Raw genomic sequence first — 115,343 nt, 5'->3', positions numbered from 1 at the left:
ATACGGAGTTTGGCCGTATTCGATTGAATTGCTTACAATTTACGATTGCTCAGCCAGTTGCTTTACAACGTCAAGCGCCTTCGGGAACATGCTTTCAAAATAGGTTTTGTGCTCTTCGGTTCCGAACAGTTCAACTTCCAATGATGTCACTCCGTCGGCTTCTTTTAGAAAATAGCTTTCAGTAGCGCCTTCCCATTCCATTGATTTTGCATCAGAAGGTTTTTCTACGCCTTTGGACATTTCACCCAAATGCTTGAAAACCATGGTATTGTTTTCGTCAAGCGTTTCGATCTTGCTGACCAAGCCGTCGCCTTTGCCGTCCAAAAACAGAACTTTGCTGCCTTCTTTCCAATCCGATTCTGCGCGCGAACCTTCGGTAAATACGGCCGTCCATTGGGGATAGGTAGTGTCGTTCCAAAGCACATTCCATACTTTTTGTTTGGAGGCGTTAATGTCGATGTTAAATTCTAATCTTTCCATTGTCAGTAGGTTTAAACGGTTTTCATTTGCTGTCTATATTGACATTACAAATTTACAACCTCCCGGGTGCTTCATCACTGTGTAAAAACGACAAAATAGCAGGTGGTTTGCGACAGGTAAGAAGGTAACCGGAAAACCGCAAAATGATAAATGTAAAAATTGTTGCGTACCTACGGCACGCGTTTTATCGGCATTTCTACAAATAGGTAGTCCCTACGGGACATTTTCCTACAAAAGCTTGCACATCATTAATAGCCTCCAGTAGGGACTACCTATTTGTAGCAAAAAAATATGATTGTACACATCTGAAAATGTCCCGTAGGGACTACCTGTTTGTAGCAGAAAAACATGATTGGACATAGTTGAGAATGTCCCGTAGGGACTACCTATTTGTAGCAAAAAAATATGATTGTACACCTCTGAAAATGTCCCGTAGGGACTACCTATTTGTAGAAACATCAATAGAGGAAACCCTAAAACAGCGTGCCGTAGGTACGCAACTGATAGCTGAAAAACCGCAAAATGATAAATGTAAAATGAAAAAATTGGGTGAATGCTTTGACTGTTTTATCACTATTCCAACAAATCAAGTAAGTCATTTTTTGAAAGTGATTTCATGATGGATTCGTCGGATTTCAGGAGATTACCTACCAATTTGGTTTTTGTTTCCTGCAATTTTACCACTTTTTCTTCAATGGTATTGGGACAGATCAATCGTACAGCGATCACATTTTTGGTTTGCCCGATGCGATAGCTGCGGTCAATGGCTTGATTTTCAACGGCAGGGTTCCACCAAGGATCAATGAGATAGACATAATCCGCTTCGGTCAAATTCAGCCCTGTACCGCCCGCTTTTAAGCTGATGAGAAACACGCGGACGTTGTCGTTGTTTTGGAATTCATTCACTTTGGAAGCCCGATTTTTGGTCTTGCCCGTGAGGTATTCAAAAGGAATATTTCTAACTTCCAACTCTTTTTTGATGACATCAAGCATAATCACAAATTGAGAAAAGACCAAGATCTTGTGTTGAGAAGATTTGTTCTCGATTTGTTCCATCAGCACCTCCACTTTCGACGAAAAATCGCCTTGGTATGCTTCTTCTTTCAGAAGTGCCGGCGAATTGCATATCTGTCGTAGTTTGGTAAGTCCTGTGAGTACGTGCATGCCACTCCGTTTAATATCATCTTCCGATTTTCCCAATATAAAATCCCGCAATTCTTTTTCGTAGATCGTGTATATTTTGCGTTGTTCCTCGCCCATTTCGCAATAAATGATCATTTCTATTTTGTCGGGAAGTTCGGAGGCTACTTGCTTTTTGGTTCTTCGCAGAATAAAAGGCTGAATCTTTTTCTGTAATTCAACCGATCTTTTACTGTCTTCAAACTTATCGATGGGCGTTGAATAGATAGCTTTAAAGAATTGTTTGTTGCCCAACAATCCCGGACAGGCAAAAGAAAGTTGACCGTAAATATCAAAAGTGTTGTTTTCGATCGGCGTACCCGTCAAGACCACTTTGTTCCTGGATTGTAATAATTTAACGGCTTTATAACGCTGCGATTCAGGGTTTTTGATGGCTTGTGATTCATCCAGAAAAATGTAATTAAATCGGTATGTTTTCAGAAAATAAATATCCGAAAGAATCATGCCGTAAGTGGTCAGGATCACTTCGAAGCCGTCAAATTCGTTAGCAGTTTTCAGGCGGTTTGGTCCATAATGCGTGAACAGCTTAACAGACGGCGCAAATTTTGCCATTTCATCCTGCCAATTAAAAAGCAGTGAAGTAGGCACCACGATCAGATTGGTGGTGTTGGGGTATTTGGCGCGTTGCAAAAGAATGAAGGCAATGATCTGAATGGTTTTTCCTAAGCCCATGTCATCGGCCAGACAAGCGCCGAAATTGTGTTCATCCAAAAAATTCAGCCAATTAAGTCCCTGCCGTTGATAATCGCGCAGGGCACCGTTCAGCTCTTTCGGAACAGGTACTTCGCGGAGATTTCCGATGGAGGCGAATTTGGAATGATAAAAGGCCACTTCATCCTTAACTTCCTGACTTAGCAATTCATCTTCAAACAGTTGATCTATGTCCGTAAAGTTGCTTTTGGGAATCTTCAGTACCTCTTCGTTTACTTCTCCCGCCTGAAAAAAAGCGGTGATTTTCTGCATCCATTCAGCGGGTAAAATGCCCATCGTGCCGTCGTCCAATTGCACAAATTTGCTTTTGTTTCGAATGGATTTATGCAATTGTTTCAGGGTTGCTTTTTGCTTGCCGTACTTGATCTCCACCGACGTATCAAACCAATCTGTGCCGCTGCTGACGCTGATGGAAACGCGTGCTTTGTTGGCATTCAATCGGTTATTGGTTAATTCGTTGAAACCCAAGATGGTAATGTTGTCGTTTTTCCAAATTTCAAAGGCAACCAAAAACCAATCTTCGTTCAGAAACCGATCTTTGTGGAGATAAAAATAATTCATCTCTTGAAGCTGTTCCTCAAAATCAGGATGCTGCTGAACCACAAGCGACGTAAATCGAACTTCCAATTCTTCGTCGCGCTCTACCTCAAAGATGTTGCCGTTTTGGTCGGTATCGTAAAGCCGTTTTTTGGATGAAACGGGCACTTCGATGGTGCCGTATTTTACCACAGGCGTGAGAACTACATAATTATTTTGGTCTGATAAATAGATGATCTTCTCAATGGCCCGATCCGCTTCAATGGTATATTCAACCGGTTGCTTTTTCGTTGCGGGTCGGAGATACGCGTAGCGAATGGTGATTTGATGCTCCAGTTCGGCAAGAATGGTTTGGCGAAACTCATCGTATTTTGAGGCGTGAATAAGCAGGATCGGATTGCTCTTCCTGAAAAAGTGAATCACACGCAGCATGTCCGGATTGGTTATCAAATGCAGCGTGTTGCCTATATGAATAAAATAATCATACTTGATATTCAGCGTTTTCAACGGGTAAGTTTTATCGTTCAAAATCAATTCGCCGGTGATCTCGTAGAACTGTTTTCGTTGGTCAACCGATAATTTTATGTCAATCGGTGTTCGGTGGAGTTTGACCGATAGAATGGAACTTGCCGTGATATTTTCTGATAGGTTGGCGTCGTGATAGTACGCGTCCAGATGCAACGGATTTCTTACAATGATCTTTAAGGCTTCCAACGCCGACTCGGTTTTGCCGGTCGAAAAGTGTTGTTGGAATTTGGAAACGGCAGTGTAAAATTTCGCTTCTTCGAGTTGTTCGGTTTTCCAGATAAGATTCAATGGGTCGACAACGGTCAAAGGGTTTTTAAGTTTCCCGTCTCTGCTTACCTGACCTTCAACAAGTTCCACCCCAAATCGGTCGTAATATTTATGTTTGCGGAACACAATTGCCATTTTGCCGGTGGGCGATTCATTGGCGGTTGCGGGAAGGTAAATCTCCTTTTTGGGCAATAAATGTTCTCTGAAATAGTCGTTGGTAACTTTGTTTAGAGGAAAAAGATTTTTGAGTTTCGGTTTTATTTCGAAGGATTTGTTGGTGTATTCTACGTAAAAAAAATCGTCTAAATCGGTTTCTTCTTCCAATCCATAGTCTTTGGCGGCTTCCTGCATTTTGATGTGGCGAAAGATAGAATCAAAGAAAATTCGTAGGTAAGGGCGGTCAATAATGTTGTAAAGTACCTGCGCCTGATGCTCACACAGTTTCTTTTTGGGCGCTTTGCAAGGGCAGGAAAGAATGACGGAATGGTCTAATTGTGAAACAGATACGCCGGGAAAAGCAAGTGCCGTGGAAGGATGGATAAATACGCCGACGTTGATATCAATGGATTGGGGCTGAATATCAAAAAAAGTTCTTGCGCCGGCATCAATAAAATCAGAGCTGTGTTTTAATAAGTCAGAATAACTAAATGCTGAAAGGTTGGTATTCTCAAGAATGTATTCGTAGGGATGTTCTCTCATGAATTGGATTACGGCTTTTTGGAAAAAAATGTTGTTGGTGTTTATCACCAACGATTGTGCTAAAATACTTGATTATTGATTTTGCCGATAATAATCAACGTCCAAAATGGCGTAACTGTATGCATCTTTCCATTCTCCACGGATGGGCAATATCTGCCGTTTCATTCCTTCTTTGGTCATTCCTGCTTTTTCGAGCACTTTGCTCGAAGCCGTATTTTCAACGGCGCAACCTGCTTCGATCCGGTGAAGTTTCAGTTCATTGAATCCGAATGCCAACACTGCCGCCAACGCCTCGGAAGTGTATCCTTTTCGCCAATGGTTCACGTGGGTTTTGTACCAAACTTCCGCGTTTTTGAACGCCGGTTTACCGATCATTAACGCCATAAGTCCGATAAGCTGTTTGGTGTCAACACTTTCCATGCAAAATATATAAGATGTTTGCGGCGCAGTATTTTGTGCTTTCAACCATTCCTTGACAATTTGCTCGGTGGTTTGGATCGTTTCGGGAATGCCTAACGTATTGTACCGGTCGGTTTCGGGCAATGAATGTAATTCGTGAATGGTCTCAATGTCATCTAATACTATTTCTCTGAGTAGCAGTCGGTTTGTTTGTAGTTGCATGATTAAATATCTCACTATTCTTTTTTCATTTGAAACAAAGAGCCCACTATTTCATACGGGCCTTTTACTTCGCCCCAACCCCATTCCGGAATATGGTCTTGGTCAGTAGTGGGATTTTCTTCAAGCTGTGAATTCAGTAAAGCTACCCGCGTGCCCCATTCCAAGTGTCCAACGAATGTAGAGCGAAATTCCGGATCATCGGGCAGCCCTATTTCATCAGCACTCATCAATAGCAATTCGACCCATCTTTTCCGCTGTTCTTCTTTCAATCTCTTGCCAATATGTTTGCCAACCATGTGTTTTAAGGCATCCGTGCCGTACTCCTCGCTATAAAACTTAGGCCCTTTCAGCACCTCTGCCAAAAAATGCGCTACATGTTTGGAGTGTTCGGGTGACATGTGCCGAAATACCGGTTCTAAAACTTCATCTTTTAAAACTTTGTCATAAAATACCTCGGTTAGTTTTTCAAACTTACCCACGCCGCCGGCCCATTCATAGGGAGTTGGAATTGCGTTCTTATTTTCCATTGTTTTTGACTTTTTTATATAAGTTTATCAAGTAGACGTTGCTTTTTTATCATTTCCAATGTTTAGTACGGGCGACCTAAAATACCGACATTTTGTTTCATTCCTTGGATTATTGGCAGATTGTTGCTGAGTTTACCCGGAAAAGGATGTTATATTCTGTAATAATAACAAAAAAAAAGGCGACCGTCCCGGTAAAATTTACCGAACCGGTTGCCTTTGAGCGAAAAATGAACGGTTAAGATTGTTCTCTTAAACTTACTTGGCTTTGCCCTCTTTTTCTGTAAATGTATTTAACGCTGAAATAAATGATTAACGCGGAAAGTACTCCCGTCAGAAAGTCAGTCACCGGAACCATCACGGCGGTATACACCATCATGGCAAATTCAAATTTGCCGGCGTGCTTAATTTCCTTTATCTCAGAAGGTTTTATCATGTTGCTTGCTACCCAAACCAAAATACCGCCGATGCAGGCCATCGGGATCAATTCCAAATAGTGGGCAAGAAAATAGGCCATGCTTAATTTTATGATGGCTTTAAAATAACCCGCCAAAGGTGTTTGAGCACCTGCTTTGATGCTGGTGGCCGTACGCGCCAATGCACCCGTACACGGAAATCCCTGTACCAACGGCGTTAAAATTTGAACCATTCCCTGACCGAAAAACTCCTTATCCGGGTTGAAAGGAGTCTTTTGATTATTGGCTAATTTATCGGCCATCGACGAACACAAAATACTTTCAACGCCCGATACAAAAACAATGGCCCCCACAAAATAGAAGATATCAACGATCACGCCTGTGGTTAGGATCGGGAGAGAAGGCCGGGTTAGCACGAAGAAATTATTGGGGATAGAACCATAAATATCTTTTACGAGAATGATGCCTTTGTCGGCCAAAAGGGTAGAGGACAAGACCGTAGCTAACCCCATAGCAATGACCGGACCGGGAATAAATATTGATATACGCAGCAATCCTTTTGTGACGGCGAAGGTCAGCACTCCTAAGAAGATGGACCAAAGATTGATCTTGTCTAAATTCCGGAAGACAGCACTCAAATTATGAAAGAGCCCGCCTTTGATGTCTTCATCCTGCCCCAATAGATCCGCAAAAGACTCAATGCCAAGGATATCCTCCATATTGGTTAGGGCAATGGCTACCGCAATACCGACCGTAAATCCAACGATGATGGAGTTGGGAACCAACTTGGCATAGCGTCCAAATCCAAAGATGCCCATCACGATGAGGATAACACCCGAAATGATGGAAACGAATATCAGAAAACCATGAGCGGTTTCGAACGCGCCGCCGTTGGCCGGGCCATATTTGGCAAACAGCGCCGCAATGACCGGAATAAAAGCAGCGGTGGGTCCATACACTTGATATTTGGAACCGCCAAATGTACGACCGATCACGCACGCCAACGCTCCTGCAATGATTCCATTCTCCGGGCGCATTCCCATTGCCATCGCAAAGCCCATTGCCATCGGAATGGCCGTCATGGCTACGATCAGACCGGCGCTGAAGTCGCGGTAAACAGTTGTTACCCAATTGGCTTTGGTCAGATCTTCCCAGCGCGAATCAAAGAGCGTAAAAAAAAGCTTGATTCTTCCCAACGGCGTGGTCGGGAAATGTTGTCTGTTCATAGAGTGTCTAGGTAAAAAGTGTGATTAATTGCTCATATTCCGTCGTGCTTCTGTCAATTTTCCATCCTACTTCGATGAAAGGAATGTCCGACCTTCGAATCAGAGCCGTTGGGTCAAACGCTTTTTTGGCAGGTAGGAGTTGGTAGCTTTTCGGAATAAATACCCGGTCAATGCCGTTGCCTTTTGCGAAATGACTGAAAGCGGCGGAGGTGTTCCCATGAAATAAAAGAATGTTGACATCGCCCCACAACGTAGCCTCAAAACGATTTTTAATTACTTCCAGAGCCTCTTTAAATTCGTTGGAAGTCAGGCTTTTAATTATCTTATCCGAATCGTAAAACAGTAATTCTGTAATGGAATCATCCAACATTTCGGAATACATCAACATAACTTTTACCCGAGTATCTCCGTACGATTCCAAGGCGAGTTTTAAGGTGTTGAGTGATGCAACACGGAAGTCTATCGGTATTAATATTGTTTGTGCCATAAAACGGACGTTAGTTTATGGCACAAAGCTCCCACGGCCGTATTAGCGGTCTCTAAGAGTCAGATTAGAAAATGATTAGAATGCGAATTAAAATTGGAACAGGGGAAGTTTGATCTGTACGGTAGTGCCGACGTTGACGACGGAACTGACCAAAAGCTGACCTTTATGGAGATTGACCACGTTTCTGGCCAAAGGCAATCCTATGCCATACCCTTCAAAAAGTTTGGTATTTGAGGCCCTAAAGAAAGGATCGTAGATGTAGGGCAGTTCTGATTCAGGAATGCCGATTCCCTCATCTTTGATGGTTATAATTACATGGGTGTCGCTGGAAGCGATATAAATGGCGACAGGACTGTTGTTTGAATATTTGCAGGCATTCATTAAGAGATTGGAAAAGGCAAGTTGCAACAATTGTCGGTTGCCTTTTACTTTCAGCTTTTTAGGGTCTTCGGGCAGCAGGCTTAGATCTGCAAATACTTTATTGGCAGGGTTGAGCTTGTCGATCAGTCTTTTGGTTTCCCAAATGATCTCGTCCATTCGGATCATTTCAAAAACAATGGCCTTGCCCTTGTAGCCGGTCTGAGCCAGAAACAGCAATGATTTTGTGATCTGGTCCAATCGTTCGGCCTGTTGCAGAATATTCTGCAACGATTGTTGATAGTCTTCCGGCGTTCTTATTTTCAGCAATGAAACGTCGGCCTCGCCAATGATGGATGTCAGTGGCGTGCTCAACTCGTGCGAGGCATTACTGATAAAATTCTTTTGGGTTTCAAAGGCCGTTTCAATTCGGTTCAGAAGATCATTAAAGGTGTTGGTAAGTTCAATGATCTCGTTGTTGTTATTGTAAGCTCTGGTGTCCAAACGAAGGTGGATGTTCTCGGTGCTGATCTGTTTTACTCGATCCGTAATTTCTTTGATCGGGACAAAAATATGCTTTGAAAAATAGACCGAAAGCGAAATGATCACCAACATGATCAGGACGACGCTTCCGATAAGCAGATTTCTTAAAAAATGGAGGTGATGAGATACGTAATAGTTCTCCGCCGATACGATCACGAGGTATTGTCGGTTTCCTTTTTTGTATTTTGACCCCACAAAAAAAGTACTTCCCTGTTTTTCGCTTGCTTTACCTGCTTTCAATAATGTTTGGATAAACTCCTTGGGCAGACCATATTTTTGAAAAATGGAATCAAGGTTCAGGCTTGGCGTTATTTCTATTAAATATTCCTGCTCACGTTCAAGTTTTTCAAGGTGCCGGTTTCGAAGGATTCGCAGGTTTTCTGCATTCAAATCATTAGGTTCCAGATTGTATTTGGCAGAAATGCTGACGCGCGCTTCCAGCCTTTTATAGAAATCAATGTAGGAATACGTATTTAAGAAGTAATAAACAGCACTGCCAAACAGAATGACGATGATGATGCCTGCCACGCCTACGATGAGTGCTATTTTTGTTTTGGTTTTCATTTTTCTTTCAATACATAACCCATGCCCACGATGGTATGAATAAGCTTAATGTCGGTGTCGGCATCAATTTTTTTGCGCAAATAGTTGATATAGACATCAACCACATTGGTGCCTAAATTGAAATTGATATCCCATGCACTTTCCAACAGATCAAGTCTTGACATTACTTTTCCTTTGTTTCGAATCAAGGTCAGAAGCAAACGGTATTCGGTAGCGGTAAGGGATATGGCGACGTTGTTTCTCATGACCGTCTTAGCATCATCATTTACGACCAGATCGGCCATGAAATACATGTTTTTAGTCGGTTCAAAGTGCGGCTCTTCGATGGGAGATGCTCTTCTGAGCAAAGCGTTGATTCGGGCATACAACTCAATGAATTTGAACGGTTTTACCAGATAATCATCTCCTCCCATGTTCAATCCAATGGCGATGTTTTCGGAGGTTCCCAACGCGGTCAGAAAAAGAATCGGGTTTTTTATATTGCGTGCCCTCAATTCGCTGCAAATTTCAAAACCATTGGTATCGGGCAGCATAATGTCTAAAATGAACAGATCGAAGGATGATTCCAACGCCATTTTCATGGCCATTGCGCCGTTAAAAGCCACAGAGACGTCGTAATTTTCTTCCGTTAATCCTTTTTTGATAAATTCGACAACACTTGCCTCATCTTCAACCAGAAGTATTTTTTTCATTCAGAGAATTATGTTATTATCGTCGTGTTTGAAGTAAGTAAGTTATAAGAACCGGGCGGTCGGCCGCTGCCGTCAAACAGCCTGCTTTTTATTTGTTCTGCCCATAGGCACATCTATCTTCTACGACGAGGGGTTGCTATGCACCAAGTTTGGTGCTTATTGCTTCAATATGACTGAGCGTTACGGCAGTAGCATTGCGCAACGTATTTTGAATTTCGGCAACGGTGTCGGTGTATTTTAATAACTCTATGATTTCGCTTTCAGAAGCGTCGGCTTCGACTTTGGCATTGTAGGCTATGTTGCTTGCCGGTTCGCCTTCCTTGCCGAAATCGCCTTCTACCGTAACCTCCACGCCGGTTATGGTAATGCTCCGTTTGGCGGCTTCGCGGTAAATATCATTGCAATAACAGGTCGCCAATGCTAAAAACAGCAATTCGCCACCGTTGGCACTTGAACCTAATCCTGTTGATTTGGCAGGAATGGTGATAGAATGCAGGTTATCGTTGGTTTGGAGCGTTACTTCATGTTTGCCTTGGCTGTTTTGTACGTTCGCGCTGATTTTCATACCTATTGCTTTTACTTCTTTCTATTTATTTCAGGTGTGCTTATTTAAAAGTAACAGGAATGCCTTTACGAAGCAAAACTTCGTTCAATACGTATAACTTCAAAAATGCATTCAACGGCGGGATTATTTCTTCTTTTTGCCCGCTCTTTCCAGATTCTGCTGTACTCGGAATTTTACCATTCGGCTGATCAGATCCAAAGGCATGGGTTTGTCGATTGGAAATTGAAGCGATCCTTTGCCTGATTTGTAACCGGAAAGTTCTTTTTCAAATGCTTCATTGCCGGCGGGCGTTGCGTAAAACCCAATATGGTTTTTGAAAGCGGCAAAGTGAACCAAATTTCCTTTATAGACGAAGGTCGGCATGACATATTTGATGGCTTCTTCGGCTTCCGGTGCAGCAGCCTTCACGGTTGCCCGTACTTGTTCCAGTATATTTTGGATGTCTTGCGGAAAGCCGGCGATGTATTCGTCAATGTCTTTGGGAGCGGCAGTTGTCATGGTTATGAGATTGTTTAGGCTGATCTGACGTAAAGTGGTGAAATGAGCTGTTTTACTCTGATATTAGCAGGTGAAAAATTACGCCTTTATCTTTTCACCGATCTCGAATTCTGCGACTTTGCCGTCTCTGAGGCGAAATAAATGATACACAAACTCATCGGCCAAAAGGTTACCCGCCAAGTCATGAACCACCTGATGAACGTTTATTTTTACAACATCATCTTCTATTTCAATTTGTAGCGGAGTTACGTTTGAACTTACGACCGCAAACTGTCTTGTCCAATAATCTGTCACGCCTTCGTGTCCATATACATAACCACCCTCCATGCCATTGGCCCATTTTACGTTTTTGGTCATTTGAGCAACGACCAAGGCTATTTGTCGTGCGTTAAAATTTTGATACAGTTCCTGAAAAAAACGAGTAAGTGCGTCCATTGTATTATAGAATTTTATCGGGTAAATAATCGGTAACCTAAAATAAGGATTGCGATGAAAACGATGGTTGTATAAATCAATTTGTTGTATTTGGCCAACCAATTAGGCAAATAAATATCAAAATTGTCTTTCTCCGAATTTGAATACTTTCGGGCGATCAGAGTGATTGGACAAACGTTTTTGAAAACAAGTAGCGTAAGTCCTTCCAAAGCGATCAGGCCAATGCAGATCCAAACCCATTGGTCAATCTTGCCAATGATAACAGCAACTAACAAATAAAATATAACTGCATTGAAAAACAACCAAACTGCGGTGTGAATGCTTTTGACAAGTATAAGTTTTGAATTTTTGCTCATGCCAATTTGATAATTTATCAGCATTTATTAATGCGTTCTATAATAAATGAGGCAGGTGTGAAGGTTATGAAATACTAAAAAAATAACTGAAACGGTAAGAAAGATCCAACGTTTATAAGGCAAGCTGAAATAGAACGAATTTCCCATAAGCCCGATTCCTGTCAGCCACAACAAAGGCGTATAAGCGGGTGCAGAAAATCCTATGATGCTGTTGCTCCATGCGCTGCTTGGAAAAAAAATCAACAAAAGCCACGAAATGAAGTAGATTAAAAGCCCTGATACATAGATTAAAAGCCCTTTTCGCTGGGTAGGTGTCACAATATGCAGAGGCATAAACAGCGTCAATATAAATACAACTGTTCTTGCGGTATTTTCTCCGTAAGCTAAAAAAAGCGGAATGGTATTCCAAAATATTTCGGGCTGAAAAGTTTTGGGAAGGCTGTTTGTCAGCGCAAGGTTCCAGATTAAAATGGGCAGCGTTAAAAGAAAACAATTGTAGAAATACTTCCGGATGAGGCTTGATTTTGCCATTTATATGCAAAGCGAATTTACGTTTTATTTTAGCTAAATCCCTGTTTAAAATTAGATTGTTTGACCCCGGATGGGGTCAAACAATCTAATGCAAAATAGTTCTTATAGTCCGTCCATAAATAAACGGTCCAGATCACGGTGATCACAAACACCACAAGCACCGGAATGAAATATGTAATAAAAAAATCGTGGAAATAAGCGCCAAGCAGGAGATAGGCCGCCGCGATGCATAACTTTAATGGAATAAATTCTGCATTTGACCAAGTTGTTTTGATTTTGAAGAAGTTCATAGCGATACGTTTTAAGGTTAAATATTCATAACCTTAAAATACTTCCAACTGATTTTGGTCACTTTATTTAAGTGACGGTTATCACTGTATAAGTACATTTGCTAAAATAGTTTGATGTATTTCGCAGTTGTTTGACGGCAGCGGCCGGCCGCCCCATCCGGGACGGTCGGCCGCTGCCGTCAAACAAATAATGCAAAGTATACTTAATTGGAGAAGGAGTTAAATTAAAATTTGTTTTTAAACAGCGCTAAAATAGTACATCCAAAGGCAAGAATTGCCGCAACGGTTCTAATGAAGTGGTACTGATTCCACGCATTTTCGAAAACACTCCTCATGGTTGCAAGGTCATTTTGAGAAGCTTTTGAAATATCAAACGTAGCTAATTGATTGTTCAACGGAACATTGCCAAAAACGGTTATCCCAAAAACACCAATGAGATACAGTGCGGTTGCCGTGAGCATTAAATAAAAAGAGGTTGCGGGAGGTTGGGTGTATAAACCCCGGGATGCAATCGGATATAACAGAACCAAACCGAGAAAGCAACTGAAAAAATAAGGATTTTGGATGGCAATATTGATGGATTGCATCGCTCTTAAATAGGCTTCGTCAGGCAATGCTTTTAACCCATTATTGACCGAATACGAATAACTATACATCAATCCGGCAATTAAGCCTGAGAATAAAGTCGTTATAAACAGCGATATGTTCTGAAATGAAAGCATAACGTTAGGGATGAAGGTTAAAAAAAGAATGGCCTTTCAATAACACCAAAATAGGTGAATTTGTAAAGCAAATTGAAACGACAGCCCTTTTTTTACAAACTCTGCATCAAATCTTTGCGCTTCTGCGTGACATCTATACAGTAACGATAACAGCGTAAATAGACCCTTTTTGGTAAAGAGAAGGGCGCTCGCCCAACTTGCGAATAGTGGTGTAGCCAAGCTTTTCCAACAGGCTTTTCAGGGTTTTAAAACTCGTTGGGTACGGAACCCACGGATTAGGGGTATCCGTGTCGTATTCAACGATCAACAGGCGGCCGGTGACTTTAACAGATTGTTGGAGTTTGTTCAGAAAAGAAACTTTATCGCGGACAAAATGCAGAGAATTGGCCATCAAAACACCGTCTAATTTCGCAAAGTCAAGTGATTCATTCACAAAATCCAATTGCTTTTTCTGAATGGTAATTTTATTGGGATTGGGTTGATTGTCAAGCGATATGGGGCTTTTGTCCACTGCATAGATCAAACTTTCAGATGGAAGCAAGTTGGCCAGTGCATACGTAAACAGCCCCGAACCGCAGCCCAGATCTGCCCAGATTTCAGGAGCTATACTTTTTCCTAATCCATCGATGAGTTTAATGGCATCTTTTAATTCCATATGTTATATCAAAATTGCACTTAGACTTGGCAAGTTTTGGGAACTTGCCAAGTCTGAATGAATGCCTTTACATCAAAATATTATTTACGGCCTGAATGGCGGGCGGCAGATCGGTTTCGTCCAACATTTCCCGCAGGTCTATTTCAATCGTGCGACTCATCGACGTAATGGGGACATCATTCGCTCCGCCCTCAAAGGGATTTTCGGTACTTTCTCCCACTTTTTCCATGCTTGAAAATACCCACGAGACCAATACGCTGAACGGAATGGTCAGCCAAACCATGTGCTCGCCAAGTTTTTCAAATTCTTTCAACATTCCGAACGGAACCATAAATACAAAAAGCCGCACAAAAAATAAGTTGATGGAAGCAAACTGACGGGGATACGGAAAGTTTTTGATGCGCTCACATTTACCCTGTTGTTCATAAAAATTTACCAACAGATTTTCCAGCTCAATATAACTCAGCGATTCAATGTATTGCTGTTGTTTGAGTTCGCGCAAGTGCTTCGATTGCAGGCTGATGATGTGCGTAGCGCGATTTTTCTTGCTGAGCACGTAGGCTAATTCGTCGGCGGAAAGGAATTTTTTGAGTTCTTCATCAAGCTTTTGTACTTTTTCGGCAACGGTAAAGAATTGACTGTATTCTTTATTATAACTCTTATTCATATTTTCCCACGCTCGTGATTCCCTCAACTGAAACCGCAGTGCCGTCAGCCAGGCAATATGGCGGTAGATCAACTGCCGATGAATGACTTTGGCATCAGCCGCCGCATCCGGGGCAATCACCCCATCTTTGACCATGATTCCCCACGCCCGGCTGCCGTTGACTATGGCTCCCCAGATTTGTCGCGCTTCCCAGAGACGATTGTAGGTTTGAGTATTTTTAAACCCCACAATAAACGCTGCCGCCGTACCGACCAACGTAATGGGCACCCACGGAACTGCCAGCCAATGCCAACCCAAATAGTGATACAGAACGGTAGGAACGATGGCTAAAACCAGTAAAATATAAATTTCGCGACGGGTCCAAAGTAAAAATTCTTTGATAGTGTAATGACTTCCTGCGTGCATTATGATTAGAGGCGATTTAGGGTTGAATTAAAATGTCGCTTACTGCTTCAATAGGTTGTATTCGCTGACCGGCAGTGGCATTGGAGTGTGCAACATCACTTCGAAAGCGGATTGAAACTTGGAAACCAAAAAGTAATAAACTGAAAAATGTAAAAGTGTTAAGGGTGTTTATGTCAAACATGTTCCTTAAATAAACATAAACCTGTGATTTTGGCAAATTTTCACAGGTTTATGTTTAAAAGGAGTTTCTCAAATGAAAATTCTTACAGAAACATCCCGCCCGAAGCTTCGATGCGTTGAGCGTTGATCCAGCGGGCATCCTCGGTACATAAAAAGGCGATTACCCCGCCGATATCGTCAGCAACGCCTACTCTTCCCAAAGCAGTTGCCGAAGCCAAAAAGGTATTCAGAGATGCATTATCGCGCACGGCACCGCCGCCGAAATCGGTTTCAATGGCTCCGGGCGCAACCACGTTGGCCTTTATTCCCCGTGCACCCAACTCTTTTGCAAGGTATTTGGTAAAGGTTTCGATGGCACCTTTCATGGAAGCATAAGCGGCATAGCCGGGCGTGGCAAAACGCGCCAAGCCGGTAGAAAGATTAATGATACCTCCCTGATCGGCCAAAAGCGGCAGCAGTTTTTGGGTTAGGAAAAAGACGCCTTTAAAATGAATGTTGTAAAGCGTATCAAACTGCTCTTCCGTCGTTTGGACAAAAGAAGCGTAAATACCGATTCCTGCGTTGTTCACCAAAAAATCAAAGGATTCTCTGTTCCATTTATCTTTGAGCGCATTCTGTACCGATTGAGCAAAGGCGTCGAATGTGTTTACGGTGGAGGTATCCAACGGCAACGCAACGGCTCTGCCCCCGATCTGCTCAATGGCGGCTACGGTAGCTTCGGCTTCTTCTTTTTGGGTGCGGTACGTCAAAATAACGTCGATTCCTTTGCGGGCAATGCTCAGTGCTGCGTTTTTGCCGAGTCCTCGGCTACCGCCGGTTACGAGGGCGATCTTTGAATTTGTTTGCATGATTTGTTCATTAAAATTGACAATGCAAACAAAGACAACATTGGGCTGAAAAAATGGTGAGAGTTTCCTATTTAATGGTGAGAATTTCAGTATTTATGAATTGGTTACGGTATTCACGGGGTGTAATGCCCTGAAATGTTTTAAAAAACTTCGTAAAATTGGTCGGTTGCTGAAAGGTAAGGGCATAGCAAATATCGGCAATGGGCATCGCTGTTTCGCTGAGCATTCTCCGTGCTTCCTCCATGAGTCGTTCTTCCACAAAATCGCAGGGCGATTTTCCCGTGGTCAACTTGATGGTATTGCTGAAATGGGTAGGATGAATGTGCAGTAATTCGGCAAAATCTTTGATATGGTACGTATCATCCAGTTTTCCGTCCAGAATATCACGTATGTGGTTGTCTAAAAGCCGAAAAAAATTAGCGGTAATTTCGTCTTTACGGGTAAGTATTCTTTGTGGAATAGCCATATAGCTCGTTGTGTTTATTCCAACACTTCATAGATCATCAACGGATTGGCCTTGTTTTTAAGGGTTACTTCTCCGATGGGCTGACAATTAAACGATTCTTTCACTTTCTTATACGCATTTTCACCGATCACGATCTGGCCGGGTTTGGCCACTGACTGAAAGCGCTGCGCTACGTTGACCGTGTCGCCGATAACCGTATAATCCAAGCGCCGCAGCGAAGCCGAACCGATATTGCCTGAGATCATTTCGCCCGTATTGATACCAATGGCCACGCGCGGCATATAAGTAGTGTGGTCAAAAAGGTTTTCTTCAATGGCAGCAATGTGGCTGCGCACCGCTAAAGCCGCTTCGATGGCGTGGTCGGTGTGAAATTCCTGCCGAAAAACAGCCATGACGGCATCGCCCATGAATTTATCAACGTGGCCACCCTGCGCAATGATCTCTTTGACCATGACGTCAAAATACTTATTGATGAGACGCACAACGGTATCAGGATCAGCGTTTTCGGTAATGGCCGTGAAGCCGCATATGTCCATAAAAACCACCGTGGCTTCCACGGTCTCGTTGGCCATCAATGCCGATTCAAATTCCCGGCGACTCATAAAACTCAGCACATTTTCGTCCACATACATCCGCAGAATGTTGTTTTCTTTAATGGCCTGAAGGGTATCGCGCAGTTGTTGAACGTGCGTAAGTGTTTTTTGAACCGTCAGCTCAAGGTCTTCAAAATTAACGGGTTTTACCACAAAATCGAACGCGCCCCGGTTCATGGCCGTACGAATATTCTCCATATCGCCGTAGGCCGAAACCATGATCACTTTAATGAGTGGACTCAGTTCACTTACTTTACTCAGGAGCGTCAGCCCATCCATCATGGGCATGTTGATGTCGCTCAATACCAGATCTATATCGGGAATTTCCTGAAGGAGTCGGAATGCTTCGACGCCGTTGGGTGCAAAGACAAATTGGTATAAACCCTCGCGGATCTGTCGTCGAAATTTTTGTTTAATAAGCAATTCCAAATCGCTTTCGTCATCTACGACGAGCATTTTGGCTTTATTCATAATGAGTGGGTTAGTTTCTGTTTCAAATTGGCGAAGTCAATAGGTTTGGTCAGAAAATCATCCGCGCCGTATTTTTTTGCCTGATTAAAGTTTTCATCGTCGTTGTAAGCTGTGATCATCATAACGGTGGGCGGCGCGCTGGGGCGAGCCGTTCTGATACGTTTTAAAAGTTCTATACCGCTCATCCCCGGCATATTGATGTCTGAAAGGATCAATACGATTTCAGAAAAATGATCGTCCAAATACGTAAGTGCTTCTTCTCCCGAGTGCGCAAAGTCAAAAATCAGTTCACCGCTTCTGATTTCGCGCCGAAAGCGTTGTTCGAATAATGTTTTAATATCGTGTTCGTCGTCAACAACCAAAATTTTCATGAGAAAAAAGCTAAAAGGGATGTTTTGGAAGTGTAATAATACGAAAAATGTTGGAAACTAAAGAGGTGATTGCTTAGTTAGACAAACTAAACCGCGTCTCAAAAAATTTCAACTCATGAATAATTTTCAATACCACAATCCCGTCCGAATCATTTTTGGAAAAGGACAAATTGCGCAGTTGTCCAAACAAATTCCCGCAGAAGCTAAAGTAATGATTACCTACGGCGGTGGCAGTATTTTCAAGAACGGAGTATATGACCAAGTAAAATCATCTTTAGCAAAACATCAAATTATTGAATTTGGCGGAATCGAAGCCAATCCGACCTATGAAACGCTCATGAAAGCCGTAGAATTAGGGCGATCCGAAAACGTTGATTTTCTGTTGGCCGTAGGCGGTGGCTCGGTGTTGGATGGTACAAAATTCATTGCGGCGGCTATTCCATTCCAAGGGGAAGATGCGTGGCAATTGGTGGGCAATCGCGCCAAAATTACGGCAGCATTGCCGCTTGGGGCCGTTTTGACACTTCCGGCTACCGGCTCAGAAATGAATTATTATGCTGTCATCAGTCGTAAAGAAACGCAGGAGAAAAAGGGATTGGGGCATCCGCTTGTTTACCCAAAATTCTCTATTCTTGACCCCGAAACCACGTTTTCGTTGCCGCCGCGCCAAATTGCCAACGGCATTGCGGATGCCTTCACGCACGTGATGGAACAATACATGACCTATCCTGTTCGCGCCGAAATGCAGGATCGATTGGCAGAAGCCGTTTTACTGACGTTGATCGAAGAGGGACCCAAAATGATGGCCAACCCGACCGATTATGATTCGGCCGCCAATGTCATGTGGGCCGCAACGATGGCGCTCAACGGCCTTTTGGCGGCGGGTGTACCGACGGATTGGGCCACGCACCAGATCGGTCATGAACTTACAGCGCTGCACGGCATCGACCACGCACGTACATTGGCGGTGGTGTTGCCGCATTTGTTGGAAATTAAAAAAGATACCAAACGGGAAAAACTTATTCAATATGCCAAAAGAGTATGGCAGTTGAGCGGTACCGATGATGAATTAGTCGCGGGAGCCATTCAAAAAACGGCGGATTTTTATGAATCACTAGGTATTCCGACCAAAGCGAATGCGTACCCGATCAATGCAGAAACTGTCCGGGAAATCGTAAAACGCTTTTCAGAAAGAGGAATGAATTTTGGCGAACGCGCCGATATTACGCCCGAGGTGGTTGGAGAAATTTTGGAATTGAGTTTGAGCTGAGTTTTGGCAGTAGTCTATTTTTAATCATCCGGGTGAAACTGTTCGGAAAAGTAAAATAAGCCCGGCATATTTGCAGAAAAAAATACGACAATGCCCAACTGGATCACGGCTAAAGAATATACCGATATTACGTATAAAAAATGCGACGGTGTGGCGCGGATTGCGTTTAACCGCCCGGAAGTACGAAACGCATTTCGTCCCAAAACCACCTTTGAACTGCTCGACGCCTTTACAGACGCAACGCACGATCCGAAGATCGGCGTAGTGCTGTTGTCGGGAGAAGGCCCCTCGCCAAAAGATGGCATATGGGCTTTTTGCTCAGGAGGCGACCAAAAGGCTCGTCAGAAAGGCGGCTACCGCGCCGAGGATGGCCGCGACCGCCTGAATATCCTGGAAGTACAGCGCCAGATCCGTTTCATGACCAAGCCTGTCATCGCCGTTGTGCCCGGTTGGGCAGTAGGAGGGGGGCACAGCTTACATGTGGTATGCGATCTGTCGTTAGCCAGTAAAGAACATGCGATCTTCAAACAAACCGATGCCGATGTGGCCAGTTATGATGCGGGTTATGGTTCGGCGTATTTGGCCCGCATGATCGGCCAAAAACGGGCTCGTGAAATTTTCTTTTTGGGGCGCAACTATTCGGCGCAGGAAGCTTTTGAAATGGGCATGGTCAACGCAGTAGTGCCCCACGATGAATTGGAAGATACCGCTTTTCAATGGGCGCAGGAAATACTCGGAAAAAGCCCGATGGCAATTCGGATGCTGAAATTTGCCTTCAACCTCGTGGACGATGGCTTGGTGGGGCAGCAGTTGTTTGCGGGCGAAGCCACGCGATTGGGCTACATGACCGAAGAAGCACAGGAAGGGCGCGACGCATTCCTCGAAAAACGCAAACCCAACTGGGATAAGTTTGAACGGTTTTCGTAGAGTGACTAACGGGCGTCATTTTTCGCTTTTTGATAGTATAGTTGAAGACCTGCCGGGATGTTTTACCGGCAAGCCTTCTTTTTAACTCTTTATTTTGGCCCATGAATTGGATGAGACCGCTACTGATTACTTTTCTCTTTTGTATCAACCAATTATATGCACAGAAGTATGTTGTAAAGGAAACGCAGGGAGCGATCCTGCGCATGGATACAACGCAGAAAAAAATCTACCTGACATTTACCGGGCATGAGTTTGGCGAAGGTGGTACGGAAATTCTCAATACCCTCAAGGGCCATCATGTGAAGGCCTCTTTTTTTTTAACGGGCGATTTTCTGCGTAATCCTGCTTTTCAAAAAAATATTCGTCGCATTATTCAGGAGGGTCATTATCTTGGAATGCATTCCGATAAACATTTATTGTATTGTGATTGGGGAAAACGAGATTCGTTGTTGGTAACAAAAGACCAATTTGAAAAAGACATCAAAGCTAATCTGGCAGAACTCATAAAGCTGGGGTTACGTCCGAAACAGGCGATATTTTTTATGCCGCCGTATGAATGGTACAACGCTTCTGTTAACAATTGGGTGCAGGGAATGGGTTTGGCGTTAGTCAATTTTACGCCTCAAACAGGAACTAATGCCGATTATACGTGGCCGGCTCTTTCCAATTACCGTACAAGTGAACAATTGTACAACCGACTGATGCAGTTCGAGAAAAATACCCAAAATAGCTTAAACGGAGCGATTATACTCATCCATGCCGGCACAGATCCGCAACGAACGGATAAATTTTACAAAAAATTGCCTCAAATAATTACAGAGTTAAAAGCCAAGGGATATAGTTTCGGAAAATTTTGATCTAAAGAGTCCGGTTGAATTGCGTACCTTATTTCTCGGCAGTGACAATAAAATGATATACAAAGCCCCTCTTCTTTTGGGAGAGGGGCTTTGTACTATATTAAAAAAACTTATTTTTTCGGATTAGAGAACACTAGGCCGAACAGCAAAATCACCGTATAGCAAACAATTGGAAGCAGGTATGACTGCGCCACATTGATGTCTGCCACTTTTCCCATAATGGGAGGAAATACTGCGCCGCCTACAACGCCCATTACGATGAATGACGAAGCGCGCTGTTTGTGCTCGCCTAAGTTGCGCAATCCCAAACCAAAGATGGTCGGGAACATGATACTCATAAAGAAATTGAGCATCATTAACGCGATGAACGATACCCATCCCCATGTTTGAGAGATGATCAGACACATCACAATATTGGCACCCGCAAAAATGGCCAACAACACATTGGGTTTAATGAAACGCATCAAAAACGTACCAACAGCACGGCCGGCCAATAAAAGTACCATACTGAAAGAAAAATAGTACCCCGCTTTTTCGTCGGTCATCTCAGGAATGTATTTGATGGCATAATTAATGAAAAATGCCCAGGTAGCTCCCTGAGCCGCCACGTTGAAGAACTGCGCAATGGCTGCCCAGATAAAATGACGATGTTCAAATAACCCTTTTTTAGAACCGACACCGCTTCCCACTTCATCCTCTGACGATTCGGAGGTAAGCGGTGGAACTTTGATAAAGGAAAAGGAAACAGCTACTGCCGCCACTACCAGACCAATGGCAATGTAGAGGTATTTGACAGGAGCTAAATCGACGGTTACGTCGCCTGTAGGTACATTACGTAAGATGATATAAGAACCCAATACAGGCCCAATAATGGCACCGACACCGTTGAAGGTTTGTGAAAGATTGATACGTTGCTCCGACGTATCTTCGTGACCAAGGGCCGCAGAGAAAGGGTGAGCAACGGTTTCAAGGGTGGCCAAACCGCACGCCAGAATAAATAAAGCCGCTCTGAAAAAACCGAACGACTGTGCTTCGGCAGCGGGATAAAACAGGAATGCTCCAAGGGCATACAGTCCGAGTCCCAGAAGAACACCGTTTTTGTACCCATATTTTTTCATAAAGATTCCTGCCGGAATACCCATAACGAAATAGGCACCGAAGATGGAAAACTGTACCAGTCCGGAATCGGCCAATGATACATTCAAAACGGTTTGAAAACGACGGTTGAGCAAGTCTCCCATCGTGATGGCAATCCCCCAAAGTAAAAAAAGGCTCGTCACGAAGACGTACGTCGGGACGTATTTGGAGGTCAATAAAGGGGCATTTTTCATTAATAAAAGATTAGAAGGTTCAGGGTTGGTTTGCTATTGATGTTTAATGATCGAGCGATCCAAATGCACATACCCGCCATCCACATGAATCAACTGACCTGTCGTGTGGCTTGATTTGTTGGAAAGCAGAAAAACGACCGTTTGGGCAATTTCGTCGGGTGTGGTCATACGGTTACCGAGCGGAATTCGGCTATTGATGTCGTTGAGGGTTTCTTCGGGATTGGGCAGGGTCTGTATCCATTTTTCGTACAATGGCGTCCATGATTCAGCCACGATCAGAGCGTTAACACGAATGCCGTATTTGAGCAATTCTACGGCCCATTCGCGGGTCAGGGCATTGCGTGCTCCGTTAGAAGCGGCGTAGGCGGAGGTATTTCCCTGACCGGTCTCGGCTACTTTGGAACTGACGTTCACGATCGGGCCTTTGGTTTTGATGAGGTAAGGCAGTGCGTGGTGAGCGAGCAGATAATAGTGAACCACGTTTTTGTGTAAAGAGGCCATGAAGGCTTCATAACTGCCATTTTCGAGCCCAACACCATCATTAACACCGGCATTGTTGACCAAGCCGTCAATGCGTCCGAAGCGCTCTACGGTCAGGCGAACGGCCTTTTCGCATTCTGTGGGACTGGTCAATTCGGCTTCAATGCCGTATGCCATACCGCCCAGGGCTTCGATCTTTTCGATAACTGCCTGATTGTCGGCGGCACTGCGTCCAATAATGACAGGAATGGCTTCTTCAATAGCTAACGTACGGGCAATTGCTTCGCCAATTCCTTTGGCTCCCCCCGTCACAATAATTACTTTTTCTCTAAGGTTCAGATTCACTATAATTATATTAAAGGTTATTCGTAACAGTTACTGACAAACCTTATAGGTTTTCAAAACCTATAAGGTTTATGTTTGTATATATACTTCGATTGCGTCAATTAGGCCCACACCTGCGTTCCTTCGGTACAATTTTTACACATTTCGATCTCCGAGCGCGAACGGATCAACGTTTGACGAAAATCACGGTAAGCATTGCTTTGCCAGAGATTTTTAAAGGTTGTTTCCGATACATCGCCGAGGCGATAATGGGCGTCTTTGTCAAAACAGCAGGGAACCACTTTTCCGTCCCAGGTAATGACGCATGAATGCCACATCTTCCAGCAATGTCCATCAAGCCCGTTTTTGATTTGGTAGGTACCGTCAGACTTTTGGGTATAACGAGAGTACTTATCAATAGTGGGAATCAACGGGTCGCCTTGTTCATAATCGTAAATTTGGGCAGTTTTCAACCCTAACTCATCCACGCCCATCTCTTCTGCCAACCGTTTTACGTCTTCGATTTGATGTTCATTGGGCTGTACGACCAAAAACTGAAAAACCACGTGCGGCGTTTTTGATTTTAATTCCCGTTTCCATTTGAGAATATTTCGGGTGCCGTCCAATACTTTTTCCAGTTTTCCTCCCACGCGGTACTGCTGATATACATCCTGCGTAGTGCCGTCGATTGACACAATAAGGCGGTCGAGGCCACTTTCTACCGTGCGGCGGGCGGTGGCATCATTGAGATAATGAGCGTTGGTGGAAGTAGCGGTATAAATCCCTTTTTTAGAAGCATATTTTACCAATTCCAAAAACTTGGGATGCAAATAAGGTTCGCCCTGAAAATAAAAAATAAGGTATAAAAGAGAGTCAGATAATTCGTCGATGGTCTTTTTGAATAATCCTTCTTCCAGCATTCCCGTTGGTCGGGTAAACGACCGTAAACCACTCGGGCACTCGGGGCAGCGAAGATTACAGGAAGTGGTGGGCTCAAAAGATATACTCATCGGCAGGCCGCGCTGCGTAGCTTTGCCTGTCCATTTGGATTCGTAAAAACTATAAATCACTTTGAGGGCATTCCAGACACGCTTGCGAGAGAGTTTGGATAAAAAGTTGAGCCCATCATTTAAGTTTCGATTCATTCGTCAGGAGTGGAAGTAAAAAACTTTCCGAAAGGTAGCATATCTTTCGGAAATAGTTGATTAACCCAAAAACTGTCTTAAATAGTTGCGGCTCGTCAAAATAGCCTCCTTTACGTCTTCAATGCTGCCTTCGTAGGCTTTATCTTCCACTTCGATGCAAACAGGGCCACGGTAGCGCACATCGGTCAGTGCCGCGAAAAATTTCCGCCAGTTCACATCGCCTAAGCCGGGAAGTTTAGGGCTGTGGTATTCGAGCGGATTGGCCATGATTCCTACGCGATCAAGTTTTTCTTTGTACAGTTTGGCGTCTTTCAGGTGAATGTGGTGCAAACGGTCTTTGTAATCATAGATCGGTTTTGCTTCGTCCATCATTTGCCAGATCATGTGCGAGGGATCATAATTCAACCCCAAGATCGGGCTTGGAATGATCTCAAACATACGATCCCAAACGGCAGGGGTCGTGGCAAGGTTTTTACCGCCCGGCCATTCATCGTCGGTAAAGAACATGGGACAGTTTTCGATGCCGATCTTGACGTTATGCGATTCGGCCAACTGAATAATTTCAGGCCAAACCTTGCCAAACGTTTTAAGGTTTTCCGTAATATTCTTTGAAGGGTCGCGACCAATAAACGTATTGACATTGCGTAACCCCAAGCGGGCAGCGGCTTTAATTAACTGTTTAATGTGTTCTTGGTAAAAAGTGGCTTTTTCATTGTTGGAGTCCAATGGGTTTGGGTAATATCCTAAGGCCGAAATAGTTATGTTTTTTTCTTTGGCGTACCCTATGAGGTAATGGGCATACGTACTATCGGTAAGCACGCGGTCTGCATCGATGTGCGTAACACCCGCATACCGCCGCGCGTCGGCATTGTTGGAGGGCCAGCACATTATTTCAACGCAGGAAAATCCGTGATTTGCCGCAAAATCAATGACGTGCTCGTAGCCAAAATCAGCCAAAATGGCACTTACAAATCCAAGTTTTAACATGTTAATCAGAAGTTTTTAATTCGACTGCAACTTACTAAAAAGCGGCTGACGGAATGAAAGTTGCCCTGAAAAAAGGTTTATTGGCTCTGACACAGATCAATAGGGGAGAAGGGAGCGGAAAGTGTCTTTAGCATTTATACAGGCCATTTAAAATAATTTTCATGAAAACAACAGCCATTGCTGCCAAGGAACGCATCTTGCTCATTGACGGTCTTCGCGGATTTGCCCTTTTGGGAATTCTCATTGCCCACATTACGTATTGGTTCAACGCCGGTCCTGCTCCCGACAGTGTTTTCTCAAAATTCAATGACATTGGTTTTCAAATCGCCTCGACGTTCGAGGGAATCTTTATCTCCGGGAAATTCTACACATTTTTCTCGTTTCTCTTTGGGCTGAGTTTTGCCCTGCAAATGGAAAGCAAAAGCTTTACTATTGGGCGTTTTCTGTGGCGCCTGTTTATTTTGGGATTGATCGGGCTGGCCCACAGTTTGCATTGGAGAGGTGATATCCTCAGTATTTATTTTTTCGTGGGGTTGGTCATGATCCTTTTTCGCAATGCTTCCGATAAACTGCTGGTTATTGTGTCGTTTTTGATGATTCTTAACCTTCCCATTCGTATCCGTGATCTATATCGATTTGCTTATCCAACCCCGCCGCCGACGGCACAGCAACAAAAGCAAAACGAGGCTAAAACCAACGCATATTGGACAATGATAAAAGGAGAAAATTACGGTGAACTTCTCAAATCTAATGTTTCGGCTATTGTCGATAAGCTTGAATTTCAGTTTGACAGCGGACGTATTTATATTACCCTCGGTTACTTTTTATTGGGTTTATTGGCGGGTCGGCGCAAGTGGTTTGCGAAATGGGAAGAGCATCGACCGTTTTTCAAAAGATGGCTAAAGATCAGCGGCTTTTCCACGTTAGGTATTATTGCAGTCGCTATTCCGTTGGGAATCATTTTTGGAAATGGCCAGCCGAAACCGTGGTTTAATTTCTTAATGACTACCCTTTACGACGTTCATTGCATGTTTTTAACCTTTTTTTACGTCGTAGGGATGACGCTTTTGTTGCAAAAGAAAAGTTGGGCAGGAGCGTTGCAAAATTTTTCGGCCATTGGGAAACTGGCCCTGACAACCTATTTGAGTCAGACGTTGGTCGGAATGATTCTTTTCTATGGCTTGGGCTTTAATTTGATGGGTGAAGTGAACCCTTGGATTTGCTTACTGCTCACATTTCCCGTTTTTGGATTACAGATCATTTTCAGCCGTTGGTGGCTTTCCAAGTATACGTATGGGCCTATAGAATGGCTTTGGCGTTCGCTTACCTATTTGCGTTGGCAGCCATTAAAGCGCTCGAAACTTGCTGCTGAATTTGCAGATTCTTAAAATCCTACTTATTGCATAAGCGTATAGGCATTGGGGGTTGAGAACCTGACTTCACGATATTGTGCCGCCGGGTTTTCAAACCCGGCGGTTGTGGTTTCTCAAAACCACGATATATCAGTAAGGTCCGCAAATGAAATGAGGCTTTTTGCACTTTCATGGATGCCCGCTTAACGGAATAGGTTTGTTGGATGTTTTTATCTTTTGAAGCACTACAGGAATGCATATCCCTTTCGGACATTGGCAATCTTCAATGATTACCAACGGACAGCAGGTGTTGGTAGGGCATTGGCCTTGGGCAATTTCTACCGTATAATTTCCCGCTGCGTCAACCGATAGCGTCTGCGAGGTAGCTCCGTCTAGTTTGACGCCATTTTTGAACCATTGATACGTGGCATAACCCGCAGGAGCGGAGATAATGACCGTATCTTTGCGGGCAACACAGATCGGAATCGGTACACTGATGGATGCAATATCATAATCATCTTCTGATTTTACCGAATTGCCGGGTTCTGAATCAATATCATTGCCCGATGCCTTTATGATTTGGGCTTCATTCAAAAGAATACCATTTTCAAAACCGTTGTTTTTATTGATAACAACGGTAAGGTTCAGCGTATCGCTCAGGCCCGGACCGATAGCCAATGGCCCCCATTGATGCGTGAGAGAATTATAATTGCCCTGCGAAGCAATCGCGGATAAAAGCGTAAAATTGGAATGTAATGTATCCGCGACCATGACGCTATCGGCCGCTCCAAGAAGTGATGCATTATGGACAATGAGTTGGAAGGTAAGCGTGTCTCCGACTTGATGGATACAATCTCCGAGGACTCTTTTGCTCAGTTCCAGATCGATTTCCTGATTACCAAGAGACAGTCCAAAGTCCAACGTGTGATTGTTTTGGGCATTTTCACCCGTTGTTACTTTAATAATAACTTGGGTAGAATCACTATTGTATTCTGCATTCGAATCACGTAAGAAATTTTGCGTATCTCCCGTTACCTGCTTGGGAGAGACTTGTAAAGTTTCTTTGAGTTTTATGGTTTGGGTAGTGAAATTTTTGAGCAGTATAGAAGTGGAAATTTCCTGATCAAGGTCAATTCTCACTTCATAGGAGTGATTTCGTTTCAATCCTCCCGGCACGTTGTTGTCATTAAAATAATACTGGCCTCCGTTGGCGGTAGTGTCGCGGGCTACTTCTGTGCCGCCATTCTGCATATCATGAAGCGTAATGATGATATTGTCGAGCAATCCTTCATTGGCTTCCTGAATACCGTCGTTGTCGGTATCGTACCATAAAATATTGCCGATTTCGAGAGGGGCAGGTTCACAAATACCGGCCAGATCACCTACACCCCCTGATTTGCCCAACGAACCCGGATTGATGGCATAAACGGCAAAACCACGTTTACGGGTGCCTGTTTTAGTATCAAACGCAACAAATCCGGTAGCCAGATAAGTAGCATGAAGGGGATCCATGGCTGATATAAGCACTTCTTCAACACCGGATATCTTGAAAAGGCCTCCATTGGTGATTTCAGCGTGACCGACATTGCCATTGCCGTTCAACCAATAATCTTCACAGAAAAACTCGCCGCCGCCGGGACCTGAGTTGGTGTTTATTCCGCATCCCTGCAAATCTCCCGATTTGGCGTTGCTTTCCAGTGTAAAAGTACCATCGGCATTACGCTGAGCTCGGACCAAGTCGCCGCTCATAAATCCATAATAATCCAATGTATCATTGACGGCAATACCCGGTTGATCTTGCCCCGTTTGCAGTCCGAGGCGATCCATGAAGGCGAGGAGCAAAGAACCGTCATCATCAAATTCAAGGTCGGAGAGAATGGCTTGGGGATAGACCGCAAAAGCTGCGATCGGATCAGAGGCACCATTGGGGAAATTGCACTGTTTGGGAAATACGTTTGTCCAAGGCATCCATGACGTGATCGAATCACAACCTTGGGTGTTATCAATCGGGCCCCGAGGATAATTAAGTCCAAATTCGAAAATATTTTTATAGGTTGCCGTTTTAGGATTAAACTCATAAACAGCAGCCTTGAGATCGTCTTTCTTTTGTGATGTTTCGGCCGTACACACCACTCCCAAGTACAATTTACCTCGGTAATATTTAAGCCCCCACGGAACAAATTCATTGTTTGAACAACCGGGATGAGGTATCGTAAAAGAATGGGTATGTGCTTCCTGAATATTGGCCGGGGCAATCATGGGTTTGCCGACCAAAAAACTATACAGTTTCCGGTCATAAAGATTGACCATAAAGAGCGTGTCCTGATTGGTAGATAATTGTGAACCGCCCAAGCCCACTTTTCCCGCTACATGAAAAGACAGAGAATCGCGATTGCGAGCCAACTTATCGGCAGGAAGAATATTCAAATGGGTGATCGGGTCAATGTGCGGATCAGGACCTGTATCAATGCCAATGGTCTTGACATCCAAAAAATTAGATACGGCTTTGGTTTTCAAATTAATAGAATAATATCCGCCGGTACCGAGAGGCCCCAAACCAACGTGTCGACGCGTGATGGCACCTACCAAAAGTAAATTAGTGGCTCGTTGATAGGCCGCTATCCAAGTGGCACCAATCTCGCTTGCTTTGGCAAGTTTGATCATCGAACTGTCTTGAACACCCGCAAGTCCATGCGCAGTATAATCAAAGACAACCAAGGCAGGATCATCGCCGGCGCTGCCATTTTTAAGCGGATCACCCATTGCATAGCAGGCGGTTACAATTTTAACTTCACTGCCCACTCGGCAAAACTCATCGTCATTGAGAATTCCCAGGTCTATGTTTGCAGCAGGAGCTTGAATAAAACGAATTTCAGTACCGTTCTGTGGTCCTACAAGGCTGACAAAAAATGTTTCGGGCAAGTTGAAAAATTCCAATCTGGCCAGCGAGCCCGTTGGGACCTGTTGGGCAGAAAAAGAATAATGACCTAACGTATCGGTTTGGGTAATAATGGGTTGGGTAGTACCGGCAACAAAAATACGGACGCCTACTTTGGACACACCTGCTTCACCGGGCGCAGTAAAGGTCTGGGTACCGTTAGCGTCAAAATCGTAAAAAACGGTTCCGCTGATTTGGGCATTTGCGGTAATAATCCCTGAAATGCCCGAAAAGAATAAGTAAACAAGATACCTGCTAAAAACACGCAGTAATAATGGTTTCATTTTGGGTAACATAGGTTAGAAAAAATTGAATCGGCACCTCTCTTTTGAGGGTATTAGGGTAAAGTATTGCTATATAAAGTATATAGATATTATATACCTAAAAGGTAAAAAAATAGAATTAAATCAATTCAAATTTTGTAAAATCAGTAGTATTGATGTTTTAGTATATTTTTAATAATTATTCGATACTATAAACACTTTAAAGTGTTATATTTAATTCAGAAGACATACTTTACCTGACCGGCCATAACTGTCATTGTTACAATGAACAAATGGCTGATAATAGCGGCAAAATGCACTGATAACCGTTAAGGTGTATAGATGTGATTAAGACCGTAAGATGAACCGGTCAAAAAAAATGAATTATAATTTTAATAGATTTTTTCATCAAGAGGTTAGTTATTCGACATATTTTGGTTGTCAAATACCCTGCCATAAGAGATATAGGGAGAAAAAAAGAAGTATAATAAAGCGAATTGTTGTGCTAAATAGCTGGTAATGAGTAAATTGATAGTTGGCGTGTGGTTTAATTAAAATAATCGGCCTAAGTCATCATATAAGAAGTAAAAAGACAGACCGGTATATTTTTCTAAGTAGTAAAATGCTATTTATTTGGCCTCAAAAATAATGCCGGAAAGACTGAATGGGATGTTTATAAAACCCAAACAGTATATTTATTTCTCATCGTTTATTCATCATAATGAGGCATTTAAGAAGATAATATATTTGTATAAACGGTATCCCTAACCGCTTGGCTAAAGTTTGGAAGGAAAAACTGAAAATATACTTTAATGAACGAAAATAAAGAGGCCGCGTAAGTTTCTGCTTACGCGGCCGGGAATATTACAGCATTTCTACTTTTGTTACATTGTCATCAGAAATTCGGTCGATGAGTTTATTGTAAGGATCAATTCCACCTTTGACGGGTTTGCCTTTAACGATCAATTCAATGGTATGTGTACCGGGAGTGAGTTTGTGTTTATGGAGATAAAGCGGCACTTTTTGTTTCATGCCGATCTTGTTTTTTGTTTCTTCAGCAAATACACCAATGTCCATGTAATTAGCCGTTTTTCCCTGGGCGATCTCTTTTCCGGTTTTATCATAGTAAAGCTTTTTGGTTTGTATGGTCAGCTTCACTTTGTATTGATCACCTTTAAGCGGTTGGGCTTCAACCTTTGTGACTTTGTTTTCGTAGACCGTGATCTTCTTGATACAATCTTCTACAAAGTATTTGAGCGAATCGGGGGTTTGGTCGTGAATGGCATTGTACCATTCGTCGGTTGTGGTAAATGGCGCTTTTTGGCGGAAGGCGGTGGCTTTGGCGTAATCTTTTAGCCAGCCATTCAGTTTTTGCTCGCCGATCATGTCCTGCAATGCGTAAAATGTCAACGTACCTTTTCCGTACCAAATGTACGAGCCGGTTTCGTTGTCCATGAGTGGCTGTTCTCCTTTACTTTCTGTACCCCGCCCGCGCAGGTATTGGTCAAGCGCGTATTTGAGACGCTCCTGCATCACATCGGGGCCGTATGCGTGATGCAACACCATATGTGAACTGTATTCGGCCAGTGCTTCCGCGATGTTGTTGCCGCCTCGCGTATAGCTTGGCATGACCTGATGTCCCCACCATTGGTGCGCTACTTCGTGAGCGGTTACGTAATAGGCGTAGTCGGTTTTGTTAGGATCAGAAAAGTCTGCCAGAAATCCAAAACTTTCGGAATACATGATCGTATTCGGAAATGATTGGGCAAATGTTTGATAACGAGGAAATTCCAAAATCCTCATTTGCCGAAACTGATAAGGTGTAAAGTTGGACGAACAATACCGAAGGGCGTCTTTTAAACCGTTCATGAAATGACTGATGTTTTTGCCATGCGTAGGATGGTGAAAAATCTCCACTTTGATGTCTTGCCCGTCGGAATTTTTAACAGTCTCACGGTGGACGGTGTACTTGGCCGAGGCTACGTTGAAAAACATATCCATGACCTCGTTTTGTTGGTATTTGAAATATTTCCGATTGCCCTGCGTCCATTCTTTCTGCAAATATCCGGGCATAATGGCAATTTGGTCGGGTTCGGTGCTGACGGTGCCTTCAAAGGTGATCCAATCGCCTTCCTGACTGAACAGGAAGTTTTTTAAGCCGGTTGAATCTTTACGGGTAGGCATTTCAAATTCCCGAATTGGTAACTTGTATTTTTTACGGTATCGCTCCGATTGCAGCTCACCCTGAACACTGTAACCAATGCTCGGGAATAGATCACCGTGATTCAGGAAGGTGCCGTTGTCGGTTACGGTAAATTGGTCTTCTCCGCCTTGTCTGAACCCTCTGAATTCACCGTGCGAAACAATTTCGATAACGGCCGAATCATTGGGCATAAGTGTTTTGGGTAATTTATAAATATAGAATCGCAAGGATGTATCATTCACCACTTTAAGAGGTTCAATTCCGTCGATTTTGATACTCATTTTGTAATGAGGAAAACCGCTCCCAACATTCAGCAATAGCGAATCCAGCGGTTTATTGTGCTTGTTTTTTACTACAAAACGCCCGCGCGCGTCGGCCATTCGTTGTTTGGGAAATAAGTCTACCTCTACTTTTACGGCCGTTACTTTAGGTTGAGGCTTGAGGTAATACTTACGATATTTTTGTTCGTAAGAAACCTGGCGTTCACGCCCTTCTTCGGCGGTGCGGTACTTATTCAAAATACTTTGGTTATAATAAATAAAACCTGCCGAGCCGAGCCAAATCAACGTAAATACACTCAACAATGCACCCGTAGTAGGCGTAAAGCGTTGTTTCATCAACTGCCAACGATTCTTGAAGTTGGTTTCTGTACCGCGCGACCAAAATAAATTGCCAATTACCAAAAACACCGAAGCTAACCCGCCCCAGCACAGTACGTACCAAACGGTATTCTCGGTAAAGCCAAAACCGTTCATGTCGGAATAGGTACCCGTAGGAACTGCATTGAAATAGAGAAGTGCATATTTATATTCCGAAAAAGCGCGGGTTCCGTATAAGATCGCCCAAAATCCAATATTGACCACGTGGCCTGTCATTTTATTATTGACCAACGTATGGATCAAAAACGTGATCATGGTCAAAAAGGTCCATTGCAAAATAGGAACGGCATACCCTTGCAGATAAAGACCGAATTGGTAATCGAAGTAACTATTGGCGGTTTGCCAAATCATTCCGCACAAAATACCGATGACCGGAATCAATAACATTACACCTAACATTGCCAAGAACTTAGAGCCGTACACCAACCAGTTGGGCAAAGGGAGGGCATCGCTGATAAGGTGGAAATTGACCGTGCGGTCGCGGTGGACGACTTCTCCCGTAATGAAAATAATCAAAATGATGACAATGAAGTAGAAAGTACCGTCTTTTGATTCAAGCATCAAAAAAGTGGTTGGCAGTGAGTCAGTGCCGTACATCATGCCGTTGTATTGACTGTCGAGGAATAAAAACAAAGCTGCCGCCAACAAAATGGCGATAAAGAAAGGGTCGCGAATGATGTTGCGAAACTCGATCTTAGCCATGCTGAACATTTGCCCCAAAAAACGACTTGTTGAGTATATCTTTTGTGAAACGGGCAATTGCGCCAACGAAATGGAAGATGTTCCGGCAGTACTCTTTGCTTCTTTTTTAAGTTTTTTCTGCGGAGCAGGAGCCAGAAAACGTTGAAATTCAAATCGCCACAGTAAATAAAGAAGCGGCACCAATCCTACCGTAATCCAAATGAGTCGATTGTAAAGAAAATTGCCTTCTAAAGGAAACATGCGGGTATTTTGCTCCGAAACGGTCCAATAGCGTGTCATGTCATCCAAGGCATTGAGCGCAAAAGGGTCAAGCAAAGCAGCTAATTGTTTATTGTCCAGATCAGACATCAGAGAGGATGCTACCAAATAACCCACCAATAAAATGACTCCACCTGCATAGGTTACAAACACTCGGCGTGTGAGCGCTACCAGACTGAAAAACAGGCTCCCCGCAAAAAATAAATTAGGAACTCCCACCACTAAATAAGGCCACAAATAATTAATAAGACTGAAGGGGCCAATGCGTTCGGCGTTGTCGCCTACCTCAAAGGTTTTACTGATCACCGCCCCCAACATATGGCCGACGATCATGCCGGAACCAATGAACAAAAGCGTCAGAAATGACCCTATGAATCTTCCCATTAGATAGCCTTTTTCGCTGATGGGGTAGCTGAAATAATAGGCTTGGGTTTTGTGTTCAATGTCGCGGTAAACCGGTACGCCCATTACCGCCGTGGCGAGCAGTACGCCAAAGACGCTCAAAACAGCAATAAAAACGCCTGCTTGGGCGGGGCCGTTGATGAATACTTTTTCAGAGGAGCCTCCGCCAATGCCAACGGAGCCAAACAAAGCCAAAAGCAACGAAAAAAGCAGCATGACCAACCAATAGCCCCACGTAGCGGGGCGCTTGAATCGGTAGCTGAGTTCGAATTTGAGTATTTTTGAGAACATAGATTTTGCCTTATTGTTTGAACCATATAAGGCATAAAAGGAAATATTAACCTTATATGAACTTATATTTCTTATATGGTTTAATGAAAAATTAAACAGCCAACCCCTGACGCGCAGTGATTTCGGAGAAATAGACATCTTCCAAGTTGGGCACATCGGCGTCAAAGCCGCTGAGTGGCTCGTCTGAAACGACCCGAATCTGGGTTTTGCCCATTTTCAACGACGTAGAAATAACCTGATGGTCTTCGCGGTATTTGTCCAGTTCAGATTTTTCGATCAATTTCTTAAATACCTTTCCATTAAGCGATTGCACTAAGTCATTCGGATTTCCCTTAGCAACCACTTCTCCCAAACAGATGATGGCCATTTCGGAGCAAAGGTTAGTGACGTCTTCCACGATGTGGGTAGAAAGTATGACAATGGTATTTTCACCGATCTCCGACAATAAATTATGAAAACGATTGCGCTCGGCGGGGTCAAGACCGGCGGTAGGTTCATCGACAATGATCAATTTAGGATTACCGATCAATGCCTGTGCGATGCCGAAGCGTTGTTTCATCCCGCCTGAATAGGTGCCTAAATTCTTTTTACGGGCGTCGTAGAGATTCACTTTCTGCAACAATCCCGTTACGATCTCTTTGCGTTCGCGGTTGTTGGCAATTCCCTTTAGATCAGCAATATGATCCAACATAGTCTCGGCACTGACGCGCGGATATACGCCAAATTCCTGTGGTAAATAGCCAAGTACTTTACGCACTTCCTCTTTTTGATGCAATACATCAATGTCGTCGAGAGCAATGCTGCCGCTGTCGGCTTCCTGGAGGGTGGCAATGGTTCGCATTAATGAAGATTTACCCGCGCCGTTTGGTCCCAATAGACCGAACATTCCTTGGTTGATCGTCAAAGAAACATCTTTAAGCGCCTGAACACCGTTGGAGTAGGTTTTGGAAAGATTTTGAATGATTAATTTCATAAGTCGGTTGTAAGGGTTGTTTTCTTACGAAAATAGTAAAAAGACATATATTTTCAGGGTAATTTTAGGATTAAAGGCAACATAAGCAGATGAGCGTTTGGCGGTAGTGCGTAAGTCGTTTGTTTTTGTATTTTTGTAAAAAAGAAATGGTATGACATATTTTCAATACATTACCGATAAAAAAGGGCGTAAAAAAGCCGTTATCATTCCTATCAAAGAATGGGAGATGTATAAGAAAGCGCTTAATTTAGAGGAAGAAGAAGATAAACCCGTGTTCACAAAAGCCGAAATATTAGCGAATCTGAAAGAAGCTGTTGAGGAAGTAAAACTGTATCGTCAGGGAAAAATTCAGTTTCAAACTGCCGAAGAATTCTTAGAAGAACTCAAACAAGAAGGGTACTTATGAGAATAATTATCGGGAAAAAATTTAATCGTGATTTCAAACGATTGGCTAAAAAGTATGTATCCTTAGCAACCGATATTGCCAATCTATTTAATGATATTCGGCAAAATCCTCAGCTTGGTATTCCGCTTGGACAAGATTGTTACAAAATCAGATTAGCGATTTCATCCAAAAAACAAGGGAAAAGCGGAGGTGCCCGAATAATTACCTGTGTCAAATTGTTGATGATCAAGTGTTTCTTCTCACTATCTACGATAAATCAGAAAGGGAAGATATTACTGACAAAGAGCTTTTAGCGCTGTTGAAGGAACTGGATAATTAAATTGATATGTCAATTCCTTACAATTTACGCCGTTGGCAACCGGGAGACGAGCCATCGTTGGCGAAATATGCCAATAACTATCGGATTTGGCGTAACGTTCGTGATTCCTTTCCATATCCTTACACAATTGATGACGCTCATCAATGGGTTCAACTGTGCGAGGCTGAAAAACGCCCCACAGTATTTGCCATTGATGTCAACGGCGAAGCGGTGGGCGGGGTAGGAATTATCCTGCAAAAAGATGTTTTTCGTAAAAATGCCGAGATCGGTTATTGGCTTGCCGAGCCGTTTTGGGGCAAAGGAATTATGCCCGAGGCAGTAAAAGAGACGACAGAATATGCGTTTAAGAATTATGACCTGAATCGCCTCTATGCCGGTGTTTTTGAGTACAATCCAGCTTCCATGCGTGTACTCGAAAAGGCAGGCTATCACTTGGAAGCCATTCTTCGACAGTCCATTTGCAAAGAAGATAAGCTATGGGATGAGCATGTATATGTGAAGTTTCGGGAACAAAAAATCCCCTGATCATGCTCATCAGGGGATTTTTGTACTACCGGAAAATGAATTATCTAGTCTTCAAAGATACGTTTCTCTAAATGTTTTTCCAGATCAAGGCGAGGAACACCTTTTGACCACCATTCAGGAACGGGTTTGTCTTTCAATTGCGCATCAAAAAATTCCATCATCCGAACAGAATAGTCTTTACGATTGGGTTGTTTGGCCAATCCGTGATTTTCGCCTTTGTATTGCATCATCACCACCGGTTTTTTCAATCGACGCAATGCCGTGTAAAATTCTACCCCTTGTGTAAAATCAACCGCACCGTCGGCATCATTGTGCAATAATAACAAAGGCGTTTGCACTTTGGTGACGTGATAAATGGGCGAGTTGCGGTGGTAAGCATCCCAGTTTTCCCACGGAGCGACCAAACGTCCCTGTGAACCTTCAAAGATTTGGCCGTTGCTCGTACCGCTGTTCTTATAGATCAGGTTATACATCGAGATCATATCGGTCAACGGCGCACCGGCCGCAGCGGCTTTGAACATATTTGTTTGCGTAATCAGGAAACTGGTTTGATAGCCACCCCATGAGTGTCCGTGAATTCCGATGCGTGTTTCGTCGATAACGCCTGTTTTGATAGCGGCTTTTACGCCCGGTAATACGCACCACACGGCCGACATACCCGGGTCATTGAGTTTATAGACAATATCCGGAATAAATACGGCGTAGCCATTGGAAGTGTAAATGGCAGGATTCCAGCCGGTTCCTGAATAACCCGGGTTAACAAAATTGTGCAGTGTTTGCGAAAGTTTTTCGTAGTAATAAACGATGGTTGGGTATTTTTTGCCTTGCTCATATCCCGCCGGCAAAAACAACGCACCCTGCAACGTATCTCCTTTATCGCTTACGTAATCGATCAGACGTGTACCTGCCGACCACGCATATTTGTCAAATTGCGGAGCGTTTTTGGTGAGTTGCTTTTCAGAAGCCAACTCTATATTGTTGCTCACAAAATACTGACGGGGCTTTGTAAATGTCTCTTTGGCAAATACAAACACGTCCGCTTTTTTCGCTTTGGTAAGGCTTCCCACATACGCATCTTCCCAGATCAGTGGTTTTACTGCCAACGTTTTCCCGTTTTCAATACGTGCCAATCCGCTCTTTTTGGTCCATTCGCCGTATATGCGTACGTAGATCGGTTTTTTCAGGTCAATCCCTTTTTCTTCAGGATCAAGTTGGAAGCGTTGCTCGTAACGGATGCGGTCGCGTTTGCCGTTTTGCGTCAGGTTGAAAGCGGTCAATGCTTTGCCTTTGGCATCTTTCAGATCAGTTGGTACTTGCCAAATGTCCCAACCGTCGCTTAACAACACAGCTTTGCTGTCGCTGCTCCAGCCTACCAATCCTTGAGGAGGTGTTTTTTGATTGTGGTCATCTTCTACATCTACAAACGACGTTTTGATATCTTGGGTAAGGTTACGCGAGGTTTTGTTGACCATGTCGTACAGGAAGTAATGCGTTCCTTCCCAGTACAAAAATTTCGTTCCGTCGGGCGATGTTTGCGGGCCGGACCAAAAATTAGGCAAATAATGTTTCTCACGTATCTTCTCACGTTTGCCTGTTTTGAGGTCAACCAAGTAGATGTCTACATAGCTTTGTCCGTCAAGACTGCCTTCGAGTTCATAATTTGTATTGTCGTTGCCTAATGCATACAATTGCTTTGGCACAACGGATACATTTTTTACGGTACTGTCGGCCAATTGCACAAACTTTTTGGCGGCTACGTCATACATTGAGAGATAACTCTGATTTTTATCCTGCATTTCCATGATCTGCTGGCGCGATTGCAGGCGTTTGTCCTGCCAATGCCAAACGGTCACTTCGGGCTTTTCGGCGTCGTCCGGTTTTGCGGCAACGGCCGATTTGGTCGTATCTGCTTTTATTTTTGCCAAGGCTTTTTGCAGATCTTCGATGGTTTTCAGCGTGGTATCGGCCTTTATTTTGGCTAATTTTTCAACGTCTGAAAGTTTCTTGGTTGTATCCTTTTTGGCTTCTGCGGGCTTTTTATCTTCTTTTTTAGCCAACTCCAGTTTATGCACTCCAAAGAACAACCGCGTCAGATCTTCCGACCAATATGGGCTGCGGTTGGGACTGACGGTCATGTCTTTCGGAAAATTGACGCTGTCCGTTTTGGGTTCATAGGTTGTCAGTTCGGGCATAGCGCCAAAGTTTTTGATGCCCAATACGCCAACGCGTTCGTTTTTGTATTTCTCATCTTTGGTGCTTTTCAATAATGCTAAGGCGTCCCCTTTTTCGGTCCAGTTCAGCGACTGATAACGGGCTTTGTCGTTGTCCATCGTCATGGTGACGCCCGTGTTCATGTTGCGCAATTGCACACCGTTACCTGCTTTTTCGTTGGCGTCAATGGTCAACGCCAGCCAATTTCCTGATTTATCAAAAGCCATTTCCGATACGTTTCCTACGTTTTGGGTTTTGCTCGTGGCAAGGTCAAATAACAACAGATCAGACCCTTTAGCAGCATCTGAAGCACCGCCACCGCTTGGTGGACCGGCAGGCGCGCCGCCGCCCGCAGGAGTCAGTAACAGCGCCAAGTGTGTTACTTTTTCGCCGTTAAAGGCAAAGGATTTAACACGGTCAAATTCCGTTTTTTTGTTGGAAGCCAATTCGATCAAAAACACTTTATCGGGAATAGGCTTTCCACCGGGCTTAGCTGCCGCTTTTTTGTCTTTGTCTTTTGCAAACACCTTGAATGCGATCCATTTGCTGTTGTCAGAAAAGCTCATTTGAGCAAAGCTCGGTGCCCCAATGGGATACACATATTTGGTGGAATCGGATGTTTTTTGGATAATAAGTTCAGCGTCGCTTTCGTAAGTACTGAGTACGTAGGCGTACCACTGACCGTCAGGAGAGAGTTGCGTACCGCCAAAACCGGGAATGGCTTTCCACGTCATTACGTCTTTCCAGGTCATGGCCGGTTTTGGTTTAGGCTGGGCGAGAGCCATTGTGCTGATAAAGAAACCAAATAGCACAAAGAGTTTTTTCATAAGTGTTGGGATTTTAGAAGTGATGAATCACGAATTTAGAACAAATGTAATCAAGAGCTTTATAATTTTATAAAGCAATTATCCGCAACTCCTGCAAATGAAAGATTTAAAGGAAGGAAATTGTTATCTTCGCACCCTTAAAAAAATAAAACAGAAGCCGGGAGCGAGAATAAAGAAGTAAGACTTCCTTCGTGTTATCCTTGTTTTTTACATAGAAATGAGCAGAACTATTAATATAAATAACCGTCGGGCATCGTTTGAGTATTTCTTTTTGGAGACGTACACGGCCGGTGTAGTACTGACGGGTACTGAAATCAAATCCATTCGGGAAGGAAAAGTTAACCTGACCGATGCTTATTGTATTTTTCAGGATGGCGAATTGCTCGTGCATCATTTGCACATTTCGCCCTACGAAAAAGGAACGTACGCCAACCACAATCCCACGCGCGACCGCAAGCTTTTGCTCAAAAAGCGTGAGCTCAAAAAGTTGCAGTTGAAACTGAAAGACCAAGGATTGACGGTGGTGCCAACGCGTATTTTTATCAATGAAAAAGGCTTAGCCAAAGTTGACGTAGCGCTTGCCAAAGGTAAAAAGCTATACGACAAACGCGAAACCATCAAAGAACGCGACCTCAAGCGCGGCAACGACGAGTAGGGACAGGCCCGTTGCATTTTTGTGAACTGCAAAACCGCAGAACAGAAAAATAATAAATGTAAAACCGAATGCCGTAGGGGCAGGCCTCGCGTCTGCCCGTTAATGGCGAAAGTGTCTGTTTTGAAGAGTTAATGGCAGACTGTTTACCCGGATTGATTGTAAGATTCTAAAAAAATTGTCTCAAAAAAGTGTCAATTTTGATGAAGTCAGGAGCTTGTCCGGTACGAAGTGCCTTCAAGAGCGCGTGATACTTTTCATCATCTTCTATCTGTTGGCTTTTGAGACTCTTTTGAAATTCCTTTTGTATCTCTGAAAAACCGAAATCAGTTACCCTGATGCCGACTTGGGCAGCGTTGTAGAGGAGGAAAGTCTCAATGGCTTTATCTAACACAACAAGAAAATGCTGCACACTATAGTCATCTTTTTGTTTAAAAAAGACCCGTTGACCTCTTTCAATTTCTTCGAAATCTCTGAAATAAGGCGGGATACGTTTATCATTATCTACAAATCCTATTAAAATGACTGAATCGTTTCTTTCAGCTTCCATTTCAACCGCGACTTGTCCGATACTTAAAGCATGGTTGACAAATTCAGGTTTTGAAAAAAGAAATTTAGCTAAAACAGTATCTGCGTAACACTCAGGAATAATACGCACTTCACGCTCAATCATTTGGTTCAAACTTTTTCAAATTGAAAAATACATCATATCCAAAACGTTGAATATCACTTAGTTCATCAGGAGTAAGCGCTTTGACGTGGGTTTGATAATCCTTGTAATACGTCAAATAAACGTTGAGTTGTGTATCGTCCAAACTATCAATAAATGTTTGTAACAAGTAAGGACTGTGTGTGGAGACAAAATATTGGTTATCGTCTTTAAGAATCATCCGTTCGGCCAATTCTTTCACATAAGGCGGAAAAGAATGCACTTCAGGCTCTTCAAAAATCAGCACGGAGTCGCTGTTGGATTCAATGGCAGCTAAATAAAAGATGAAACGTTGGAAGGTGTCGGCGATGCTGGAATAAGGGTATTGATAGACAAATCCATCCTGTTTTTTTTGAATTATAAATGTTTTATCAGTTTTGGAGATTACAAATTCTAATCCATATTCATTGAGCATTTGAACTATTTTTACACGAACTTCTTTGTTTGATTCTATGACAGAATATAATTTATCTCCATGTCTTGGAGAAATATACCATTCTGAATTATAGCCGTCTGTTCCGGTAAAATCATACTTCTCAATTTTTTCAGTTGTTAGAGATGTATCTTTAGGTACAAGAAGATCATCATTAAGAACCTTACCGTTAATATCTAAAGTTAGCTGTAAGCCTTTTCGAAATTCGAAATCATCTTCAACAAATTCTTCAATTTGCTTTATGTATTTTAAATCATTCGTATTGATAAATTCAAATGATTGGCCATTAGAGAATAAATAAGAAGAGCATCTATCACCTTTGATTCTTATTTGTTTTCCTTTTTCAATAAAGTTATCGTAAAACAGGTTTTCTAAACTTTTATATCTAATTATTCTGTCAAAAAATCTCTTTTCACGTAAAGGAAGATGATAATCCCACCATCCCAATAGAGCTGTAGCCTCCAAAATATTGGACTTGCCTACATTGGGCTTGCCGATAAACACGTTCACCCGTTTGCAGTCGAGTGAGAGATGTTTGATGGACTTAAAATTCTTGATTTCGAGGTTTTTGATGAAATTATCCATGCGTGCATAAGAAATAACGGCAGGCTCAAAGTTAAACAATTCTCCTTTCCCGTACTATTTTACTAATTTTGCCCCCTGAAATTTGACATTCTATATTATGAGTAAAAGATACACCGTCACAGCCGCCCTCATTTATGCCAACGGTCCCATTCACATCGGGCATTTGGCGGGTTGTTACGTACCTGCCGATATTTATGTACGCTATTTGCGTGCCAAAGGTGCTGAAGTGACCTTCGTGAGCGGCACCGACGAACATGGCGTGCCCATTACGATCCGCGCCAAAAAAGAAGGATTGACGCCACAGGCCGTCGTCGATAAGTATTACACCCAGATCAAGCGATCGTTTGAAGATTTCGGTATTTCGTTTGATGTGTATTCGCGCACGAGTTTGCCTATTCACCACGAAACTTCACAGGAATTTTTCAAGACAATTTACGATAAAGATGGCTTCATTGAAGAGACAAGCGAGCAGTATTACGACGAAGTGGCGCAACAATTCTTGGCCGACCGCTACATTGTAGGAACGTGTCCGGTTTGTGCCAATCCAAACGCCTACGGCGATCAATGCGAGCGTTGCGGTACGGCGTTGAGTCCATTGGAGTTGAAAAATCCACATTCTACACTATCAGGTTCAAAACCTGTATTGCGAGCCACTAAAAACTGGTTTTTGCCATTGGACAAAATGCAGCCCGACATTGAAAAATATGTCAGCAGCCATACCGAATGGAAAACCAACGTAGCAGGCCAATGCCAATCGTGGTTGAAAGAAGGGTTGCGCCCGCGAGCTATGACTCGTGATCTGGATTGGGGAATTAAAGTGCCGTTGCCCGATACCGATGGAAAAGTGCTTTATGTATGGTTTGAAGCACCGATTGGCTACATCTCGGCCACCAAAGATTGGTTGATTCAGAAGAACGGTACCGATGCCGGTTGGGAAACATGGTGGCGGCGGTCGTCACCGAAAGATCAGGATACTAAATTGGTGCACTTCATCGGCAAAGACAATATTGTATTCCATTGCATCATTTTCCCGGCTACACTGATGGCGATGGGTGACGATTACATACTGCCCGACAACGTGCCTGCCAATGAATTTATGAACCTGGAAGGCGATAAGATTTCCACTTCACGCAACTGGGCGGTATGGTTGCACGAATTTTTGGAGGAAATGCCTGATAAACAGGATGTTTTGCGGTATGTGTTGACGGCCAATTCTCCCGAAACTAAAGACAGCGAATTTACGTGGAAAGACTTCCAAACCCGCAACAACAGCGAATTGGTGGCCGTTTACGGAAATTTTGTCAATCGTGCCGTCGTATTGACTCATAAATACTGTGACGGGAAAGTGCCCGCACGTGGTGAATTGACCGATTTTGACAAAGAAACGTTGGCAACGTTGGCCGATTTCCCTGCCAGAATCGCCGAAGCCATTGAAAACTATCGTTTCCGTGAAGGTTTGTCGTTTCTGATGGATCTGGCACGTTTGGGTAATAAATACTTAGCCGAGACGCAGCCTTGGCAAGTCATCAAAACGGATGCCGAGCGCGTAAATACGATCATGAACATTGCGCTGCAAATCGCGGCTAATTTGGCAATTGTCAGCGAGCCATTCCTGCCTTTTACGGGAAATAAACTTCGTCAGCAATTAGGCAATGGCGCGTGGAAATGGGAAGAGGCAGGAAGTGCTGATTTATTATCTGAAGGACAGACCATCAGCGAGGCCTTTTTGTTGTTCGAAAAGATCGAAGACGCCGTAATTGAAAAACAAATTCAAAAATTACACGACGCAAAGAAAATGAATGAATTAGCGACAAAGTCGGTGCCTGAACTGAAACCGACGGTACAATTTGATGATTTTGCCAAACTAGACCTTCGCATCGGCACCATTTTAGAAGCAGAACGTGTACCTAAAAGTGATAAATTGTTGAAGTTTTTGGTGGATGACGGTTTCGAAAAGCGTACCATTTTGAGCGGAATCGCCAAGCATTTTTCACCCGAAGAAATGGTGGGTCGGCAAGTGACCTTTATTGCCAATCTTGCGCCGCGTAAGATCATGGGACAGGAATCCAACGGTATGATCCTCATGGCCGAAGATCGGGATGGCAGCCTTTCGCTGATTCAGCCGCACAAAGAAGTGTGGGCGGGAGCGTCGATTTCGTAAAAATAAGTAGATCGAAAGGATAAAATGAAGGGTCTGACGGTATCGAACCGTCGGACCCTTTTTTCGTTTTTTAAATTAATTTATTAATTTGCTTCCCTATTGCGGCCGGATGCATAATAGTTATTAAGCCGCTGAAATCGACATCAAAAACCCTTAATTGATATTTTAATCAACCTTCAACCCCTTCCATTTCATGAAAAACATTCCGGGACGTCGTTCATTTTTGAAAGCATCGGCGGCAATAGGTTCAGCGTTAGGGCTGCCCTTTAGTTCCAAAGCCACTAACAATTCCGTAGAATCACAAATTGAACGTGCCAATTTCGTACCCAATGCCATTGGTAAATCGGTGATCGGCCTTAAAATGGCGCCTATTGCCCAGGTTCGGGTAGCTTTTATTGGAGTTGGAAACCGTGGTTCGGGGCACGTTAAGCTGGTTCATGCCTGCGGAGCCAAAGCGAAGATCGTAGCAGTTTGTGACATTCAGGAGCGTTATACCAATCGCACAAAAGAATGGTTGGAAAAACAAGGTGTTAATGACGTTGCGTATTATCATACCAAAATTGATGCGTGGAAAGAAATGTGCCGCCGCGATGACATTGATCTCGTCATTATTGCTACCCCTTGGGAAGACCACGTCCCGATGTGCGTTTATGCCATGCAACAAGGCAAACACGCTGCTACCGAAGTGCCGGCTGCGTATACCTTGGAAGACTGTTGGAAGTTGGTCAATACTGCCGAGCAAACGCAGAGAAACTGCATGATGCTCGAAAACGTATGTTACGGAGATGAGGAATTATGGTTGCTCAATATGGCCAGCCAAGGGCTTTTCGGAACGCTTACGTATGCTGAGTGCGGTTACATTCATGATCTGCGTGAATTGCTGTTCTCAAAAACTGAGTACTATAATATGTGGCGGATTCGGCACAACCTGACCCGCGACGGAAACCTGTACCCGATGCATGGCCTTGGTCCGGTGTCACAATACATGAATATCGACCGTGGTGACCGCTTTAATCACTTGGTTTCGATGAGCAGTCTGGAAGCGAGTCTAAGTGAAGACTCTTCCACCATGACAGACCCTACCAATGAGTTTCATGGACGAAAAGGGTTCAAGCATGGTGATATGAACAATACATTGATCAAGACGCACTTAGGTCGTACGATTTTGGTTCAGCACGATGTAGTGACGGCGCGCCCTTACAGTCGTATCAATATGTTGGCAGGAACAAAAGCGTTCCATATGGGGTATCCAAGTCATTTTTCTAAAAAAGGACAAGGGCACGGCTTCCTGAAAGATGAAGAATACAAAGCCTTAAGAGAGCAATACAAACACCCGATCTGGGCCAAGATGAAAGATGAAATTGAGAAGAACGGCGGTCACGGAGGGATGGACTTTGTGTTGATCTACCGTCTGATCGATTGCTTCAACCGTGGTACGTCCTTGGATATGGACGTTTATGATGCCGCGTCCTGGTCTTCGGTGACACCGCTTTCGGCCCTTTCGATTCAGGGTGGTAATGCGCCTGTTAAATTTCCGGACTTTACGCGTGGTCGTTGGAAAGAAGAACGTAAGTTGGGAATGTTGGTGAATGTGTAAAAGTTGATGGATATAAAAAGATAAAGCCCCGCTATCTAGAGCGGGGCTTTATACTGACTATTCCTAAACCCTTAACCTTTTCTACATGAAAAAACTAACTTTAATCTCTTTTTCAGCTTCTTAGGTTCTTTTAAAAACCGTTAAGCATGCTGATTGGTTCCCCAATAATTCTTTCCGTGTCGTGTGCCGGTGTTAGACTTTCCCAGTCTACAGTCCACAGAAAATGTATGTTATGTGCCGTTTTGCGAACGTTTTCGAGCCATATTTTTGCATTTTCGTCATTGCTGCTTTTCATGGCATGATTCAATAACTTTACTGCACTCGTAAACTGTTGCTGCGTTTCGGCGTTTACGTTCAATAACTTAGACGGGCTTTGGTTGTATAAAGTCACAACTTCCACAAAAACTTTCCACTCGTCCTGCTCGGTAAAAGGGGTAAAATGTTCAGTGATATACTGTTCAAATGCCTTTTCTCTGCCTTTCGATAAGCCTACTGTATTTACGGTACTCTTATCTTCTTTTGCGTTTGATTCGATGGAAATAAAGCTTAAACCGAATCCTATTACAAATATAATTAACTTAACTGTGTATTTCATAATAAAGTTCAATTTGCTTTTGCTGATTGAACGATACAAAGGTACGGCAAGATTTTATAAATCCAAATTTGAAATTTTTGATAATCGAAATATTATTTTGTTTAATGTTCTATAAAACGCTGATTTTTAAAGAATATTAATTTTCAATTTGTTATAATACAAAATAATATTCTGATTAAAATAATACAACTTTAAGAAAATTTTTATTTTCAAAAAAGTAAAATTCTTTAAAAAATACAATCATTGATTGAAATTATTCATCGCATTCTGTAATCCTAAAGTACAAAAACTAAGTATTGCATCGCCGGCTCGGTCTAAATCAATGAGTAATTCTTCTAAATTGTTTTCGGGAAAATTACTCAGCACATATTTTACCTGTTGCCCACGGGGAAAATCATCACCAACTCCGAACCGCAACCGAATATATTCCTGCGTACCCAGCAATTCTTCAATGTTTCGCAATCCGTTGTGTCCGCCATTGGAGCCTTTAGGCTTGATTCGGATCTTTCCCTGCGGAAGCTGAATTTCATCCGTCACTACCAAAATATTCTCAATAGGGATTTTCCACGCATCCATATAATAGCGAACGGCCTTTCCACTGAGGTTCATGTAGGTGGTTGGCTTAATAAAATAAATCTGCCTTCCCTTGTATTTAAACTCAGCGGTATAGGCCAGTTTTTGCATCGTAAACTTAAAGTCGTGCTGAGCTGCCAACCGATCAAGGACCATAAAGCCGACATTGTGGCGTGTAAAAGCGTATTCAGGCCCAATGTTTCCAAGGCCTACAATAAGGTATTTCATTTGTGGTACGGACATCCTGTCCGTCATTTAAAAGTCAAAATTTGTTGTTAATAAAGCCTGCCTGTTATGTTAAAGCTCCGGGATTTCCGTAAATGCTGATTGTCATTAATTAAGGAGCTACTTTCTCCACCACCAGATTATGATTAGTGTAGATACAGATGTCAGCAGCAATGTGAAGGCTTTCGCGCACCATTTCTTCGGCAGTGAGTTGAGGTGCGTGTTTTTTGAGCGCGAGTGCGGCCGATTGTGCGTACATAGAACCTGAACCGATGGCGGCGACCTGGTTGTCGGGTTCTAATACATCACCGGTTCCCGAAATTACCAGTAATTCATCTTTTCCTGCTACGATCATCATCGCTTCCAGACGGCGTAAAAAACGGTCGGTGCGCCAATCTTTGGCGAGTTCGATGGCCGCGCGTTTCAGGTTACCGCCGTAGGCATTTAATTTTTCCTCAAATCGCTCCATCAACGTAAAGGCGTCGGCTGTAGAGCCCGCAAAACCTGCAATTACTTTGCCGCCCGCCAAACTTCTCACTTTGCGAACATTACTTTTAGCGACGGTATTTCCCATCGTGGCCTGTCCGTCGGCACCTACGACTACTTCTCCGTTATGAATAATACCCACTACGGTAGTGGCATGTATGGTTGGAATACTCATTGTTTAAATTCGTTTGAATGAACTGCAAAGGTAGCAAGTGTGTTGGTCTTGCCGAAAATAAAACAACGTTTCTAAGGGACCGGAAAAATAGATTAGTACTTTTAACTACGCTAAAGAGAAAAAAACTATGAAAAATGTTATTTTTTCGGTAATGATTATGCTGTTTTGGCAAACGGCTTACGGTCAAGTTTTCTCAAATTGGAAAACGGCTGATACCACGCTTTACAATGCAAATGATACGGCCAAAATCTGGCGGAGTGGAGGAGTGGCGATTTCGTCGTGGATAAGAAATCCCGGCAACAGTAAATTTTTAGTGACAACACCCTATATCCAAAAAAGTACGCGAGGGGCCTATCTCAGCATAAATGAACCTGATTGGTACGAAGGAAATCCGGCCAAAATTGGATTGGCTACCGATACATCTTCTACTTATACGGGCTTGGTGGTGAATCATTTTACCAATTTTAAGCAGGGAGTTTATTTTAAAGATGTACACAACAGCTCTTTAGAGTCTAATTTTATACGCGGAACTACCGATACGTTAGGTTTTCAAGACGGTGGCCGTTTGCGAAATGGTTATACGGCTCGTTTGTCGGCTACATTCAACAACAACGGGCGTCCGCACGTAACAGATGAGTTTGATCTACTGAATTTGCGTCTCTTTACCGGTAATACGGCCGGCAATATCGCCGAAGTGACTAATTTTTATGGTATTCGATTGGATTTTATCAGAGGAGTCAATCCTGCCATTATAAAAACCGGTTGGGGAGTTTACATTGTCCCTTCTATTTTGAAGAACTATTTTGGCGGGAATGTAGGTATAGGCACCACCAATGTAACCCACGCACTTACGGTTCAGGCGGTATCAGATCCAATAAAAGCCGTTGGGTTGCAGGAAGGGAATGATAAACAATTGGTTACGGTAGATGTAAATGGCGTACTGCATAAAAAATCAGTTGCTGTAACCGAGTTTCAGGTAACTTACAATAATACAACCCTGAGTGATGATGTCCAACTATACATTCATAAAGGCGGAACCGTCACGTATACCTTACCGATTCCTTCGCTCAGAGCAGGGAAAAGTTGGAAGATTGTAAATATCGGGACGGGAACGATAACGTTGTCCCAATCATACTATGAAGGAAATGCCCTGCGTACCGATATCCTGAACGTAGCCGGAGGCTATACGCGCGAGATCTTTTCAGACGGCACGAGTTACATTGCCATTAAATAATAAAGAGATGACCGTTAAGCCATCTCTTTATAAAATTGGGATTAGTTATTAAACCAGCATTCCGAGCGGGTTTTCCAGTAATTTCTTAAACGTTTGCAGGAAGGCCGAACCCGTTGCACCATCCACTACGCGGTGGTCACACGAGAGTGTTACTTTCATCAAATTGGTTGGATAGATCGTTCCATCTTCTTTAAAAGCAGCTACTTTCTTGATTCCGCCAACGGCCATGATACACGAATCCGGCGGATTGATAATGGCCGTAAACTCATCGATTCCAAACATTCCAAGGTTAGAGATCGAGAATGTATTGCCTTCCCAATCTTTCGGTTGGAGTTTCTTGTCTTTGGCTTTGGCCGCCATCTCTTTTACTTCACCGGCAATGATCGAAAGTACCTTTTTGTCGGCATCCCGTACCACAGGAACCAACAAACCTTCGTCAACCGCTACGGCTACGCCAATATTTACATAATTGTATTTACGGATCTTATCACCTAACCACGCAGAGTTAACGGCAGGGTGCTGCTTCAACGCCAATGCCGCCGCTTTGATGACCATGTCGTTGAATGAAATTTTGACCGGGCTTACTTCGTTGATCTTGCCGCGCAATTCCATCGCCTTGTCCATGGTGATTTCCATAGTAAGGTAGAAATGCGGTGCGGTAAATAAACTTTCGCTCAAACGACGTGCAATGGTCTTGCGCATTTGCGATACCGGTACATCTTCGTAGTCGCCCGCAGGTGCGGCGGCCGGTGTTGGCGCAGGTTTGTCCGTTTTGGGAGCCTGAGCAGGTTGCGCTGCCGGCTGTGAGGCGGCAGGAGCTGATTGAGCAGCGTCGATATCCTTTTTAACGATACGACCGCCTTCGCCCGAACCGGTGACCTTGGTCAGATCTACGTTTTTATCTTTCGCTAATGCTTTCGCCAATGGCGATGCTTTGATGCGGGAATCAGTACCGTTGTCTGAAACTTGCGGCGTTTGAGCGGCAGGTGCAGGAGTTGCGGGAGCTGTTTCTGCCGCCGGTGCCGGAGCAGGTTGGCTGCCACCGTTCAATAAGGCTTGGTAATCGGCTCCTTCTTCGCCAATGATGGCAATTACCCCATCTACGGGTACGGCCTCGCCTTCTTTGGCACCTACGTAAAGTAGGGTGCCGTCTTCGTAGTTTTCAAGCTCCATAGTGGCTTTGTCGGTTTCGACCTCGGCCAAAATATCTCCTGATTTTACTTTATCGCCTACTTTTTTAAGCCATGATACCAATACTCCTTCGGTCATGGTATCGCTCATCTTAGGCATCCGAACAATGGTTGCATTCACATTTGCCGCCGGTGCAGGACTGGCTGCCGGTGCAGGGGCTGCGGCAGGAGCGGGTGCCGGTGTAGCGGCAGGCTGCTCTGCGGGGGCAGGTGCCGGAGCGGGCTGTGCTGCGGGAGCGCCTCCTCCGTCAAGGAGTGCTTTATAATCTTCGCCGGGAGCGCCTACAATGGCCATAATGCCATCTACGGGCACCGCCGCGCCTTTTTCTACGCCAATGTATAAGAGTGTTCCTTCCTGGTACGACTCCAAATCCATGGTAGCTTTATCAGTCTCTACTTCGGCGATGATATCGCCTGATTTAATTACATCTCCTACTTTCTTATTCCAAGCTGCTATGACGCCTTCGGTCATGGTATCTGACATCTTGGGCATTCGGATTACTTCTGCCATATGAGTGAGTATGAATAGGGAATAGTTCCGTTACGTTTCGAGCGTCAAAATTAGTAGAAACACTCAAAAATCATTATTTTCTTGTTGAATTAGTTTAGCAATTCTTCATTGAACGTTACACCGCTGTAAATTTCTTCCATCGAAATTTCAGCTTCAATGGAGCTAAGCTGTATGTTTTGATCTAACTGTTCATACGCTCGGTATTGCCACGTTTTTTCGTCTACCTTAAAAAATACTTCTACTAAAGGATAACGTTGTTCGATCAATATATATTCGCGAAAACTCGGAATCTGACGATATGTTTTGAATTTTTCGCCACGGTCGTAAGGCTCCGAGCTTTCGGAAAGTACTTCTACAATCAATACGGGATTTTTGGCTGCTTCGGGGTTCTCATCGTAGTATTCTACCGGACCACAAATCACCGAAGCATCTGCATAACGGTATTTTTCTTCGTTGATGGCGATTTTTAGGTCGCTGTTGTAAGCATTGCAGGAACGGTTTTTGAGAACACGACGAAGTTCTCCACCCACGTTATTGCCAATGAGACTATGTACAGCAGTTCCTCCTGCCATCGCAAATACTTCACCGTCCTCATACTCGTACTTAATGCCGGTTTGGCGTTCAAGTTCGAGGTATTCCCGGATGGTATAGAATTGATGATTGTGCGCCGGTAATCCCATTCTTTTGCCTTAATTTATCTTCAATACCGCCATAAATGCCTCCTGAGGTATTTCTACGCTGCCGACTTGACGCATACGTTTCTTTCCTTTTTTCTGTTTTTCCAACAGTTTACGTTTCCGCGAAATATCACCGCCATAACACTTGGCCAATACGTCTTTCCGCATGGCTTTTACGGTTTCACGGGCAATGATCTTTTGACCGATAGCTGCTTGAATTGCAATCTCAAACATTTGACGCGGAATCAATTCGCGCAGTTTTTCGCAAAGCTTTTTACCCCATTCGTACGCTTTGGTACGGTGCACAATGGCTGAAAGTGCGTCCACCGCGTCACCATTAAGCATTACGTCGAGCTTGATCATGTCTGACTCTCGGTAATCCAAGAGTTCGTAGTCAAGCGAAGCATAGCCACGGGAAATGGTTTTCAGTTTATCAAAAAAGTCAAACACCACTTCGGCCAACGGCATCTCAAAGACCAGTTCTACGCGGTCAGCCGTGAGGTAGTTTTGATTTTTCAACACCCCGCGTTTATCCATGCACAATTTCAGGATGGGGCCGATGTATTCCGCCTTTGTAATGATCTGAGCCTTAATAAAAGGTTCTTCGATCCACTCAATATAATTTGGCTCGGGCATTTCGGAAGGAGCACTTACTTCCAACAGGCCACCCTTCGTAGTTACGACTTTAAACTTCACGGAAGGAACTGTGGTAATAACGGTCATGTCGAATTCCCGTTCCAAACGCTCCTGCACGATTTCCATGTGCAGCATTCCCAAGAAGCCGCAACGGAATCCAAAACCTAAAGCGGCGGATGTTTCCGGTTCCCAAACAAGGGCCGCATCGTTAAGTTGAAGCTTTTCCATGGCTTCGCGCATTTCTTCGAACTCACTGGTTTCAACAGGATAAAGTCCTGCAAAGACCATTGGTTTTACTTCTTCAAACCCTTTGATGGGTTCTTTGGAAGGTTTATCGACGTGCGTGATGGTATCACCTACTTTTACTTCACGGGCTACTTTGATTCCCGATATGAGGTAGCCTACATCGCCGCATTCGATCACATCTTTGGGTTCTTTTTCCAAACGCAGTGTTCCGATCTCGTCGGCATTGTATTCCTTACCCGTAGCTACAAACTTTACTTTATCTCCTTTGCGAATGCTGCCGTTTTGCACGCGGAAAATTACTTCAATACCGCGGTAAGAGTTGAAAACAGAGTCAAAGATAAGGGCCTGAAGTTCAATGGCAGGATTGCCTTTAGGGGCGGGGATACGCTCCACAATCGCCGCCAGAATTTCCTCAATACCAATACCTGCTTTGCCGGAGGCGGGAATGATATCGTCGCGGTCGCAGGCGAGGAGGTCTTCCATTTCGTCTTTGATCTCTTCGGGCATCGCGCCCGGAAGGTCAATTTTGTTCAGGACCGGAATAATTACCAACCCCTGATTCATAGCTAAATAGAGGTTTGAAATCGTCTGCGCCTCTACGCCTTGCGAAGCATCAACCAGTAACAATGCACCTTCACAGGCCGCTATTGAGCGCGATACTTCGTAGCTAAAGTCAACGTGTCCCGGCGTATCAATAAGGTTGAGAGTGTATTTTTCGCCTTTATATAAGTAATCCATTTGGATGGCGTGGCTCTTGATGGTGATACCGCGTTCGCGTTCCAAATCCATGTCATCCAATAGCTGGGCTTGCATTTGACGGTCGGTAACCGTTTTGGTAAACTCCAATAAGCGGTCGGCCAACGTACTTTTGCCGTGGTCAATGTGGGCAATAATGCAGAAATTGCGAATATTTTTCATTCAAAAATTTAGTGGTATGTAATGGGGGTTGAGCAGTGAGGATTGGAACATAACAGAACTCAACACTCATTACAACCTACTGAACACCCCTTCGGTCCGCAAAATTACGTCAGATTAGCCGAATAACAGCGGGTTTGGCGGGATTGTTTGCTGAGGGGGGCATTAGTTTTTGATGTTACTCTCGGTATGGATAAGTTCGATTAACTAAGTAAGTAACGTATCGGCCCCAATTCGCCCAATAAAACGGCTCATTTTTTCGACAGTATCCGGACCATATTTGGTAGAGTATTTGTTAATAATTTCGGCCACTTCATCACAAATAGTCTGTTTGGTTGTGGCTTTGAGTTGCTCCCCTATAATAAAATGGCATTGCCGGGAGATTTGATTGATGCCGGTGTCACGCCAAAATTTCAGCCAGTCGTTTGGCATTCTCCTCGGTATCCAGGGCAAACACCATCAAAGGGAGGCTTCCCCGCATGATCAACACGCGTGTGGCGTTGTTGGGGTCAGCCTTGGCTGAGAGCGTGGGTGTGGTAACGGTTAAGCCATCGGCCTGAAAAGAGTCCGAGAGTCTTACTTTCACCAACGGCAAGGTCATTTCATTGATGGCGGGATTGACAGGGTATATTAAGGATTATCCACATCTGATTTTTTGATCCACCCTTCAATGGTTTTGCCTGTCCATACTCCATTTTTTTCCGGATAGTAGTTGAATTTTAACCAATCTGCCATTTTTTCAATAATTACTATTGGATCATTTTTTAAGAGGTACATTTTTGTTTTATTGCGTGCATCATTAAAAATATAAGCTTTAGGATTTTTTATAATTAAAAATTTTTTATTCAAAAAAGCTTCCACTTTATACAGTTCTTTTTTGTTTTTCACCAAATTAGATACTATTAAATTGGGCAAATGATGTAGCTGCTCGTGACGGTCAATGTCTCTGCCGTTAAAACTGAACGTAAAATAATTAGGTCTACCTTTTTCGGGTGGAGATAATTCTTCTTCAATAGCATTTCCATTATAGAGTGCCGAACAACTTGGGCTGGCTTCTCGAAAATATTTGATACTGTCGTTGGGGGCTTGAGGATTAGGGCTATAAAAATACATTCGTTGACCTACTGAATCTAAATCAGATAGTTTATAAACCTTCTTATCTTTTGGAGAAAAACCAATCAGCATTGAATCTACATCAATATTTTTTGACTTATGCCAATAAAAAATATTAAACCTAATTCTGTTTTTGAAATATTTGATAGATGTAAAATTAGTATCATTGCTCCCTTTAGGTGGAACAAACTGCCACATTCCTTCAAAGTCTTTGAGATTTGAGTGTATACCTGTACTTTGCCCTAAGGTATTGCTTGTTATCAAGAGCAAAACAATCATGAAGTTATTTTTTAAGTATTGCATAAGCGTCGTTGGTATACTTTGTTCTGTGATCAATTCCATTTTCTGCACCATTTACTGCTATTGTTACTTTTCTTATTGCACTTTCATTTACTTCCTTTGCTCTTTCATTTGTATTTCCAGCCTTCCAGAAAGTTAGTGAAATAAGCATTGAGAAATCTAAATCGTTGGCAATGTCATCTAGGTTTTTGTCGCAAGCCGAACTTCGACACATAAAATCTTTTGTCCCCTTACCGTGTACATCATCCCACTTGTTCTGAACCATTTTTTGGTAATTGGTTTGTCCCGTAATCTGAATAAACCCTCTGCCTCTAAAACGATATCCATCGCCGGATTCTATTCCGCCATTATTTAACTGGCAAGCATAGACCACATTAAAAAAATTAGGATCACGAGGTAATTCATCCACCATATTAGCTCTAACTGTTTTGCCCATCTCTTTCATGAAAGTTATTGATGCATACAGGGCACTATAGCTGCCCGTTGGAACTACAATATCTTCATCACAATAGGGATAAGGACACCCTGTACCACTAGGCGAGTAGTCCTCAAAAATAGAGCAGTATTTCAATACCTTCTTACCATTGTGCGTTCTTATTGTCCGTGTTTTCTCTGCTGTCAAAATCCGTGAGGCAGAGTACGATTTCTCATCCAAACTTTTCAACTGTGTTTCGGCTCCGATCTGCCCAATGAAATGACTCATTTTTTCGGCAGTATCCAACCCATATTCCGTCGAATATTTGTTAATAATTTCGGCCACTTCATCACAACGGTCTTGCTTGGTCGTTGGAAATATCTCCTTCAGCTGCGCTCCTGTAATGGGAAAAGTAGCGTTGGTTACAACAGGCTTCGGTGCTACGCCGAAATAGTCAGCCAAACGTTTGGCATTCTCCTCGGTGTCCAGGGCAAACACCATCAAGGGAATACTTCCCCGCATGATCAACACGCGTGTGGCGTTGTTGGGGTCAGCCATGGCCGAGAGTGTAGACGTGGCAACGGTTAAGCTTGACTTTTGATGTTATCGGGAGTAGTCGGCATTCAGTCTCTCTTCACTTCCACCACGATGCAATCGCTCTTAGTGTCATCGATATCTTTGACGATCCGGATGTTATTGACTTTAACACTTTATGTAAGATACTGTACTGATTTTTTAACCTATATCACTCTTTTTTATCCAACCTTCAATAGGTTTGCCTGTCTTCTCACTGTTACCGTAGTAGCGAAAATTGAGCCATTTTGTGCCTTTTATTTCTTTCTCTCTTACTACTTCTACTTGATCATCTTTGATTAGATACATTTTGCTGAGAATAGTAGGTTTAGAATAAATAAATGATTTCGGCATTTTTATTTTCATAAAGGTTTTATCCAACATTCTTTTTAGTATTTGTGTAGGATACTTTAATGATAATTTATGAATAAATAATGGTGGCAAATCCTTTCTTTTGATATAAATATGAACATTTGAGTTGATAATTTCCATGCGTGTTCCCGTTTGAATCGGATAATCTTCAATACCTAGACTGCTTAATACGCCATCATCATAAAAAAGATTCTTCTTCCCTGACACATTTTTTAACTTGATATGTTTTATATCCTCATCTGTTAAATTTACTCTAAAATGAAGAGGTATAAGTTCATTTTTGTTACCTCTATCTGCATTTTGTATTGAGTCCAATTTTATCAGGTATGGATCGTCCTCATCAATAAAACCAACTTTTCCAAAACTGATTCCTAATTCTCCATTACTTCTAAGTCCAATTGACGCTACACTATCCTCATAAAAAATGTAAAAATTATTTTCATATAATGCAAACTCCCATACCCCTTTTAAGTCGGATAGTTTAAGATTTTGAGCCATACTCAAATTAGAAATGAGTAGAAAAATACTCAGTAACAGAGACTTCTTCATCTTTTTATTATTTTTTTAGAACTTTAATTGCATTATCCTTGATATCTCCGCGATTTTTTACTTCGTCGTCTGGGTCTGACCCTTTCACCCTTTTAGTAACCCCTTTAGTATCATCATCATCGGCTTTTGAATTACATTTTTTCAACTGCCAATAATACATACTGGCTTTCATGGCTACATCTAAATTGGTTTCCAGCTCGTCTATATGGCCATCCTCTGATGTTTGCTTATGGAAATATTTTTTATTATCTGCGTTTTCAGGGTCTTTATTCCATACGTCACTTAAGTCCTTATAGTTATACTTACCCGTCAATTGGATAAATCCTCTTCCAAGAAAGGTAGAGCCATCTTTACTATTGGGGCTGGCATTTCCTAAATCATACATCCCTCCCTTTAAGCGAGCAGAGCAAGAATAAACATAATCAAACAAGGCAGGACTACAAATGTATTTTTTCTTGATTTCTTCTTTTGTAGTAGGAACATCGGGGGTACATTTTACTCTTTTGGTTTTAGTAGCACAAGCGTCCATATCTATACATTCAAATCCCTCAAACAAATCGCAGTAATGTTTGAAGCCGAAATTAGCCCTAATAGCCTTTTCACGATAACAGGGAATTTCTTTGGTATGCTTTAACCCTCCTGTTTCTACTCCAATTTGCCCCAGAAAGTGCGCCATTCGCAGGGGAGTATTGATTTCGAATTTATCACTGTATTTGTTGATTAAATCAGCCACCTCATCACAGCGACTTTGATCTGTTTTAGGGAGTATCTCCTTAAGCTGCTCTCCCGTAATGGGAAAAGTAGCGTTGGTTACAACAGGCTTCGGCGCCACGCCAAAATAATCAGCCAGTCGTTTGGCATTCTCCTCGGTATCCAGGGCAAACACCATCAAAGGGAGGCTTCCCCTCATAATTACCACCCGTTTGGAGTCGTTGGGATCGACCAGGGCCACAAGTGTAGGTGTGGTAACGGTTAAGCCATCGGCCTGAAAAGAGTCCGAGAACCTTACTTTCACCAGAGGTAATGTTAATTCGTTGATGGCGGGGTTAAAAGTGCATTTTAAAAGTTATTGACATCTGCTTTTTTTATCCAACCTTCAATAGTTTTTCCTGTTGTCGCACTGTTACCATAGTAACGAAAATTGAGCCATTTTGTGCCTTTTAATTCTTTCTCTCCCACTACTTCTATTTGGTCGCCTTTAATGAGATACATTTTGCTGAGAATAGTAGGTTTAGAATAAATAAGTGACTTCGGTATTTTTATTTTCATAAAGGTTTTATCCAACATCCTTTTTAGTATTTGTGGAGGATATTTTAATGATAATTTATGAATAAATAATGGTGGCAAATCCTTTCTTTTGATATAAATATGAACATTTGAGTTGATAATTTCCATGCGTGTTCCCGTTTGAATCGGATAATCTTCAATACCCAAACCGCACAATGTTCCCCCAAAATAGAAAATACTCCTGCTCTCTTCCCTATTTTTTAACTTGATATGTTTTATATCCTCATCTGTTAAATTTATTCTAAAATAGAGGGGTGCAGGTTCATTTTTTTTGTCTTTACCTATATTTTGTATTGAGTCCAACTTTATCAGGTATGGATCGTTCTCATCTATAAAACCAATTTTAGTAAAACCAATATCTAATTCACCATCATTAAGCCCAATAGATGCTATTGTATCCTCATAAAAAATGTAAAAATTATTTTCGTATCTACCACTTTCCCACACCCCTTTTAAGTCGGATAGTTTAAGATTTTGAGCCATGTTCAAATTTGAAATGAGTAGAAAAATACTCAACAACAGATACTTCTTCATCTTTTTTTTATTTTTTTAGAACTTTAATTGCGTTATCCTTGATATCTCCGCGATTTTTTACTTCATCTTTATCTTTAGAGCCTTTTACTTTCCTGGTCACCTCTGCGGTATTATCATCATCAGCCTCTGAATTACATTGCCTCAACTGCCAATAATACATGCTGGCTTTCATAGCTACATCTAAATCGGTTTCTAACTCGTCTATATGGCCACCTTCTGATGTTTGCTTATGGAAATATTTTTTATTGTCTGTGTTTTCAGGGTCTTTATTCCATGCGTCACTTAAGTCCTTATAGTTAGACTTTCCCGTCAATTGGATAAACCCTCTTCCAAGAAAAGTAGATCCATCTTTACTTGATGGAGGGCCGTTCCCCAAATCATACCTACTATGTTTTTTTCTGGCAGAACACGAATAAACATAATCGAACAAAGCTGCACTGCAAATATATTTCTTCTTGATTTCTTCTTTGGTTGTGGGAACACCACCATCACATTTTACATACGCTTTTTCGGTAGCACAAGCATCAAGATCGACACAGTCAAATCCTTCGTACAGGTCACAATATTTTGAACTTCCGAAGTTGCCTCGTATAGCTTTTTCTCTATAACATGGGATTTCTTTTGTATGCTTTAGCCCACCTGTTTCTACACCAATTTGTCCCAGAAAGTGCGCCATTCGCAGAGGCGTATTGATCTCAAACTTATCACTGTATTTGTTGATTAACTCAGCCACTTCATTACAGCGACTTTGTTCTGTTTTGGGGAATATCTCCTTGAGTTGCTCGCCCGTAATAGGAAAGGTAGCGTTGGTTACAACAGGTGCCGGCGCTACGCCGAAATAATCCGCCAGTCGTTTGGCATTCTCCTCGGTATCCAGGGCAAACACCAGTAGGGGCAAACTGCCCCGCATGATCACCACCCGTTTGGAGTCGTTGGGATCGACCAGAGCCACAAGTGTGGGAGTGGTCACGGTTAACCCATCGGCCTGAAAAGATTCCGAGAACCTTACTTTCACCAACGGTAATGTCATTTCGTTGATGGCGGGATTGACAATCACATTGCTTTCCTGAGTCGTCAGACAGTTTTCCGGCAGATCATGCAGTTGCAGATTGTGTTTGTACAGAATAGAAGATTTCAACGTATAAATTAACACGGCCATCGGGATACACTTATTTTCAGTGGTATTGGTCGTGAGTTTGATGGAAGCGGGTTTTTGGACATGGTCCTCGGTTTCCAATTCCTCGCGGGCAGCCGCTTCCACCGCCGCGTAACTTTTCGCGGCGGCTTCATTATAGGCATCGACGGGCATGGTTCCTTTTATTTCCGCTGTCAGGTTTTGAGCGATCTCGGCCACGCCTTCGCAGTTACCTTCAAGAGCTTCCAGTTGGTCAATGATGTCCGAAAAGTCTTCGGGAAACTCCGGTTGATAGCTACTGAAAGCGGGGTCATTTCGAAGTTGATCTTCGGCGGTGGCCAGAAAAGTCGCGGTTTTTTCGGCCGAAAACTGTCCGTATTCATCATAAAACGCATTGATGTTATTGCAGAGCAGGGTGGCAAAAAAATCGGCCATCAGGTTTTTCAGCGCCACACCTGCCGTGCAGCCCGAAGCGGCCGTTGCACGGTCGGCATCCGCTGCTTTGGTGCTTTCGGAGTTTGCGATGTCACCGATGCGGGCGTTGGAATTGTTTTCCCGGCGGATACCCGTTTTTTCAAAATAGAGCGTATACTTACAGACTTCACCGGGATAGGTGATCGGATTGGCAATGCACGTGATTTCTACCCGGGAGTTAAGTTGGGCGTAAAATCGCCCATTATTGAGCACTGATTGCGCCGGAGCGCCGGCAATGGGATAGTAGTCTACCTTCAATTGCTCAAAACCCGGTTTGTCTTTGCTGATACAGCCCGTGGCTTGGATCAGAAAGGTTCCGTTGTATTCGGCGATGACTGAAATGTTACCACTTTCGGCCCCGCCTAATTGCCCTGAGGAAGATTGTGGCATCACAAACACCTCAAAGTCCTGACAACTTGGCTGATGAACTTCTACCAAAAACTGTTTTTGAGCGCAGACCACCCCATTGGTCTCGCAGGAAGCGGTATACGTAGTAGAGGTGGCAGGTCGATCCTCCAAAGCGGTTAACGTCCGGAGGTTTCCTTCGGCATCCTCTGCTTTCCATTTAACCGTTCTCTGTTCGCACCCTCCCTGTTGCAATGTAATTTTTACCCCCGAAGGCAGGGGATAAGAAGCCTGGATCGGGGCACTGTAAGATGCCCAGAAGCTGCTGCAAACCGGTTGGTAAACCACTGATCCATACGAATTTTTGAGCGATACATTTACGCTTTTAGTGATCGTTTGTCCATTGATCAGACACGTGGCTTCAAAACCGGCAGGAGCCGTAATAACCGGGCTGTTGATCGTACAGGGCGAGCCGGTACAGGAGGCCGTTGGATTTTTCCAGACAATCGTCCCGCCGATGCATCCTTCGGCGGTAAGTGTGGTCGTTTTACCGACTTCTACCGCTTCGGGAGCGGCCTTGAGTGTAAATCGAATTTCGGCCTTTATATCAATGACTGCCGACACCGGCGGTAAGGCTGTTTTGGTACAAACCGCCGTGTACGTGGCGGCCTGCTGAAGCCCCACAACGGTGATCGTGTGGTCAGGATAAGACGTCGGGGTATCAGCAGGGAGCAAAGGTCCATTCCAGGTAACAATGCCGCCTGTACAGCCCGAAGCCGTCAGTTTAACGGTAGTGGACTCTCCCTTAAAAATAGGACGATCGGGGTCTGCAAGTAAAATCAGGTTTTCACAAATGATCGGATTGGGTTTGCCCAAAGGAACGTTAATCGACAGAGAGCTTTCACATTTACTTATGTCGCATACCGCTTTAATTTTCAGGTTCTTTACAGGATGCAGCGTCAATTCCTCTCCCCACCCAAGCAACGCTCCCGCAGCGTCCTGCCACACTACTGTGCCGTTAGGACACCCTTGGGCAATCAGTATGGTCTCTTCTCCCGCTTTGAGCGTCGTTTGGGTGGCCGTGGCGGTAAAGGAACACGGCTCGACCTGTACAATGTGTCGAGCCAAACAGCCCGGGTTGTCACAGGAAGCCACATAAATCGTATTGACCAACGGCAGATCGGTCAGCACCTGACCCGTACCTAACGGCGTCATACTTTTCTCCCATCCTTCCGGAGAAAGCCCGATGCCGGTGGTATTGGTGCTGCTCTTCCATGTAACGGTTCCCAAACATCCGATGGCGGTAAGTGCAGCGGTTTGACCTTTGGCAACGCTTTGGGGCGCGTTGAGCGAAAGACACAACAGAGGGATTTCAAGGGTGTAAGAACGTTGAGCAACCTGATGCTCCTTTGTGATGCAGGTGGCGGTATAGACCGTGGTATAGGTAGGGGCTGAGTCAATGATCAAATTTTTGTTAACGTCGGTCTTCAGCGATGACGCGGGAGTGCTTTCCCATGAAACGGTACCTTTGCAGTTGACCGGCCATAACGTAACCGGATAACCATTGCCCGGTTTTTGTTGAATATGAAATAACTCATTGGTATTTTTTCGTTCATAGGTGTAGTAATTTTCACACCCGTTGCGCCCGCATACGGCTTTAAAAACAGTGGATTCTTTGGGAAGCGGCAGGGTGATGGTTCCTCCGCTCAAGCCGTTATTCCAGGTAACGGAATTTCCTTCTCTGCAACCGGTGGCGGTAAGGGTCAATGTGGTAAGATCTTCGGTGCCGGAAACGGCAAAATCCCTGCAAGCCCTTGTTACAGCCTTCACCTGAACAGTTTGAGTGCAGGCATCTGCGCCTTCGCCGCAGGAAGCAACAAGGGTCAAATCGTCTTTGCCATCGAAAATCTTGGTGCCAAAAATGTCTCCTTGCAATTTCTCGCCATTTAACAGTAAAGGACCGGTAGTACACGTAGCCTCTAATTTTACTTTCTTATCAGCGAGCAGTCCCCAAAGTGAACCTTCGTAAATGGGGGTAATTTTAAGAACAATAGTACACCTAACTTTAATGGTGACCGTCCGTTGGCAGGACAAAGAACCCATTGTACACCTCGCCGTAAATGAGGTGGTAGTAGTGGGAAAAATACTGATGGCAGGCGCTGATCCCAAGCCGTTATTCCAGGCTAATTGGCCGTTGCATCCCTGGGCTGTTAACATTACCTGATCTCCCTGTTTAATTTCAGTTTCAGAGGCATTAATTGTAAAATATTCACAGGCCGGCGGCATTACTTTTAGTTCTACAAAATCCGAACAGGCTTCTTTGCCGGGGACTTGACAGACGGCAAAATAAATGGTGGATACCGTTGGAGCAACCGTCAGGGTTCGGGTGGCCTTTTGTCCCGTACTCCATGTCAGGTGCTGAGGCTCACAGCCAAAGGCAAACAGGGTCACGTATTGGCTTTGATCAATGGTTGTTTTTTCCGCTTTGACCGATAATCGACAAATGCCGGTTCGCTGACGGATCGGTCGCTACCAAAAGCGATAATTTCATACCGGTAATTTTGAGTAAGCTCTATACCTGTTAAGGTGGCCGAATTCGTCGTGGGCCTTCCACAATCAGAGTCGCTTCGGTGATCTTCCCGTTTTTGGCGCGGGCTTTGGTCAATGCATTGTCCAACGCCGTTTGTGCCTCTTTTCCACAGAAGAATCCTTAGAAAAGCCCCTACTAAGCGGGGCTGTCTCTCTCGAAAATATGTAGTGTACCGGCTCGGTCCAGGACATAGAGCCTATCTTGGGTCATTTCGATTTTTTGTAATCCTTTAAAAATACCTTCGTTACCCAACTCATGACTTGTCCAAGTGATTTGCCGTGTTTTTCGATTAAAAATACCTACATGTGTAGGGTCTTTGGCAAATGAATTTTGACCAAAAAATATTTCATCGCCGAGCCAATTTCCTTTAAAATCAGGTACAATGCTGTGGTTTTTACTTACTTGTGAAATATCATAACGAAGATACGTTTCGGAAGGATTATTTAAATTGCACTCCCAATAATTGGGATAGTCAAGACCAAAGATAATGCCCTTTTCAATATCAATAAACGACTTTTGGGCAGGGATAAATACCTCCCAATTCCCCCATTCAGCAGGTATATTATCAGGAACTTTGAGACGATATTTGCATTTGCCCGTTTCCGATTCTATACCTATCAGATGACCCACATCACTCACTATCCATAAGATTGAATCATATACACCTAATATATTCTCAATCCCATTACTCACTGCCGGCGCATAGCTTAAACCTTGTGAATATTCAACTTTAGGAAATTCGTATTGCCAAAGGAGGCTAAAGTCGGTGAGAGAGTAGGAAATTAATTTCTTTGAAAAAGAAGAAGAAACATAGAATCTGTCTTTATCAAAAAATATCCCCATAAAGGTTTCCGGAGTCTTTAAAAGATATTTTTCATTCTCAATATCAAATACACTTAAGTATTCTTTTGTCAAATCTTGGTTAAAAGTCAATGAAAAAATATAGGGATATTTCAAGATACAATTTGCATCTTTATCTGTTCTAAATGACTTTATAAAGCGATCACTATAAAGTTCTTTTTGTCCATTTTTGTCCATTTTAAATACAAAAAAAGGACTGTCGACCATTAATTGTACATTACTCGAAGATAAGAAATTAGGGTTCAAAACTTGATTGCCTTGAATATCTACCAGCCTATTTTCTCTAATTTCAAAGATTTTTGATTTTTCAAAGAAAAATTGAGTATTCTCTATTGTTTGTATCAACCTAAACATATTTGAAGTTATTTTGAATCCACAAAACCTGTATACTGATTAAAATAATCGGCATTTTCAATCCTTGCCTTAAATATATCACTATCGTCAGTACCAAATAATTGCTTAAACTTTGCCTCCCCAATACCACCTTCTGAAACAGGCTTGATGATCTTATCCGCATTTTTTATCAAAAACGTCTTCATTCCCTGTTTTGCCTGTTCGGTGGTGAGCTTTTTGACATTGAAAATGTACCGTAATTCGCTTAGATTGTCAATGGTAGCCAAATAGTTCTTAAACTGATCTAAACTGATATTCTCTGCCTTAAGATAGCTCTTGTATTCATAATATTTTACCCAATTTTGGGGTGTAATATCAGGTCTCTTCATCTGCACATCAAAGCGGCAGTTTGTACAGGGTAAACCTCCTTCCACCTCCGGCTCAAACACGTAATCAACTTTTTGTACACTGCCTGCCGGCAATTCTTTCATATGATTAAGTGAATGAGCAATGCCATCCTGTTTTTCGAAGGTGCTGATTTTCAGATCGGTAAGAATCCTGTCAAAGCCTTCGACATCATGATGATTTTTGACAACGATCCGTAGATTTTCCAAATGTTCGGCCAATGTTACCAATTTACTTGCAGTACCGCTCTCTAATGGATTGGCTGCGTTTTTCAGGATGTCGGTCAGGGTAGCTTCACCGCCTTGCAATTTATCCATAAAGTCAGTATCTCTCAACAATTCGGTTACTTTGGTAAGTGTTGGTAAGTGTACCTTTTTGCTTTGGGTATCCTTCATCAACCGCCACGCCTGCGGGTCGAGTGTGCCGTCGTCAAACTTATTAAGCAGGTCTTCTGATTTTTGAAAATCCAGGGTAAAAGCATCAATATCCGCCTTTGACCAATTGAGGTCTTCCAACTTTTGGATGACCTTGGCCAAAAGCTCCAACAGATCAGGTACTTTGTTGATCATGGTCAACACAAGGCCTCCCGTGACAATATTGAATGCTACCGTACCGCCCACTTTCCCCGTGGCGTGACCCCGATAGCTGCCCCCTTTGTCAAACTCGGCGGCATCGTAGCCCACCATTCCCTGTGCCATGGTTTTGGCAATGCTGCCGGCCTTGTCCCAATCAAGGCTATTTTTGAAGGAAACAAAACTGTCCCATGCTCCCTGCGGGTCAGAGACCAGTTTTAGTCCCAAGCCCACCAATTGAGCCTTGTCGGTGGCTTCGGAAGCCACGCCGTCAAAGGTTCCTGCAATAATGCCTTTGGCGTCTCGGACATAAAACTCCTTGCCCGGCAGCCATACCTCTTCGGGCACTTTGGCTTTGTCCAACAGTCTGTTGTAGGTCGTGGCCAGATTTTTCAGCATATCCATCAGGTTCATGTCCTGATAGATGATATCCCCCGCCGAACCGTAGGGTTTGGTAATGCCTTCCACAATCAGCGTACTTTCGGTGATCTTCCCGTTTTTGGCCCGGGCTTTGGTCAATGCGTTGTCTAATGCCTTCTGTGCCTCTTTCCCGCAAGTGGCACATTTAGAGAACGTTTTCCATTGTCCTTTTACGGTGATGTCACCGTTTTGGTCGGTCAGGTAAAACGTACTGCCCTGAATGACCACCGTTTTGTGTTTGATGCCCTGCGCGTCGGTCGTCCACGAACCCACATAATCCGGCACTTCACAGGCGCGGTAGTAAGTTACCTTCACGGCACCGGCGGGATTGATCAAGTCCATGATCTTGCCTTCCTCCACGGCTTTGAATTCATACTCACTCTCCACCACCTGGTAACCGCACTGCCCGTTGGCTTCCACATAATTCAACTTATACACCTTTTGCGGCCCCGTTAACGACAACTTCGGGACAGGATAATAATTCGGCGGCCTCGAAGCGTCTCCCATCAGGCGATAGCCACTGAAGGTGTTCCGTCCCTCCACTATGTCTGCGTAGTACAGCCGCCCGTCCGGCAATTTAAACCCCTGCAAGGTGCCGTTGGGATACGGGCTGCGGTCTTTAAAAAAGACCATTTCCGCCCCTTCGGGCAGTTGTAAGGCTTGGCCCGAGGAGGTGAGGTAATAATACTCGTTCGGGGCGGTATTTTTTTGATCGGGGTCATCCACGGTCGGCGCGGCCGGCAGCAGGATGGAGGCCACTTCTCCCGCCAGTGCATCGGCATTGCCGAGGATATCGTTGAGCGCATCCGTGTTTTCATTGCCGGTCAGGGCGTTGGTGAGGGCTTCAATGACCTCGCTGCATTTGCCCGCTACCAGATCGGCCGCCATTTGCGGCGTCACGGGGGCCAAGTCAAATCCCTGTGATTGCAGGGTTTGACGTACGGCTTCCAGCTTGGCATTATCATCGGCGGGCAACAGACTGATCTTGCCGCATAATAAGTTAGCCAGCAGGCGCTGCGCGGCTTCCCGTTTGGAAGATACACAGGGTGCCTGCGCGGTGGTGGTCTGTGCGGTTTCACCGACGCCCTCACGTCCGTTGGCTCCGCCCCCCCCTGCCTGCCCCGCCGTGGGTTGCAGGGTCAACTGAGTTTCGCAATAACTCCCGTTGGCGAACGTACACCGCCCGTAATAGGTCACGGTTTGGGTGGGTTTGGGCACCCTGACGTGCCGAACGGGAGAATCCGAGCGGCGGTCGATCCGGCCGGTAAAGCCCGGATCGGTAAACCATTCCAGGGTAGAGGCCGGATCGGCATTGCAGACCTTATCCACCAAGCCCACTTCCTGCGTCGGGTATTGGGTGGTGAGGGGAACGCTGTTGACGGTCAGAAACGAGATCACGCCCAGATCGACCGTGGTGTTCCGCATGAGGGCGTCCACCGATTCACGGGTGGTGGTATTGAGATACCCCGTCGTGCGCACCGTCCCGTTGCGGTAGTTTCCGCAGTCCCGTTGGCTCCGTGCGGCTTTGGGATCAGTGGAGTACTGCACATAATAAGCATTGGAGGAGCTCTTGTTATTGCTGACGGTGATGTATACATAGCGCTCACAATTGCCGACACCGTTGATAAAATTGGTGATCTTTACCAAAAAGGAGCCTTCTTTCACATAATCGGCTTTTTTAATGATGACCGTGGCCTTGGTTTTATCGGAGGCATCGACCGTCAGGTCATAGCCGGCGGTCAGTGGACTTTTACCCTCTTCAATAAACACCTGTACATAATCGCCCTTGCCGAACAGGTCGATCCGGATCGGGTCGCTCGGATCGGGCAGAAAGGTATCGAAGAGGTTATAATTGGCCGTACGAATGGCAAAATCACAGGGATTTTTCGGCAGCGCAGGGGCCTGTTTGGTCACACTGACGGTAGTGTTTTTGGGCGCATCGGGGAACAGTGAACAGGTGGCTGTGTAGGTGAACTGTTTATTGACGTCGGCATTGGTGTAATTGACCGTAAGCGTACCGCCGGCGTTGGAAGTCAGAACCGTGCCTTTGGCATCCTTCCACGTCACTGTTCCGGCAGTAACCCCGTTGCTGCACCCGCCGGCGGTCATGGTCAGCGCCTTGGACGATTGATCGGCGGGAATCTGAACGACGTAGTGGGGGGACAGCTGAAAGATCAGGCAGGGCAATGGCTCAATATGTTGGGTCGAGGGTTGATACACAAACGAATTTTTACAGCCCTCGTCAGAATGGATGGAAAAGACCCGGGTCCCCTGCGGCTTAGGGAATGTGCGGATTTTATCGCTCACGGGGGCGTCTTCCCATTGAAACGGTAAGGAAGCGGTCACTTTCAGGGTGAGGGTATTATAGGTTTGTGCCGATAGGGTAATATCAAACTCGCCCGGCTGATTACAGAATGTACTGCTTGGCGGAGCCTTTAAAAAGCCGGTGGTAGCCTTACATCCTGTGGCAAGGCAAGTGGGGTTGACCGTAAAACCCGTGCGGATGTTTGAATAAATGACGGTATTGGGATCACGGTATTCGGTACGGATGCCGGAATTTCCACCGTCAATGGCTCCCCAATTGACGGTGCCGTCGCAGCCGATGGCCTGTATAATGATGGTGCGATCCGCTCGGTTCAGGGCACTTCGACTTGTGACGGCCAATTGAAAATGACAGTTTACTTCCACCTTCCCGACTTCAACGCTGCACTGTTGGCCGGTTTGGTCTACGCAGGAGAGCGCATAAGTTTGAGTTAAGGTCGGGGTGAGAAAGAGGGAACTTTCCCGTCCGATGATTTGGCCGGCCGGGTAGCCATCCTTCCATTGAATATCCCCGCTGCAACCGGAGGTTCTCAATAAAACGGATTGGCCCTGCTCAATGTGTTGAGCGGAAACGCTTGCTGTTACCCCTTTGCATCGACGGTCTACCACGATCTGCACCGCTTCCGAGCAGGTCTCCGAGCGGCCGTCGATGGTCAGGGTACAAAAGGATTGGTAAGTGGTGGTTTGCAGGGGGGTGTGGGTAATGGTACTGCCGGTGTAGACATTGGAGGGATTATCGCCGATCTGCCAACGGACACTGCCGGTGGGGCAGGTTTCGACCTTCAGCGTCACGAGCGTACCTTCCACTACCCGTAAGGGCACCGAACTGATGGCAGCCCGGCAAACGGTTCCCAATTGAAAATCGCCGTCGGCCGCCGTGCTGCTGCGTTGTTCACTGCCGAAGGCGACGATGGAATAGGGGTATACCTGATTCCCGGGCAAGCCGGCAATGACGGCAGAATTGGTGGTGGGGTACAGCGTGCGCAACTCTCCATCAGTATCTTTATAGGTCAGTTTAAAACTCTGATGCAGGCTGTTCTTTTTCCAGGTGATTTTGACGCTGCCGTCAGTCTGTACGGTGGAAACGACATTCTCCGGTGGCGGTAAGAGGTTGTCAGGGGTGGTAAATGTGCCAGTTCCGTAAGTATCCACTACTTCACCTGCGTTGTTATAGCCCACGATCCTGTAGGTGTAATTCCGCCCCGGTTTAAGGGTTGTAAGGGCCAATTCAGGGCTTGTCACCGTTTGAGTGAGCTCTCCATCGCCTTCGGCGGCATACAGGATGGTGTATTTGGCAAACGTCTTGCTGCCCGTCCAGGCGATTTTCGCCGATTGAGTCTCCACACTGCTGACACTTACGTTGGTAATACGCGCCGTGGGGTTGACCACAGGGGGTTCCAACGGCGCGGTGGTGAGTTGTTTGAGGCGCTCAAAAAGGGCTTGGTACTTTGCCTCCAACCCGTCGATGACCGCCACCGATTGTCCTTGATTGATCGTGGCTTGATTGGCTGTCAATTCGTCCGTCAGCGTTTTCAGGTCTGCCAATATACTAACCGCCAACGCATTACCGACTCCCAATTCCTCCAACTGCGTTTTCAACACTTGGCTTGCCTGCAAAATGGCCGCTGTGAACTGAGTGACCTGTTGCCTCTGTTCAGGGGTCACGGGCCGGCCGATTGTTGTTGCCTCACTGATTTCTTTGGCTACGAGGTCATACCGTTGAAGTGCCTGCTGCAAGGTACCCACAAAGGCCGTAGGACTGTTTTTTTGTACTACGGTCTGAATCAGCGACTGCCGCTGCTCCATGAGTTCTTTGGCCGGTACGTTGTTTTTGGACTGCACATAACCTCCTGCCTCAATGGCGTACACGCAGCCGCCGTGGGTGCCTTCTTCGCCTTTTTTGGCCCGTACGCCTTTGAACTCCATGGGTATCATGGCATTGCCCAAAAACGGTAGCCGTACCAATGCTTCGCCCGAAAAACCGGGTCCTTCGCCGACCTTGGTGACAATGAGGGCAAAATCATAGATGCCCAACACATCGCCGATATTGAGCGAAGTCAGTTCTTCGCCTGTGGGCAGGGGAATGACGGGATGCGTGGGCTGACAGTCGGCAAACGAACCCGCCCGAAGGGCACAGTCGGGAATCTTTAACTTCGTCGTCGCCGCCCCGGTCGTGGTGGTGGCAGCAACAGACGCCGGAGCCGTAACAGTTGGGACGGGCGATGCCGCCGCCCCGGAAGTGGTCGAAGCGGCCACCGGAAAATTAACATACAATTCCTGTAACGTCGTCACCGGTACGGCTTTAGTTTCCACCGTCTGCACGTTGATCCACTCGGGTTGGAGCAACTCTTTAGGCCACTCCGGAATGGTCTCGGGCGCTTGTTCTGAACTATTCCATTCCTGCTCCGGACTTGGAGCGCTCGGCAGCAACCCTCCGCAGTCACTGCGTAACCGAAAGAGATAGGTGGTTTTAGGCTGTAAACCTGCCGCCATATACGTCGTGCCGTAGACCTTCTCAGACGTCCATTCCGTGGCCGTTTCGGTTTTGTATTCCACCACGTAGGCTAACGCCTGCGGTTGAGCCTCCCAACGCAATCGCACCCGGTCAGAAGTCACCGAGGTCAGTGTAAACGATGAAGGCGGCAGGCATTCCTGTCCATACCGAAACCATTGCACTTGGCTGTAGCCTTGGTTGGCAAAATTTGTCAACTCATTAGCTAAGTCCACCGCCTGTACCTGCACGGCGTAGGGTTGCCCCGGTTCGAGGGGCTGAATCCATTGGGTCATGTCCCCTGTCAATGAGGTGCCGGGATCGGTCTTGTCCAATACGGGTTGGGTGCAGGAAAGCATGGTCTGCTCGTTGGGTTCCTCCCCGTCGGGCACGCGGCAGACCTTCAGGCGGTAAACCACCTGCGACTGCGGGGTGGCAAAGTGGCGCGGCGTCCACTGAAACAGGACTTTCTGTAAAGCGCTGACGGGTACGGAGGTGCCGCTTAGGGGCAGATTCAGCATAGGCGGTTGAGGCGAGGAGAGCACCAAAAAGGTTTGGGCGGTATTGGAGACAACTTGGCCCGTGGAAGCCTCGAAAGCCTGCACGGAGAAGGTGTAGAAACCTTCGGGCAGCGAGGTATTGTAGGCCTGGTGCGGATCGATGCCTTCGGTTTCCAGCAGAGAAGGGAAAAAATAGTGAGGGGCCAGATCAATACCCCTGAGGCGGGTGGGCAGGCCCGGGGTGAGGGAAATGAAGGCAGGGGGTATGTAACCGGGGCGGGTGGCGATGCGGATGCCGGGGCCATCGAGTTGCCAGCGCAGGTAAACGGACACGGAAGGTTTGGTGAGGTCTTTGAGCAAAAGCTGCACGAAGAGGCGTTGGTCGGAGGTAAACCACTCGGAGAGGCGTTGCGAGGTGGGCGCTCCGAAGTACACCGTCGTTTGTACCGGATAATTATCCGTCGTTTGAGAAAGGATGGGGTGTATTATAAGACATATAAAAATGTTCAAAAGAAGAAGAAAGCGACGGAAAAATGCCATAGAACTAACGAGAGGTAATACCTCCGTAAGACGCGATAACAGGAAGTTCGTCACCTCGTTCAAAAAAGAACTTTTTTCAGAAATACTGATCGGAACAATTCTGTTGTATGGAATCTCTTACGGATAATATGCCTATAATCATATGTATATCTCACATTATCATGGATTTGAAGCGTATTTGGCGCCGGAATGGCAACACGTAAATCATGGAGATATGCCAAGTGAGATTGAAATAAAGTATGTTAAACGAGCACATAAAGGATATTGTTTGTCTTCTATGATAGAAATTGTGAAAGAAGTTGAAACTCGAACACCGTCAATGGTAATTGTTTGTTGTTTATCATATAAAAATGTACGATATCTACAGTAAAATCAGTTCGTAGTGTTTACTTCAATGATCTCCGTTAATTGACTCGACAAATTCTATAAGACGAAAAAACGCTTGCGAAGAGGGTGAGATATTTATAGAAAATGTTCCTAATACACCTTGAAAAATTTTCGACAGCTACTATGAAGATATCAGTGGATGTTTCTCTGAAATTTTGCTTTCATATTAAAGTAAAACTACATTCTTCAGGAAATCAAGGACTTTGACTTCGGGCATTTCGCAGGGTTTTAGTAATTCATTTTGAGACGTGATGTAGTAATTTAAGCTGATGAAATCATTGCCGCCCAGCTCCTTTGCGTAAATTTTGAAAGAACGACCCTGACTGAATGTCGTCTTGGTGATGCCGTATTTTACCCCTTTGTACAGGCCTTCAGAATATCCTTCGGAGATTTTTTCGAGGTAAGGGAGAAGCATACGCTGATAGGGATAGTTATTTTTTTATGTAAAAACGTATATTTACGCAAAACCCTGCAATGTAACCTTTTATGAATACGATAGACAATTTAGCTAAATTGCCTTCTCGATTTTCAGAGTCTGCACTTCGTGAAGAAATGCTCACACACGGAAAATTTATTACCGTCAACAAAGACGATACCATTGTGCGGGAAGGGCAATACCTGGACTTTTTACCCATTGTGATAAAAGGCGAAATACGGGTTTTTCAGCAAAAAGAAGACCGCGAAATTCTGTTGTACTACGTTCGGGAAGGGCAAACGTGTATGATGTCCCTATCGGCCGCTTATTTCAGCAATACCAGCACTTCATACGGAGTTGCTACTGAACCTTCAGAACTTTTTGTTTTTCCCGCCCGCCTCGTCAATGAATGGCAATTAAAATATCCTTCCTGGAATGCTTTTCTGATCCAGACCTTCCGCAGCCGTTATGATGAATTGCTGGGTTCGTTTGAAAGTGTTGCTTTTGACCCCATTGACAAACGCGTACTTACTTATTTGGCAAACCGAGCAAAAAAAGAGAATACTCAAAAAATAACCATCTCGCACCAACAATTGGCTTATGAATTGGGCACTACCCGCGTGGTGATCTCGCGCATTCTCAAAGCATTTGAGCAACATGGCAAACTCAAATTGTTTAGAGGTTACATTCAACTGAAATAATTTTTTTGGCTTATGTATCTTTTGATACCGTTTCTTGGCGGTGTCGTGGTTTACTTTTGACAAATTCAAAGTAAAACCACTATGAAACAGCATTTTTATTCCCTTCTCTTCCTGTTTTTATTGTCGGCGATTGCCCATGCTCAATCAAATTCCAATCCTATTCCTGCCAAGAAAATGAAATTTCTGATTCACGTTACGCAAAGCCCAAAAGATTCGACCAAAGCAGCTTTGGCGTTTTTAGTTGCCAAAACGGCGATTGAAGAAGGGCATACTGTGGCATTGTTTTTAGCAGGTGATGCCGTCAAACTCCTGCAAGACCCTACACTCAATTCTTTGACCGGATTAGGCACGGGCAAACTCCGCGAGCATTATGACGCCATTGTAAAGGGAAACGGACGGTTTTACCTGTCGGGGAATTCCTCGAAAGCGAGAGGCGTGACCGAAGCCGATCTGAAAGATAAACCGGCCGAATTTGCGTTGCCTACGGTATTGGTCAAACTGGCTGCCGAAAGCGACCGAGTATTTACCTATTAAAACTCAAAAACCAATCCAATAAAAAAGATGAAAACACTACATTGCAGCGATGCGGGCTTTGATTGTGAAGGTGTAATCAAAGCTACTACCGAAGAAGAAGTGCTAACCTTAGCCGCCGATCATGCGCTGAATGTGCATGGCGTGAGCGTCACGCCCGAGTTGGCAGAGCAGTTAAAAAGCTTAATAAAAGAAGAAGTTTAGTAAAGTTGGGTGGCGCGGGGCAAAGCCTCGCGCCTATCTTTCGAGGTTAATGCTTGAAAATTAGCCAAATAAATACTCTTTTACTTTTATTACCGGTATAGCTGTCAACCTCTGTACTTTATTTTGCTTCTGTTTCGATTACTTTCAAATCGGCAAGCAGCAAGGACAATTCTGCCAAATAATCCTCAAATCGTTGTCTCATTTTAGGGACAATTATCCACCACCAAAAGCCATATTCGAGCACTAACCAAGAAAGCGAAGTAACTAAGTACTGAGCCCCTGCAAACATAACAACCCCAAAGATTCCAATCGGTAAGCTAAGCTTCGCATTCCAAGAGCGAAAGTGATTCAGACGCTGATATACATTTTCAACATGCTCACTTGTGGGGCGCATCTGTGATTTGTTCAGATGAATCAGCACTCGAACGTATTGGAAGATATAGACCAATAGCAGCAGGTTCTCTATCGTAAAACAGCTGATTCGAACGAATTCCAACGGCAATTGTACAACGAAAAATAAACTGTCTACCCCAAGCAGCAATACCGATAACAACCATAACTCAATCCGAAGTTGATTCCTGATTTTCTTCAAAACACCTTCTGATTTTTGAGAAAGAAAATGAGATAAAGTCGCACTTTTCAGGGTTTTATGAATGGATGGGTCTTGCGCTTTCCAAGCTACGATAAGTTCTTCTAAATGCATCCGTTTATAAATTTGTTGTTTTTAACAGAAGTATAAGCTTTTCCTTAATTCGTTTGATTCTCATACCTACGGCGGGCGAACTTATTCCAATAACAGCACTGATTTCCTGATAGCTTTTTTCTTCCAGATACAACAGAATAATAGCTTTATCAAAAGCAGTTAGTTTTTGAATCGCTTTTTGAAGTAGAGCGGTTTCTTCGCTCCAATCCACCTCTGTACAATTAGGTAAGTTTACTGCTTCCTGATGGGTCAAATCCACCTGTTTTTGGTAGTGTTTGTTGCGGCGATAATTGGTGATAGCTGTGTTTAAGGCAATTCGGTAGAGCCAGGTACTTATTTTTGACTCTCCGCGAAAAGACTCATAGGACGTCCACAGGTTAATGACTATTTCTTGGAACAGGTCTTTTTGGCCTTCATCCGTAACAGCGTATACGGCCGCGATTTTATATATAATGGCTTTGTATTCATCCAGCAATTGAATAAAGGTCTCTTGAACTGTTGCCATCGGCAGGAATTTGACTCATTTGACTAATTAGTCGTCTATGACGGAGAAAAATAACATAAAATTGAAATTATTTTTCTCTCAGTTGATCCTGCTGCTCATTGAGTTTACGCAGACTTGATCCTATTGATTCAGCGCCGTTCCTAATAATTCTACATTTTTGAAAAAATTGATCACCTTCTCTTCCGGCATTTCGCAGGGTTTTAACAGCTCTTTTTGGCCGGTGACGTAGTAATTTAGGCTGATAAAGTCATTTCCTCCCAACTCCTCCGCATAGATTTGAAACGAATGATTTTGATTGGAAAATCGTTTTGGTAATCCCATACTTCACGCCTTTGTACAGACCTTCTGAATATCCTTCGGGGAGTTTTTCAATGTATTCCAGCAGCATTGGGTAATAAATTGCGCGATTTAACTATTAACGTTGCATTTAGAATTTGCGACATCCATCATTTACTGCTTTCTCGTAAATACTTCCAAAACGCCCATGCTTTCCGCGTTTCCAAATACGCTAAGTTTTTATCATTGCCGTAGGCTTCTCGTTCAAAACTGATATTGCGATAGGCAAGATAGTGTCGACGGTATTGAATAAGCCGTACTAAGTATTCGATTAAATACCATCCGTAAAAGAGAAATATGCCCAGTTCGATCTGTTGACGAAGATGAATACGCTCGTGGTTTAACAGCCACTTGGGAGGATTCGCGTCTTTACAAAATACCCACGGAAACAGCGTCAGTCCTTCCACCCAAAGAAAAGGCGTATGCACTAAAATCATGGGCAGGCGAAATTGTTTTGGCATGGTTTTAGTAAATGGTTTGACAACTTTTTGCGAAAGAACTAATTTTAAGCAACTTTCTCAACGGATTTAGGGCTAAAAACCGACGATGCAAAAATAACAGTGCTGTATCAAGCAGTCAATCTCATAAAATACGTATGTTAATTCGTTAATTATTAATACTTAATCCTTTCGGGAATCTATGCTCTTTACAGCCAATTTACTCAACCTTTTTGATCACACCATCGGACATGCTGAAATTGAAGTAGCAGAGAAACGAATTATTGGTATCAAAATTATTGGCGCTGAAAAACAGGGGCTTCCATACATCATGCCCGGTTTTGTAGATGCGCACGTTCATATTGAAAGCTCTATGCTGACTCCTGCACAATTTGCCAGACTCGCTGTAGTGCACGGAACAGTCGCAACAGTATCGGATCCGCATGAGATCGGCAATGTGCTCGGTGTGGCAGGGGTAGAATACATGATCGAAGATGGAAAACGCGTGCCGTTCAAATTTTGCTTTGGTGCGCCTTCCTGCGTGCCGGCCACAACATTTGAAACTGCGGGGGCTATAATTTCGACCAAAGATATTCGTCGATTGTTGGCCATGAAAGAGATCGGGTATTTGGCGGAAATGATGAATTTCCCGGGCGTTTTGTACGAAGACGCTGACGTGATGATGAAAATCCGCTTGGCACAGGCATTTAATAAACCCATTGACGGACATGCGCCGGGCCTTCGGGGAGAAGATGCCAAAAAATACATAGAAGCAGGAATTACGACCGATCATGAGTGCTTTACTTATGATGAAGCGCTGGATAAGCTTCAGCTGGGATTAGACTATATTTTGATACGGGAAGGAAGTGCGGCCAAAAATTTTGAAGCGCTTATTCCACTCATTGCCGATTATCCCAATCGGCTGATGTTTTGTTCTGACGATAAGCATCCGGATAATTTGGTCGACGGACATATCAATCAATTAGTGAAGCGGGCATTGGCTAAAGGCTATCCGCTTTTCAGCGTGTTGCGGGCAGCTTGCCTCAATCCCGTGTTGCATTATCGTCTCAATGTAGGCCTGTTGCGGGAAGGCGATCCTGCGGACTTCATTTTGGTAGACAATTTACAGGATTTTAACGTTTTGGAGACGTACATCGAAGGAGAAAAAGTAGCCCAAAACGGAAGTTCAAATATCCCGAATCTACGCAGTCCGATTGTAAATCAATTTGATTGCAATCCTATACAGGCATCTGACTTGGAGATTGAAGTTCCTGACTCTGACTTAACGCTGAAAGTCATTGAAGCACTTGACGGACAACTGATCACTAATCTTCTCGAGCTTCCCGCATTGATCACAGGCGGCCGGATCGTGTCGGATACAAAGCGGGATATATTAAAAATAGTAGTCGTAAATCGCTATCAATCAGCACCTATTGCGATAGGTTTTATCAAAAATATTGGATTGAAAGACGGTGCTGTTGCCTCGTCGGTCGCGCATGATTCACATAATATCATTGCGGTGGGTTGCGACGATGAAAGTTTGGCGCAAGCCATCAACTTAGTAATCGAAGCCAAAGGCGGTATCAGTGCCGTTGGCCCTAAAGCAGCCGGTGCGCATCTTCTACCGCTTCCTATCGCGGGTTTGATGTCGGACGCAGATGGATATAATGTAGCTAAACGGTATACCGAAATTGATTTTTTTGTTAAATCTCAGCTTGGCTCTCAGCTCGTTTCGCCGTTTATGACCCTTTCTTTTATGGGCCTTTTAGTAATTCCTTCGCTGAAAATGAGTGATTTAGGCTTATTTGATGGGCAGAACTTCCATTTTACCAAATTATATTTTTAAAAATTAATTGTTAAAAAAACACTTTTTATTTTGCAACTTATTATAAAGAAAATTACATTTGAGGCGTGATTGTTTCTAAACCCCAAACCCCATCACCCCAATGCCTCGTTTTCACCTTACAACCCAAGAAGAGGTAACTCTCTGGAATCAGTTCCGCCAAGACGATGAGCCCTCTTTCGCACGTTTGTATCAATGTTATGTTCAACTCTTGTACAATTACTGTACACAATTCAGCGCCGACAAGGCATTAATTAAAGACTGTATCCACGATTTGTTTGTGGAACTTTGGCAACACCGCCACACGCTTGGCGATACCACTTCGGTACGCTATTATTTGATGGCTTCGATTAAACGTAAATTGGTTCGTCACCTCAATGCGCAACAAAAAAATACCAGCAGCGAGGAGATCCCGTTGGAGTATCATCACCTTTACACTGCCTCGGCTGAGTCGTATGTTATTGCCCAGGAAGATTATTTACAAACCAATCGTAATCTAAATGAAGCGCTTGAAAAACTGCCCCGCCGTCAGCGCGAAGCGATTTTTCTGAAATTCTACGTTAACATGACCAACGAAGAAATTTCTAACTTCATGAAAATCAACATCCAATCTGTTTATAACCTTGTATTTGGAGCGTTGACCAGTTTGAAAAAACAGCTTTCGATGGAGCGCGTGATCGTGTAAAGCTGAAAAGAATTTTGTTTTAAAGTGATATTTAGGCCAACGCCCGTAGATGAATTTCTACGGGCGTTGGTATTTTTGTACCAGCTATTAACGGCTCCGAGTGATTTCGGCTTAAACAAAAGATATATGTCTGCTCCATTGCCCGAACGCATGCGCCCACGCACGCTGAATGATTTTATCGGTCAACAAAAATTGTTGGGCCCCAATGGTGCCTTGCGGCGGGCTATTCAAAATAATCTGGTTCCTTCCATGATCTTATGGGGGCCGCCGGGAGTAGGGAAAACCACTTTGGCGCTCCTCATTGCAGAATCGACCAAACGGACATTTTACAGCTTGAGTGCGATAAGTTCAGGCGTTAAAGAGTTACGTGACGTGTTGGCGCGCCCGTCGGGGCTTTTTTCTCCGATTGTGTTTATTGACGAAATTCACCGATATAACAAAAGCCAACAGGATGCATTGCTTGGGGCGGTGGAAAAAGGACAGATCACCCTTATCGGAGCCACGACCGAGAATCCTTCTTTTGAAATCAATTCGGCGTTGTTGTCACGTTGTCAAGTCTATATTCTGGAAGGCTTAGGAAAAGAAGAACTGACAACCATGTTGCATCAGGCAGTGGAAAAAGACGTAGAATTGAAAACGAAAAACATTCAATTTGAGTCATATGATGCCTTGTTGCGATTGTCGGGAGGAGATGGACGCAAATTGTTGAATTTATTGGAACTGGTTGTCAACGCTCATTTTAATGAATCTCCTATTGTTATTACTGACGAGATGGTGACGGAAGTAGCGCAGCAAAACCTGGCGCGGTATGATAAGTCGGGGGAGCAACATTATGACATTATCTCGGCATTCATTAAATCCTTGAGAGGAAGCGACCCCAATGCCGCTATTTATTGGATGGCACGAATGATCAAAGCAGGAGAAGATCCCGAATTTATTGCGCGACGTATGTTAATTCTGGCTTCGGAAGACATCGGCAATGCCAACCCCACGGCGGTTATCATGGCCAATGCCTGTTTGCAGGCGGTAAAAGCGATCGGCTACCCTGAATGCAGGATTGTAATGTCGCAGGTTGCGGTGTATTTGGCCACTTCTCCCAAAAGCAATGCAAGTTATTTGGCCATTGACGAAGCGTTGGCATTGGCGGAAAAAACGGCGCATTTGCCCGTACCGCTTCACTTACGCAATGCGCCTACGAAGCTAATGAAAGAAATAGGGTACGGTAAAAACTACAAATACTCGCATGATTTTCAGGGAAATTTTGTGGCTCAGAACTTTATGCCTGATGAACTGAAAGGCACTGTTTTGTATCAACCCGGCCAGAATGCCCGTGAAAATGAGATCCGTAAACAATTGCAAAAATGGTGGGGCGAATGGTACGAATACTAAAGCAATGGTTAAATTTTGCTTCTTGGGCGGTATTGTTTGCGTCGTTGATTGGCTTTTTGGGAGAATATAGTCGTTGGTTTGACCATTTCGCCAGTTTCAGAGTTCAATACTGTTTGCTGAGTTTGGCTTTACTGCTTTGGCAGCTTTATCGCAGGCAATGGCTATTGGCGGTAGTGAGTTTAGGAATTTTCTTATTCAATGGTTGGTTGGGGTTGGAATGGATCAGGACTTCACAGGCCAATTCTCCGGACAAGGCTGATATTACGTTGTATCATGCCAATGTACTTTACAAAAACCACGATTTTTCGTTGGTCACGCAACAGATTCGGGAAGAAAACCCTGATTTTTTCTCCATCAATGAAGCTACTCCTGCGCTCATTGCGCATTTGAAAAAGACATTTACCAAAGAATATCCTTATACTTTTTTTGTAGTAGCTAAAAATGATACTGAGGTGTTTGTGGGTAGCCAAACGCCAATTGTGGTAGATTCTGCTGCGACATTTGCCATAAAAGGGTTAATCAAATTTTCAACCGTTGTGCAGGATAAACCCGTGACGATCATTGCGTGTCATGCCTACAATCCGATCAAAGAAACTGATTTTATTATCCGAAATCAGCAATTGAGGCACATTGCGGCATTAGTGAAGAAAGAGCCTAATCCGACAATTGTGGTGGGAGACCTGAACATTACGCCTTGGTCGGTTATATACCGCCAATTTATTTCAGCCTCAGGATTGATCAATAGCCGTAAAGGATTTGGACTGAACCCCAGTTGGCCGTCCTGGATGCCACTCATGCTGATCCCGATTGACCACTGTTTAATCAATGATCAATTGGAAACGGTAGCGTTTAGAACGGGAAAATATAACAAATCAGACCATTATCCATTGCTGATCCATTTGCGATTTCGATAGCAATTTAGCCTTTCTTTTCTTTCATCTGCCTGATGGCCGCGCGCGTAAAATCCGATAATACCAACCTGCCGCTTATAGCTGCACGCTCGGCCAGTAGCGTTTCCCAATGGTCGGTGCCTTCCCAAAATACTTTTTTTAATTGCTGTAAGGCTTCGGGATTGTAACCTGCCAGTGATTTCGCCAATGTCGAAATGGCGGCATCCATTGCAGCAGTTGTTTCAAAAACTTCGGCGTATAAACCTTTCTCGTGTGCCCAAGCGGCAGAGTAAATTGTGGAAGCATTGAGGGTAAGCTGCGAAAAAGCTGAGATACCGATTTTGCGTTCAATGGCAGGGCCAACCACAAAAGGACCGATTCCGATCAGCAATTCACTCAACCGAATGGCGGCATGTTGAGTGGCAAAACAGTAATCGACGGCCGCCGCCAATCCTACACCACCACCCACGGCTTTTCCCTGAACTCTGCCCACAATAATGGCCGGGCTTTTTCGACAGGCATTGATAACGTTGGCAAAGCCTGAGAAAAAAGTAAGTCCTTCATCTTTGTTTTGAATGGCGGCTAATTCGTCAAAACTCGCACCGGCACAAAACGTGCGGTCGCCGCCACTTTGCAGTATAATAACTTTTGTGGCGGGGTTTTCGCCTGTTTCCTCAATGGTTTGGGATAACTGCCGTAGCAAAAATCCGGGCATGGCATTTTGGGAAGGATGAAAAAAAGTAATTGTCGAAATGCCTTCAGGAGTAAATTCGGCGGTGACATAAGGTTCCATAAGCCAATTATCGTTTACGACGAGACGACCTTTCATAGGGTTGATACCAGCATTTGTTAGGATCATCGGGCTTGCGGTGGAAAAAAGGCGCGTATAATGCAAAATACAAGTCCAAACCTTGGGGTTTACCAATGTCTATGAGTCCACCTAAGTTATCTGTACCAACAATAATAGGACCTGCGCGCATAGCTACTCCTACGGTAAAGACTCGGTAATTGTCAGCCATTGCTAAAGGAGTTGCAAATTCAAACCATTTGGTTTCGTAGCGAGGAGTGACGGCCAAAACAGATTGTGGTTTTACATTAAGGTAGTTTTGACCTCTCAGTCCCTGTACCCAAAGTGCATTGATGTACCAGTTATTTTTATGGTGGTAATCAAAACTCGCGTTGAATGATGTAGGCAGTCCTGTGGTCCATCCCCGTGGATTATCGGCCGGTTGAACGAAGAGACTTTTGTTAACGGCATTGATGGCTGCCCCGGTTCCGGGCAAACTGTTAAAATTATTATAAGAGAATTGTGCCGTTTGATCTATATCTATTTCCCTTACATAATTTAAATTTTTGTAACGAATGGCTCCAATATCTGTCAGTGCGGCGGAGATACGGTATTTATATTTGTTTTTGTTGGGATCATGATGGCGTCCTCCTTTAGGGCCACCGATTTTGAGCTTTTGGACATCCGGCCGGTATTCATAGACCGCACCCAGGTCAAATCCCCAACCACCGCCGGCAGAATTTTTTCCAAATAAAAATTTTGGATTAAGGCTGAGGTTACTGAAAGCTTCGTCGGTTGTGTAACCATAGGTGGCCTGTAATCTTGTGGCAGCGATAAATTCTTTTTCGGGGTTGAGGCTTTCAACCTCAATCCTGTAATCAGCAGCTTTCATGTCAGCATGAACATTGTATACGCCCACCAAGCGCTTAACTGTAATTCCTATTTTAAAAAAATCTTCTTCATAATCGGCCAAAACCGCACCAAACGTTGCGCCCATTTCCACAAAACCGTTGGTAGACAACTTAGCGGTTTGATCAGTAAAATTTTTACGTTGTAAGTCCACTAAATTTGTTCCATACCGGATAACCCTAGCGGTTTCTTCAGAAACGTCCGTCATACTGAGTGAATAGCGACCTCTGGAAGTAAGCGCAATGGCAAAACGATTGTTTTTGAAAGAATATAATAATGAAGGACCGCGTACATCGCCTCCCGTATGAAAATGCTTTTGTTTGCCATTGAGGCGTTCGGCGTAGTAATTCTCTCTCCAAACGATCAGACCTCGCTCACTGCGGTATTTTTGAGGAACGCTGTTGGTAATTAACCTAAGAAAAGAATAAGGAGCATCGTATCGGAGATAATTGTTGATCAAATAGAAATCGTTTCCAATAAGATTTATATACAGTTTATTTCGGGAGTCGGCTGCGTGGGCAGGATTAAGAAAAAGGGCATTGGTACCGGCATAATTGCTTGACGATAACCCAAGCCAGTGTTGTGTATGGCCGGAAACACAGCTGAGCATTACAATAACAATGACCAAAAGTCGACGTGTCATCCCAAAAGAGTAAAGTGTTAGTCTGTATTAAAAAGGGAGAATAAAAGTATCGGTTGGAAAACACGGAACTCCCATTCAAGAAACGTAAAAAGGTGATGCAAAGTACGATATAATCATACAATTTAAGAAATGTGAAAGTGGTGTGATAAATTGAGGTAGAAAATTTGGCTAAATCCTTAATTTGTCCATATCTTGTTCGGCAAAACAAATAACTCACCTACTTTTTCGCCATTATGCAATTCTCTTTTAAAAATTATGACACCGAAAAGTTTTATGATGAAATGTTTTCACCGGACGGCAAAATCCGCCCGGGATGTGAAACATTTAAACAACGCGTAGAACAATTGACGCAGACCGAGTTGATGAACCGTCAGCATACCGCCGAAAGAGCGTTGATGTCAATGGGGATCACATTCAATGTTTATTCTGAAGGAGAAGGCACCGAGCGTATCATGCCACTTGATATTATTCCGAGGGTAGTAGCAGGCGAGGACTGGAATCGGTTGGAAAAAGGGCTTATTCAGCGCATTACAGCCCTGAATATGTTTATTGACGATATTTACAACGACCAGAAAATTCTTGACGATGGAATAGTACCCAGAGATCTGATCGAAACGTCAAAGTGCTATTTGGAAGCGTGTAAAGGGCTGAAACCTCCCAAAGGAATTTGGTGCCACATTACCGGAACGGACTTGATCCGGGGCGATGACGGAACATTCATGGTGTTGGAAGATAATCTTCGTTGCCCGTCGGGAGTATCGTACATGCTGGAAAATCGTGAATTATCTAAGCAGATCTTCCCCGAAGTATTGGCCCGTACCGGCGTGCGACCGGTGTCGGATTATCCGGCGCGTTTGTTTGAAATGCTTAAATTCATTGCTGATCGCCCTAATCCAAATATTGTAGTATTGACGCCGGGAATTTATAATTCGGCTTATTTTGAACATTCTTATTTGGCACAGCAAATGGGTGTTGAGCTTGTTGATGCCCGCGACTTGGTAGTTTCCGGAGGATATGTGAAAATGCGAACCACGCGCGGTTTTGAGATCGTGGATGTAATTTATCGTCGTTTGGATGATACGTTTTTGGACCCACAAGCGTTTAATCCACATTCGCTTATTGGTATTCCGGGAATATTTGATGTGTATAAGAAAGGCCGCGTAGCCCTTGCCAACGCTCCGGGAACGGGCGTTGCCGATGATAAGGTAATTTATGCATACGTGCCGCGGATCATTAAATACTATTTGGATCAGGAAGCAATTATTCCTAACGTTCAGACATATATCTGCCGCGAAGACGATGATTTGAAATACGTACTTGAAAACGTTGAAAATCTGGTGATCAAAGAAGCCAACGAAGCAGGAGGATACGGGATGTTGATCGGACCTAAAGCTACCAAAGAAGAGCATGAGATTTTCCGTAAAAAAATTCAGGAAAATCCGCGCAATTATATCGCACAGCCCGTGATCTCACTTTCGCGTGTACCGTGTATTGTCGACGATCACGCCGAAGGTCGTCACGTAGATTTGCGCCCATACATTCTCTACGGTGACGGTATCAACGTAATTCCGGGCGGACTTACACGCGTGGCGTTGCGTAAAGGTTCGTTGGTTGTTAATTCGTCGCAAGGCGGTGGCGGCAAAGATACTTGGGTAACTTATTGATAAGCTATAAATTTATAACTTATTGATTATAAGATTCCTGTTTGTTTTGATAAGCCTTTCTTTAGAGAAAGGCTTATTTTTTTGAAAAATATAATAAAAAAACCTTGACATACTAATTAGTATGTTTACCTTTGTGCCGTCATGACAGATACACGTACCGAAATATTACAAAAAAACTTTGAAGCCATTCACCGAAACGGTTTTCAGGGAGTTCGTGCCGATAAGGTGGTAGCCGAGATGGGCATTACCAAAGGTGCGCTGTACCATTATTTTCCTAATAAGTTTGACTTAGGATACGCCATATTAGATGAATTGATCGCTCCACAGTACCTTAAAATTTGGAAATCGTTTGAGGCAACAGACAAAAATTTTGGAGCAGTTTTGTTCGAAACCTTGGATAATTACCGCAGTTTTGCCAAAACTGATGAACAAATCAAGCTTGGCTGTCCATTAACGAACCTCACGCAGGAAATGCCGCCTTTGGATGAAGGATTTCGAAAACGACTTTATCGAATCACCAACCAAATGCATCAGCAGATCGAAACAGGCTTGAAAAAAGCCCAATTATCAGGAGAGTTTCGACTTGATTTTAACCCAACGCAGGTAGCTTTCTTTTACTTATCAACCATTGAAGGTGGGTTCAGTGTATCTAAAGCAATGCAGAGCCGCGCGATTTTTGAAATGGTTGTTGCTCAATTAAAACAATTTACCGAAGGCCTTAAAGCCTGATTTTTTTGCTCAATTACATACCAACTGGTATGTATGTTTTTAAATTTATTTATAACTCTATTAAATCCAACAGATCATGTACGTAATTACCGGAGCCACAGGAAACACAGGTCACGCAATCGTTGAAGCATTGCTTGCCGCAGGCAAAGAAGTAAAAGCCGTTGTTCGCGACGCGGCCAAAGGCGCCAAACTCGCCGAAAAAGGAGCGCAGTTAGCCATAGGTGTATTGGAAGATGCCGCATTTGTAAAAGACACATTTAAGGGTGCTGAGGCAGTTTATTTGATGATCCCACCAAAATGGGATGTAACCGATTGGCGAGCCTATCAGCGTGAAATCACTCAAAACTTTGTAGAGGCATTACAGGATTCAGGTGTGAAATATGCCGTGGTGCTAAGTTCAATGGGTGCTCATATGCCAAACGGGGCCGGTCCGGTGAGCGGCTTGTATGAACTGGAGCAGGGATTGAAAACCGTCGAAGGATTGAACGTGCTCAATTTACGGGCGGCTTATTTTATGGAAAATTTCTACGCAAATATCGGTCTTATCAAAGCCGCAGGTATTCAGGGGTATGCCCTCCGCGCCGACTTAAAAATGCCGCTGGTTCACACAAGAGACATTGCGGCAGCAGCTATTAAACACCTTTTAGCACTTGATTTCAGCGGACATTCGGTAGAATTTGTGGCCGGCGCAGCCGACTATACTATGCCCGAAGCAACGGCAGTGTTGAGCGAAGCCGTTGGACAGTCGTTTCAATATATTGAATTTTCGGTGGCCGATGCGCGGGCAGGGATGATTGGCGCAGGACTTGCCGAAACCATTGCTGATGGCTATAACGAACTTTTTTCGGGTTTGAATTCAGGTGAATACCTTAAAGGATATGAGCGTAGTGCAGAAAATACTACACCAACAACATTGGAAGATTTTGCCAAAAATGAATTTGCCGTAGCTTTTAAAGCATAAACGGTATACATTGTTGAAACATCCCGTCGAGATACATTAATTTCGACGGGATGTTTTGTATTTGGGCTTTCTCCTTGAGACGGTAGGTAATTTGTTAAAATAAGACCGCAGCCTACCTTTAACATACAAAATCATAAAGATCTGCGTTCTATATCTTTTTTAACAACCGGAACCATAAAATAAAATGTCTACTTTCTTAAAAACCAATGCCATGAAGCGATTACTGATAATAACGGTTGCCTTATTGGGTGCCATTGCTGTTCAGGCTCAACAAGGAACAATAGAATACAAAATGACCATGTCAGGAAACGGACAAAGTAATGTTTCAACCAGTAAAATGCAGTTTGCTGCCGGGAAAGTACGCATGGAAACCAATCTTGCGATGCAGGGAATGTCTCATAAGCAAGTGATGCTGATGCTTCCTGATAAACCCAATACAATGGTCATGTTGAATGAAGCTTCCAAAACATATACCGAAGTGAATACAAATTCAGCGTCGAAAAACGCTGATTTGGGTAAAGTGACGGTGAAAGTGGTAGGCAAAGAGAAACTGCAAAACCTAAATTGTACTCATATCATAGTAACAATGAGCAATCGACCTATGGATATGTGGACAACCAAAGACATTGCAGGGTATGAAGGAATGATGGGATATTGGAAATCAAGCATGAGCGGCGGCAATGACCAAATGTACAATGAACTGAAAAAAGCAGGCGCCGAAGGGTTTGTGGTTAAAACCCAATTGAAAAACCCCGAAGGAGGAATGACGATGGAATTGGTAAAATACGATACCAAACCTGTTGCTGCTTCGATATTCAGCATTCCATCAGACTACAAGAAAGGCGTTTCTTTTGATCCTGAAAAAATAAAAAATATGTCTCCTGCCGAGCGAAGTAAAGCCATGCAGGAGATGATGAAACAATACGGAGATGGCAAGAAACAATAATGAAAATTCCGTAATTTTATCAATAAAAAAGGCCTTTCTGCGCAGAAAGGCCTTTTTTATTGATGGAAATTTTATGGAAGACTTGCCAAGACTGGGCGCCCCCGACTGGGCGTCCCCGGTTTAAAAACTTGGCAAGTCTATTTTAATCTTCACTATTTAGTTCCGATTTCGTATTTGTCAGTATACTTTTGGTATTGACGCTTGTGGCGATCGTCAAGGCTTGTTTTACGACCTCTGATAAATGCCTGCTCAATGCCATTGGAGCGCATATCCAGAATGTCTCCTTTGCAAACCACGAGTGTGGCCATCTTGCCTTTCTCCAACGTTCCAACCTGTTTGTCAATGCCCAGAATTTTGGCAGGAGTGGAGGTGATCATTTTTAACGCCTCTTCGCGGTCAAGGTTACCAAAACCCGCCGCAGTTCCTGCCACGAATGGCAAGTTGCGCGTGCGCCAATAGGCCTCACCGTAGCTTAACGCTACTGTTACACCTGCTTTTTGTAAAAGAGATGGTAACTGGTACGGCTGATATACCGGTTCATCCTGCCGGTTGGGAAGACGGTGCGTTTCACCCAAAACAACCGGAACATTGTTCTCTTTCAGAAAATCAACTACGCGCAATACATCTTCGGCGCCGATGATTACCGGCTTTTTTACTCCCTGTTGTTTGGCAAATTTCACGGCTTCGATGATGTCTTTGCTGTTGTCGGCACGGATGTATAAATTTTGTGTACCGCTGAAAAGCCCCCGCAATGCTTCCAATTTAAGGTTAGTTATGCTTGGATTTTTGATTTGGCTGTACCCAAGCGCATCGGAAAATAATTGGGTAAGACTGTTGATAACCTCCTGACGACGACTGTTTTTTTGAAGGCTGACCGAGAAATCTTCAAAATTAAATTCACGGGCAAAGAATGGCGGCCAAGTTAGCCAAATGCCGTCGTCTTTTTTCAAAACGGCATCTTCCCAATTCCATCCGTCAAGTTCCATTACCGATGATGAACCCGAAATAGTGCCGCCTTGCGGCGTGGCCTGAGTAAGCAGCAAGCCATTATTGCGCAATGTCGGAATGACTTCAGAGTCAGTATTATAAGCAACCAATGCCCGCACGTTGGGATTAAGAGCGCCTATTTCCGAATTATCGGCAGTGGCGCGCACCGAACTGATTTCCACCAAACCGGTAGTGGCACCCATAGCGATAAGTCCCGGATAAAGATGTTTGCCCGTAACGTCAATCACTTCTGTTTGGTTACGATCAAAGGTGGTAGCGGCATCCCCAACGGCGGTAAGAATACCTTTGGTGAACACAACCACTCCTTTATCGATCACGGTGCCGTTTCCTACATGAACAGTGGCTCCCACCAGCGCAATGGGCTTGGTTTGAGGTTTGGCCGGTGCGGGGTTTTGCGCCCAAAGTGCCGTTGATATAAGACTGAGAAATATCGTTAATTTTTTCATGTTGCTTGATTATGAAAAATTGAGTTTGTTATTTTCTGCAAAAGCGGTCTACTTCTGCTCGCTTTGTTCTTCGCCTTCGGCCATGACACCTTCCACGTCTTCACAATGCCACATACGCTGACGACGGAACGGCGGACGGATGGCAGTAGCGCCCCCGGTTTTGGCTGAGATCATTTTCTGAACCAAACGGGCACGTTCTTTCTCTACTTCGTCGCGGCGTTTGTCATCGCCTTCGGTTGAATAATAGATCGTACCTTCTACAATGGTATAGTCAGGACGAGCGTAGATAGAAAGCGGATGGTTGTTCCACAATACCAAATCTGCGTCTTTTCCTGCCTTAATGCTTCCCGTACGTTTGTCCAAGTGCATGATTTTTGCGGGATTGATGGTCACCATTTTGAGGGCTTCGGTTTCGGCAATGCCGCCGTATTCTACGGCTTTGGCCGCTTCCTGATTCAGACGACGAGCCATTTCGGCATCGTCGGAGTTGATGCTGGTCAATACGCCTACTTTGGTCAAAATGGCGGCATTGTAAGGAATAGCATCTTTTACTTCCATTTTGTAAGCCCACCAGTCGGCAAAAGACGAACCCGCTGCGCCGTGTTTTTTCATTTTGTCGGCTACTTTATAGCCTTCCAGAATGTGGGTAAATGTGTTGATCTTAAAACCCAATGAATCAGCAACTTTCAACAACATATTAATTTCGGACTGCACATACGAGTGACACGTAATGAAACGCTTTCCATTTAGAATTTCAGCCAATGCTTCCAATTCAATATCACGACGAGGCATAGGAATGCCGATCTTATTCTTCATTGAATTATAGGAATCCCAAGCGCGGTCATACTCACGGGCGCGGGTAAAATGGTCCATAAAAACCTGCTCTACGCCCATACGAGTCTGTGGATAACGCGCGGTAGGATTGGCGCTGTTGGCCTGTTTAACGTTTTCTCCCAAGGCAAACTTGATGAATTGCGCTTCGGGTAAAAGCATTTCAGAGATATTGCCACCCCACTTCAACTTCACTACTGCCGATTGCCCGCCGATGGAATTGGCCGAGCCGTGCAATAACTGTGACATAGTGACGCCACCGGCCAATTGACGATAAATGTTGATATCATCGGGATTGATCACATCGCTCATGCGTACCTCTGCCGAACTGGATTGACCGCCTTCGTTAATAGAAAACAACGCAATGTGTGAGTGTTCATCAATGATGCCCGGCGTAAGGTGTTTACCTGTTCCGTCAATAACCTTGGCGTTGGGAGCGGATAAGTTTTTGCCGATGCGGGAAATTTTACCGTTTTCAACTAACACGTCGCTGTTTGGCAACATTCCTGCGTCATCGCTTGTCCAAACGGTGGCATTTTTGATCAATAATGTTTGTGATTTCAGTTTTTCGGTGTTGCCGAAACCTACAAAAGGAAACAAAGGTTTGCCCACATTAGGAACGGGTTTTTGTGCCGTATCGCGGCGTGCTTCCGCTATTTTCATTGGCTCCTGCAACATTGCATTCCATTTAACAGCGACTCCCTTGGCAGTTTCACCGCTTCCTTTAAATCCTGTGCCTTCGCGATAACCCGTCAGGCGAGTAGTGGCGTTGGGCGCTTTTTTGTCGGGTTGGAAATTGAGCGAAATAACGTCATTGAGGTACGTTACTTTCGGCGTGATCTTTACCGTATCGCTTAATACTATCTGATATTCAGGCTTATCAGGCTTTCCGGAGATGATAAGTTTTCCCTTTTCAGCATCCAGGTTGAGGCTATAGGTGCCGCGTATATCGGCTTGATTTAGGTTATTGATGCTGTATTTTTTACCTCTGATCCAGTTTTCGTAAATGATGTTATCAACGCTGAACAAACTGCCGGAAGTAATAATAAAATTAGCCCAGGAACCTGTTTTAAGACTTCCCACTTTATCGCTGCATTGAAGCAACTGCGCGGGAACGGTTGTAAGGGCTTCTAAGGCTTTGGTTTCTGACAAGCCGTATTCAATGGCTTTGCGGAGATTGGCCCAAAATTCAGTTTTGGTTTTGAGTAAAGCAGACGTTAAGGCAAAATTGACACCCGCTTTTTCCAACGCCGCGGCGTTAGCGGGAGCCATTTCCCAGTGTTTCATTTCGGCCAAACTCACATTGTCGGCGTCCCAAACGTCTTCTACGTCGAAAGCTGCCGGAAAATTGATTGGTACAATGATGGAGCCTCCGGCGGCTTTTATTTCGTCAATGCGCTGATACTCATCGCCGTTGCCACGAAAAATGTATTGTGTCTTGAACTCATCCCCCAATTTATCGGCGCGAAGCAAGCTCCATTTGTCGGTAGCTTCAAAGATGGTAGGTAAGTTGCTGAGGCCATTGAAGGCATCCATCGAAATGTTATATTCAACGTTTTTGCCTGCGTTTTTGTACCATTCGGCATCGTAATACGTTTGGCGCAACAACGCCATTGCCCCCATGGGAGAGTTGGGGTATTGTTGAGTAGAAGAACCTTTGCTAAAGGATAAATGGGAAGAAACAGGACTGCGAACAATCACGCTGTTTTCACTTTCGGTGGCGAGTGTTACCAAGGCACCTGTTCCACGTACAATACCGTCGTGGTGGTGAGTGAGTACGGTTCCAAAACCCAGTTTGCGGAGTTCGTCGGCTTTGGCGTTGTTTACCGCAAACAATTTTCCTGCTTCTGTTTCCGAATTAAGCGCCTGATTCCAGCCGTAAGCTCCTTTTTTGTTCGATTCAATTTGTTGAGGTGCGCCCCGTCCGCCGCCTTGAGCGCGTTTGATTTCGGGCATGCCATAATCAGATTCCATGTCGATCAGGGCAGGATAGATACGGCGGCCTTTGAGGTCGGCAACTACCGCACCGTTTGGAATCTGAATGTCTTTGCCAACGCCAACAATAATACCGTTTTTGATGAGCAAAGTAGCATTTTCGACTACCGTGCGTGCATCTACGTAGATGGTTGCATTGGTGAAAGCATACATTTCGGGGCGTTCATCATAGACGCCGTTGCGCGGAAAAGTAGGCGTTTGCGCCCACGCTGATGAAAATACGGAAAGTGTGATGAGAAGTGTAATGAGTTTTTTCATGAAGTAATACGGATTTAGATTAGGATACTGTTTCCAAAACTACTTTGGAAAAGTGTTGAAAAAAAGGAAGGAAGGAAAAAGTACAATTTTTTGCTGCAAAGTGGCTAGTAGAATGGCTAATCGGGATTTTAAATCCCGATTCAGTCTGCTTTCGGATTTAAAATCCGAAAAAGCCCGGCGTTGCTTGTTTGCTCTTCTATCTGGGCAAAGAAAGCGGCAAATTACTCCAAAGGCACTTCCGTCGAGTATTTTACATCGTGTAAGACCACTACGCTGCTGTGCACTTTTACAACGGGAATTTCAGCGAATTTTTTCAGGAAACCGTCGTATTCTTTGATGTCTTTAACGAGTACTTTTAATTGATAATCAACCACACCTGCCAGATGATAACACTCCATTACCTGAGGCATTTGCCGGACGATCTTCTCGAACTCTTCGATGTTTTCGGTAGTATAAACAGGCATGGAAACATTACAGAACACGACTTGTCCGCGCCCTGCTTTTTCAGGATTGATTAGAGCTACATATCCATTGATAAATCCTTCTTTTTCCAATCGCTTGATGCGCTCAAAAACAGGCGAGGTAGTCAGGTGAAGTGCTTCCGCCAATTCTTTAATGGTCAGTTTGGCGTTTTGTTGCAATTTTACCAAGATATGAATGTCGGTTTCGTCCAGCATAATTTGCTTTTGGGTTAGAAGTTTGATAGATGCAAAAGCAAATTATGCTTAATTTTTTAGAATTATTGTTTTTCATAACTATAAAATAAGAAAATTAAAGAATAAAATACTATTTTCGTGAATGTTAACGTCGGCCAGGCTTCAAGCCTCGCCGACGTTTTTGCTGACGTTTTGAACCTCAATCCTATGAAAAAGCAATTATTGTTTTTGTGCCTTTACCTGCTGTTGAGCGGTGTTAGTTCATACGCTCAATACAAACCTTCACAACTGAAAACACTGGATTCGGCATTGACGATTTTGCACCAACGTGCTTCTTTCAGCGGAGCCGTTTTAGTGGCGGAAAATGGCAAAGTTGTTTATAAAAAAGCGTTAGGAATTGCGAATCTGTCTACTCAAGAGCCGCTCAAAACAACATCGGCATTTAACTTGGCTTCAATATCCAAGCAATTTATGGGGATGATGGTCATGATGTTGAAAGAAAAAGGAAAGCTGCAATTTGACGATAAAGTCCAACAACATCTGCCCGATTTTCCCTATGAAAAAATCACGGTCCGTCATTTACTCACCCATACAAGCGGTTTGCCTGAGTATTTTGATCTGGCCCTGAAATACTGTAATACCTTGGATACGCTCAACAATGATAAGTTGATTCAATTGTTGAAAACCCACAAGCCGAAAGTTGAATTTGAAGTAGGAGAAAAATGGCAATATTGTAATACCGGCTACGTGCTTTTGGCCTCGGTGATTGAAAAAGCGGCCGGAATGCCCATTGAGAATTTCTTTAAACAGCAGATCACGAGCCCGTTAGGTATGAATGATACCTATATTTATTGCCTGCGTATGAAACAATCTCCTGCCAATCGTGTGTACGGATACGAGCGCAAAAACGGCCAAAATATTCTCAATGATCTGGTACGCTTGGATGGGGTAATTGGTGATGGGAATGTGTATTCTTCGGTAGAGGATTTGTTGAAATGGGATCAGGCACTTTATACGCAAAAATTGGTCAGCGCCAAAACGTGGCAGGAAGGCATTACACCCGTAAAACTCAATGATGGCAAAACGCATGACTATGGGTTTGGCTGGGGAATTGGCGAAGGTGGAAAAGTGCTGTCACACACAGGAGGCTGGGTGGGTTTTTTGAACGAGATCGTACGGAATGTAGACAAAAAACAAACAATCATTGTCCTTACGAATTCTACGGATTTCACAGCTCGGGGCATCGTGAAAGATATTTTGGCAGGGAAAATGCCCAAACTTCCTAAAACAGAGATCATTACCAATATCAGACTTATTGATGGTACTGGCGCTGTCGGCCGACAAACGGTTGTGCGGCTGAAAAATAACAGGATTTGGGAGGTCGGAAACCTTACTCCTTTTGCTAACGAAACCGCTACAGACGGAAAAGGGCTGACGCTTGCTCCCGGCTTTATTGATAGCCATAGTCATCATTTTGGCGGCTTGGAAGAACATCCGGATGCGAGTGCGGCGGTGAGTCAGGGAATTACCACGATCGTGATCGGGCAGGATGGCGGCAGTATCCCAATGGATACGATTCAGCAATTCTTCAAAAAGCGACCCGTTGCCATCAACGTGGCTACCTACACGGGGCATTCGACACTACGGGCTAAAGCAATGGGTGCCAAAAGTTTATACCGTACTGCAAAACCCGAAGAAGTGGAAAAAATGAAAAGTATGCTGAACGACGAAATGAAAAAAGGCTCATTGGGTTTAGCGACGGGTTTGGAATACGAATCGGCTTTTTTTTCCAATCGAGACGAAGTACTTGAGTTGGCCAAAGTAGCGGCAGCGTCGGGTGGACGTTATATGAGCCACATTCGAAGCGAAGATATTAACCTTGATGAAGCCATTGATGAGATCATCGAAATAGGGCAGCACACTAAAATGCCCGTTCAGATCTCGCACATTAAAATAGCTAAACGTGACCAATGGGGACAATCGTCGGCGTTGTTGGCGAAACTTCAAAAAGCTCGTACTGAAGGTGTTAACATTACTGCCGATGCTTATCCTTATGATTTCTGGAATTCTACCTTGCGGGTACTTTTTCCCAATCGCGATTATACCAATCCGAAAAGTGCTGAGTTGGCAGTGACTCAATTATGTGATCCTGAGAAATCGGTCGTGGTTCAGTTTGCGCCCAATGCCGCTTATGCAGGAAAGACACTTTCTGAGATTGCAAAAATGAGGCAGGAAAAACCATCGCAAACGTTGATGAGTTTGATTGCACAAGCGTCTGAATTTGAAGAGAAAAACCCTAATTATAAGGGTAGTATTGAAGCGATCATGGGCAAATCAATGGATGAACCCGATGTAGCCAATTTTTTGACTTGGTCACAGACGAATATTTGTTCCGACGGCGGATGGCGTGGCCACCCGCGCGGGCATGGAGCTTTTACGCGGGTATTGAGTACCTACGTTCGTGATCAAAAAACAATGTCGTTGGAAACGGCTATCCATAAAATGACAGGTCTTACGGCCGAGCACTTGGGTATTACAGACCGGGGAATTGTTCAACCGGGGTATTATGCTGATCTCGTATTATTTGATCCCGAGACCGTAAAAGACAACGCCAACATTCAAAATTCCACGGCGCTTTCGTCGGGTATTGAAAAAGTGTGGGTCAATGGCGAACTCGTGTATCAATCTCAAAAAGCAACGGGTGCATTTCCGGGAATGTTCATTAAAAGGAAGTAATACGACACAATTATTCACGCAAAGCCGCAGAGTGGCGGTCTGCTGCTGCGGCAAAGATTTAAATAAATGATACTTAACCTCTTTGCACCTCTGCAACTTTGCGTGATAGTTAAATTAAATGCATACAGGTACTTAAGCGGTGAATGAAGTAAGAATATGAATAAGGCAATTATTTTAACCAACGGTTTGCTCACAACCAATGATGCCAAAACAGCTCATGGGCTGATTCGTGGTACAGAGCGTTACGACATCGTGGGCGTGATAGACCCGCCGACAGCAGGGCGTGATGCAGGTGAAGTATTGGATGGGAAAGTTAGAAATATTCCGATTTTTGATTCATTGCAAAACGCGGTTACTACTCTGCAACAGATTGATTATTTGATCATTGGCGTAGCAACGACAGGCGGTGTTTTACCCAAGGATATGTTGGATATTATCCAATCCGCCATTCGTTATCGTATTTCAATTGTCAATGGCCTGCATGAATACCTCAATGAAAAACCGGAGATCGTGGCATTGGCAAATGAAAATAACGTACAACTGATAGATGTTCGGAAGCCTAAATCGAGAAAAGACTTACACTTCTGGACGGGCGAAATCTATGAAGTAACTGCCCCAATTATTGCGGTGCTTGGTATGGATTGCGCATTAGGAAAGCGTACTACAGCACGTATGGTTCGTCAGGCTTGCGAGGCTGAAGGGATCAATGCCCGGATGATCTATACCGGGCAAACGGGTTGGTTGCAGGGGGGGGAGTATGGATTTGTGGTTGATTCAACGCTCAATGATTTTGTGTCGGGAGAAGTGGAACATGCTATTGTATCGTGTTGGAAAGAAACGAATGCAGATGTGATTTTAATCGAAGGGCAGTCTTCGCTTCGTAATCCCAGCGGGCCGTGTGGCTTGGAATTTCTGATTTCGGGCAATGCCAAAAATGTCATTTTGGTACACTCTCCCAAGCGCAGCTATTTTGACAATGAACCGCATTGGGGCAAGATTCCCAGTGTAGAATCGGAAGTCGAAATTATTGAAAAATTTGGCTCAGAAGTAATTGCGTTGGCCTTGAACACGGAAGAATGTGCCGAATCGGAGGCTTTTGAGTATCAAAAATACTATGTCGAAAAGCTTCAAATCCCTGTGTTGTTGCCGTTGGAGGAAGGGGTTGGGGAATTAATGCCGACTTTAAGAAGGTTGGCTGATTTTACCGGTCACACTATTAATAGGTAATGATGTTTTTAGTTGACGGACGGGCCGTCCGTACCACATAGTTATGAAAATTAAGTTCATTCGTTCTTACCTCAAAAATTTGGCGTTGAGCAAGCCTTACAGCATTGCCGGCTATACTTTTTCGGAAGCAGAAAATGTGTTTTTGGAAATAGAATTGGAAAATGGAATAATAGGCTTGGGCGCGGCAAGTCCGGCGGAAGAAGTAGTGGGAGAAACCTGTGCGCAAACATTAAGCAACTGCCGATCTGCTGTTTTTGAAAGCCTCATTGGAAGAGATATTCGACATTTTCGACAACTGATCGATGAAATAAAAACACAATTTTCGCATTTGCCCGGTACGCAGGCCGTGCTTGATATTGCGCTACACGATGCTTTTGGGCAGTTTTTGGGAGTTCCTGTGGTAGAATTTTACGGCCGGAAAATGACCCAACTTCCTACATCCGTCACTATTGGCATTATGTCGGTGGAAGAAACACTGAAAGAAGCGGAAGAATATCATAGACTTGGTTTTAAAGTATTGAAAGTAAAAACGGGAGAAGACGTTGAGCAAGACATTGAGCGAGTATTGAAACTGTCTGAACGTTATCGAAATAAACTGAAGATCAGAGTCGATGCCAATCAAGGTTATGCGCTGAGCGATTTGCAGCGATTCTTAAAAGGTACATCTGCTGTTGGTTTAGACTTAATTGAACAGCCGTTACCCGTTGGAAAAGAAAAAGAATTATTTGTATTGGATGAAAAAGAACGGATGTTTTTAACGGCTGACGAATCGCTCAAAGACGCTTATTCTGCATTGCTTTTTGCGCAACAGCCGCAGCCTTTCGGCATTTTCAATATTAAACTGATGAAATGTGGTGGAATAGCAAGTGCGTTGGAGATCGCCAATATTGCCCAACACGCTTGCATTAGCCTTTTTTGGGGATGTAATGATGAAAGTATCGTGAGCATTACTGCGGCTTTGCACGCCGCATTCGCCTGCCCTACAACCCGTTACCTTGATCTGGATGGCAGCTTTGATTTGGCCGAAGATGTGGTAAGTGGCGGATTTATTTTGGAAAATGGGTACATGAGATTAAATGGAAAACCCGGTTTAGGACTCAGAAAAGTGCAGTAAGCGTTCAGGTAAAATTGGAGAAAAGACAAATCGCTTAATTTTTTGCTATTTTCGCTTTGTCGAAATGGATGCTGCATTCTATGCTATGTGTTATGATCATGGAATGTTATCTATACTATTCTCCAAAATCAGTATACTATGAATCTGCGCCTATTGCTGCTTCTTTTCAGTATTTTTATCTCCTGTGCTTCGTTAGCGCAGACTATCCATAAGGATTTTATTGATGGAGAAATTTATTTAAAAGTGAGAAAAAAACCGACGGGTGTTTTATCGAAAGCGGTGAATTTCTCAACAGATCTGCCTTTTTTAACAGCGTTTGCCAATGATTTTATTGTAGCAAAAACGAATAGAGCTTTCTTTACGGCCGGCTCGGAAAATCTTCAGAAAGTTTATCGGCTAACCTTAAAAAAGCCGGAAAAAATAGATGCTTTGCTCAACGCATTAAAACAAAACTCGGAGGTAGCCTATGTTGAGAAAGTGCCTTTCAGAAAAATCATTGCTACTCCCAATGACCCAAATGTTGGTTCACAGTGGTCATTGAATAAAATAAAAGCGTTTGAGGCTTGGGATGTGAATGCGGGCAGTGCAACCATTGTGGTTGGAATTGTAGACAATGCATTTCAGACAAATCATACGGATCTACAGGCCAATATGCTCCCGGGCCGCGATTTGGGCGACAATGATAATAATCCCAATCCACACACTACTGACTTCAGTCATGGCACGCATGTTGCGGGTATTGTCAGTGCTGTTACTGATAATTCGATAGGAATAGCTGCGGCCGCCAACAACCGAATTAAGATCTTACCCGTAAAAGCAACGCCCGACGCAGGCAATCCTCTGGGGATTTATTATGGTTTTGAAGGGATAATGTGGGCCGCAGATAATGGCGCTCAGATCATCAGCTTATCCTGGGGAGGAATTGGCTATTCGCAGGCTGAACAGGAAGTGATCGACTATGCTTACTCAAAGGGTATTGTAATAGTAGCGGCCGCCGGCAATGATAATAATAACATCGAAAGTTTTCCGGCAGCTTACCGAAATGTGATCGCTGTGGCAAGCCTTGATACTGACGATAAAAGAAGCTCGTTTTCTACGTATGGTACTTGGGTGGATATTTCGGCTCCCGGGCGTGGTATTTTAAGCACAGTCCCATTTAATGATTACGCCACTTTTAGCGGAACTTCTATGGCAACGCCGCTTGTAGCCAGCGCCTTAGGATATATTTGGTCATGTTTGCCTTCACTTACTCCTGCGCAACTCGAAGGTATTTTGAAAAATACAGCGGATAATATTGACTCGGCCAATCCCACCCAAACGGGTCTTTTAGGGGTGGGAAGAATTAATTTATTGAAGGCGGTTTCCTGCCCAAGTGGGAATTTATTGGCGGCTACCATTACTGCCGGCGGTTCCACCTATATTTGTCAGGGCGAATCGGTTACTTTATCAGCCAATTCGGATGACGGCCTAAGTTATAAATGGCTGAAAAACGGGCAGGATATAAACGTCGCAACAAGCTCTTTGGTGGCAAATACCGAAGGCAACTATCAGGTAATGATCTCAAAAGGGAGTTGTACACTCACCTCGGCAATTACAAAAGTAGCTTTCAATACGCTTACGACGCCTTCTCCAAGTGTACTTAACAAAGAAGTGCCTTATTGTACTCCGTTGACAATAGGAAACGGGATGAAAGCCACAGCAGCGAACTGCAATTATGCCGGACCTACTACCTTTACATACGATGGACCAACGGTGGGCTATGATGGCCTTGATAAAAGCGGTGCTGATCCAACCGTCAATGTGCAGGGGTTGGGAGGGTTAATAACGTCCATAAAAGTGTCGATCACGTGGGAAAAGAAGGATCAGGGTGATGAAAATTCCTGTGATTTGGCCGATGGCGGTGCCAGGCCATTCAATGAAGAAGTGTCTTTTCGTTTAAAATCTCCTTCCGGTACGATCATTACGTTGATTGCAGAAGACACCTATGGAAGCGGGGCAACTTCTTCAGGAATTGTTACTACCGTTTTTGAAGAAAATGCCGCTCCAATACCCCAAAACGCGCTTCCTGCTTCCGGCACATTTGCTCCCAATCAATCATTTTCTGCTTTTATAAATGAGGTGCCATTTGGCGGTTGGACGCTTTTACCCGAAGATAACAGTTTTTTAGACCCTTTATGTGTCAAAAACTTTTCAATAACCATTACCACAAACAGCTTAAACCAAGCACCGACCATCACTTGGTGGGATGCAGTTTCGGGAGGAAATCTCTTAAGTACGGGGGGAGAGTATTTAGCTCCCACAAATGCAGTGGGTGACCATACCTATTACATACAGGCAAGGTGTGATGGACTTTGTCCGAGCCAACGAACGCCTGCGATATTGACGGTAACACCTATTCCACAAGTCTTTGCATTTCCTATTTCTTATAGTTTATCCAACGACAGTAAATTCAAAAGTCTGTTGAAAAAACAGACAATTGCTGTCACTAAAAACGCCGAAAATCAATACGAGGTCTTTGATTCGAACGAGCCCTCAACGTCAGTTGTCATCATTGGTAATACACCGCCACTGACCGGCCCCATTACACTCTGTACTACCGGCACCTACTTACTGTTGGCCGTGGGCTGTACAGGCAACAGCATTGTATGGTCGAGCGGTAAAAATGATCAGGCGTTGGTTGTTACGCCGACATCACCCATTAATTATTCGGCCATTTGCCTTAGAGATTGGGGAGCGTGTGAGCCCATCACTTCTAATACGTTGGCTTTTCAATCGCCGCTTTCGCAAATTGTTATTACGGATAAAATTTATGCCAATTCGGTACAAACCTTTAACGGAACCACGATCAATGCCTCCAATAAAATAGAAACACCGGCCAAAATCGATTATAGGGCAAACAATACGATTTTGCTGAATCCAGGCTTTAACGTAAACGGCAACAGTGTTTTTACCGCACAAACGGGAATCGGTTGTAATAATTAGTACCGGACTTAGTAGTTTTAGGGCAGTTTTTAGCTTTGGAGACCAAAACTATAGCCATTACCCACAAAATACAGAAAAATGAATGTTAGATTAAGCGCGGTTCTTTGCGTATTACTTATTGCAAACCTTTCCCTTAAAGCACAAAAAAAACGCGAATATTTTGGTTGGAGTTTGGTTTGGAACGACGAATTTAACGTCGACGGTGCTCCTAATGAGACCAATTGGAAATTTGAGAAAGGGTTTGTTCGCAACCATGAATTTCAATGGTATCAGCCGGAGAATGCCTACTGCAAAAAAGGCAAACTCATTATTGAAGGCCGCCGCGAAAATCGCCCCAACCCCAATTACGACGCTAACAGTCAGGACTGGAAAAAGAATCGGAAAGATATTGAATACACGTCGTCAAGCCTTAAAACGCAGGGGATGCACAGTTGGAAATATGGCCGTTTTGAAATGCGTGCCCGCATTGATACACGGGCGGGTATTTGGCCGGCATGGTGGACGCTGGGCGTAGAGGGCGAGTGGCCAAGCAACGGCGAAATAGATATAATGGAATTTTATCGGGGAATGTTGTTAGCCAACATTGCATGGGGCAGCGAAACACGCTTTAAGGCCGTGTGGCATGACCTCAAGAAACCCATTGAAACCTTCGAAGACCGTCGTTGGAGTAAGAAATTTCACGTTTGGCGCATGGATTGGGACGAAAAAGCCATTCGTTTGTACGTAGATGGAGAATTGCTCAATTTTGTTGAACTCTCGCAAACCGTTAACCGTGACGGCTCCGGAATAAATCCCTTTATGCAGAATCACTACATGATGCTCAATCTCGCCATTGGCGGCGATAACGGCGGTGACCCTTCGGGAACAAAATTTCCGTCAAAATACGAGATCGATTATGTGCGAGTGTATCAGAGATGATAAATTCTCTATTCAGCTAAATAGCGTCTTAAAGGTTCAATAGGAGGCATAAATGAAACGGCTTCGTAAATAGCCGCAACAGGCATTGTAAAGTGTAAACGTTCAAAAGAAACAGTATTGGCCATATCCTCATAAGTTTGATAAAGCCAAATGTCAGGGTCTTTGGTACGACTATATAGCTCTACACTGCACTCATATTGAGAAACGATAAGATAATACTGTAATGAAGGTATCTTTTTGTACTTTTTCAGCTTGAAATCTTTGTCATACTCTGCGGTACTTTTTGAAAGTACTTCAACTAAAATAGAAGGATGTGCGACAATATATTCATCTTCTTTATCTTGATCATCACAACTTACCATTACATCAGGATATGGATAGTAAGTATACTTAATTACTTCTAACTTAACACTCTCACTGAATACATCACAGCCTTTGGGTCGAAAAATGGTTTTAAAATAATCTCTAATATTATCGGTAATCAGGTTATGGTTTTTAGTTGTTCCTGCTATGGCAAAAATTTCCCCTTCGTAAAATTCATAGCGAATTTCACTGGCATTGTCTAACGCAAAATACTCTTCAACAGAATAGTATTTTTTTTCGCTTTGTGGAAGTCCCATGTTACTTGGATTGTGATGAAACGATAGGGAGAAGTTATACAAAAATCTTATATGAATTGCGGTGTTATCATTTCTTCAACTGATTCAATGTATAAAATACTGCACGGTTCATGAGCAATTTTCCGTCAGGCGTTTTAAGTTCGCCCATTTTGAGGTCATAAACATAACCGGCTTTCAGGTCGTCCAGTTTGAACGAAACTTTACGGCCATCGGCAGATACTTTTACTTCCTTAACAGCTACATCAGCTACGTCGGTTTTTGGAGAACCGTAGGTCTTATGGTATTTGTAATAATACCTTTGGAATTTGTAAAGGTTTGGATTTGAGGCGATTTTAGGGTCGACGAGCAGTGAAAATGTCAGCTCAAAACCATCTGTTGTAAGATTCATGGCCATAATATCGAGCGGAGTTTTCCCTTTCCAATGAATTCGGGAAAGACCTTCATCACCCACCCAACCGTGGTCATTATGGCCAATCCATAAGTCACCGTTTTTGTCGAAAACCAACCGATTGTTCCCTTTTAAAAGCCCCGTGCCATCGCCAAATGCCACGCAGGCACCTTGTAATTGACCGTTTACGTCTTCCATTAAAAGTCGAACTAATCGTGGATAATCCATTTCTCCAATAAATAGTTGTCCCGCAAACGGACCGAATTTGCCGGCCGTATTATCTAATAACGGTTGAGTGGGAGAGTGGGCGATCTCGGTATGCGGAAAAGCGATGGATTCGCGGGTTCTCAGGCTGTCGAGTTGTGTGACAGGCAATGAAAGAGGCTTCACACGCGGAAAACCTTCCTGCCAGATCAAACTGGCCACATGGCCGTAAAATTTACCTTTTTCAACGTGATATAACGGACTTGTTCCGCGCCAATCGCCTTGATTATCAGAAACGAACAAACGGCCTTTGGCGTCAAATCCTAAGCCATTCGGTGAACGAAAGCCCGACGCGAAAGGCTCCAGTTTTTTTGTTTTTGCGTTGTATTTCATCACCCAACCGCGATACGGCACGCACGAATACATTCGACCCTCGCGACTGAGCGAATCATATTGGCCGCGAATTTCGGGGCGAATACCCGCGCCGTTGGAAGCTACATTGAGCGCAATGAACATATTGCCCTCTTTGTCTTTCAAAGGCCCGAAAGCGAATTCGTGGTAATTTCCCGACATTCCGAAATCATCCGTGACGGTTTCGTAAACATCGGCGAACCCATCAGCATTAGTGTCTTTAAGGCGAGTCAATTCGGGGCGTTGCATGACCAAAATCTCTGAGTTATTGACGGCTACCACGCCCAAAGGATCGTGAAGCCCTTCCGCAAACTTTTTCCATACTTTTGTTTTAGGATTGTACGTCATTATCTCCCCTAAATGAAAACACGCTACCAATCGCCCATCGGGCATGAAATCCAGGCCGCCCGTTTCAGCCCGCAATCCTTTAGGAAGTTTGATCTGTTCCGTTTCGTAATAATTCGTAATGGTATCACGCTGGGCATAACAGTTGGTGGAAAAGCCAATGAAAAAATAGGTGAATACGAAGCTCAATAACTGATACGGCAAAGAAGGAAGTTTAGACATGCTGTTTGAGCAGTTGAAAATAATGATAGTAACTATTTGATAAAATCAGTGGTACACTTTAAAACTAATGACTGTGAGCAGGAGAATGTAGGGTTTGGCGGGCATTGCGGTGCATTGTCAATGTTACTCTCGTTGTGCCTTTTGGGAGTGTCAACGTGTCGTTTTGCCATTTTCCTGTCGAGGATTTATAGGTAATGCCATCGTCGGTTTTAATGACAAAATAAGTCAACTGTACAGTAGGTTTAGTAAACGTAAAAATCCGGGTAAGTCCTTCTTCATTAGCCAGACTTTTCAACGTTTCTTTTACTTCAATGTCATCTAACGTGTAATTGAAGGTAGGTAAACGATTGACAAGGCTATAACCCTTGAAGCTGACTTTAGGTAATTTATCAACTTTTCCCACGCGAAGCGGATAGGTTACATTATCTTTAAAATAAATGGTACCCTGAATTTTGGCAAAAGCATTTCCGTTGCCTTTCCAATGATCGGTATTATCCACAAAACCGCCCGCCCAAGCATAGCGAAGATAACATTTGCCGGCATCAAAGCAGTAAGAATGGGTAGAGGTCAATGCTACCGCAATGGCCGCAGGGCTGCAATCGGGCATGAACGTACGATATAAAAGAGGATATTCGAGCGCAAAAGGATGCGGTGAGCTTATGGCAAGTATGCGCTCGCTATTCTGACGCGAGGGCGGGATAGTAGGATCCGTAGCCAAGGGTGGCAGAGGCTTGGTCGTGACGTAAAGTGCACCATACATCACATAACCGTGGCCCGGATACGTACACACATAAGGATAGACTCCTTCGGCAATGGGAGCTGTGAACGTAAACGTTTCGGTCGTATTGGGAATCAATATTTTACTCGCGGCCAGTACATCTTCAGACTCAGGTACATAGTTGGCTGCCTGACCTTTATCGCCCATTTTGATGGCAGCCTCTGCAACTGACAGGCGCTTGTCGGGCTTTGTAAACACCAGATTATGAGCCATATCATCGGTGTTTTTGAAGATGATCGTGACCTTTTGTAAAGGCTTGAGGGAAATTCTTACCAAATCAAATTGAAGTCCCGTAATGGCTTGTAAGGTGATGGTGGTATCAGATTGAGAAAAGCCTTTCATTGCAATGAAAAGACTGAAAATAAATAACAAAGGACGCATGAAATGGGTTTTTTGGAGACGGTTTTTTGCGTGTGAAATGCGTTTTTGAAAAAAATAATACCAAAAACGGTATAAAACTACCGGATTTTGAACGTTAATGAAAGGCAGCTTTTGGGAAAATGTGAGGGATTCGCGAAATTCCTTTATTTTTGCCGCTCAGTAAATGGATCTAAACGTATCATTATAACCATTGAATATGGAATTGTTGAAAGAAATTGCCAATTTTTCGGGTAAAAGTGGATTGTACCGTATTTTGAAACCCGGTCGTGGAGGTGTAATTGTCGAAAGTTTGGACGATAAACGCGAAAAATCAATGATCGGCGCTTCGGCGCGTGTGTCGGTGTTGAAAGATATCTCCATCTTTATGCAGGACGATGAAAAAGCGACTCCGCTGGGCGATGTATTTACGAGTGTTCATGAAAAATACCAAGATAAAAAATTGGATGCCAAAGCCTTGTCAGATTACCAATTGGTTGATTTTATGACGGAAGTTTTGCCCGGATATGATACTGAAAAAGTATATCTTTCTGATATTCGTAAAATTATCAATTGGTATAATATCCTGACTGTTTACGCGCCGGAAGTCTTCGAAAAAACATCGGAAGAACAACCTGCCGAAGAAAGCAGCGAGCAAACAACCGAAGAAAGTAAATAGCTCTGTAAGAATGCATTGTACGAAGCCGTGATATAAGGTCACGGCTTTTCCTCTTTTAACGCATGTCGGTTATTTTCAACCTATTGGTAAACATGGGGCCTCGATATGTGTGGTTCCGTTTGCGCTACGAACTACTCCGTAGAACCGGTTTGTTGAAAGCCAGATTTCCTACTGCTCCCCCCACTGAAGAATTTGCCGATTTACAGGAGTGGAAAAAACTTCAAACTACGTTTTTCTTTACAAGTCGCGAAGAGCTAAATCACTACGCGTCTGACGGTTTTAAACAGGCAGACACATATTACGCAGCTTTAAAACATCAACTGGCTGAATACCGACAAGGAAATCTCCTTTTTTTTAGCGCCAACTATTATCAGGTCACGGATTGGTTGACAAACCCGACCAATGGGTTTCGCTACGACGCAACCAAACATTGGACCCAAATCGCTGATTTTTCCCCAACGGCCGGCGATATAAAATACATTTGGGAAAAATCGCGTTTTGCGTTTCTATATCCCCTGATTCGATTTGATTTTCATTGTAAAGAAGATTTGTCGGAAACCGTTTTTGCAGAAATAGACAGTTGGGTAGTCGCAAATCCGATCAATTACGGCCCCAATTGGCGCTGCAGTCAAGAGATTTCTTTACGATTACTTAACTGGACGTTTGCACTAAACTATTATAAAAACTCTTCTGCTTTGACGGAAGAACGTTTTCAACGCATTATGCACGTTATCTATTGGCAGATGCGCCATGTGGAGGCCAATATTGATTTTTCACGTATTGCCGTTCGAAACAATCACGCCATTACCGAAACACTCACGCTTTATTTGGTTGGTTTACTGTATCCGTTCTTTCCGGAGTCAGAACGTTGGAAAATGCTCGGCAAACGTTGGTTCGAAGAAGAGATCGCCTATCAGATTTACGAAGATGGAACGTTCCTGCAATTTTCGATGAACTATCATCGCGTTGTAATTCAATTGCTTACTTGGGGGATTCGTTTAGCAGAGCTCAACGGCGAACGATTTGAGAACGTGGTATATGAACGTGCTCAAAAGTCGTTGGAATTTTTGCGGACCGGTCAGGACGAAAAAACGGGATGGTTACCCAACTACGGCAACAACGACGGAGCATTATTTTTTCCTCTCAGCGATGCCCATTTCCGTGATTATCGACCTCAATTAAATGCTTTGGCCGCAGTGCTGAAAATAGAAAAGGGCAATTGGGAAGATAGTTTTTGGTACGGACTAAACCCCACTCCCTATAGGGCGGGGGAACCTATAGCCCGCCCTACAGGGGAGGGTTGGGTGGGGTTCAACCAAGGCGGTTATTACACCCTTCGCGATGCTGATACGCTGACATTTATTCGTTGCGGCGCTTACAAAGACCGTCCGTTTCAGGCCGATGACTTGCATTTGGATATTTGGGTAAATGGTAAAAATATACTGCGCGATGCCGGTTCTTATTTGTATAATACAGATGAGAAATGGACGAAGTATTTTGCAGGTACGGCTTCTCACAATACAGTTATGCTTGGTAACTATGACCAAATGCAAAAACGCCCGCGCTTTGTTTGGTATCATTGGGTGAAAGAGGCCAAGGGTCAATGGCAGACGGAATCATCAACGGCTAATCATCGAAAATCGCAGATTTTTGAAGGTTCAATCAAAGCTTTCGCTCATGTTGGCTCCAATATCATTCATCGCCGTCGGGTTACTAAATACGAAAGTGAAAACCGTTGGATCGTGGAAGATTGGCTTGAAAATGCGCCCGAAGATTTACCGATGCATCAGATCTGGCATCCCTCCGATGATTTTTTTGAGAACTTTTCAATGAAAGCCGTCGACCAAAACAAGAGTGAGTTAACTGCCGAAGAAACCGAAGGGTGGTATTCAGAATTATACGGGCAGAAAGAGCCAGCCAAACGACTTGTCTTTTCAACTTCAATGCGTTATATCAAAACCGAAATATTTGCCGTACCTTTGCTGCCTGTTTAGAAAAACCATCCTAAAATAGTTACCTGTTTATGAATGACCGTAATCTTTACGTTGCGGATCACCGGCAACAGTTAACAAACAACGATTAACAATTCTTCCCAAAAATGGAATTATACCTTGATTCAGCCGACCTGAAAGAAATCGAAACTGCCTTCCAACTCGGTTTTTTGGCGGGTCTTACTACTACGCCTACATTCATGCACCGCGAAGGAGTCACCGACTTGGATGCCATGATCGTAAAACTTTCTAAAATTGTTCCTGTTCTTCAAATTGAAGCCCTTGGCGATACTGCCGAAGATATTTTGAAAGATGCAGAACGTCAATTGGCCCTAGGTCTTGATCCTGCCAAAACAGTTTTTAAAATTCCGGTATCGCTTGAAGGGGTTCGTGCCTGCAAATTGTTGCGTGATCGCGGCATGATGGTCAATGTACACCTTGTATATACAGTACAGCAAGCCTACATGGCAATGGTTGCGGGGGCAAGTTATATTTGTGTATTGGCCGGACGGATGCAGGACCAAGGCTACGACGCCATCAAATTGATCGGTGAATGCGTAGAAATGGTTAATTTTTACGGTTCAGATTCAAAAGTGATGTTTTCGTCGGTGCGTAATGCAGAGCACGTACGTAATGCACTCGACCTTGGTTGCCATACAATCACGGTGCCTTGGAAGATCATGAAAGTATTGACCGAAAATAGCTTTACTGCTTTGGGTACGCAGCAATTTGTAGAGCATACGCGCCTCATTACGGTTAAAGTTGGGGAAGCCATCAATGGTGTGAATCCTACCGTTCCCACGGATACAACCGTGGCCGATGCTATTGTTAAAATGACCGAATATGGATTTGGTTGCGTAACCGTTGTCAATACCGACGGTAGTGTGAAAGGCGTATTTACCGATGGTGATCTCCGTCGTTATCTTTCATCAGAAGGCCGTGATGTGTTGAGCAAGAAAATCGGTGATTTTGAATACAAAATGCCCGTTTCCATCGAAGCAGATGCACTTTTGGATGCGGCAGCCGCATTGTTCAAAAAGACAAGCGTAGATACCATTTTGGTAACCGATGGCGGTAAAGCCGTTGGTATGTTGGATATTCAGGATTTGAAATAAAGCTGCGCAGATTTGAGTTCACGAATGCAAAGACGCAACCCCTTGCGTACAATGGAACAAACGAATAAATTCGTAGAGACGCAAAATTTTGCGTCTCTACCTGTAATGGAAGCCTTCTATACCCTTCAGGGAGAAGGCTTCCACAGCGGCAAGGCGGCTTATTTTATCCGTCTTGGAGGCTGTGATGTGGGCTGTGTGTGGTGCGATGTCAAGGAATCGTGGGATGCCGAAGCGCACCCGAAAGTTAGTATTGAAGCTATTGTAGAGGAAGCATTGCGTTATCCGGGCCGCATGGCGGTGGTAACGGGTGGAGAACCCTTAATGCATAATTTGGACCAACTTACCGGTGCTTTAAAAACGGCAGGCTTTCACACCAATATCGAAACGTCGGGCGCTCACCCGATGTCAGGCCGGTGGGATTGGGTCTGTTTTTCACCCAAAAAATTCAAAGCGCCTCATTCAAGTGTGTATGCACAGGCCAATGAATTAAAAGTCATTGTCTATAACAAATCAGATTTTGAATTTGCCGAACAACATGCTGCATTGGTCAATGACGATTGTGTGCTGCTTCTTCAACCGGAATGGAGCCGTGTACAAGAAATGACGCCGCTCATCGTTGATTATGTAAAACAGCATCCGCAATGGCGCGTTTCGTTACAGACTCACAAATACATGGATATTCCATAGTAAAAGATATATTGCCTGTTTTTTATTTAAGTGCCAAGAACTTATCGCTACTTTATTTCTTTTCATTTCTTCTTTTTTCCGTTTCTTCTTCTGCTCAGAAGCGTACCAACAAGCAGGCGCAATATGAATTTGAAGCTGCCAATCGAACATTACAATTTGATTCAGAGCAGGCATTAAAACGATTTTATGAGATTTTAAAGTTGGATAGTGCATTTGCGCCGGCTTACATGCGGATTGGGCAATTGTTAGACAGAGACTTAACTCAAAAGGATAAAGCAATCTTTTATTATGAGAAAGCAGTAACATTTGATTCTACAGCAATAGCCTTTAAAAATATATATGAGATTCTTGGGAAATACTATCTTGCGAGTGGTAATTATTCAAAAGCAACGTATTTTTTTCGAGCATACTTAAAATTCCCCGGCGCGCATTTTGCTCAGCGAAAAAACATTGAACGCTATTTGAGTCAGTGCCTTTATGCACAAAGAATATTGGCTTTAAACCAAGGCGCTGCTACTCTTTCTCACTCTCCTTTGCCCGCACCTCTAAATTCATTTCTTTTTCAAAGTTATCCCGTTTTGACGGCCGATCTAAAAACCTTGGCCTTTACTGTTTTTAGAGGAAATGAAGATTTGTTTATTGCACAAAAAGACGCCAATGGCTGGACTGTTCCCGGTAGTATTTCTCCAAAAGTCAATACAGATAAAAATGAAGGAACTTGCAGCATCTCTGCTGATGGGACTACCTTAGTCTTTACGGGTTGTCATCAAAAAGATGGATATGGAAGCTGCGATTTGTATATATCCAGAAAAATAGGGCAGACTTGGCAATCACCACGAAACTTAGGCTCTATCATCAATACTCAAAACTGGGAATCCCAGCCAAGTCTTTCGACAGATGGGCGTACGTTGTATTTTTCTTCAGATCGACCCAAGGGGGTGGGTGGAAAAGATATTTGGGTTTCTCAATTGGATACTTCCGGAGAGTGGACGAACCCAAGTAATTTGGGAGAAACAATTAACACGGTTTTTGACGAAATTTCACCTTTCATTCATTCTAATAATGAAACCCTTTTTTTTGCTTCTGATGGCAGAGAAGGAATGGGAGGCTTCGATCTTTATATTTCTAAGTTAGAATCAGAAAAAGAAGATTGGACAATTCCGATCAATTTAGGCTATCCTATTAACGACTTTGCCGATCAGCAGGGCTTTTTTATTGCACCTGACTGCCAACAGGCTTTTTATTCATACAAATTCAAAGTGTCTGATCAAGGAGACGGAATGGATTCAAATTCACTGATTTGCCAATTAAAATTGCCGGATACACTTACCGCGTTATGCCCCAAAGCTTTCTTTTTGAAGGGAAAAGTAATAGAAGCGCAAACGCATAAACCTTTGAGAGCTACCTTAACGCTCTTAAAACAAAACATCGCCGGGACGAATTCGACGGTTCATGCTACCAATGATTCTACAGGTGAGTTTATGATTGTTTTTCCCAATAAGCCGGAGACGGTATTTTTTGTAGAAAGTAATGGCTACTATCCTAAAAGCCTTTCTGTTGATTCGCTAAAAATTGTAGAGAATCAAGAAATAGTAGTTGAATTATTACGTTTTGATTCAAGTCAAAGCGAAATACTGAAGAATGTACTTTTCCTTAGCGGAAGTGCTGAACTGGAAGCAACTTCAGGAATGGAATTAGATAGACTCGTTTATTTTTTACAAAAAAATCATTCTGTTAAACTCATTATTGAAGGTCACACTGATGATTTAGGAAACAGTAAACAAAATGAAAATCTATCACTAAGCCGAGCGCAACAGGTAGTTAAGTATTTGATAGAAGCGGGGGTTGCTCCCGAACGTTTAAAAGCTGCGGGATATGGTTATCGTAAACCGCTTGTTCAAAATAAATCAGAGGAAACTCGCCGCCTGAATCGTCGGGTTACATGGCGGCGAATAGAATAATTTTTATGAACATGAGTTGTTATCAGCAATCGTTCCGGGAGATAATTTCTGCGTACAGGCAGAGAATTTGGCCCACACTATTCTTTATTATCAGTATTGTTTACGGAAGTTTCGCCCAATCTCCTCAGTCGTTTCTCCCCAAAGCATCGGTCAATAAAAAAGCCATAGAGGCATTTGAAAGGAGTACGAAATTCTTCAATGAGAAAAATTATGAGCAGGCCAATCGTTGGACGGACGAAACCCTGAAATACGATTCTGCTTTTGCCGAAGCGCATTACCGCAAAGCACAACTGTACGAAGTGTTCACTCAACCCGATCTGGCGTTACAATCGTATCGAAAAACAGTTACACTTCAACCCGACGCTCCCCAATTTGTAGCAGCGTATCAAAAACTCATTGAATACCACCTTCGCGCGGGCGAGTACGCACAGGCAAAGAGTGATTTGCAGCATTATATTCCTTTTTTAAGACCGAACAGCGTAGCCCAAAAACGAGCGCAACGGCAACTTCTTACCTGCGCCTTTGGCGAAAAAGCCATAGAAAACCCCTGGGTGATTACTCCCGAGGAATTGTCTGATACCGTTAATCAATTCATTCTCCAATATTTTCCTGCGCTGACTGCTGACGGTGAAACGCTGTTGTTTACCGCTTTAAGGCCCGAAAACGACGAAGATCTTTACATTACCCATTTTAAGGATGGACATTGGACAACCCCAACTTCGATCTCAGCGAAAATAAATACAGCCGAAAATGAAGGTACAGGAACACTTTCGGCTGATGGGCGTACGTTGGTTTTTACGGCCTGTAATCGGCGGGATGGCTACGGAAGTTGCGATTTGTACATCAGCCGCAAAAACGGCAAGGACTGGGACGCTCCCAAAAACATTGGCATCAATGTTAATACTCCTTTTTGGGAATCACAACCTACTTTGTCAACCGATGGCCGTACCTTATATTTTATCTCTGACCGAAAAGGAGGTCTCGGAGGGCGTGATGTTTGGTACAGTTCACTGCAAAAAAACGGTGAGTGGAGCGTTGCTAAAAACATTGGCGGGCCTGTCAATACGCCTGACGACGAAGCTTCTCCTTATTTACACGCCAACGGCCATACGCTCTTTTTTGCGTCAGAAGGTCACGAAGGCTTTGGGGGATATGATCTGTTTTTCTCAGACAGCACGGCTATTGGTTGGCAAAAACCTGAAAATTTAGGCTATCCTATTAATACTTCAGATAATCAGGTAGCATTGGTCATCACGTCCGACAGCCAATATGGCTACTACTCGCTTGATACAAAGCGGGTCGGAAATCAAAGAGTGTCACGATTGTATCGGTTTCGTTTACCGACAGAACTTCAACAAAAATTCAGTGCGGCTAATTATTTAAAAGGATTGGTAAATGATGCTCGTTCAGGAAAACCCGTAAAAGCAAATATTGAATTGATAGAGTTAAAAACAGGTAAAGTAGTACAACGCTTTTCGACCGACAGCGAAAGCGGAAATTACCTGACTACGTTACCAAACGGCAGCGAATGGGGGCTGTATGTAAATGCCGCAGGCTATTTCTACAAAAGTTTATCGTTCGATTATACGCAGAAAAATAAGGCAGAAGGACTACAACTTGATATTAAACTGGAGCCGATGAACATCAATTCATTTGGCGTATTAAGCAATATTTACTTTGAAACAGGCAAAGCCGATCTTCAGGATAAATCCCGAACCGAACTCAATAAGCTTATTGACGAATTGAAACTGCAACCTACACTTCGCATCGAAATTGCAGGCCATACCGATGATGTGGGCGATTCAAAGCAAAATCAAATCTTATCGCAAAAACGCGCCCAAAGCGTTGTGGATTATTTGATCAGTGCCGGTGTACCTCGTGAGCGAATCCGAGCTGTAGGATTTGGAGAGGCCAAACCCATTGTCCCAAATACCTCCGATGAGAACCGACAGCTTAACCGGCGCATAGAATGGCGTATTTGGTAAGTTTGAAGAAAGAGCTGATTTTCCATTTTGTTATCCGGTACTTTTTTGCTTAATTTTGCAACTCTTTTGCAAAAAAAAGCATTGAATAGTTGAACGATTTTAAGAAACGGGTGGTAGAATCTTCTATCAAAACCGGTGAAAAATCGGTAATCGTAATCGTACATTTGTAATGTCTTCAGAAAAAGTTTCTTGTTTAATAGTAGGTTCAGGCCCTGCGGGGTACACAGCAGCAATATATGCTTCACGTGCCGGTCTGAAGCCGGTTTTATATACAGGAGGTCAGCCCGGCGGCCAGTTAACCATTACTACTGAGGTGGATAATTATCCCGGTTATCCGGAAGGAGTACAAGGACCTCAAATGATGATGGATTTTGAGGCGCAGGCCCGTCGTTTTGGAAGTGATATTCGATACGGTCTTGCCACAAAAGTAGATTTTTCAGATTCAACCATTCATAAAGTTTGGATAGATCACGATCACCTTGTTGAAGCGGAATCCGTAATTATTGCAACAGGTGCATCGGCAAAGTGGTTAGGATTGGAATCAGAACAGCGTCTCAATGGTCACGGCGTATCGGCCTGTGCCGTTTGTGACGGATTTTTCTTTCGTAATCAGGTGGTTGCCATTGTAGGAGGCGGAGATACAGCTTGTGAGGAAGCCAGTTATTTGTCAAAGCTTTGTAAGAAAGTATATATGATTGTTCGTCGGGAAGAATTTCGGGCCTCGCTTATTATGCAGGAGCGCGTAAAATCACTGCCCAACATCGAAATACTTTGGAATACTGAAACCGAAGAAATAATCGGGAACGGTGAAGTGACGGGTGCTCGGATTCGTAATCTTAAAACGGGCGAATCTACTTTGTTGGATGTTACCGGCTTTTTTGTAGCCATTGGACACCAACCTAACACTGATATTTTTAAAGAATACATTGATATGGATGGCGCAGGATATATCCAAACCATCAAAGGAAGTACTAAGACGAATGTAGAAGGTGTATTCGCTTGCGGCGATGCACAGGATAACATTTATCGTCAAGCCATAACGGCTGCCGGCACCGGTTGCATGGCCGCATTGGATGCAGAACGTTATTTGGCGGAGAGAGGCTTACACTAATGTTTAACTCTCGATTTTTGAGCGGGCATGGATGCGTTCCCCCCGCTCAAAAGTCGGCTAAACCAATCGCTGATGAAAGCCAGGTTTGCTTACTTGTTGATTATCCTTTCCATTGGGTGTTTTTCGGGATTACAGGCACAAGAGAAAGGACTATTTAAAAAAAATCCCAAAATTAAGCCCGGCAAGACAGAGGAACCCGTTAAGGTCAGTACTCCGGTCATTAAACCGCAAAAAGACGAATTGGAGGAGTTTGAGTCAACAACGCCTAAAATGCGTTTTTCAAACCAATTTGAGCCGGTCAAGGAAGTAAATCCTACGGTAGCCGACGACACCACAGGAACCATTGATGAAGGGGAAACGACCGTTGCCGAAATCATTGATTCGGTACAGGTAGGAGATGATTGGGTGCAGGTGGCAGATTATTACACTATTTGGGACTCGAGGACCATTGATCCCTACAACCTCAATCCATTAGAGTTTGAAGATAATCTTACGCTTCGTTTATACGATCCGGGCAAAGGCCGTTTTTGGAATTTACCCACAAGTGAAGCCAAAGTAACTTCTCAGTTTGGCCCGCGCTGGGGAAGATGGCATGAAGGAATGGATTTAGACCTAAATACAGGCGACCCGGTTTATAGTACATATGATGGGATTGTTCGCGTAGTAGCCTATAATGGAAGTGGATATGGGCGGTTTGTGCTGGTTCGCCACTACAATGGATTGGAAACTCTATACGGCCACTTATCCAAAACAACTGTTGAAATAGGACAACTCGTAAAAGCGGGTGACATGGTCGGATTGGGAGGAAATACGGGAAGAAGCTACGGCGATCACCTCCATTATGAAAACCGTTATGAAGGCAACCCTTTTAGCCCGGCATGGGTTTGGGATTTTCCGGGGCAAACGATCCGAAACGAACGTTTTGTATTATCACCCAGAGTTTGGGATCATTTGAGAGGGGGGAAAGCGTACGATAGTGAGTTTGATATAAGCAATGCCCCCGTCAAACGTACGGTGTTGCATAAAGTACGCCGCGGCGAGACCCTTGATTCCATTGCTACCAAGTATGGAATGTCAGCTTCTGAATTAGCTCAAAAAAATCGCCTCAGGTTAAGCGCACGACTGCGGATAGGTCAAAGACTTCGCGTAAAATAAATAATAATGAAACTTGATATACTAGCAATTGCTGCGCATCCCGATGATATAGAATTGGGATGTGGCGGGACTATTTTGGCTTCTATTGCCCAAGGGCGTAGTGTAGGAATTGTAGATCTTACCCGTGGTGAGCTCGGAACGCGGGGAACTCCCGAAATTCGTATTGCGGAAGCGGAAGCTGCCGCAAAAATATTGGGTGTTCGAGTCAGAGA

At 43.9% G+C, this 115,343-nt stretch carries 96 protein-coding genes (1 of these 96 cut by a window edge); 36 read left to right on the top strand and 60 right to left on the bottom strand.

Annotated elements, in window-relative coordinates; genetic code table 11:
- Window positions 1-39: 39 nt before the first annotated feature.
- The 21 genes from ACQY73_RS11270 to ACQY73_RS11170 all read right to left on the bottom strand — a co-directional run bounded on the left by ACQY73_RS11270 (window position 40) and on the right by ACQY73_RS11170 (window position 17,905).
- The gene (locus ACQY73_RS11270; protein ID WP_428665619.1) at window positions 40-480 is read right to left on the bottom strand and encodes an SRPBCC domain-containing protein; all 441 of its coding nucleotides are present in this window, start codon (window positions 478-480) and stop codon (window positions 40-42) included.
- A 573-nt stretch (window positions 481-1,053) separates the two neighbouring features.
- Window positions 1,054-4,422 carry an SNF2-related protein gene (locus ACQY73_RS11265; RefSeq protein ID WP_428665616.1) on the bottom strand — a complete coding sequence of 1,123 codons (3,369 nt, stop codon included), beginning with the start codon at window positions 4,420-4,422 and terminating at the stop codon, window positions 1,054-1,056.
- Between the two features lie 72 nt (window positions 4,423-4,494).
- A complete protein-coding gene (locus ACQY73_RS11260) occupies window positions 4,495-5,043 on the bottom strand; it encodes a GNAT family N-acetyltransferase (RefSeq protein WP_428665613.1) in 549 nt (182 codons plus the stop codon).
- A 14-nt stretch (window positions 5,044-5,057) separates the two neighbouring features.
- On the bottom strand, window positions 5,058-5,570 hold the full coding sequence (locus tag ACQY73_RS11255) for a group II truncated hemoglobin (protein ID WP_428665610.1): 513 nt from the start codon (window positions 5,568-5,570) through the stop codon (window positions 5,058-5,060).
- 235 nt (window positions 5,571-5,805) lie between these two features.
- Window positions 5,806-7,209, bottom strand: coding sequence for a SulP family inorganic anion transporter (locus ACQY73_RS11250; RefSeq protein WP_428665607.1), 1,404 nt, complete (start codon window positions 7,207-7,209; stop codon window positions 5,806-5,808).
- Between the two features lie 7 nt (window positions 7,210-7,216).
- Window positions 7,217-7,696: a hypothetical protein gene (locus ACQY73_RS11245; RefSeq protein WP_428665604.1), complete on the bottom strand. Its 480-nt coding sequence runs from the start codon at window positions 7,694-7,696 to the stop codon at window positions 7,217-7,219.
- Between the two features lie 87 nt (window positions 7,697-7,783).
- Complete coding sequence (locus tag ACQY73_RS11240) at window positions 7,784-9,160, bottom strand: sensor histidine kinase (protein ID WP_428665601.1); 1,377 nt, start codon at window positions 9,158-9,160, stop codon at window positions 7,784-7,786.
- Window positions 9,157-9,852, bottom strand: a complete 696-nt coding sequence (locus ACQY73_RS11235) for a response regulator transcription factor (RefSeq protein WP_428665598.1) — start codon at window positions 9,850-9,852, stop codon at window positions 9,157-9,159. Before ACQY73_RS11235 ends, ACQY73_RS11240 begins: the two co-directional genes overlap by 4 nt.
- 136 nt (window positions 9,853-9,988) lie before the next feature.
- On the bottom strand, window positions 9,989-10,417 hold the full coding sequence (locus ACQY73_RS11230) for an OsmC family protein (protein ID WP_428665595.1): 429 nt from the start codon (window positions 10,415-10,417) through the stop codon (window positions 9,989-9,991).
- Between the two features lie 123 nt (window positions 10,418-10,540).
- The gene (locus ACQY73_RS11225; protein WP_428665592.1) at window positions 10,541-10,915 is read right to left on the bottom strand and encodes an iron chaperone; all 375 of its coding nucleotides are present in this window, start codon (window positions 10,913-10,915) and stop codon (window positions 10,541-10,543) included.
- A 78-nt stretch (window positions 10,916-10,993) separates the two neighbouring features.
- Window positions 10,994-11,350, bottom strand: coding sequence for a nuclear transport factor 2 family protein (locus ACQY73_RS11220; RefSeq protein WP_428665590.1), 357 nt, complete (start codon window positions 11,348-11,350; stop codon window positions 10,994-10,996).
- A 14-nt stretch (window positions 11,351-11,364) separates the two neighbouring features.
- A complete protein-coding gene (locus ACQY73_RS11215; RefSeq protein WP_428665587.1) occupies window positions 11,365-11,706 on the bottom strand; it encodes a hypothetical protein in 342 nt (113 codons plus the stop codon).
- 27 nt (window positions 11,707-11,733) lie between these two features.
- A complete protein-coding gene (locus ACQY73_RS11210; RefSeq protein WP_428665584.1) occupies window positions 11,734-12,237 on the bottom strand; it encodes a hypothetical protein in 504 nt (167 codons plus the stop codon).
- Window positions 12,238-12,266: 29 nt separating this feature from the next.
- Window positions 12,267-12,527, bottom strand: coding sequence for a hypothetical protein (locus tag ACQY73_RS11205; protein ID WP_428665582.1), 261 nt, complete (start codon window positions 12,525-12,527; stop codon window positions 12,267-12,269).
- Window positions 12,528-12,751: 224 nt separating this feature from the next.
- Complete coding sequence (locus tag ACQY73_RS11200) at window positions 12,752-13,249, bottom strand: DUF1772 domain-containing protein (protein ID WP_428665579.1); 498 nt, start codon at window positions 13,247-13,249, stop codon at window positions 12,752-12,754.
- 133 nt (window positions 13,250-13,382) lie between these two features.
- A complete protein-coding gene (locus ACQY73_RS11195) occupies window positions 13,383-13,904 on the bottom strand; it encodes a class I SAM-dependent methyltransferase (RefSeq protein ID WP_428665577.1) in 522 nt (173 codons plus the stop codon).
- Window positions 13,905-13,971: 67 nt separating this feature from the next.
- Complete coding sequence (locus tag ACQY73_RS11190) at window positions 13,972-14,976, bottom strand: bestrophin family protein (protein WP_428665575.1); 1,005 nt, start codon at window positions 14,974-14,976, stop codon at window positions 13,972-13,974.
- 263 nt (window positions 14,977-15,239) lie between these two features.
- Window positions 15,240-16,004 (bottom strand): SDR family NAD(P)-dependent oxidoreductase, encoded by a 765-nt coding sequence (locus ACQY73_RS11185; protein WP_428665572.1) that lies wholly within the window; start codon window positions 16,002-16,004, stop codon window positions 15,240-15,242.
- A gap of 67 nt (window positions 16,005-16,071) precedes the next feature.
- Entirely contained in the window at window positions 16,072-16,470 is a 399-nt protein-coding gene (locus ACQY73_RS11180) for a helix-turn-helix domain-containing protein (RefSeq protein WP_428665569.1), read from the bottom strand.
- Window positions 16,471-16,484: 14 nt separating this feature from the next.
- A complete protein-coding gene (locus ACQY73_RS11175) occupies window positions 16,485-17,534 on the bottom strand; it encodes an adenylate/guanylate cyclase domain-containing protein (protein WP_428665567.1) in 1,050 nt (349 codons plus the stop codon).
- A complete protein-coding gene (locus ACQY73_RS11170) occupies window positions 17,531-17,905 on the bottom strand; it encodes a response regulator (protein WP_428665565.1) in 375 nt (124 codons plus the stop codon). Before ACQY73_RS11170 ends, ACQY73_RS11175 begins: the two co-directional genes overlap by 4 nt.
- Before the next feature lie 115 nt (window positions 17,906-18,020).
- Between ACQY73_RS11170 and ACQY73_RS11165 the strand changes: the two genes are divergently transcribed.
- From ACQY73_RS11165 to ACQY73_RS11155, 3 genes are all read left to right on the top strand, one after another.
- Window positions 18,021-19,175: an iron-containing alcohol dehydrogenase gene (locus ACQY73_RS11165; RefSeq protein ID WP_428665562.1), complete on the top strand. Its 1,155-nt coding sequence runs from the start codon at window positions 18,021-18,023 to the stop codon at window positions 19,173-19,175.
- 90 nt (window positions 19,176-19,265) lie between these two features.
- A complete protein-coding gene (locus tag ACQY73_RS11160; protein WP_428665560.1) occupies window positions 19,266-20,102 on the top strand; it encodes a 1,4-dihydroxy-2-naphthoyl-CoA synthase in 837 nt (278 codons plus the stop codon).
- A gap of 101 nt (window positions 20,103-20,203) precedes the next feature.
- The gene (locus tag ACQY73_RS11155) at window positions 20,204-20,959 is read left to right on the top strand and encodes a polysaccharide deacetylase family protein (RefSeq protein WP_428665557.1); all 756 of its coding nucleotides are present in this window, start codon (window positions 20,204-20,206) and stop codon (window positions 20,957-20,959) included.
- Window positions 20,960-21,069: 110 nt separating this feature from the next.
- Here ACQY73_RS11155 and fucP read toward each other — a convergent pair whose 3' ends face one another.
- The 4 genes from fucP to ACQY73_RS11135 form a co-directional block, all read right to left on the bottom strand.
- On the bottom strand, window positions 21,070-22,290 hold the full coding sequence (fucP, locus tag ACQY73_RS11150; protein WP_428665554.1) for an L-fucose:H+ symporter permease: 1,221 nt from the start codon (window positions 22,288-22,290) through the stop codon (window positions 21,070-21,072).
- A gap of 33 nt (window positions 22,291-22,323) precedes the next feature.
- A complete protein-coding gene (locus ACQY73_RS11145) occupies window positions 22,324-23,115 on the bottom strand; it encodes an SDR family oxidoreductase (RefSeq protein ID WP_428665552.1) in 792 nt (263 codons plus the stop codon).
- 101 nt (window positions 23,116-23,216) lie between these two features.
- The gene (locus ACQY73_RS11140; RefSeq protein WP_428665549.1) at window positions 23,217-24,239 is read right to left on the bottom strand and encodes an SPASM domain-containing protein; all 1,023 of its coding nucleotides are present in this window, start codon (window positions 24,237-24,239) and stop codon (window positions 23,217-23,219) included.
- 60 nt (window positions 24,240-24,299) lie between these two features.
- Window positions 24,300-25,226, bottom strand: a complete 927-nt coding sequence (locus ACQY73_RS11135) for a sugar phosphate isomerase/epimerase family protein (protein ID WP_428665546.1) — start codon at window positions 25,224-25,226, stop codon at window positions 24,300-24,302.
- A gap of 161 nt (window positions 25,227-25,387) precedes the next feature.
- Here ACQY73_RS11135 and ACQY73_RS11130 point away from each other — a divergent pair, with 161 nt between their 5' ends.
- Complete coding sequence (locus ACQY73_RS11130; RefSeq protein WP_428665543.1) at window positions 25,388-26,614, top strand: DUF418 domain-containing protein; 1,227 nt, start codon at window positions 25,388-25,390, stop codon at window positions 26,612-26,614.
- Window positions 26,615-26,767: 153 nt separating this feature from the next.
- Here ACQY73_RS11130 and ACQY73_RS11125 read toward each other — a convergent pair whose 3' ends face one another.
- The 3 genes from ACQY73_RS11125 to ACQY73_RS11115 all read right to left on the bottom strand — a co-directional run bounded on the left by ACQY73_RS11125 (window position 26,768) and on the right by ACQY73_RS11115 (window position 35,267).
- The gene (locus tag ACQY73_RS11125) at window positions 26,768-29,800 is read right to left on the bottom strand and encodes an SdrD B-like domain-containing protein (protein WP_428665540.1); all 3,033 of its coding nucleotides are present in this window, start codon (window positions 29,798-29,800) and stop codon (window positions 26,768-26,770) included.
- Window positions 29,801-30,643: 843 nt separating this feature from the next.
- Entirely contained in the window at window positions 30,644-34,294 is a 3,651-nt protein-coding gene (locus ACQY73_RS11120; RefSeq protein WP_428665538.1) for an ABC transporter permease/M1 family aminopeptidase, read from the bottom strand.
- 91 nt (window positions 34,295-34,385) lie between these two features.
- The gene (locus ACQY73_RS11115) at window positions 34,386-35,267 is read right to left on the bottom strand and encodes an ABC transporter ATP-binding protein (protein WP_428665535.1); all 882 of its coding nucleotides are present in this window, start codon (window positions 35,265-35,267) and stop codon (window positions 34,386-34,388) included.
- Between the two features lie 151 nt (window positions 35,268-35,418).
- Between ACQY73_RS11115 and ACQY73_RS11110 the strand changes: the two genes are divergently transcribed.
- From ACQY73_RS11110 to ACQY73_RS11100, 3 genes are read left to right on the top strand one after another with little or no spacing between them, the layout of a single operon-like run.
- On the top strand, window positions 35,419-35,673 hold the full coding sequence (locus ACQY73_RS11110; RefSeq protein ID WP_428665532.1) for a hypothetical protein: 255 nt from the start codon (window positions 35,419-35,421) through the stop codon (window positions 35,671-35,673).
- Window positions 35,670-35,966 carry a hypothetical protein gene (locus ACQY73_RS11105; RefSeq protein WP_428665530.1) on the top strand — a complete coding sequence of 99 codons (297 nt, stop codon included), beginning with the start codon at window positions 35,670-35,672 and terminating at the stop codon, window positions 35,964-35,966. Before ACQY73_RS11110 ends, ACQY73_RS11105 begins: the two co-directional genes overlap by 4 nt.
- Before the next feature lie 32 nt (window positions 35,967-35,998).
- A complete protein-coding gene (locus ACQY73_RS11100; protein ID WP_428665527.1) occupies window positions 35,999-36,517 on the top strand; it encodes a GNAT family N-acetyltransferase in 519 nt (172 codons plus the stop codon).
- A 44-nt stretch (window positions 36,518-36,561) separates the two neighbouring features.
- On the opposite strand, the gene ACQY73_RS11095 is transcribed toward ACQY73_RS11100, so the two are convergent.
- Complete coding sequence (locus ACQY73_RS11095; RefSeq protein WP_428665524.1) at window positions 36,562-39,555, bottom strand: prolyl oligopeptidase family serine peptidase; 2,994 nt, start codon at window positions 39,553-39,555, stop codon at window positions 36,562-36,564.
- A gap of 217 nt (window positions 39,556-39,772) precedes the next feature.
- Between ACQY73_RS11095 and smpB the strand changes: the two genes are divergently transcribed.
- Complete coding sequence (gene smpB, locus ACQY73_RS11090; protein WP_114069375.1) at window positions 39,773-40,210, top strand: SsrA-binding protein SmpB; 438 nt, start codon at window positions 39,773-39,775, stop codon at window positions 40,208-40,210.
- Window positions 40,211-40,376: 166 nt separating this feature from the next.
- Here the strand turns inward: smpB and ACQY73_RS11085 are convergent, their stop codons facing one another.
- Both ACQY73_RS11085 and ACQY73_RS11080 read right to left on the bottom strand, forming a co-directional pair.
- On the bottom strand, window positions 40,377-40,880 hold the full coding sequence (locus ACQY73_RS11085; RefSeq protein ID WP_428665521.1) for a hypothetical protein: 504 nt from the start codon (window positions 40,878-40,880) through the stop codon (window positions 40,377-40,379).
- Window positions 40,873-41,934, bottom strand: coding sequence for an AAA family ATPase (locus ACQY73_RS11080; protein ID WP_428665518.1), 1,062 nt, complete (start codon window positions 41,932-41,934; stop codon window positions 40,873-40,875). Before ACQY73_RS11080 ends, ACQY73_RS11085 begins: the two co-directional genes overlap by 8 nt.
- A 97-nt stretch (window positions 41,935-42,031) precedes the next feature.
- Here ACQY73_RS11080 and metG point away from each other — a divergent pair, with 97 nt between their 5' ends.
- Together metG and ACQY73_RS11070 are read left to right on the top strand one after the other, a co-directional pair.
- A complete protein-coding gene (metG, locus tag ACQY73_RS11075; protein ID WP_428665515.1) occupies window positions 42,032-44,095 on the top strand; it encodes a methionine--tRNA ligase in 2,064 nt (687 codons plus the stop codon).
- Between the two features lie 193 nt (window positions 44,096-44,288).
- The gene (locus ACQY73_RS11070; RefSeq protein WP_428665512.1) at window positions 44,289-45,692 is read left to right on the top strand and encodes a Gfo/Idh/MocA family protein; all 1,404 of its coding nucleotides are present in this window, start codon (window positions 44,289-44,291) and stop codon (window positions 45,690-45,692) included.
- Between the two features lie 130 nt (window positions 45,693-45,822).
- Here the strand turns inward: ACQY73_RS11070 and ACQY73_RS11065 are convergent, their stop codons facing one another.
- The 3 genes from ACQY73_RS11065 to hslV all read right to left on the bottom strand — a co-directional run bounded on the left by ACQY73_RS11065 (window position 45,823) and on the right by hslV (window position 47,746).
- Entirely contained in the window at window positions 45,823-46,287 is a 465-nt protein-coding gene (locus tag ACQY73_RS11065) for a hypothetical protein (protein ID WP_428665509.1), read from the bottom strand.
- A gap of 240 nt (window positions 46,288-46,527) precedes the next feature.
- Window positions 46,528-47,088, bottom strand: coding sequence for an aminoacyl-tRNA hydrolase (gene pth / locus ACQY73_RS11060; protein ID WP_428668449.1), 561 nt, complete (start codon window positions 47,086-47,088; stop codon window positions 46,528-46,530).
- Between the two features lie 109 nt (window positions 47,089-47,197).
- Window positions 47,198-47,746, bottom strand: coding sequence for an ATP-dependent protease subunit HslV (hslV, locus tag ACQY73_RS11055; RefSeq protein ID WP_428665506.1), 549 nt, complete (start codon window positions 47,744-47,746; stop codon window positions 47,198-47,200).
- A 127-nt stretch (window positions 47,747-47,873) separates the two neighbouring features.
- On the opposite strand from hslV, the gene ACQY73_RS11050 reads away from it, so the two are divergent.
- Window positions 47,874-48,980: a hypothetical protein gene (locus ACQY73_RS11050; RefSeq protein WP_428665503.1), complete on the top strand. Its 1,107-nt coding sequence runs from the start codon at window positions 47,874-47,876 to the stop codon at window positions 48,978-48,980.
- A 48-nt stretch (window positions 48,981-49,028) separates the two neighbouring features.
- On the opposite strand, the gene ACQY73_RS11045 is transcribed toward ACQY73_RS11050, so the two are convergent.
- From ACQY73_RS11045 to ACQY73_RS10980, 14 genes are all read right to left on the bottom strand, one after another.
- On the bottom strand, window positions 49,029-50,681 hold the full coding sequence (locus tag ACQY73_RS11045; RefSeq protein WP_428665500.1) for a pyruvate dehydrogenase complex dihydrolipoamide acetyltransferase: 1,653 nt from the start codon (window positions 50,679-50,681) through the stop codon (window positions 49,029-49,031).
- An 89-nt stretch (window positions 50,682-50,770) separates the two neighbouring features.
- Window positions 50,771-51,361, bottom strand: a complete 591-nt coding sequence (locus ACQY73_RS11040) for a Uma2 family endonuclease (RefSeq protein WP_428665497.1) — start codon at window positions 51,359-51,361, stop codon at window positions 50,771-50,773.
- Window positions 51,362-51,370: 9 nt separating this feature from the next.
- Entirely contained in the window at window positions 51,371-53,158 is a 1,788-nt protein-coding gene (gene lepA, locus ACQY73_RS11035; RefSeq protein ID WP_428665494.1) for a translation elongation factor 4, read from the bottom strand.
- A 204-nt stretch (window positions 53,159-53,362) separates the two neighbouring features.
- Complete coding sequence (locus tag ACQY73_RS11030) at window positions 53,363-53,587, bottom strand: hypothetical protein (protein ID WP_428665492.1); 225 nt, start codon at window positions 53,585-53,587, stop codon at window positions 53,363-53,365.
- Complete coding sequence (locus ACQY73_RS11025; RefSeq protein WP_428665489.1) at window positions 53,556-53,756, bottom strand: hypothetical protein; 201 nt, start codon at window positions 53,754-53,756, stop codon at window positions 53,556-53,558. Before ACQY73_RS11025 ends, ACQY73_RS11030 begins: the two co-directional genes overlap by 32 nt.
- 29 nt (window positions 53,757-53,785) lie before the next feature.
- Window positions 53,786-54,547 (bottom strand): hypothetical protein, encoded by a 762-nt coding sequence (locus ACQY73_RS11020; protein WP_428665487.1) that lies wholly within the window; start codon window positions 54,545-54,547, stop codon window positions 53,786-53,788.
- Window positions 54,548-54,551: 4 nt separating this feature from the next.
- Window positions 54,552-55,541 carry a glycoside hydrolase family 19 protein gene (locus tag ACQY73_RS11015; RefSeq protein WP_428665485.1) on the bottom strand — a complete coding sequence of 330 codons (990 nt, stop codon included), beginning with the start codon at window positions 55,539-55,541 and terminating at the stop codon, window positions 54,552-54,554.
- 177 nt (window positions 55,542-55,718) lie between these two features.
- The gene (locus ACQY73_RS11010; protein WP_428665482.1) at window positions 55,719-56,477 is read right to left on the bottom strand and encodes a hypothetical protein; all 759 of its coding nucleotides are present in this window, start codon (window positions 56,475-56,477) and stop codon (window positions 55,719-55,721) included.
- 7 nt (window positions 56,478-56,484) lie between these two features.
- Window positions 56,485-57,492 (bottom strand): glycoside hydrolase family 19 protein, encoded by a 1,008-nt coding sequence (locus tag ACQY73_RS11005; RefSeq protein ID WP_428665479.1) that lies wholly within the window; start codon window positions 57,490-57,492, stop codon window positions 56,485-56,487.
- A gap of 44 nt (window positions 57,493-57,536) precedes the next feature.
- Window positions 57,537-58,298 carry a hypothetical protein gene (locus ACQY73_RS11000; protein ID WP_428665477.1) on the bottom strand — a complete coding sequence of 254 codons (762 nt, stop codon included), beginning with the start codon at window positions 58,296-58,298 and terminating at the stop codon, window positions 57,537-57,539.
- A 7-nt stretch (window positions 58,299-58,305) separates the two neighbouring features.
- Window positions 58,306-62,703 carry a glycoside hydrolase family 19 protein gene (locus tag ACQY73_RS10995; protein ID WP_428665474.1) on the bottom strand — a complete coding sequence of 1,466 codons (4,398 nt, stop codon included), beginning with the start codon at window positions 62,701-62,703 and terminating at the stop codon, window positions 58,306-58,308.
- A gap of 274 nt (window positions 62,704-62,977) precedes the next feature.
- Window positions 62,978-64,048: a hypothetical protein gene (locus ACQY73_RS10990; protein WP_428665472.1), complete on the bottom strand. Its 1,071-nt coding sequence runs from the start codon at window positions 64,046-64,048 to the stop codon at window positions 62,978-62,980.
- A gap of 17 nt (window positions 64,049-64,065) precedes the next feature.
- Window positions 64,066-71,286 carry a fibronectin type III domain-containing protein gene (locus ACQY73_RS10985; protein ID WP_428665470.1) on the bottom strand — a complete coding sequence of 2,407 codons (7,221 nt, stop codon included), beginning with the start codon at window positions 71,284-71,286 and terminating at the stop codon, window positions 64,066-64,068.
- 553 nt (window positions 71,287-71,839) lie between these two features.
- A complete protein-coding gene (locus tag ACQY73_RS10980) occupies window positions 71,840-72,088 on the bottom strand; it encodes a peptide methionine sulfoxide reductase (protein WP_428665467.1) in 249 nt (82 codons plus the stop codon).
- Between the two features lie 71 nt (window positions 72,089-72,159).
- Between ACQY73_RS10980 and ACQY73_RS10975 the strand changes: the two genes are divergently transcribed.
- From ACQY73_RS10975 to ACQY73_RS10965, 3 genes are all read left to right on the top strand, one after another.
- Complete coding sequence (locus ACQY73_RS10975) at window positions 72,160-72,789, top strand: Crp/Fnr family transcriptional regulator (protein WP_428665465.1); 630 nt, start codon at window positions 72,160-72,162, stop codon at window positions 72,787-72,789.
- Window positions 72,790-72,870: 81 nt separating this feature from the next.
- A complete protein-coding gene (locus tag ACQY73_RS10970; RefSeq protein WP_428665462.1) occupies window positions 72,871-73,323 on the top strand; it encodes a DsrE family protein in 453 nt (150 codons plus the stop codon).
- A 27-nt stretch (window positions 73,324-73,350) separates the two neighbouring features.
- Entirely contained in the window at window positions 73,351-73,524 is a 174-nt protein-coding gene (locus ACQY73_RS10965; RefSeq protein ID WP_428665459.1) for a DUF1059 domain-containing protein, read from the top strand.
- 118 nt (window positions 73,525-73,642) lie between these two features.
- Here the strand turns inward: ACQY73_RS10965 and ACQY73_RS10960 are convergent, their stop codons facing one another.
- The 4 genes from ACQY73_RS10960 to ACQY73_RS10945 form a co-directional block, all read right to left on the bottom strand.
- On the bottom strand, window positions 73,643-74,227 hold the full coding sequence (locus tag ACQY73_RS10960; RefSeq protein ID WP_428665456.1) for a hypothetical protein: 585 nt from the start codon (window positions 74,225-74,227) through the stop codon (window positions 73,643-73,645).
- A 4-nt stretch (window positions 74,228-74,231) separates the two neighbouring features.
- Window positions 74,232-74,732 carry an RNA polymerase sigma factor gene (locus ACQY73_RS10955; RefSeq protein WP_428665453.1) on the bottom strand — a complete coding sequence of 167 codons (501 nt, stop codon included), beginning with the start codon at window positions 74,730-74,732 and terminating at the stop codon, window positions 74,232-74,234.
- 120 nt (window positions 74,733-74,852) lie between these two features.
- Window positions 74,853-75,053: a peptide methionine sulfoxide reductase gene (locus ACQY73_RS10950; protein ID WP_428665451.1), complete on the bottom strand. Its 201-nt coding sequence runs from the start codon at window positions 75,051-75,053 to the stop codon at window positions 74,853-74,855.
- A gap of 125 nt (window positions 75,054-75,178) precedes the next feature.
- Window positions 75,179-75,529 carry a hypothetical protein gene (locus ACQY73_RS10945; protein ID WP_428665449.1) on the bottom strand — a complete coding sequence of 117 codons (351 nt, stop codon included), beginning with the start codon at window positions 75,527-75,529 and terminating at the stop codon, window positions 75,179-75,181.
- 178 nt (window positions 75,530-75,707) lie between these two features.
- Between ACQY73_RS10945 and ade the strand changes: the two genes are divergently transcribed.
- The 4 genes from ade to ACQY73_RS10925 all read left to right on the top strand — a co-directional run bounded on the left by ade (window position 75,708) and on the right by ACQY73_RS10925 (window position 80,336).
- A complete protein-coding gene (gene ade, locus ACQY73_RS10940) occupies window positions 75,708-77,351 on the top strand; it encodes an adenine deaminase (protein ID WP_428665447.1) in 1,644 nt (547 codons plus the stop codon).
- 100 nt (window positions 77,352-77,451) lie between these two features.
- A complete protein-coding gene (locus ACQY73_RS10935) occupies window positions 77,452-78,033 on the top strand; it encodes an RNA polymerase sigma factor (protein ID WP_114069394.1) in 582 nt (193 codons plus the stop codon).
- 126 nt (window positions 78,034-78,159) lie between these two features.
- Window positions 78,160-79,422 carry a replication-associated recombination protein A gene (locus tag ACQY73_RS10930; protein ID WP_428665443.1) on the top strand — a complete coding sequence of 421 codons (1,263 nt, stop codon included), beginning with the start codon at window positions 78,160-78,162 and terminating at the stop codon, window positions 79,420-79,422.
- Window positions 79,407-80,336 (top strand): endonuclease/exonuclease/phosphatase family protein, encoded by a 930-nt coding sequence (locus ACQY73_RS10925; protein ID WP_428665441.1) that lies wholly within the window; start codon window positions 79,407-79,409, stop codon window positions 80,334-80,336. Before ACQY73_RS10930 ends, ACQY73_RS10925 begins: the two co-directional genes overlap by 16 nt.
- Window positions 80,337-80,340: 4 nt before the next feature.
- Here ACQY73_RS10925 and ACQY73_RS10920 read toward each other — a convergent pair whose 3' ends face one another.
- Window positions 80,341-81,141, bottom strand: coding sequence for an enoyl-CoA hydratase/isomerase family protein (locus tag ACQY73_RS10920; RefSeq protein WP_428665438.1), 801 nt, complete (start codon window positions 81,139-81,141; stop codon window positions 80,341-80,343).
- Entirely contained in the window at window positions 81,113-82,651 is a 1,539-nt protein-coding gene (locus ACQY73_RS10915; protein WP_428665436.1) for a DUF5723 family protein, read from the bottom strand. Before ACQY73_RS10915 ends, ACQY73_RS10920 begins: the two co-directional genes overlap by 29 nt.
- A 233-nt stretch (window positions 82,652-82,884) precedes the next feature.
- Here ACQY73_RS10915 and ACQY73_RS10910 point away from each other — a divergent pair, with 233 nt between their 5' ends.
- From ACQY73_RS10910 to ACQY73_RS10895, 4 genes are all read left to right on the top strand, one after another.
- Window positions 82,885-84,315, top strand: a complete 1,431-nt coding sequence (locus tag ACQY73_RS10910; protein WP_428665434.1) for a circularly permuted type 2 ATP-grasp protein — start codon at window positions 82,885-82,887, stop codon at window positions 84,313-84,315.
- Between the two features lie 141 nt (window positions 84,316-84,456).
- Window positions 84,457-85,044 (top strand): TetR/AcrR family transcriptional regulator, encoded by a 588-nt coding sequence (locus ACQY73_RS10905; protein WP_428665431.1) that lies wholly within the window; start codon window positions 84,457-84,459, stop codon window positions 85,042-85,044.
- A gap of 76 nt (window positions 85,045-85,120) precedes the next feature.
- The gene (locus ACQY73_RS10900) at window positions 85,121-86,005 is read left to right on the top strand and encodes an NAD(P)H-binding protein (protein ID WP_428665429.1); all 885 of its coding nucleotides are present in this window, start codon (window positions 85,121-85,123) and stop codon (window positions 86,003-86,005) included.
- Between the two features lie 184 nt (window positions 86,006-86,189).
- Complete coding sequence (locus ACQY73_RS10895; RefSeq protein ID WP_428665426.1) at window positions 86,190-86,951, top strand: DUF4412 domain-containing protein; 762 nt, start codon at window positions 86,190-86,192, stop codon at window positions 86,949-86,951.
- Between the two features lie 152 nt (window positions 86,952-87,103).
- Here ACQY73_RS10895 and ACQY73_RS10890 read toward each other — a convergent pair whose 3' ends face one another.
- The 3 genes from ACQY73_RS10890 to ACQY73_RS10880 all read right to left on the bottom strand — a co-directional run bounded on the left by ACQY73_RS10890 (window position 87,104) and on the right by ACQY73_RS10880 (window position 92,166).
- Window positions 87,104-88,405 carry an amidohydrolase family protein gene (locus tag ACQY73_RS10890; RefSeq protein WP_428665424.1) on the bottom strand — a complete coding sequence of 434 codons (1,302 nt, stop codon included), beginning with the start codon at window positions 88,403-88,405 and terminating at the stop codon, window positions 87,104-87,106.
- A 48-nt stretch (window positions 88,406-88,453) separates the two neighbouring features.
- Window positions 88,454-91,489 carry an amidohydrolase family protein gene (locus ACQY73_RS10885; RefSeq protein WP_428665421.1) on the bottom strand — a complete coding sequence of 1,012 codons (3,036 nt, stop codon included), beginning with the start codon at window positions 91,487-91,489 and terminating at the stop codon, window positions 88,454-88,456.
- 221 nt (window positions 91,490-91,710) lie between these two features.
- The gene (locus ACQY73_RS10880; RefSeq protein WP_428665419.1) at window positions 91,711-92,166 is read right to left on the bottom strand and encodes an Lrp/AsnC family transcriptional regulator; all 456 of its coding nucleotides are present in this window, start codon (window positions 92,164-92,166) and stop codon (window positions 91,711-91,713) included.
- A 186-nt stretch (window positions 92,167-92,352) separates the two neighbouring features.
- Here ACQY73_RS10880 and ACQY73_RS10875 point away from each other — a divergent pair, with 186 nt between their 5' ends.
- From ACQY73_RS10875 to ACQY73_RS10855, 5 genes are all read left to right on the top strand, one after another.
- Entirely contained in the window at window positions 92,353-94,881 is a 2,529-nt protein-coding gene (locus ACQY73_RS10875; RefSeq protein WP_428665417.1) for a serine hydrolase, read from the top strand.
- Window positions 94,882-95,037: 156 nt separating this feature from the next.
- Complete coding sequence (locus ACQY73_RS10870; RefSeq protein ID WP_428665414.1) at window positions 95,038-96,108, top strand: DUF1611 domain-containing protein; 1,071 nt, start codon at window positions 95,038-95,040, stop codon at window positions 96,106-96,108.
- A 43-nt stretch (window positions 96,109-96,151) separates the two neighbouring features.
- Window positions 96,152-97,222, top strand: a complete 1,071-nt coding sequence (locus tag ACQY73_RS10865; RefSeq protein WP_428665411.1) for a mandelate racemase/muconate lactonizing enzyme family protein — start codon at window positions 96,152-96,154, stop codon at window positions 97,220-97,222.
- 138 nt (window positions 97,223-97,360) lie between these two features.
- Complete coding sequence (locus ACQY73_RS10860) at window positions 97,361-100,204, top strand: S8 family serine peptidase (protein WP_428665408.1); 2,844 nt, start codon at window positions 97,361-97,363, stop codon at window positions 100,202-100,204.
- Window positions 100,205-100,282: 78 nt separating this feature from the next.
- Window positions 100,283-101,122 (top strand): glycoside hydrolase family 16 protein, encoded by an 840-nt coding sequence (locus ACQY73_RS10855; protein WP_428665406.1) that lies wholly within the window; start codon window positions 100,283-100,285, stop codon window positions 101,120-101,122.
- 8 nt (window positions 101,123-101,130) lie between these two features.
- Here the strand turns inward: ACQY73_RS10855 and ACQY73_RS10850 are convergent, their stop codons facing one another.
- From ACQY73_RS10850 to ACQY73_RS10840, 3 genes are all read right to left on the bottom strand, one after another.
- A complete protein-coding gene (locus ACQY73_RS10850) occupies window positions 101,131-101,742 on the bottom strand; it encodes a Uma2 family endonuclease (protein WP_428665403.1) in 612 nt (203 codons plus the stop codon).
- A gap of 67 nt (window positions 101,743-101,809) precedes the next feature.
- Window positions 101,810-103,312: a DUF7133 domain-containing protein gene (locus ACQY73_RS10845; RefSeq protein ID WP_428665400.1), complete on the bottom strand. Its 1,503-nt coding sequence runs from the start codon at window positions 103,310-103,312 to the stop codon at window positions 101,810-101,812.
- A 64-nt stretch (window positions 103,313-103,376) separates the two neighbouring features.
- Window positions 103,377-104,471, bottom strand: a complete 1,095-nt coding sequence (locus ACQY73_RS10840; RefSeq protein WP_428665398.1) for a plastocyanin/azurin family copper-binding protein — start codon at window positions 104,469-104,471, stop codon at window positions 103,377-103,379.
- A gap of 196 nt (window positions 104,472-104,667) precedes the next feature.
- On the opposite strand from ACQY73_RS10840, the gene ACQY73_RS10835 reads away from it, so the two are divergent.
- The 9 genes from ACQY73_RS10835 to bshB1 form a co-directional block, all read left to right on the top strand.
- Window positions 104,668-105,126, top strand: coding sequence for a DUF5606 domain-containing protein (locus ACQY73_RS10835; protein ID WP_428665396.1), 459 nt, complete (start codon window positions 104,668-104,670; stop codon window positions 105,124-105,126).
- A gap of 92 nt (window positions 105,127-105,218) precedes the next feature.
- The gene (locus ACQY73_RS10830) at window positions 105,219-107,120 is read left to right on the top strand and encodes an alginate lyase family protein (protein ID WP_428665394.1); all 1,902 of its coding nucleotides are present in this window, start codon (window positions 105,219-105,221) and stop codon (window positions 107,118-107,120) included.
- A gap of 104 nt (window positions 107,121-107,224) precedes the next feature.
- On the top strand, window positions 107,225-108,232 hold the full coding sequence (locus tag ACQY73_RS10825) for a transaldolase family protein (RefSeq protein WP_428665392.1): 1,008 nt from the start codon (window positions 107,225-107,227) through the stop codon (window positions 108,230-108,232).
- A gap of 51 nt (window positions 108,233-108,283) precedes the next feature.
- Window positions 108,284-108,919, top strand: a complete 636-nt coding sequence (locus ACQY73_RS10820; RefSeq protein WP_428665389.1) for a 7-carboxy-7-deazaguanine synthase QueE — start codon at window positions 108,284-108,286, stop codon at window positions 108,917-108,919.
- Window positions 108,874-110,880, top strand: a complete 2,007-nt coding sequence (locus ACQY73_RS10815; protein WP_428665386.1) for an OmpA family protein — start codon at window positions 108,874-108,876, stop codon at window positions 110,878-110,880. Before ACQY73_RS10820 ends, ACQY73_RS10815 begins: the two co-directional genes overlap by 46 nt.
- Window positions 110,881-110,891: 11 nt before the next feature.
- Entirely contained in the window at window positions 110,892-112,865 is a 1,974-nt protein-coding gene (locus ACQY73_RS10810; RefSeq protein ID WP_428665384.1) for an OmpA family protein, read from the top strand.
- Between the two features lie 169 nt (window positions 112,866-113,034).
- Window positions 113,035-113,976 carry a thioredoxin-disulfide reductase gene (gene trxB / locus ACQY73_RS10805; RefSeq protein ID WP_428665381.1) on the top strand — a complete coding sequence of 314 codons (942 nt, stop codon included), beginning with the start codon at window positions 113,035-113,037 and terminating at the stop codon, window positions 113,974-113,976.
- A 72-nt stretch (window positions 113,977-114,048) separates the two neighbouring features.
- Complete coding sequence (locus tag ACQY73_RS10800; protein ID WP_428665379.1) at window positions 114,049-115,131, top strand: peptidoglycan DD-metalloendopeptidase family protein; 1,083 nt, start codon at window positions 114,049-114,051, stop codon at window positions 115,129-115,131.
- 6 nt (window positions 115,132-115,137) lie between these two features.
- On the top strand, window positions 115,138-115,343 hold the 5' portion of the coding sequence (gene bshB1 / locus ACQY73_RS10795; RefSeq protein ID WP_428665377.1) for a bacillithiol biosynthesis deacetylase BshB1. It continues 514 nt past the right edge of the window; only the first 206 of its 720 coding nucleotides appear in the window; it begins with the start codon at window positions 115,138-115,140; its stop codon lies off the right edge, out of view.

This window comes from Runella sp., from assembly GCF_965279615.1.
GTDB lineage: Bacteria > Bacteroidota > Bacteroidia > Cytophagales > Spirosomataceae > Runella.
The sequence above is the reverse complement of the archived record's forward strand: the minus strand, read 5'-3'. Positions and strand labels throughout refer to the sequence as shown.

Bases quoted from the DNA above. Each gene is read 5' to 3' on its own strand.
- ACQY73_RS11205 (WP_428665582.1), bottom strand. From the start codon at position 12,527: ATGAACTTCTTCAAAATCAAAACAACTTGGTCAAATGCAGAATTTATT.
- ACQY73_RS11025 (WP_428665489.1), bottom strand. From the start codon at position 53,756: ATGACCTTGCCGTTGGTGAAAGTAAGACTCTCGGACTCTTTTCAGGCC.
- fucP (WP_428665554.1), bottom strand. From the start codon at position 22,290: ATGAAAAATGCCCCTTTATTGACCTCCAAATACGTCCCGACGTACGTC.
- ACQY73_RS11155 (WP_428665557.1), top strand. From the start codon at position 20,204: ATGAATTGGATGAGACCGCTACTGATTACTTTTCTCTTTTGTATCAAC.
- ACQY73_RS11165 (WP_428665562.1), top strand. From the start codon at position 18,021: ATGAATAATTTTCAATACCACAATCCCGTCCGAATCATTTTTGGAAAA.
- ACQY73_RS11255 (WP_428665610.1), bottom strand. From the start codon at position 5,570: ATGGAAAATAAGAACGCAATTCCAACTCCCTATGAATGGGCCGGCGGC.
- ACQY73_RS11125 (WP_428665540.1), bottom strand. From the start codon at position 29,800: ATGAAACCATTATTACTGCGTGTTTTTAGCAGGTATCTTGTTTACTTA.
- lepA (WP_428665494.1), bottom strand. From the start codon at position 53,158: ATGAAAAATATTCGCAATTTCTGCATTATTGCCCACATTGACCACGGC.
- ACQY73_RS11045 (WP_428665500.1), bottom strand. From the start codon at position 50,681: ATGGCAGAAGTAATCCGAATGCCCAAGATGTCAGATACCATGACCGAA.
- ACQY73_RS10895 (WP_428665426.1), top strand. From the start codon at position 86,190: ATGTCTACTTTCTTAAAAACCAATGCCATGAAGCGATTACTGATAATA.
- ACQY73_RS11000 (WP_428665477.1), bottom strand. From the start codon at position 58,298: ATGAAGAAGTATCTGTTGTTGAGTATTTTTCTACTCATTTCAAATTTG.
- ACQY73_RS11110 (WP_428665532.1), top strand. From the start codon at position 35,419: ATGACATATTTTCAATACATTACCGATAAAAAAGGGCGTAAAAAAGCC.
- ACQY73_RS10960 (WP_428665456.1), bottom strand. From the start codon at position 74,227: ATGCATTTAGAAGAACTTATCGTAGCTTGGAAAGCGCAAGACCCATCC.
- ACQY73_RS10825 (WP_428665392.1), top strand. From the start codon at position 107,225: ATGGAATTATACCTTGATTCAGCCGACCTGAAAGAAATCGAAACTGCC.
- ACQY73_RS11175 (WP_428665567.1), bottom strand. From the start codon at position 17,534: ATGAATAAAGCCAAAATGCTCGTCGTAGATGACGAAAGCGATTTGGAA.
- ACQY73_RS10915 (WP_428665436.1), bottom strand. From the start codon at position 82,651: ATGACACGTCGACTTTTGGTCATTGTTATTGTAATGCTCAGCTGTGTT.
- ACQY73_RS10910 (WP_428665434.1), top strand. From the start codon at position 82,885: ATGCAATTCTCTTTTAAAAATTATGACACCGAAAAGTTTTATGATGAA.
- ACQY73_RS11080 (WP_428665518.1), bottom strand. From the start codon at position 41,934: ATGGATAATTTCATCAAAAACCTCGAAATCAAGAATTTTAAGTCCATC.
- ACQY73_RS10885 (WP_428665421.1), bottom strand. From the start codon at position 91,489: ATGAAAAAACTCATTACACTTCTCATCACACTTTCCGTATTTTCATCA.
- pth (WP_428668449.1), bottom strand. From the start codon at position 47,088: ATGAAATACCTTATTGTAGGCCTTGGAAACATTGGGCCTGAATACGCT.
- ACQY73_RS11245 (WP_428665604.1), bottom strand. From the start codon at position 7,696: ATGGCACAAACAATATTAATACCGATAGACTTCCGTGTTGCATCACTC.
- ACQY73_RS10815 (WP_428665386.1), top strand. From the start codon at position 108,874: ATGGCGCGTTTCGTTACAGACTCACAAATACATGGATATTCCATAGTA.
- ACQY73_RS11250 (WP_428665607.1), bottom strand. From the start codon at position 7,209: ATGAACAGACAACATTTCCCGACCACGCCGTTGGGAAGAATCAAGCTT.
- ACQY73_RS10905 (WP_428665431.1), top strand. From the start codon at position 84,457: ATGACAGATACACGTACCGAAATATTACAAAAAAACTTTGAAGCCATT.
- ACQY73_RS11200 (WP_428665579.1), bottom strand. From the start codon at position 13,249: ATGCTTTCATTTCAGAACATATCGCTGTTTATAACGACTTTATTCTCA.
- ACQY73_RS10970 (WP_428665462.1), top strand. From the start codon at position 72,871: ATGAAACAGCATTTTTATTCCCTTCTCTTCCTGTTTTTATTGTCGGCG.
- ACQY73_RS11240 (WP_428665601.1), bottom strand. From the start codon at position 9,160: ATGAAAACCAAAACAAAAATAGCACTCATCGTAGGCGTGGCAGGCATC.
- ACQY73_RS10950 (WP_428665451.1), bottom strand. From the start codon at position 75,053: ATGGGATTACCAAAACGATTTTCCAATCAAAATCATTCGTTTCAAATC.
- ACQY73_RS11270 (WP_428665619.1), bottom strand. From the start codon at position 480: ATGGAAAGATTAGAATTTAACATCGACATTAACGCCTCCAAACAAAAA.
- ACQY73_RS11160 (WP_428665560.1), top strand. From the start codon at position 19,266: ATGCCCAACTGGATCACGGCTAAAGAATATACCGATATTACGTATAAA.
- ACQY73_RS10925 (WP_428665441.1), top strand. From the start codon at position 79,407: ATGGTACGAATACTAAAGCAATGGTTAAATTTTGCTTCTTGGGCGGTA.
- ACQY73_RS10855 (WP_428665406.1), top strand. From the start codon at position 100,283: ATGAATGTTAGATTAAGCGCGGTTCTTTGCGTATTACTTATTGCAAAC.
- ACQY73_RS10865 (WP_428665411.1), top strand. From the start codon at position 96,152: ATGAAAATTAAGTTCATTCGTTCTTACCTCAAAAATTTGGCGTTGAGC.
- ACQY73_RS11100 (WP_428665527.1), top strand. From the start codon at position 35,999: ATGTCAATTCCTTACAATTTACGCCGTTGGCAACCGGGAGACGAGCCA.
- ACQY73_RS11220 (WP_428665590.1), bottom strand. From the start codon at position 11,350: ATGGACGCACTTACTCGTTTTTTTCAGGAACTGTATCAAAATTTTAAC.
- ACQY73_RS10980 (WP_428665467.1), bottom strand. From the start codon at position 72,088: ATGCTTCTCCCTTACCTCGAAAAAATCTCCGAAGGATATTCTGAAGGC.
- ACQY73_RS10875 (WP_428665417.1), top strand. From the start codon at position 92,353: ATGAAAAAGCAATTATTGTTTTTGTGCCTTTACCTGCTGTTGAGCGGT.
- ACQY73_RS11225 (WP_428665592.1), bottom strand. From the start codon at position 10,915: ATGACAACTGCCGCTCCCAAAGACATTGACGAATACATCGCCGGCTTT.
- ACQY73_RS10830 (WP_428665394.1), top strand. From the start codon at position 105,219: ATGGGGCCTCGATATGTGTGGTTCCGTTTGCGCTACGAACTACTCCGT.
- ACQY73_RS11140 (WP_428665549.1), bottom strand. From the start codon at position 24,239: ATGAATCGAAACTTAAATGATGGGCTCAACTTTTTATCCAAACTCTCT.
- ACQY73_RS10810 (WP_428665384.1), top strand. From the start codon at position 110,892: ATGAGTTGTTATCAGCAATCGTTCCGGGAGATAATTTCTGCGTACAGG.
- ACQY73_RS11210 (WP_428665584.1), bottom strand. From the start codon at position 12,237: ATGGCAAAATCAAGCCTCATCCGGAAGTATTTCTACAATTGTTTTCTT.
- ACQY73_RS11190 (WP_428665575.1), bottom strand. From the start codon at position 14,976: ATGCACGCAGGAAGTCATTACACTATCAAAGAATTTTTACTTTGGACC.
- ACQY73_RS11050 (WP_428665503.1), top strand. From the start codon at position 47,874: ATGAAAAATGTTATTTTTTCGGTAATGATTATGCTGTTTTGGCAAACG.
- ACQY73_RS11230 (WP_428665595.1), bottom strand. From the start codon at position 10,417: ATGAAAATCAGCGCGAACGTACAAAACAGCCAAGGCAAACATGAAGTA.
- ACQY73_RS10985 (WP_428665470.1), bottom strand. From the start codon at position 71,286: ATGGCATTTTTCCGTCGCTTTCTTCTTCTTTTGAACATTTTTATATGT.
- ACQY73_RS11260 (WP_428665613.1), bottom strand. From the start codon at position 5,043: ATGCAACTACAAACAAACCGACTGCTACTCAGAGAAATAGTATTAGAT.
- ACQY73_RS10945 (WP_428665449.1), bottom strand. From the start codon at position 75,529: ATGCCAAAACAATTTCGCCTGCCCATGATTTTAGTGCATACGCCTTTT.
- ACQY73_RS10890 (WP_428665424.1), bottom strand. From the start codon at position 88,405: ATGAAAAAATTAACGATATTTCTCAGTCTTATATCAACGGCACTTTGG.
- ACQY73_RS10880 (WP_428665419.1), bottom strand. From the start codon at position 92,166: ATGCTGGACGAAACCGACATTCATATCTTGGTAAAATTGCAACAAAAC.
- ACQY73_RS11105 (WP_428665530.1), top strand. From the start codon at position 35,670: ATGAGAATAATTATCGGGAAAAAATTTAATCGTGATTTCAAACGATTG.
- ACQY73_RS10860 (WP_428665408.1), top strand. From the start codon at position 97,361: ATGAATCTGCGCCTATTGCTGCTTCTTTTCAGTATTTTTATCTCCTGT.
- ACQY73_RS11265 (WP_428665616.1), bottom strand. From the start codon at position 4,422: ATGAGAGAACATCCCTACGAATACATTCTTGAGAATACCAACCTTTCA.
- ACQY73_RS10930 (WP_428665443.1), top strand. From the start codon at position 78,160: ATGTCTGCTCCATTGCCCGAACGCATGCGCCCACGCACGCTGAATGAT.
- ACQY73_RS11095 (WP_428665524.1), bottom strand. From the start codon at position 39,555: ATGAAAAAACTCTTTGTGCTATTTGGTTTCTTTATCAGCACAATGGCT.
- ACQY73_RS11215 (WP_428665587.1), bottom strand. From the start codon at position 11,706: ATGAGCAAAAATTCAAAACTTATACTTGTCAAAAGCATTCACACCGCA.
- ACQY73_RS10920 (WP_428665438.1), bottom strand. From the start codon at position 81,141: ATGAAAGGTCGTCTCGTCGTAAACGATAATTGGCTTATGGAACCTTAT.
- hslV (WP_428665506.1), bottom strand. From the start codon at position 47,746: ATGAGTATTCCAACCATACATGCCACTACCGTAGTGGGTATTATTCAT.
- ACQY73_RS11130 (WP_428665543.1), top strand. From the start codon at position 25,388: ATGAAAACAACAGCCATTGCTGCCAAGGAACGCATCTTGCTCATTGAC.
- ACQY73_RS11115 (WP_428665535.1), bottom strand. From the start codon at position 35,267: ATGAAATTAATCATTCAAAATCTTTCCAAAACCTACTCCAACGGTGTT.
- ACQY73_RS11235 (WP_428665598.1), bottom strand. From the start codon at position 9,852: ATGAAAAAAATACTTCTGGTTGAAGATGAGGCAAGTGTTGTCGAATTT.
- ACQY73_RS10800 (WP_428665379.1), top strand. From the start codon at position 114,049: ATGAAAGCCAGGTTTGCTTACTTGTTGATTATCCTTTCCATTGGGTGT.
- ACQY73_RS11185 (WP_428665572.1), bottom strand. From the start codon at position 16,004: ATGCAAACAAATTCAAAGATCGCCCTCGTAACCGGCGGTAGCCGAGGA.
- ACQY73_RS11030 (WP_428665492.1), bottom strand. From the start codon at position 53,587: ATGCCAAACGACTGGCTGAAATTTTGGCGTGACACCGGCATCAATCAA.
- ACQY73_RS11015 (WP_428665485.1), bottom strand. From the start codon at position 55,541: ATGGCTGACCCCAACAACGCCACACGCGTGTTGATCATGCGGGGAAGT.
- ACQY73_RS10935 (WP_114069394.1), top strand. From the start codon at position 77,452: ATGCCTCGTTTTCACCTTACAACCCAAGAAGAGGTAACTCTCTGGAAT.
- ACQY73_RS10870 (WP_428665414.1), top strand. From the start codon at position 95,038: ATGAATAAGGCAATTATTTTAACCAACGGTTTGCTCACAACCAATGAT.
- ACQY73_RS10900 (WP_428665429.1), top strand. From the start codon at position 85,121: ATGTACGTAATTACCGGAGCCACAGGAAACACAGGTCACGCAATCGTT.
- ACQY73_RS11020 (WP_428665487.1), bottom strand. From the start codon at position 54,547: ATGATTGTTTTGCTCTTGATAACAAGCAATACCTTAGGGCAAAGTACA.
- ACQY73_RS11085 (WP_428665521.1), bottom strand. From the start codon at position 40,880: ATGATTGAGCGTGAAGTGCGTATTATTCCTGAGTGTTACGCAGATACT.
- ACQY73_RS11135 (WP_428665546.1), bottom strand. From the start codon at position 25,226: ATGTTAAAACTTGGATTTGTAAGTGCCATTTTGGCTGATTTTGGCTAC.
- ACQY73_RS10840 (WP_428665398.1), bottom strand. From the start codon at position 104,471: ATGCGTCCTTTGTTATTTATTTTCAGTCTTTTCATTGCAATGAAAGGC.
- ACQY73_RS11010 (WP_428665482.1), bottom strand. From the start codon at position 56,477: ATGAAGAAGTCTCTGTTACTGAGTATTTTTCTACTCATTTCTAATTTG.
- ACQY73_RS11170 (WP_428665565.1), bottom strand. From the start codon at position 17,905: ATGAAAATTTTGGTTGTTGACGACGAACACGATATTAAAACATTATTC.
- ACQY73_RS10845 (WP_428665400.1), bottom strand. From the start codon at position 103,312: ATGTCTAAACTTCCTTCTTTGCCGTATCAGTTATTGAGCTTCGTATTC.
- ACQY73_RS11180 (WP_428665569.1), bottom strand. From the start codon at position 16,470: ATGGCTATTCCACAAAGAATACTTACCCGTAAAGACGAAATTACCGCT.
- ACQY73_RS10965 (WP_428665459.1), top strand. From the start codon at position 73,351: ATGAAAACACTACATTGCAGCGATGCGGGCTTTGATTGTGAAGGTGTA.
- ACQY73_RS10975 (WP_428665465.1), top strand. From the start codon at position 72,160: ATGAATACGATAGACAATTTAGCTAAATTGCCTTCTCGATTTTCAGAG.
- ade (WP_428665447.1), top strand. From the start codon at position 75,708: ATGCTCTTTACAGCCAATTTACTCAACCTTTTTGATCACACCATCGGA.
- trxB (WP_428665381.1), top strand. From the start codon at position 113,035: ATGTCTTCAGAAAAAGTTTCTTGTTTAATAGTAGGTTCAGGCCCTGCG.
- smpB (WP_114069375.1), top strand. From the start codon at position 39,773: ATGAGCAGAACTATTAATATAAATAACCGTCGGGCATCGTTTGAGTAT.
- ACQY73_RS11195 (WP_428665577.1), bottom strand. From the start codon at position 13,904: ATGGAATTAAAAGATGCCATTAAACTCATCGATGGATTAGGAAAAAGT.
- ACQY73_RS11040 (WP_428665497.1), bottom strand. From the start codon at position 51,361: ATGGGATTACCGGCGCACAATCATCAATTCTATACCATCCGGGAATAC.
- ACQY73_RS11065 (WP_428665509.1), bottom strand. From the start codon at position 46,287: ATGAAATACACAGTTAAGTTAATTATATTTGTAATAGGATTCGGTTTA.
- metG (WP_428665515.1), top strand. From the start codon at position 42,032: ATGAGTAAAAGATACACCGTCACAGCCGCCCTCATTTATGCCAACGGT.
- ACQY73_RS11070 (WP_428665512.1), top strand. From the start codon at position 44,289: ATGAAAAACATTCCGGGACGTCGTTCATTTTTGAAAGCATCGGCGGCA.
- ACQY73_RS10850 (WP_428665403.1), bottom strand. From the start codon at position 101,742: ATGGGACTTCCACAAAGCGAAAAAAAATACTATTCTGTTGAAGAGTAT.
- ACQY73_RS10835 (WP_428665396.1), top strand. From the start codon at position 104,668: ATGGAATTGTTGAAAGAAATTGCCAATTTTTCGGGTAAAAGTGGATTG.
- ACQY73_RS10955 (WP_428665453.1), bottom strand. From the start codon at position 74,732: ATGGCAACAGTTCAAGAGACCTTTATTCAATTGCTGGATGAATACAAA.
- ACQY73_RS11120 (WP_428665538.1), bottom strand. From the start codon at position 34,294: ATGTTCTCAAAAATACTCAAATTCGAACTCAGCTACCGATTCAAGCGC.
- ACQY73_RS10820 (WP_428665389.1), top strand. From the start codon at position 108,284: ATGGAACAAACGAATAAATTCGTAGAGACGCAAAATTTTGCGTCTCTA.